The 112,104-nt window shown below is 72.0% G+C and carries 109 protein-coding genes (2 of these 109 only partly in view); 45 read left to right on the top strand and 64 right to left on the bottom strand.

Annotated elements, in window-relative coordinates; translation table 11 throughout:
* The 8 genes from AB0C25_RS20560 to ruvC all read right to left on the bottom strand — a co-directional run.
* On the bottom strand, positions 1 to 1,840 hold the 5' portion of the coding sequence (locus AB0C25_RS20560; RefSeq protein ID WP_357375367.1) for a bifunctional (p)ppGpp synthetase/guanosine-3',5'-bis(diphosphate) 3'-pyrophosphohydrolase. It extends 683 nt beyond the left edge of the window; 1,840 of the gene's 2,523 nt are visible here — the first part of the coding sequence; it begins with the start codon at positions 1,838 to 1,840; the stop codon falls past the left edge of the window.
* 199 nt (positions 1,841 to 2,039) lie between these two features.
* Positions 2,040 to 2,606: an adenine phosphoribosyltransferase gene (locus AB0C25_RS20555; RefSeq protein WP_357375365.1), complete on the bottom strand. Its 567-nt coding sequence runs from the start codon at positions 2,604 to 2,606 to the stop codon at positions 2,040 to 2,042.
* 113 nt (positions 2,607 to 2,719) lie between these two features.
* Complete coding sequence (gene secF / locus AB0C25_RS20550) at positions 2,720 to 3,913, bottom strand: protein translocase subunit SecF (RefSeq protein WP_357375362.1); 1,194 nt, start codon at positions 3,911 to 3,913, stop codon at positions 2,720 to 2,722.
* Position 3,914: 1 nt separating this feature from the next.
* Positions 3,915 to 5,843 (bottom strand): protein translocase subunit SecD, encoded by a 1,929-nt coding sequence (gene secD / locus AB0C25_RS20545; RefSeq protein ID WP_357375360.1) that lies wholly within the window; start codon positions 5,841 to 5,843, stop codon positions 3,915 to 3,917.
* Between the two features lie 273 nt (positions 5,844 to 6,116).
* Positions 6,117 to 6,455: a preprotein translocase subunit YajC gene (gene yajC / locus AB0C25_RS20540; protein ID WP_357375358.1), complete on the bottom strand. Its 339-nt coding sequence runs from the start codon at positions 6,453 to 6,455 to the stop codon at positions 6,117 to 6,119.
* Between the two features lie 137 nt (positions 6,456 to 6,592).
* Positions 6,593 to 7,660, bottom strand: a complete 1,068-nt coding sequence (ruvB, locus tag AB0C25_RS20535) for a Holliday junction branch migration DNA helicase RuvB (RefSeq protein ID WP_357375356.1) — start codon at positions 7,658 to 7,660, stop codon at positions 6,593 to 6,595.
* Between the two features lie 146 nt (positions 7,661 to 7,806).
* Positions 7,807 to 8,409 (bottom strand): Holliday junction branch migration protein RuvA, encoded by a 603-nt coding sequence (gene ruvA, locus AB0C25_RS20530; RefSeq protein ID WP_357375354.1) that lies wholly within the window; start codon positions 8,407 to 8,409, stop codon positions 7,807 to 7,809.
* 113 nt (positions 8,410 to 8,522) lie between these two features.
* Positions 8,523 to 9,050, bottom strand: coding sequence for a crossover junction endodeoxyribonuclease RuvC (gene ruvC / locus AB0C25_RS20525; protein WP_357375351.1), 528 nt, complete (start codon positions 9,048 to 9,050; stop codon positions 8,523 to 8,525).
* 745 nt (positions 9,051 to 9,795) lie between these two features.
* Between ruvC and AB0C25_RS20520 the strand changes: the two genes are divergently transcribed.
* Together AB0C25_RS20520 and AB0C25_RS20515 are read left to right on the top strand one after the other, a co-directional pair.
* Entirely contained in the window at positions 9,796 to 10,578 is a 783-nt protein-coding gene (locus tag AB0C25_RS20520) for a 3-hydroxybutyrate dehydrogenase (protein ID WP_357375349.1), read from the top strand.
* Between the two features lie 14 nt (positions 10,579 to 10,592).
* Complete coding sequence (locus tag AB0C25_RS20515) at positions 10,593 to 12,512, top strand: helix-turn-helix domain-containing protein (protein ID WP_357375347.1); 1,920 nt, start codon at positions 10,593 to 10,595, stop codon at positions 12,510 to 12,512.
* A gap of 115 nt (positions 12,513 to 12,627) precedes the next feature.
* Here AB0C25_RS20515 and AB0C25_RS20510 read toward each other — a convergent pair whose 3' ends face one another.
* From AB0C25_RS20510 to AB0C25_RS20500, 3 genes are all read right to left on the bottom strand, one after another.
* A complete protein-coding gene (locus AB0C25_RS20510; protein ID WP_357375346.1) occupies positions 12,628 to 13,236 on the bottom strand; it encodes a TetR/AcrR family transcriptional regulator in 609 nt (202 codons plus the stop codon).
* 11 nt (positions 13,237 to 13,247) lie between these two features.
* Positions 13,248 to 14,816, bottom strand: a complete 1,569-nt coding sequence (locus AB0C25_RS20505) for an MFS transporter (RefSeq protein ID WP_357375344.1) — start codon at positions 14,814 to 14,816, stop codon at positions 13,248 to 13,250.
* A gap of 82 nt (positions 14,817 to 14,898) precedes the next feature.
* Entirely contained in the window at positions 14,899 to 15,570 is a 672-nt protein-coding gene (locus AB0C25_RS20500) for a transcriptional regulator (protein WP_357375343.1), read from the bottom strand.
* 147 nt (positions 15,571 to 15,717) lie between these two features.
* Between AB0C25_RS20500 and AB0C25_RS20495 the strand changes: the two genes are divergently transcribed.
* Positions 15,718 to 16,575 (top strand): SPFH domain-containing protein, encoded by an 858-nt coding sequence (locus tag AB0C25_RS20495; protein ID WP_357375342.1) that lies wholly within the window; start codon positions 15,718 to 15,720, stop codon positions 16,573 to 16,575.
* 23 nt (positions 16,576 to 16,598) lie between these two features.
* On the opposite strand, the gene AB0C25_RS20490 is transcribed toward AB0C25_RS20495, so the two are convergent.
* From AB0C25_RS20490 to AB0C25_RS20475, 4 genes are all read right to left on the bottom strand, one after another.
* A complete protein-coding gene (locus tag AB0C25_RS20490; protein ID WP_357375341.1) occupies positions 16,599 to 17,873 on the bottom strand; it encodes an FAD-dependent monooxygenase in 1,275 nt (424 codons plus the stop codon).
* Positions 17,866 to 18,429, bottom strand: a complete 564-nt coding sequence (locus tag AB0C25_RS20485; protein WP_357375340.1) for a TetR/AcrR family transcriptional regulator — start codon at positions 18,427 to 18,429, stop codon at positions 17,866 to 17,868. Before AB0C25_RS20485 ends, AB0C25_RS20490 begins: the two co-directional genes overlap by 8 nt.
* A 244-nt stretch (positions 18,430 to 18,673) precedes the next feature.
* Positions 18,674 to 20,050 (bottom strand): permease prefix domain 1-containing protein, encoded by a 1,377-nt coding sequence (locus AB0C25_RS20480; RefSeq protein ID WP_357375338.1) that lies wholly within the window; start codon positions 20,048 to 20,050, stop codon positions 18,674 to 18,676.
* The gene (locus AB0C25_RS20475; RefSeq protein ID WP_357375336.1) at positions 20,047 to 20,412 is read right to left on the bottom strand and encodes a PadR family transcriptional regulator; all 366 of its coding nucleotides are present in this window, start codon (positions 20,410 to 20,412) and stop codon (positions 20,047 to 20,049) included. The genes AB0C25_RS20480 and AB0C25_RS20475 overlap by 4 nt, the downstream gene beginning before the upstream one ends.
* A 166-nt stretch (positions 20,413 to 20,578) precedes the next feature.
* On the opposite strand from AB0C25_RS20475, the gene AB0C25_RS20470 reads away from it, so the two are divergent.
* Both AB0C25_RS20470 and AB0C25_RS20465 read left to right on the top strand, forming a co-directional pair.
* Positions 20,579 to 20,842, top strand: a complete 264-nt coding sequence (locus AB0C25_RS20470; protein WP_357245283.1) for a hypothetical protein — start codon at positions 20,579 to 20,581, stop codon at positions 20,840 to 20,842.
* Between the two features lie 127 nt (positions 20,843 to 20,969).
* Positions 20,970 to 21,716 (top strand): phosphotransferase, encoded by a 747-nt coding sequence (locus tag AB0C25_RS20465; protein ID WP_357375334.1) that lies wholly within the window; start codon positions 20,970 to 20,972, stop codon positions 21,714 to 21,716.
* 26 nt (positions 21,717 to 21,742) lie between these two features.
* Here AB0C25_RS20465 and AB0C25_RS20460 read toward each other — a convergent pair whose 3' ends face one another.
* The 5 genes from AB0C25_RS20460 to AB0C25_RS20440 all read right to left on the bottom strand — a co-directional run bounded on the left by AB0C25_RS20460 (position 21,743) and on the right by AB0C25_RS20440 (position 26,334).
* The gene (locus AB0C25_RS20460; protein WP_357375332.1) at positions 21,743 to 21,874 is read right to left on the bottom strand and encodes a hypothetical protein; all 132 of its coding nucleotides are present in this window, start codon (positions 21,872 to 21,874) and stop codon (positions 21,743 to 21,745) included.
* Between the two features lie 50 nt (positions 21,875 to 21,924).
* Positions 21,925 to 22,695, bottom strand: coding sequence for a GNAT family N-acetyltransferase (locus tag AB0C25_RS20455; RefSeq protein WP_357375330.1), 771 nt, complete (start codon positions 22,693 to 22,695; stop codon positions 21,925 to 21,927).
* A gap of 297 nt (positions 22,696 to 22,992) precedes the next feature.
* On the bottom strand, positions 22,993 to 24,120 hold the full coding sequence (locus tag AB0C25_RS20450; protein WP_357375328.1) for a zinc-binding dehydrogenase: 1,128 nt from the start codon (positions 24,118 to 24,120) through the stop codon (positions 22,993 to 22,995).
* Positions 24,117 to 25,571: an aldehyde dehydrogenase family protein gene (locus tag AB0C25_RS20445; RefSeq protein WP_357375326.1), complete on the bottom strand. Its 1,455-nt coding sequence runs from the start codon at positions 25,569 to 25,571 to the stop codon at positions 24,117 to 24,119. Before AB0C25_RS20445 ends, AB0C25_RS20450 begins: the two co-directional genes overlap by 4 nt.
* 106 nt (positions 25,572 to 25,677) lie before the next feature.
* Positions 25,678 to 26,334, bottom strand: a complete 657-nt coding sequence (locus tag AB0C25_RS20440) for a TetR/AcrR family transcriptional regulator C-terminal domain-containing protein (RefSeq protein ID WP_357375324.1) — start codon at positions 26,332 to 26,334, stop codon at positions 25,678 to 25,680.
* 99 nt (positions 26,335 to 26,433) lie between these two features.
* Between AB0C25_RS20440 and AB0C25_RS20435 the strand changes: the two genes are divergently transcribed.
* On the top strand, positions 26,434 to 27,606 hold the full coding sequence (locus tag AB0C25_RS20435) for an acyl-CoA dehydrogenase family protein (RefSeq protein WP_357375322.1): 1,173 nt from the start codon (positions 26,434 to 26,436) through the stop codon (positions 27,604 to 27,606).
* Positions 27,607 to 27,612: 6 nt separating this feature from the next.
* On the opposite strand, the gene AB0C25_RS20430 is transcribed toward AB0C25_RS20435, so the two are convergent.
* The 4 genes from AB0C25_RS20430 to AB0C25_RS20415 form a co-directional block, all read right to left on the bottom strand.
* Entirely contained in the window at positions 27,613 to 28,650 is a 1,038-nt protein-coding gene (locus AB0C25_RS20430) for an aminotransferase class V-fold PLP-dependent enzyme (protein WP_357375320.1), read from the bottom strand.
* Positions 28,651 to 28,711: 61 nt separating this feature from the next.
* Positions 28,712 to 29,248 (bottom strand): SigE family RNA polymerase sigma factor, encoded by a 537-nt coding sequence (locus tag AB0C25_RS20425; protein ID WP_357375318.1) that lies wholly within the window; start codon positions 29,246 to 29,248, stop codon positions 28,712 to 28,714.
* A complete protein-coding gene (locus AB0C25_RS20420; protein WP_357375316.1) occupies positions 29,248 to 29,859 on the bottom strand; it encodes a permease-like cell division protein FtsX in 612 nt (203 codons plus the stop codon). Before AB0C25_RS20420 ends, AB0C25_RS20425 begins: the two co-directional genes overlap by 1 nt.
* Positions 29,860 to 29,996: 137 nt before the next feature.
* Complete coding sequence (locus tag AB0C25_RS20415) at positions 29,997 to 31,823, bottom strand: alpha-galactosidase (protein WP_357375314.1); 1,827 nt, start codon at positions 31,821 to 31,823, stop codon at positions 29,997 to 29,999.
* A 669-nt stretch (positions 31,824 to 32,492) separates the two neighbouring features.
* Between AB0C25_RS20415 and AB0C25_RS20410 the strand changes: the two genes are divergently transcribed.
* The gene (locus AB0C25_RS20410) at positions 32,493 to 32,915 is read left to right on the top strand and encodes a hypothetical protein (protein ID WP_357375312.1); all 423 of its coding nucleotides are present in this window, start codon (positions 32,493 to 32,495) and stop codon (positions 32,913 to 32,915) included.
* A 16-nt stretch (positions 32,916 to 32,931) separates the two neighbouring features.
* On the opposite strand, the gene AB0C25_RS20405 is transcribed toward AB0C25_RS20410, so the two are convergent.
* Positions 32,932 to 33,510, bottom strand: coding sequence for a helix-turn-helix transcriptional regulator (locus AB0C25_RS20405; RefSeq protein WP_357375310.1), 579 nt, complete (start codon positions 33,508 to 33,510; stop codon positions 32,932 to 32,934).
* 53 nt (positions 33,511 to 33,563) lie between these two features.
* Here AB0C25_RS20405 and AB0C25_RS20400 point away from each other — a divergent pair, with 53 nt between their 5' ends.
* Both AB0C25_RS20400 and AB0C25_RS20395 read left to right on the top strand, forming a co-directional pair.
* Positions 33,564 to 34,706: a serine hydrolase domain-containing protein gene (locus AB0C25_RS20400; RefSeq protein ID WP_357375308.1), complete on the top strand. Its 1,143-nt coding sequence runs from the start codon at positions 33,564 to 33,566 to the stop codon at positions 34,704 to 34,706.
* A gap of 102 nt (positions 34,707 to 34,808) precedes the next feature.
* Entirely contained in the window at positions 34,809 to 35,804 is a 996-nt protein-coding gene (locus AB0C25_RS20395) for a helix-turn-helix domain-containing protein (protein WP_357375306.1), read from the top strand.
* 190 nt (positions 35,805 to 35,994) lie between these two features.
* On the opposite strand, the gene AB0C25_RS20390 is transcribed toward AB0C25_RS20395, so the two are convergent.
* Entirely contained in the window at positions 35,995 to 37,392 is a 1,398-nt protein-coding gene (locus AB0C25_RS20390) for a cation:dicarboxylase symporter family transporter (protein ID WP_357375304.1), read from the bottom strand.
* Between the two features lie 101 nt (positions 37,393 to 37,493).
* Here AB0C25_RS20390 and AB0C25_RS20385 point away from each other — a divergent pair, with 101 nt between their 5' ends.
* Both AB0C25_RS20385 and AB0C25_RS20380 read left to right on the top strand, forming a co-directional pair.
* On the top strand, positions 37,494 to 39,080 hold the full coding sequence (locus AB0C25_RS20385; protein ID WP_357375302.1) for a sensor histidine kinase: 1,587 nt from the start codon (positions 37,494 to 37,496) through the stop codon (positions 39,078 to 39,080).
* Entirely contained in the window at positions 39,077 to 39,772 is a 696-nt protein-coding gene (locus tag AB0C25_RS20380) for a response regulator (RefSeq protein WP_357375299.1), read from the top strand. Before AB0C25_RS20385 ends, AB0C25_RS20380 begins: the two co-directional genes overlap by 4 nt.
* Positions 39,773 to 40,065: 293 nt before the next feature.
* Here the strand turns inward: AB0C25_RS20380 and AB0C25_RS20375 are convergent, their stop codons facing one another.
* Positions 40,066 to 40,215, bottom strand: a complete 150-nt coding sequence (locus tag AB0C25_RS20375; protein ID WP_357375297.1) for a hypothetical protein — start codon at positions 40,213 to 40,215, stop codon at positions 40,066 to 40,068.
* A gap of 373 nt (positions 40,216 to 40,588) precedes the next feature.
* Here AB0C25_RS20375 and abc-f point away from each other — a divergent pair, with 373 nt between their 5' ends.
* Entirely contained in the window at positions 40,589 to 42,226 is a 1,638-nt protein-coding gene (abc-f, locus tag AB0C25_RS20370) for a ribosomal protection-like ABC-F family protein (RefSeq protein ID WP_357375294.1), read from the top strand.
* A 52-nt stretch (positions 42,227 to 42,278) separates the two neighbouring features.
* Here abc-f and dnaE read toward each other — a convergent pair whose 3' ends face one another.
* Positions 42,279 to 45,809: a DNA polymerase III subunit alpha gene (gene dnaE / locus AB0C25_RS20365; RefSeq protein WP_357375292.1), complete on the bottom strand. Its 3,531-nt coding sequence runs from the start codon at positions 45,807 to 45,809 to the stop codon at positions 42,279 to 42,281.
* Between the two features lie 179 nt (positions 45,810 to 45,988).
* Between dnaE and AB0C25_RS20360 the strand changes: the two genes are divergently transcribed.
* The 3 genes from AB0C25_RS20360 (at position 45,989) to AB0C25_RS20350 (ending at position 47,867) form a co-directional block, all read left to right on the top strand.
* Positions 45,989 to 46,609 (top strand): L-threonylcarbamoyladenylate synthase, encoded by a 621-nt coding sequence (locus AB0C25_RS20360; protein ID WP_357375290.1) that lies wholly within the window; start codon positions 45,989 to 45,991, stop codon positions 46,607 to 46,609.
* A 98-nt stretch (positions 46,610 to 46,707) separates the two neighbouring features.
* Positions 46,708 to 47,253, top strand: coding sequence for an RNA polymerase sigma factor (locus AB0C25_RS20355; RefSeq protein ID WP_357375288.1), 546 nt, complete (start codon positions 46,708 to 46,710; stop codon positions 47,251 to 47,253).
* A 38-nt stretch (positions 47,254 to 47,291) separates the two neighbouring features.
* On the top strand, positions 47,292 to 47,867 hold the full coding sequence (locus AB0C25_RS20350) for a hypothetical protein (protein ID WP_357375285.1): 576 nt from the start codon (positions 47,292 to 47,294) through the stop codon (positions 47,865 to 47,867).
* A gap of 279 nt (positions 47,868 to 48,146) precedes the next feature.
* Here AB0C25_RS20350 and AB0C25_RS20345 read toward each other — a convergent pair whose 3' ends face one another.
* A complete protein-coding gene (locus AB0C25_RS20345) occupies positions 48,147 to 49,550 on the bottom strand; it encodes a serine/threonine-protein kinase (RefSeq protein WP_357375283.1) in 1,404 nt (467 codons plus the stop codon).
* Between the two features lie 120 nt (positions 49,551 to 49,670).
* On the opposite strand from AB0C25_RS20345, the gene AB0C25_RS20340 reads away from it, so the two are divergent.
* The 7 genes from AB0C25_RS20340 to AB0C25_RS20310 all read left to right on the top strand — a co-directional run bounded on the left by AB0C25_RS20340 (position 49,671) and on the right by AB0C25_RS20310 (position 55,889).
* Positions 49,671 to 50,270, top strand: coding sequence for a hypothetical protein (locus AB0C25_RS20340; RefSeq protein ID WP_357375281.1), 600 nt, complete (start codon positions 49,671 to 49,673; stop codon positions 50,268 to 50,270).
* Positions 50,271 to 50,398: 128 nt separating this feature from the next.
* The gene (locus tag AB0C25_RS20335; RefSeq protein ID WP_357375279.1) at positions 50,399 to 50,740 is read left to right on the top strand and encodes a PadR family transcriptional regulator; all 342 of its coding nucleotides are present in this window, start codon (positions 50,399 to 50,401) and stop codon (positions 50,738 to 50,740) included.
* Positions 50,737 to 51,684 (top strand): permease prefix domain 1-containing protein, encoded by a 948-nt coding sequence (locus AB0C25_RS20330; protein ID WP_357375277.1) that lies wholly within the window; start codon positions 50,737 to 50,739, stop codon positions 51,682 to 51,684. The genes AB0C25_RS20335 and AB0C25_RS20330 overlap by 4 nt, the downstream gene beginning before the upstream one ends.
* Positions 51,685 to 51,806: 122 nt before the next feature.
* Complete coding sequence (locus AB0C25_RS20325; protein ID WP_357375275.1) at positions 51,807 to 53,141, top strand: sensor histidine kinase; 1,335 nt, start codon at positions 51,807 to 51,809, stop codon at positions 53,139 to 53,141.
* A 20-nt stretch (positions 53,142 to 53,161) separates the two neighbouring features.
* Entirely contained in the window at positions 53,162 to 53,857 is a 696-nt protein-coding gene (locus tag AB0C25_RS20320; RefSeq protein WP_357375566.1) for a response regulator transcription factor, read from the top strand.
* 80 nt (positions 53,858 to 53,937) lie between these two features.
* Positions 53,938 to 54,831: an ATP-binding cassette domain-containing protein gene (locus AB0C25_RS20315; protein ID WP_357375273.1), complete on the top strand. Its 894-nt coding sequence runs from the start codon at positions 53,938 to 53,940 to the stop codon at positions 54,829 to 54,831.
* Entirely contained in the window at positions 54,828 to 55,889 is a 1,062-nt protein-coding gene (locus AB0C25_RS20310; RefSeq protein ID WP_357375270.1) for an ABC transporter permease, read from the top strand. The genes AB0C25_RS20315 and AB0C25_RS20310 overlap by 4 nt, the downstream gene beginning before the upstream one ends.
* 60 nt (positions 55,890 to 55,949) lie before the next feature.
* Here the strand turns inward: AB0C25_RS20310 and AB0C25_RS20305 are convergent, their stop codons facing one another.
* From AB0C25_RS20305 to AB0C25_RS20290, 4 genes are all read right to left on the bottom strand, one after another.
* Positions 55,950 to 56,570, bottom strand: a complete 621-nt coding sequence (locus AB0C25_RS20305) for a DUF402 domain-containing protein (RefSeq protein WP_357375268.1) — start codon at positions 56,568 to 56,570, stop codon at positions 55,950 to 55,952.
* A gap of 110 nt (positions 56,571 to 56,680) precedes the next feature.
* Complete coding sequence (locus AB0C25_RS20300) at positions 56,681 to 57,433, bottom strand: YebC/PmpR family DNA-binding transcriptional regulator (protein ID WP_357245360.1); 753 nt, start codon at positions 57,431 to 57,433, stop codon at positions 56,681 to 56,683.
* Positions 57,434 to 57,658: 225 nt separating this feature from the next.
* Positions 57,659 to 57,955, bottom strand: a complete 297-nt coding sequence (locus AB0C25_RS20295) for a hypothetical protein (RefSeq protein WP_357375266.1) — start codon at positions 57,953 to 57,955, stop codon at positions 57,659 to 57,661.
* A gap of 1 nt (position 57,956) precedes the next feature.
* Positions 57,957 to 58,616 (bottom strand): NADPH-dependent FMN reductase, encoded by a 660-nt coding sequence (locus AB0C25_RS20290; protein WP_357375264.1) that lies wholly within the window; start codon positions 58,614 to 58,616, stop codon positions 57,957 to 57,959.
* Between the two features lie 104 nt (positions 58,617 to 58,720).
* Between AB0C25_RS20290 and AB0C25_RS20285 the strand changes: the two genes are divergently transcribed.
* A complete protein-coding gene (locus AB0C25_RS20285) occupies positions 58,721 to 59,572 on the top strand; it encodes a helix-turn-helix transcriptional regulator (protein WP_357375564.1) in 852 nt (283 codons plus the stop codon).
* A gap of 8 nt (positions 59,573 to 59,580) precedes the next feature.
* On the opposite strand, the gene pdxT is transcribed toward AB0C25_RS20285, so the two are convergent.
* From pdxT to pgsA, 6 genes are all read right to left on the bottom strand, one after another.
* Positions 59,581 to 60,189, bottom strand: a complete 609-nt coding sequence (pdxT, locus tag AB0C25_RS20280; protein WP_357375262.1) for a pyridoxal 5'-phosphate synthase glutaminase subunit PdxT — start codon at positions 60,187 to 60,189, stop codon at positions 59,581 to 59,583.
* A gap of 2 nt (positions 60,190 to 60,191) precedes the next feature.
* The gene (gene pdxS, locus AB0C25_RS20275; RefSeq protein ID WP_357375260.1) at positions 60,192 to 61,109 is read right to left on the bottom strand and encodes a pyridoxal 5'-phosphate synthase lyase subunit PdxS; all 918 of its coding nucleotides are present in this window, start codon (positions 61,107 to 61,109) and stop codon (positions 60,192 to 60,194) included.
* Between the two features lie 138 nt (positions 61,110 to 61,247).
* Positions 61,248 to 61,751 (bottom strand): hypothetical protein, encoded by a 504-nt coding sequence (locus tag AB0C25_RS20270; protein ID WP_357375258.1) that lies wholly within the window; start codon positions 61,749 to 61,751, stop codon positions 61,248 to 61,250.
* A gap of 84 nt (positions 61,752 to 61,835) precedes the next feature.
* Positions 61,836 to 62,996, bottom strand: a complete 1,161-nt coding sequence (locus AB0C25_RS20265) for a glycosyltransferase family 4 protein (protein WP_357375256.1) — start codon at positions 62,994 to 62,996, stop codon at positions 61,836 to 61,838.
* Between the two features lie 58 nt (positions 62,997 to 63,054).
* Entirely contained in the window at positions 63,055 to 63,987 is a 933-nt protein-coding gene (locus AB0C25_RS20260; protein ID WP_357375254.1) for a phosphatidylinositol mannoside acyltransferase, read from the bottom strand.
* Positions 63,988 to 64,033: 46 nt separating this feature from the next.
* A complete protein-coding gene (gene pgsA, locus AB0C25_RS20255; protein WP_357375252.1) occupies positions 64,034 to 64,663 on the bottom strand; it encodes a phosphatidylinositol phosphate synthase in 630 nt (209 codons plus the stop codon).
* Positions 64,664 to 64,912: 249 nt separating this feature from the next.
* Here pgsA and AB0C25_RS20250 point away from each other — a divergent pair, with 249 nt between their 5' ends.
* The gene (locus AB0C25_RS20250) at positions 64,913 to 67,066 is read left to right on the top strand and encodes an elongation factor G-like protein EF-G2 (RefSeq protein ID WP_357375250.1); all 2,154 of its coding nucleotides are present in this window, start codon (positions 64,913 to 64,915) and stop codon (positions 67,064 to 67,066) included.
* A 351-nt stretch (positions 67,067 to 67,417) separates the two neighbouring features.
* On the opposite strand, the gene AB0C25_RS20245 is transcribed toward AB0C25_RS20250, so the two are convergent.
* The gene (locus tag AB0C25_RS20245) at positions 67,418 to 68,476 is read right to left on the bottom strand and encodes an aldo/keto reductase (protein ID WP_357375247.1); all 1,059 of its coding nucleotides are present in this window, start codon (positions 68,474 to 68,476) and stop codon (positions 67,418 to 67,420) included.
* 85 nt (positions 68,477 to 68,561) lie between these two features.
* Between AB0C25_RS20245 and AB0C25_RS20240 the strand changes: the two genes are divergently transcribed.
* On the top strand, positions 68,562 to 69,056 hold the full coding sequence (locus tag AB0C25_RS20240) for a hypothetical protein (protein ID WP_357375245.1): 495 nt from the start codon (positions 68,562 to 68,564) through the stop codon (positions 69,054 to 69,056).
* A gap of 49 nt (positions 69,057 to 69,105) precedes the next feature.
* Here AB0C25_RS20240 and AB0C25_RS20235 read toward each other — a convergent pair whose 3' ends face one another.
* Positions 69,106 to 69,618: an HIT domain-containing protein gene (locus AB0C25_RS20235; protein WP_357375562.1), complete on the bottom strand. Its 513-nt coding sequence runs from the start codon at positions 69,616 to 69,618 to the stop codon at positions 69,106 to 69,108.
* A gap of 179 nt (positions 69,619 to 69,797) precedes the next feature.
* Here AB0C25_RS20235 and AB0C25_RS20230 point away from each other — a divergent pair, with 179 nt between their 5' ends.
* Positions 69,798 to 70,526: a D-Ala-D-Ala carboxypeptidase family metallohydrolase gene (locus tag AB0C25_RS20230; protein ID WP_357375243.1), complete on the top strand. Its 729-nt coding sequence runs from the start codon at positions 69,798 to 69,800 to the stop codon at positions 70,524 to 70,526.
* 61 nt (positions 70,527 to 70,587) lie between these two features.
* Here AB0C25_RS20230 and thrS read toward each other — a convergent pair whose 3' ends face one another.
* Positions 70,588 to 72,597, bottom strand: a complete 2,010-nt coding sequence (thrS, locus tag AB0C25_RS20225; protein WP_357375241.1) for a threonine--tRNA ligase — start codon at positions 72,595 to 72,597, stop codon at positions 70,588 to 70,590.
* A 189-nt stretch (positions 72,598 to 72,786) separates the two neighbouring features.
* On the opposite strand from thrS, the gene AB0C25_RS20220 reads away from it, so the two are divergent.
* A complete protein-coding gene (locus AB0C25_RS20220) occupies positions 72,787 to 73,908 on the top strand; it encodes a DUF1775 domain-containing protein (RefSeq protein WP_357375239.1) in 1,122 nt (373 codons plus the stop codon).
* Between the two features lie 611 nt (positions 73,909 to 74,519).
* Here the strand turns inward: AB0C25_RS20220 and AB0C25_RS20215 are convergent.
* Positions 74,520 to 75,440 (bottom strand): ADP-ribosylglycohydrolase family protein, encoded by a 921-nt coding sequence (locus AB0C25_RS20215; RefSeq protein ID WP_357375237.1) that lies wholly within the window; start codon positions 75,438 to 75,440, stop codon positions 74,520 to 74,522.
* Positions 75,441 to 75,513: 73 nt separating this feature from the next.
* Here AB0C25_RS20215 and AB0C25_RS20210 point away from each other — a divergent pair, with 73 nt between their 5' ends.
* Positions 75,514 to 76,203 carry a response regulator transcription factor gene (locus AB0C25_RS20210; RefSeq protein WP_030489108.1) on the top strand — a complete coding sequence of 230 codons (690 nt, stop codon included), beginning with the start codon at positions 75,514 to 75,516 and terminating at the stop codon, positions 76,201 to 76,203.
* Positions 76,204 to 76,232: 29 nt separating this feature from the next.
* Positions 76,233 to 77,636: a HAMP domain-containing sensor histidine kinase gene (locus tag AB0C25_RS20205; protein WP_357375235.1), complete on the top strand. Its 1,404-nt coding sequence runs from the start codon at positions 76,233 to 76,235 to the stop codon at positions 77,634 to 77,636.
* Positions 77,637 to 77,859: 223 nt separating this feature from the next.
* Here the strand turns inward: AB0C25_RS20205 and AB0C25_RS20200 are convergent, their stop codons facing one another.
* Both AB0C25_RS20200 and AB0C25_RS20195 read right to left on the bottom strand, forming a co-directional pair.
* On the bottom strand, positions 77,860 to 78,882 hold the full coding sequence (locus tag AB0C25_RS20200) for an adenosine deaminase (protein ID WP_357375233.1): 1,023 nt from the start codon (positions 78,880 to 78,882) through the stop codon (positions 77,860 to 77,862).
* On the bottom strand, positions 78,879 to 79,673 hold the full coding sequence (locus tag AB0C25_RS20195; protein ID WP_357375231.1) for a trans-aconitate 2-methyltransferase: 795 nt from the start codon (positions 79,671 to 79,673) through the stop codon (positions 78,879 to 78,881). Before AB0C25_RS20195 ends, AB0C25_RS20200 begins: the two co-directional genes overlap by 4 nt.
* A gap of 82 nt (positions 79,674 to 79,755) precedes the next feature.
* Here AB0C25_RS20195 and AB0C25_RS20190 point away from each other — a divergent pair, with 82 nt between their 5' ends.
* Together AB0C25_RS20190 and AB0C25_RS20185 are read left to right on the top strand one after the other, a co-directional pair.
* Complete coding sequence (locus tag AB0C25_RS20190) at positions 79,756 to 80,739, top strand: aldo/keto reductase (RefSeq protein WP_357375229.1); 984 nt, start codon at positions 79,756 to 79,758, stop codon at positions 80,737 to 80,739.
* Positions 80,740 to 80,824: 85 nt separating this feature from the next.
* The gene (locus AB0C25_RS20185) at positions 80,825 to 81,019 is read left to right on the top strand and encodes a hypothetical protein (RefSeq protein ID WP_357375226.1); all 195 of its coding nucleotides are present in this window, start codon (positions 80,825 to 80,827) and stop codon (positions 81,017 to 81,019) included.
* Between the two features lie 125 nt (positions 81,020 to 81,144).
* Here AB0C25_RS20185 and AB0C25_RS20180 read toward each other — a convergent pair whose 3' ends face one another.
* The 7 genes from AB0C25_RS20180 to AB0C25_RS20150 all read right to left on the bottom strand — a co-directional run bounded on the left by AB0C25_RS20180 (position 81,145) and on the right by AB0C25_RS20150 (position 85,387).
* On the bottom strand, positions 81,145 to 81,348 hold the full coding sequence (locus AB0C25_RS20180; protein WP_030338233.1) for a cold-shock protein: 204 nt from the start codon (positions 81,346 to 81,348) through the stop codon (positions 81,145 to 81,147).
* A 287-nt stretch (positions 81,349 to 81,635) separates the two neighbouring features.
* On the bottom strand, positions 81,636 to 81,908 hold the full coding sequence (locus AB0C25_RS20175) for a DUF4235 domain-containing protein (RefSeq protein ID WP_357202603.1): 273 nt from the start codon (positions 81,906 to 81,908) through the stop codon (positions 81,636 to 81,638).
* Positions 81,905 to 82,279, bottom strand: a complete 375-nt coding sequence (locus AB0C25_RS20170) for a DUF3618 domain-containing protein (RefSeq protein WP_357375224.1) — start codon at positions 82,277 to 82,279, stop codon at positions 81,905 to 81,907. The genes AB0C25_RS20175 and AB0C25_RS20170 overlap by 4 nt, the downstream gene beginning before the upstream one ends.
* A complete protein-coding gene (locus AB0C25_RS20165) occupies positions 82,276 to 82,710 on the bottom strand; it encodes a phage holin family protein (RefSeq protein ID WP_357375222.1) in 435 nt (144 codons plus the stop codon). Before AB0C25_RS20165 ends, AB0C25_RS20170 begins: the two co-directional genes overlap by 4 nt.
* 181 nt (positions 82,711 to 82,891) lie before the next feature.
* The gene (locus AB0C25_RS20160) at positions 82,892 to 84,079 is read right to left on the bottom strand and encodes a mechanosensitive ion channel family protein (protein WP_357375220.1); all 1,188 of its coding nucleotides are present in this window, start codon (positions 84,077 to 84,079) and stop codon (positions 82,892 to 82,894) included.
* Between the two features lie 83 nt (positions 84,080 to 84,162).
* Positions 84,163 to 84,984: a DUF1206 domain-containing protein gene (locus tag AB0C25_RS20155; protein ID WP_357375218.1), complete on the bottom strand. Its 822-nt coding sequence runs from the start codon at positions 84,982 to 84,984 to the stop codon at positions 84,163 to 84,165.
* A gap of 58 nt (positions 84,985 to 85,042) precedes the next feature.
* Positions 85,043 to 85,387 (bottom strand): hypothetical protein, encoded by a 345-nt coding sequence (locus AB0C25_RS20150; protein ID WP_357375560.1) that lies wholly within the window; start codon positions 85,385 to 85,387, stop codon positions 85,043 to 85,045.
* Positions 85,388 to 85,503: 116 nt separating this feature from the next.
* Between AB0C25_RS20150 and AB0C25_RS20145 the strand changes: the two genes are divergently transcribed.
* A complete protein-coding gene (locus AB0C25_RS20145) occupies positions 85,504 to 86,730 on the top strand; it encodes a cysteine desulfurase-like protein (RefSeq protein WP_357375216.1) in 1,227 nt (408 codons plus the stop codon).
* Positions 86,727 to 87,014, top strand: coding sequence for a GNAT family N-acetyltransferase (locus tag AB0C25_RS20140; protein ID WP_357375214.1), 288 nt, complete (start codon positions 86,727 to 86,729; stop codon positions 87,012 to 87,014). The genes AB0C25_RS20145 and AB0C25_RS20140 overlap by 4 nt, the downstream gene beginning before the upstream one ends.
* A 14-nt stretch (positions 87,015 to 87,028) precedes the next feature.
* On the opposite strand, the gene AB0C25_RS20135 is transcribed toward AB0C25_RS20140, so the two are convergent.
* Positions 87,029 to 88,519, bottom strand: coding sequence for a glycoside hydrolase family 3 N-terminal domain-containing protein (locus AB0C25_RS20135; RefSeq protein ID WP_357375212.1), 1,491 nt, complete (start codon positions 88,517 to 88,519; stop codon positions 87,029 to 87,031).
* 215 nt (positions 88,520 to 88,734) lie between these two features.
* Here AB0C25_RS20135 and AB0C25_RS20130 point away from each other — a divergent pair, with 215 nt between their 5' ends.
* The 4 genes from AB0C25_RS20130 (at position 88,735) to AB0C25_RS20115 (ending at position 92,206) form a co-directional block, all read left to right on the top strand.
* Entirely contained in the window at positions 88,735 to 88,860 is a 126-nt protein-coding gene (locus AB0C25_RS20130) for a hypothetical protein (RefSeq protein ID WP_357375210.1), read from the top strand.
* Positions 88,861 to 88,957: 97 nt separating this feature from the next.
* A complete protein-coding gene (locus AB0C25_RS20125; RefSeq protein ID WP_357375208.1) occupies positions 88,958 to 89,908 on the top strand; it encodes a TIGR03557 family F420-dependent LLM class oxidoreductase in 951 nt (316 codons plus the stop codon).
* A 75-nt stretch (positions 89,909 to 89,983) separates the two neighbouring features.
* Positions 89,984 to 91,615, top strand: coding sequence for a RecQ family ATP-dependent DNA helicase (locus AB0C25_RS20120; protein ID WP_357375206.1), 1,632 nt, complete (start codon positions 89,984 to 89,986; stop codon positions 91,613 to 91,615).
* An 87-nt stretch (positions 91,616 to 91,702) separates the two neighbouring features.
* A complete protein-coding gene (locus AB0C25_RS20115) occupies positions 91,703 to 92,206 on the top strand; it encodes a hypothetical protein (protein ID WP_357375204.1) in 504 nt (167 codons plus the stop codon).
* Positions 92,207 to 92,301: 95 nt separating this feature from the next.
* Here AB0C25_RS20115 and AB0C25_RS20110 read toward each other — a convergent pair whose 3' ends face one another.
* Positions 92,302 to 93,876, bottom strand: coding sequence for an MFS transporter (locus AB0C25_RS20110; protein ID WP_357375202.1), 1,575 nt, complete (start codon positions 93,874 to 93,876; stop codon positions 92,302 to 92,304).
* 83 nt (positions 93,877 to 93,959) lie between these two features.
* On the opposite strand from AB0C25_RS20110, the gene AB0C25_RS20105 reads away from it, so the two are divergent.
* Both AB0C25_RS20105 and AB0C25_RS20100 read left to right on the top strand, forming a co-directional pair.
* Positions 93,960 to 94,721, top strand: a complete 762-nt coding sequence (locus AB0C25_RS20105; protein WP_357245423.1) for a TetR/AcrR family transcriptional regulator — start codon at positions 93,960 to 93,962, stop codon at positions 94,719 to 94,721.
* A gap of 9 nt (positions 94,722 to 94,730) precedes the next feature.
* Positions 94,731 to 95,765: a helix-turn-helix domain-containing protein gene (locus AB0C25_RS20100; RefSeq protein ID WP_357375200.1), complete on the top strand. Its 1,035-nt coding sequence runs from the start codon at positions 94,731 to 94,733 to the stop codon at positions 95,763 to 95,765.
* 154 nt (positions 95,766 to 95,919) lie between these two features.
* Here AB0C25_RS20100 and AB0C25_RS20095 read toward each other — a convergent pair whose 3' ends face one another.
* The 8 genes from AB0C25_RS20095 to AB0C25_RS20060 are packed head-to-tail and all read right to left on the bottom strand — an operon-like array spanning position 95,920 to position 104,380.
* A complete protein-coding gene (locus AB0C25_RS20095) occupies positions 95,920 to 96,903 on the bottom strand; it encodes a DNA topoisomerase IB (RefSeq protein ID WP_357375198.1) in 984 nt (327 codons plus the stop codon).
* Positions 96,887 to 97,840, bottom strand: coding sequence for a glycosyltransferase family 9 protein (locus AB0C25_RS20090; protein WP_357375196.1), 954 nt, complete (start codon positions 97,838 to 97,840; stop codon positions 96,887 to 96,889). Before AB0C25_RS20090 ends, AB0C25_RS20095 begins: the two co-directional genes overlap by 17 nt.
* Complete coding sequence (locus AB0C25_RS20085; RefSeq protein WP_357375194.1) at positions 97,837 to 98,538, bottom strand: SDR family oxidoreductase; 702 nt, start codon at positions 98,536 to 98,538, stop codon at positions 97,837 to 97,839. The genes AB0C25_RS20090 and AB0C25_RS20085 overlap by 4 nt, the downstream gene beginning before the upstream one ends.
* Entirely contained in the window at positions 98,535 to 99,959 is a 1,425-nt protein-coding gene (locus AB0C25_RS20080) for a PfkB family carbohydrate kinase (protein WP_357245432.1), read from the bottom strand. Before AB0C25_RS20080 ends, AB0C25_RS20085 begins: the two co-directional genes overlap by 4 nt.
* Positions 99,960 to 99,976: 17 nt before the next feature.
* Positions 99,977 to 100,648: an SIS domain-containing protein gene (locus AB0C25_RS20075; protein WP_357375558.1), complete on the bottom strand. Its 672-nt coding sequence runs from the start codon at positions 100,646 to 100,648 to the stop codon at positions 99,977 to 99,979.
* Positions 100,645 to 101,862, bottom strand: coding sequence for a glycosyltransferase (locus tag AB0C25_RS20070; protein WP_357375192.1), 1,218 nt, complete (start codon positions 101,860 to 101,862; stop codon positions 100,645 to 100,647). The genes AB0C25_RS20075 and AB0C25_RS20070 overlap by 4 nt, the downstream gene beginning before the upstream one ends.
* Positions 101,847 to 102,821, bottom strand: a complete 975-nt coding sequence (locus AB0C25_RS20065; RefSeq protein WP_357375190.1) for a glycosyltransferase — start codon at positions 102,819 to 102,821, stop codon at positions 101,847 to 101,849. The genes AB0C25_RS20070 and AB0C25_RS20065 overlap by 16 nt, the downstream gene beginning before the upstream one ends.
* Positions 102,818 to 104,380 (bottom strand): HAD-IIIA family hydrolase, encoded by a 1,563-nt coding sequence (locus AB0C25_RS20060; RefSeq protein WP_357375188.1) that lies wholly within the window; start codon positions 104,378 to 104,380, stop codon positions 102,818 to 102,820. Before AB0C25_RS20060 ends, AB0C25_RS20065 begins: the two co-directional genes overlap by 4 nt.
* Before the next feature lie 283 nt (positions 104,381 to 104,663).
* Here AB0C25_RS20060 and AB0C25_RS20055 point away from each other — a divergent pair, with 283 nt between their 5' ends.
* The 3 genes from AB0C25_RS20055 (at position 104,664) to AB0C25_RS20045 (ending at position 107,081) form a co-directional block, all read left to right on the top strand.
* Positions 104,664 to 105,110 carry an SRPBCC family protein gene (locus AB0C25_RS20055; protein ID WP_357375185.1) on the top strand — a complete coding sequence of 149 codons (447 nt, stop codon included), beginning with the start codon at positions 104,664 to 104,666 and terminating at the stop codon, positions 105,108 to 105,110.
* A complete protein-coding gene (locus AB0C25_RS20050) occupies positions 105,107 to 106,108 on the top strand; it encodes an SDR family oxidoreductase (RefSeq protein ID WP_357375183.1) in 1,002 nt (333 codons plus the stop codon). Before AB0C25_RS20055 ends, AB0C25_RS20050 begins: the two co-directional genes overlap by 4 nt.
* A gap of 205 nt (positions 106,109 to 106,313) precedes the next feature.
* Entirely contained in the window at positions 106,314 to 107,081 is a 768-nt protein-coding gene (locus AB0C25_RS20045; protein WP_357375181.1) for a polyprenol monophosphomannose synthase, read from the top strand.
* A gap of 174 nt (positions 107,082 to 107,255) precedes the next feature.
* Here the strand turns inward: AB0C25_RS20045 and AB0C25_RS20040 are convergent, their stop codons facing one another.
* Complete coding sequence (locus tag AB0C25_RS20040; protein WP_357375179.1) at positions 107,256 to 108,863, bottom strand: NAD(P)/FAD-dependent oxidoreductase; 1,608 nt, start codon at positions 108,861 to 108,863, stop codon at positions 107,256 to 107,258.
* Between the two features lie 72 nt (positions 108,864 to 108,935).
* Between AB0C25_RS20040 and AB0C25_RS20035 the strand changes: the two genes are divergently transcribed.
* A complete protein-coding gene (locus AB0C25_RS20035; RefSeq protein WP_357375177.1) occupies positions 108,936 to 110,369 on the top strand; it encodes an aldehyde dehydrogenase family protein in 1,434 nt (477 codons plus the stop codon).
* A 69-nt stretch (positions 110,370 to 110,438) separates the two neighbouring features.
* Here AB0C25_RS20035 and AB0C25_RS20030 read toward each other — a convergent pair whose 3' ends face one another.
* A complete protein-coding gene (locus tag AB0C25_RS20030) occupies positions 110,439 to 110,840 on the bottom strand; it encodes a ChaB family protein (protein ID WP_357375174.1) in 402 nt (133 codons plus the stop codon).
* 176 nt (positions 110,841 to 111,016) lie between these two features.
* Between AB0C25_RS20030 and AB0C25_RS20025 the strand changes: the two genes are divergently transcribed.
* Positions 111,017 to 112,003 carry a YihY/virulence factor BrkB family protein gene (locus AB0C25_RS20025; protein ID WP_357375172.1) on the top strand — a complete coding sequence of 329 codons (987 nt, stop codon included), beginning with the start codon at positions 111,017 to 111,019 and terminating at the stop codon, positions 112,001 to 112,003.
* 90 nt (positions 112,004 to 112,093) lie between these two features.
* Positions 112,094 to 112,104, top strand: partial view of a DUF2795 domain-containing protein gene (locus AB0C25_RS20020; RefSeq protein ID WP_357375170.1) — the 5' portion only. It continues 406 nt past the right edge of the window; 11 of the gene's 417 nt are visible here — the first part of the coding sequence; its start codon is at positions 112,094 to 112,096; its stop codon lies off the right edge, out of view.

The raw sequence follows: 112,104 nt of genomic DNA, 5'->3' as shown, positions 1-112,104 counted from the left end.
CCTGCTTGCGCATCGCCTTGACGATCGCGTCCTTGCCGGCCTCGATCGCCTCCTCGCGCCGCTCCTTGTTGAAGTACTGGCGGATCTTCGTACGCGCCCGCGGGCTCTTGACGAAGCCCAGCCAGTCCTGTGTCGGGCCGGCGGTCTCGGACTTCGAGGTGAAGATCTCGATCACGTCGCCGTTGGACAGCGTCGACTCCAACGGCACCAGCTTGCCGTTGACCCGCGCCCCGATGCACTTGTGCCCCACCTCGGTGTGCACCGCGTACGCGAAGTCCACGGGCGTCGACCCGGTCGGCAGCGGGATGACGTCACCCTTCGGGGTGAAGACGTACACCTCCTGGCTGGACAGGTCGAAGCGCAGCGCGTCCAGGAACTCGCTCGGGTCGGCCGCCTCCCGCTGCCAGTCGAGCAACTGCCGCAGCCAGGTCATCTCGTCGATGTGCGCCGGCGGGCCGACGATCTGGGTGCCCTTGTGTTCCTTGTACTTCCAGTGCGCGGCGATGCCGAACTCCGCGGTGCGGTGCATCGCGTACGTGCGGATCTGCATCTCCACCGGCTTGCCGGTGGGCCCGATGACAGTCGTGTGCAACGACTGGTACATGTTGAACTTGGGCATCGCGATGTAGTCCTTGAACCGGCCCGGGACCGGCTGCCAGTTGGCGTGGATGACGCCCAGCGCCGCGTAGCAGTCTCGAACCGTGTCGACCAGGATCCGCACCCCGACCAGGTCGTAGATGTCGTTGAAGTCACGACCCCGCACGATCATCTTCTGGTAGATCGAGTAGAGGTGCTTCGGCCGGCCGGTGGTCTCCGCCTTGATCTTGGCGGCCTTGAGGTCGGTGCCGACCTTCTGGGTGACCTGCCGCAACAGCGTCTCGCGCTGCGGCTGGTGCTCCCCGATCAGCCGGTTGATCTCCTCGTAGCGCTTGGGGAACAACGTACCGAAGGACAGGTCCTCCAGCTCCCACTTGATCGTGTTCATACCGAGCCGGTGCGCCAACGGCGCCAGGATCTCCAACGTCTCCTTGGCCTTCTGCTCCTGCTTGGGGCGGGGCAGGAAGGTCAGGGTGCGCATGTTGTGCAGCCGGTCGGCCAACTTGATCACCAGCACCCGCGGGTCCTTGGCCATCGCCACGACCATCTTGCGGATCGTCTCGGCCTTGGCCGCGTCACCCAGCTTGACCTTGTCGAGCTTGGTGACGCCGTCGACCAGCAGGGCGACCTCGCCGCCGAAGTCGGCGCGCATGGCGTCGAGGGTGTACTCGGTGTCCTCGATGGTGTCGTGCAGCAGCGCGGCGACGAGCGTGGTGGTGTCCATCCCCAGGTTGCCGAGGATGGTCGCCACCGCGAGCGGGTGCGTGATGTACGGGTCACCGGACTTGCGGTACTGCCCGGAGTGCCACCGCGCGGCCGTGTCGAAGGCGCGCTGGAGCAGCCGGGCATCGGCCTTGGGATGGTTGTCCCGGTGGCTCGCGATGAGCGGCTCCAGCACCTCACTGACCTGGGAGGTCTGCCAGGGCGCGTTGAACCGGGCCAACCGGGCCCGCACCCGCCGCCCAGTGGGCGCGTTGGACAGCCCGAAGCCACCGCTCGGCGACGGGTCGACGCCGGCGTCGCTCGGGAACGGCACCACCACCCCGTCGGCGCCAGGGGACGCCTCGACGCTCGGCGGGCCGCTGATCGGACGTACCGCGCTCTCGCCCGCAGCCCGGCCAGAGCCGCTGCCGGCGCCCGTGACCCGGGCTGGCGCGTCGCCTGCCCGGTCGGTCACCGTGCCGTCAGCGTCGCCTGTCGGGTGCACCGTGCCCTCCGCCGGAGGGACGACATCGTGGGACACCGGCCTCCTCACCGCTCGCCGGGAAAACACCTGCCGAACAATCGGCCGGCCTGGTCTCGCTCCGCCGGACGACGTACCGCCGGCGTCAGCAATGGGCAATGCTACCCGCACGCACGGTCCGCTGCCGCTCCGCCGGACGGTCGGCGCAGGCTCCGACCGACCAGTCCGCCACCAAACGGTCAGCCCGCCACCGAACGGCTCAAACAGTCAGCAGGGCATGGACGGGACGCGGCGCCAACCGCTCGCGCCCACCCAGGAAACCGAGCTCCAGCAGCACGGTGAAACCGCTGACGGTGCCGCCGGCCCGCTCCACCAGGTCCAGCGTCGCCTCGGCGGTGCCGCCGGTCGCCAACACGTCGTCGACCACCAGCACCCGGTGCCCGGCGGTGAAGGCGTCCTCGTGCACCTCGAGAGTGGCCTCGCCGTATTCGAGCGCGTAGGAGACCGAGTGCGCCGGGCGGGGCAGCTTGCCGGCCTTCCGGACCGGCACCACGCCGACCCCGGCCGCGTACGCCACGGCCGCGGCGACGACGAACCCGCGCGCCTCGATGCCGACCACCACGTCGAAGGCGTCCCGACCGTGGTACGCGACGATCCCGTCGATCACCTCGCGGAACGCCTTCCCGTCGGCGAACAGCGGCATCAGGTCCTTGAACATGACGCCGGGCTTGGGGAAGTCGGGCACGTCCAGCACCCGACTGGCGACCAGTCGGGCGGCCTCCGGGCCGCTGTCCCCGCGCGCCGCGGTGCTGTGGGTCTCCGTCATGGCTGTTTCGCTCTCCTTCAACGACGACGGCGTCCGGCAGTGCTGCTCGCACAGCATGCCGGACGCCGTTCGGTTGTGTCGTGGCGGGTCAGCGCCGCTTGGCGCCAGGCGGGTCAGCGCCGCTTGGCGCCACCCGGCCGGTTGCCGCCACCACCGGGGCGACCGCCCCGGGCACCGGACGGCCGCTTGCCCGCCGGGCGGGCACCCACCTTGGGCGCAGCGCCGGCCAGCGCGGCAGCGTCCGGGTCGAGCGACTCCTCGGTCACCTGACCCTGGGTCGGGCTCACCGCGCCCTTGCCGGTGACCTCGCCCCGGGCGAGCCCGCCCCGCCGGGCCAGGACGCGCTTGTTGTGCGCCTGGATCCGCGGGTCGTAGTTCTTCAGCAGGGCCAGCAGCGGCGTGGCCACCAGGATGGAGGTCAGGAACGCCACCGCCATACCGACGAACAGCACCAGGCCGAGGTCCTTCAACGTGCCGGCGCCGAGCAGGCCGGCACCGATGAAGAGCAGACCGCCGACCGGCAGCAGGGCGACCACCGAGGTGTTCAGCGACCGCATCAGGCTCTGGTTGACGGCCAGGTTGGCCGCCTCGCCGTACGTCTGGTTGTTGTTGGCGGTGATGCCGCGAGTGTTCTCCTGGACCTTGTCGAAGACCACCACCACGTCGTAGAGCGCGAAGCCCAGGATCGTGAGGAACCCGATGATCGTCGACGGGGTGACCTCGAAGCCGACGAGCGAGTAGATGCCGGCGGTGAGGATCAGGTTGGTGAACAGCGACGCGACGGCCGCGATGGCCATCCGCCACTCGAAGCGCAGGATCAGGTAGACCATCACCAGCGCGATGAAGATGACCAGACCGAGTACGGCCCGCTGGGTCACCTGGCTGCCCCACGCCTCGCTGACCTGGTTACCGCTGATCTGGTCCGCGTTGATCCCCAGATCCTCGGCGATCTGACCCCTGACCGCGTTGGTCTGCTCGGCGCTGAGCTGCGGCGTCCGCAGCTCGTAGGTGTCACCGCCGGTGCCGCCGACCTTCTGCGCGGTGGCCACCTTGATGCCGGTGTTCTGGGCGGCGAGGGCCGAGTTGACCTCCCGCTCGGCGTCTTCCAGGGTGCCGACACTGGCCGGCACCTGGAACGAGTTGCCGCCGGCGAACTCGATGCCGAGGCTGAACCCGCGCAGGCCGAAACTGAGCAGCGCGATCAGGATCAGGGTGCCGGCGACGCTGAACCAGAGCTTGCGGCGGCCGACGATGTCGAGACCGGCCTCGCCGTTGTAGAGGCGGCTCGCCAGACCGTTTTCAGCCATCTCAGGCCTCCTTGGCGCGCGGGTTGCGGGGCTGAGTCGGCTGGTTGCGAGCCGGAAGCGCCCGGCCCAGACCGCTGACCCGCGGGGACAGGAACGCCCGGGTGCGGGCGAACATCGTCATGATCGGGTGCCGGAAGAGGAAGACCACGACCAGGTCCAGCACGGTGGCCAGACCGAGAGCGAAGGCGAAGCCCTTGACCGTGCCGACCGAGACCACGTAGAGCACCACGGCGGAGAGCAGGGTGATCGCGTTGGCCGAGATGATCGTGCGGCGGGCCCGCATCCAGGCGCGCGGCACCGCGCTACGCGGGCTGCGGCCCTCGCGGATCTCGTCTTTCAGTCGTTCGAAGTAGATGACGAACGAGTCCGCCGCCACACCGAGCGAGACGATCATGCCGGCGATGCCGGCGAGGGTGAGCGTGAAGCCGATCTGCCGGCCGAGCACCACGAGCGCGCCGAAGACCAACAGCGCGGAGAGGATCAGGCTCAGGAAGATCACCGAGCCGAGCAGCCGGTAGTAGAAGAACGAGTAGATGATGACCAGCAGCATGCCGATGCCGGCCGCGAGCAGGCCGGCGCGCAGGTGGCTGGCACCCAGCGTGGCGGTGACGTTCTGCGCCTCCTGCTGCTTGAACGTCACCGGAAGCGCGCCGAAGCGCAGCTGGCCGGCGAGCGCGCTGGCGTCCTTCTGGTTGAAGTTGCCGGTGATCTGGGAGTTGCCGGTCAGCACACCCTGGATCTCCGGGGAGGAGACGATCTCGTTGTCCAGCACCACGGCGACCCGGCACTTGCCGTCCTGGCCGAGTGCGGTCGCGTCGCAGGCCTGGCCCTCGTTGTTGAACGACTCCCGGGTGAGGTCGGTCCACTTGCCCTGACCGTCGCCCTTGAAGTCGAGGCTGACCACCCAGGCGTTGGTCTGGTCGAGCACCGCGTCGGCGTCGGACACGTCGGTGCCCAGCACCTTGGCCTGATCGAGCAGGTACTTCGAGGCGCCGTCCTCGCAGGAGACGACCTGCTGCTTCGGGTCGGAGATCGACGCCGGGGGGCGCTCGTCGAGCTGCTTGCAGCCGATGGTCGGCACGTTGAACTGCATCTGCGCCGACAGCACGGCGACCTCTTGCGGCGACAGCGTGCCGAACGGCTTGAGCTTGTCGGCGAGCGACGGGTCGGCGGCCAGGTCGGCCGGGGCCTGCAGACCGTTGGCGGCCTGCCAGGCGGCGGCGCCGACCTTCTGCTCGACGGCCTTGCGCTGCTCCTCGATGCTGGCCGACACCGGCTCCTCGCTGGCACCGGCGCTGGGCGCGGCGGCACTCGCCGACGCCGAGGCGGACGCGGACGGAGTCGGCGTGGCGCTGGGCGCCGGGGCCATTCCACCCTGACCGCCGCTGGGCGACGAGGTTATCTTCGGAGTGCCGCTGCCCGACGGGGTCGGGGTGGCGCCGCCGGACGGCGTCGCGCTGCCGGACGGGTTGGGGACGGCGCTGCCGGACGGGGTGGGCGCGGCCGGCGGCGGCACGGCGGCCGTCCCGCTGCCGTCGGCACCCTTGAGCACCTTGCGGAACCGCAGCTCGGCGGCGTTGCCCACGTTGTCCAGGTTGCGGTTCTCACCGGGCAGGGAGATGACGATGTTCCGGTTGCCCTCGGTGACCACCTCGGCCTCGGCCACGCCGAACGCGTTGACCCGGCTCTCGATGATCTGACGAGCCTCCTCGAGATTCTCCGCCGTCGGCGCCTTGCCGCCGATGCTGTTTCTCGCCTCCAACGTCATCCGGGTGCCGCCGATGAGGTCCAGACCGAGCCGGGGCTCGAGCCGATCCTTCAGGCTGCCGCTGGCACCCGAGAAGAACACCAGAAGATAGAGGACGACGAAGATGAACCCGAGCACGGCGAGCTGCCGCCCGGGGCGCATCTGTCCCTGAGGTGGTGCCACGGCTGTCCTGTCTCCCTGTGCGGTGGCGCCGCTGTGCGCAGCGGCGGCGGTGTCGGGCCGGGGGTCCCGGCTGACGGGCTGACCTGAGCCGACGAGATGCCGACACGCGGCCCGGACACCCGGCGCGGAACGCCGATGGTGATGGGACGTGCCGACGCCCGACGTCGACCCAACTATCCAGTTTTCACGTCTCGTCCGCTGCCCCGTCGGGCGCGGTGTCCCGGAAGCCGGTCGACCGGCCGTACGCCGGACTCGCCGCCCCCGGAGAAGACGTCACTCCTTGATGACGTCGGCGTCCCCACTGACCGGCTCGCTCGGCAGCTCCGCGCGGGTGACCACCCGGGCGATGGCGGCCCGCGCGTAGCGGGTCTGCACGCCCGGAGCGACCTCGATCAGGACGGTGTCGTCCTCGATGCCGGTGACCGTGCCGTAGAGCCCACCGATGGTGACGACCTCGTCGCCCGGGCCTAGCCCGGACTGCATCGACTCAGCCTCGCGGCGGCGCTTCTGCTGGGGTCGGATCATCATGAAGTACATGACACCGAAGAGCAGGACGATCATCAGGATCGGCGTGATGCCGCCACCTGAGGGGCCCGCTGCTATGTAATCCACGGTTACTGACCTTCCCACTGGCCACCGGCCCGGCACTGGCGCCGGAGCGGAGGCGGAATCTCACGTCCTGTACAGACCGCGGCGAAGTCTAAACCCTGCACCTGAGAACACCGAATGCGGCACAGATCACGTTCACATCACGGCTGTTCGGTATCCATCGAGAACAGATCGGGCACAGGTGGACTATCCATGCCAAAGGTACCATTCGGCGGAGTGCGCCCCAGATGCCGCCAGGCGGCCTCCGTGGCCACCCGCCCCCGCGGCGTACGGGCCAACAGACCGGCACGGACCAGAAACGGCTCGCAGACCTCCTCGACCGTGTCCGGCTGCTCCCCCACCGCCACGGCAAGGGTGGACAGACCCACCGGACCGCCCCGGAACGAGTCGACCAACGCGGTCAGCACCGCACGGTCCAACCGGTCCAACCCGAGCGCGTCCACGTCGTACACGATCAGCGCCGCACGGGCGGTGTCGAGATCGACCACGCCGTCGGCCCGCACCTCGGCGTAGTCGCGGACCCGGCGCAGCAACCGGTTGGCGATCCGCGGCGTGCCCCGGGACCGACCGGCGATCTCGGTCGCGCCCTCCGGGGTGATCGGCACCCCCAGGATCCGCGCCGAACGGTGCAGCAGCGTCTCCAGATCCGCCGGAGCGTAGAAGTCGAGGTGGGCGACGAACCCGAACCGGTCCCGCATCGGACCGGTCAACAGACCCGAGCGGGTCGTCGCGCCGACCAGGGTGAACGGCTCGACATCCAGCGGGATCGCCGTCGCCCCCGGCCCCTTACCGACCACCACGTCGACCCGGAAGTCCTCCATCGCGCTGTACAGCAGTTCCTCGGCCGGACGCGCGATGCGGTGGATCTCGTCGATGAAGAGCACATCGCCCTCGGTGAGACTGGTCAGGATCGCCGCCAGGTCCCCGGAACGCTCGATCGCCGGGCCACTTGTCACCCGGATACCCGCGCCCAGCTCGGCGGCGACGATGTTGGCCAGACTCGTCTTACCCAGACCGGGCGGGCCGGAGAGCAGGATGTGATCCGGTGGCGACCCCCGCCGCATCGCGCCCTGCAACAACAGGTCGAGCTGATCACGCACCCGGTCCTGGGCGATGAACTCCGCCAACCGCCTCGGCCGGACCGTGGCCTCCGCGTCCCGGTCGGCGTCACTGACGTACGCCGAGACAAGCCCGTCGGTCTCGCTCACCGTGCCCTCTTCACTCGCGACTGCGGGGCTCGCAACCCCGGCTCGCTCCTCGCGCTCACCCTGCCGCCTTCACTCGCGACTGCGGGGCTCGCAACCCCGGCTCACTTCTCGCGCTCACCCTGCCGCCTTCCGTTGCCGCCGGGCGCTCATCGGGTCCGACCCAGCAGGCGGATGGCCTGCTTGAGCAGGACCGGCACCGGCGGCGTCTCACCCTCGATCGACTCGGCCACCGCGGCCACCGCCTGATCGGCCTGGCCAGCCGTCCAACCCAGCCCGACCAGCGCCTGCCGAACCTGGTCCGGCCAGCTACCGCGGGTCACTCCGGTCACCCCGTCGACGCCGATCGGCACCGGGCCGATCCGGTCGCGCAGCTCCAGCACCAGGCGCTCGGCGCCCTTCTTGCCGATCCCGGGCACCCGGGTCAGGGCGGCCGTGTCAGCGTTGGCGATCGCCTTGCGCACCGCGTCCGGGCTGTGCACGGCAAGCACCGCCTGCGCCAGTCGCGGACCCACCCCGCTGGCGGTCTGGAGCAACTCGAACAGCGACTTGGCGTCGTCGTCGGCGAAGCCGTAGAGGGTCAGCGAATCCTCCCGCACGATCAGGCTGGTGGCGAGCCGGGCAACCTGACCGACCCGCAGCTCCGCGAGGGTGCCGGGGGCGCAGTGCACGGCGAGGCCGACACCGCCAACCTCGATCACGGCCTGGTCCGGACCCGTCGCGGTCACCGTGCCGCGCACGCTGGCGATCATCGTGCTCCTGCTTCCTCTCGCTTGCTCATCACTGAGCGGATGGAGTGACCTTCACCTGACTTGCTCCAGAGCATCGAAGCCGAACCAGGCCGGACGATCCTCCTGCGTCACCACTAGGAGACTCCTCCTCGTCGTGCCCGGTCGGCCGCTGCGGCCAGCTTGGAGCGGGTCCCGCCACGCCACACGTGGCAGATGGCCAGGGCGAGCGCGTCGGCCGCGTCGGCCGGCTTGGGCGGTTCGGCGAGCCGCAACAGCCGGGTGACCATCGCGGTCATCTGCGCCTTGTCCGCCTGACCGGACCCGGTCACCGCCGCCTTCACCTCGCTCGGCGTGTACGTCTGCACCGGCAGTCCGGCGCGCGCCCCGGCCAGCACGGCGATGCCACTGGCCTGCGCGGTGCCCATCACCGTACGCACGTTGTGCTGACTGAACACCCGCTCGACGGCGACGCTCTCCGGCTGGTGCTCGGCGACCAACTTGCCCAGTGACCGGTCCAGGTGCAGCAGGCGCAGCGCCAGGTCGTCGGCCGGGTCGGTGTAGACCACGTAGTAGGCGATCAGAGTGCAGGGACGCCCGGGCACACCCTCGACCACACCCACCCCGCACCGGGTCAGCCCCGGGTCGACCCCCAGCACCCGCACGCCGCCCCCTCCCCAGCCGTCAGCAGTACGTGTGTTCGACACCCTAACCGGCGCCCTTCCCACCAGCCCCACGGGACACGCCCTCCCGCCGCCACGCCCACCCTGGGCGTCCGTCCGCGCGACCCACGTGCCACGCCGCCCGCCCCGCGCCCAGGCGCCACCCCGCCCCGCCCCGCACCGCGCACCGCGCACCGCGCACCGCGCACCGCGCCAAGATCCTTACAACATCCCCGAAGTTGCTGCCTCCGACGCCGCAGAGACAGCAACATCCCTGATATTGCGCGGATCTTGACGACGCGCACCAGGCTCGGCCGGCCGAGAGCGGGGGTTCGGAGCGCCCAGAGGCAAGGTCACGCTCGAACCAGGATGTAGTGGCCACGAAGCACCAGGACGCCACTACATCCTGGTTACTGCGCGATCTTGCGGCGCGAGAGGCGGCGGGACGGCGGCGGAAACGGCCGCGCGCGACAGCGACCGAGGCGGGGACAGCCACGTGCGACAGCGACGGCCACGGGACGGCCGCGACGGCCACGGGACGGCCGCGCACGACGGGAGCGAAGGCGACGACGGTCCCGCGCGACAGAAGCCGCCGACGAAACCCGGGACGGCCGCCCGCGACACGGATGGGAGCGGGAGCGGGCAGCGAGGGCGGGCAGCGAGGGCGGGTGGGCCACACAGCTTTGGTACGGAGTATGTGTCGCTGACCCATGTGCCGGGGAGCACACAGCTCGTAACTTCTTGCGCCATGACGGCAGAACCCGTGGCGGTCCCCCACGTCGTACAGCTCGACCTCGCCGGTCGGACCGCCCTGGTCACCGGGGGCGGCGGCGGCATCGGGCGGGCGTGCGCCCTGCGGCTGGGCGCGGCCGGCGCCACGGTGCTCGTGGTGGATCGCGACCTGGAGGCGGCCAAGGCGGTGGCTGCGGAGGTGGGCGGCCGGGCCGAGGGTGTGGACCTGTCCGACGTCGAGGCGGTGGACCGCCTCGACGTGGACGTGGACATCGTGGTGAACAACGCCGGGCTCCAGCACGTCGCGCCGCTGCAGGACTTTCCCGTCGAGCGCTTCGAGTACATCCAGCGGGTGATGGTGGAGGCGCCGTTCCTGCTGATCCGTCGCGCGCTGCCGCACATGTACGCCCGGGGCTGGGGTCGGATCGTCAACATCTCCTCGGTGCACGGGCTGCGCGCGTCGCCGTACAAGGCGGCCTACGTCTCGGCGAAGCACGCGCTGGAGGGGCTGTCGAAGGTGGTGGCATTGGAGGGCGCCGCGCACGGGGTGACCGCAAACTGCATCAACCCGGCGTACGTGCGCACCGCGCTGGTGGAGAGCCAGATCGCCGACCAGGCGGCCAGCCACGGCATCGACGAGGCCGAGGTGATCGAGAAGATCATGCTGGCCCGGGCCGCGATCAAGCGCCTGATCGAACCGGAGGAGGTCGCCGAACTGTTGGCGTACCTCTGCTCGCCGCCGGCGGCGTTCATCACCGGCGCGTCGATCGCCCTCGACGGGGGCTGGACGGCCAACTAGTGGGGCTGAGCACAATGTCGACCATGTCATCGCCGGTGGAGTTCCTGGAGCTGCTCGCCCGTGAGGCCGCGGCGGTCGAGTTCGAGGGACCGTTGGTGGCCGCGCGGGCCGCGGGGTTGCCGCCGGAGCGGCTGGCCGAGCTGGAGCAGGCCAGGTCGGTGGCGTTGCGGGTCCGCGCGCTGCTGGAGCGTCGCCGTCGCCGGGAGTCCGAGCTGTCCGGCCTGTACGACACGGTCAGCGACCTGGCCGGGCTGCGCGACCTGGACGACGTGCTGCGGGCGATCGTGCACCGGGCCCGCAACCTGCTCGGCGCGGACGTGGCCTACATGACGCTCAACGACGACGAGCGCGGTGACACGTACATGCGGGTGACCGACGGGTCGGTGTCGGCCCGTTTCCAGCGGTTGCGGCTGCCGATGGGTGCCGGCCTGGGTGGTCTGGTGGCCCAGTCCGGCGCACCGTACGTCACCGGCAACTACGGCGAGGACGCGCGCTTCCACCACACCGGGGAGATCGACGCCGGGGTGGGCGAGGAGGGTCTGGTGGCGATCCTCGGGGTGCCGCTGCGGCTCGGTTCCACCTCGATCGGTGTGCTCTACGCGGCCAACCGTTCGGCGCGGCCGTTCGTCCGGGAGGAGGTGGCGCTGCTGGTCTCGCTGGCCGCGCACGCCGCCGTGGCGATCGACACGGCCCGGCTGCTGACCGAGACCCGCTCGGCGTTGGCCGAGTTGTCGGCGGCGAACACCACCATCCGGGCGCACAGCAGCTCGGTGGAGCGGGCCGCGGCGGCACACGACCGGATGACGGCGCTGGTGCTGCGCGGCGGCGGGGTGGAGGACGTGGCGGCGGCGGTGACCGAGGTGCTGGGTGGTGCGCTGCTGGCGTTGGACGCCGAGGGCCGCCTGCTGGCCCGGGTGGGTGAGATCGACGAGCCGGACCGGGCGGACATCGTGGAGGCGGTGGCGGCGTCGCGGACCGAGGGGCGCAGTGTGCGCCGGGGTCCACTCTGGTACGCGGCGGTGGTGGCGGGCGCGGAGAACCTGGGCGCCCTGGTGCTGCGTCCGGACGACGAGTTGGTCGACGCCGACCAGCGGATTCTGGAGCGGGCCGCGTTGGTGACCGCGCTGCTGCTGCTGTTCCGCCGGACGGTCGCGGAGGCGGAGGGGCGGGTGCGTGGCGAGCTGCTGGACGACCTGATCGCCCGTCCGCTGCGGGACACCGACGCGTTGCGCAGTCGGGCTCGCCGGCTCGGCGTGGACCTGGACGCGCCCCACGTGCTGGTGGCGGTGGGCGACGACGCGATCGCGGCGACCGGCTCGGCCCGGCAGCGGGTGCTCTCCTGGGCCACCACGTACGCCTCGGCGCGCGGCGGGCTGGCCGCGGCGCGCGACGGCCGGGTGGTGCTGATGCTGCCGGGGTTGGACGCGGGCGGCAGCGCTCGCGCGGTTGCCCGGGACCTGTCCCGGGTAACTGGCCGTCCGGTGACCGCCGGGGCGAGCGGCCCGTCGAACGGGCCGGCGGCGCTGGCCGGGACCTTCCACGAGGCGGACCGGTGTCTGACGGCGCTCGGCGCGTTGGGCCGGACCGGCCAGGGGGCAAGCACCGCCGAGCTGGGCTTCGTCGGGTTACTGCTGGGCACGGTCGGGGACCGGGGCGAGACGGACGTGGCCCAGTTCCTCCGCACCACGGTCGGACCGGTGGTCGACTACGACGCCCGGCGGGGCACGGCTCTGGTGCGGACGTTGGAGGCGTACTTCGGGGTGGGTGGCAGTCTGGCCCGCGCCGCCGAGCAGCTGCACGTGCACGTGAACACGGTGACCCAGCGGTTGGAGCGGGTCGGGCAGCTGCTCGGCGCGGACTGGCAGCGGCCCGAGCGGGCGTTGGAGGTGCAGCTCGCGCTGCGCCTGCACCGGCTGCGCGCATCGGCCGGCTGACCGACCGACGCCGGCCCACGACCGCCAGTGAGCGAGAGCCGGCAGGCCGCTGATCGACCGACGCCAGCCGGCGACCGCCGGTAGGCAGCCGCCGGCTCGCTGACCAGCGGCCTGCTCAGCGGACCTGAATGCCCTGCAGCACGGCGTCGACGACCCGCTCGGGCAGTGTCTGCTCGTCCAGGTCCGGGTTCCACTGGAGCACCCGCTGGATCAGCATCGGCCCGGTGAGCAGCGCCATGGTCACCTCGAGGTCGATGTCGCCCCGGAGCACTCCCTCGTCGATGCCGCGCCGCAGCACCTCGCGCATCAGCTGCCGGCGGGGCGAGATGATGTTCTGGTAGAGCTGGAACTGATCCGAATCGCGGTTCACGGCGGATGCGAGACAGGGCATGATCTTCGGTGCGCGCGGGTCGACGTTCTTGCCGATCGCGCCGACCAGCAGCACCAGGTCGTCGCGGACCGAGTGCCCGGCCGGCTGCGCCAGGACGCCCTTGAGGCGACGTAGCGCGTCCAGCAGCAGGGCGTCCTTGCCCGCCCAGCGGCGGTAGATGGTGGCCTTGCCGACTCCGGCGCGAGCGGCGATCGCCTCGATCGAGAGCGCCTCGATGGTGCTGCCCTCGGCGAGCAGGTCGAGGGTGGCCTCGATGATCGCCTCGTCGGCACGGATGCTCCGCGGTCGCCCGGGCGACCGCGGAGCATCAGCGGTGGACGTCATGTCCGACATTCTTCCCGCACCTACGCCGTACCGGCCAACTCGGGCTCGGCAACCGGAGCCGCCGGGGCGACGCTGGTGTCCTCCCGACCCGGCATCCAGCGCAGCACCACGATGATCCCGAGCGCGGCGATCACCGCGGAGAGCCCGGCCGCCCAGTGCATGGCGGTGACGAAGGCGTCGTTGGCCGCCGAGATCAGCGTCGGCCCCGCCGGGCCGAGCTGGCCCGCCGCCGCGTACGCGCCGGAGATCGACTCGTTGGCCGCGTCGCGGGCCTGCGTGGGCAGACCGGTCAGCGCGTCACCGATGTCGCTGCGGTAGACCGCGGAGAGGACCGAGCCGAGGACGGCCACGCCGAGCGCGCCGGCCACCTGGCGGATGGTGTTGCTGACCGCGGAGCCCACGCCGGCCTTCTCCCGGGGCAGCGCCGACATGATCGACTCCGTGGCGGGCGGCATGATGTTGGCCATTCCCGCGCCCTGGATGAGGAAGACGAGCAGCACGATCCAGATCGGGGTGGAGGCGCCGATGAAGACGAAGGCGGCGAGGGACACCACGGTCAGCGCCAGCCCGACGGTGGCGACGGCCTTACCGCCGTAGCGGCGGACCATCGCGGCGCTGCGCGGCGCGAAGATCAGCTGGGCGCCGGCGAAGGGCAGGAAGAGCAGACCGGTCTGCAACGGGCTGTAGTCGCGTACGAGTTGCAGGTAGAACGAGCCGAAGAACATCGAGCCCATCGCGGCGAAGAACACCAGGCCGACGATGGCGACCGGCGCGGCGAAGCGGGGCACCCTGAACAGCCGGACGTCCAGCGACGGGTGGTCGCTGCGCCGCTCGTGCTGGACGAACCAGGCGAGCACCGCGACGCCGATCAGGATCGAACCCCAGGCGATCGGGCGGTCGAAGCCGTGCTCACCGCCGTCGATGATGCCGTAGGAGAGGGCGACCAGGCCGACCACGGAGAGCAGCACGCCGAGCACGTCGATCCGGCCCGGTCGCGGGTCACGCGACTCGGGGACCAGCAGGCCCACCAGCACCACGCCGGCGATGACCACCGGCACGTTGATCAGGAAGACCGAACCCCACCAGAAGTGCTCCAGCAGCGCGCCGCCGAGGATCGGGCCGATGGCCACGGCGAGGCCGACGGCGCCGGCCCAGACACCGATGGCCCGGCCACGCTCGCGCGGGTCGAAGACGTTGGAGATGATCGAGAGCGTCACCGGCATGATGGCCGCGCCGCCGACCCCCATCAGGGCGCGGGCCGCGATGAGCTGGCCGGGACTCTGGGCGTACGCGGAGAGCAGCGACGCCAGGCCGAACAGCACCAGACCGATCATCAGGAAGCGCTTGCGGCCGGCGCGGTCGCCGAGCACCCCGAAGGTGAACAGCAGCCCGGCGAAGACGAGCGTGTAGGAGTTGATGGACCACTCCAGCTCGCCCTGGCTGGCACCGAGGCCGTGCACCGGGTCGGCCAGGGTGCGCAGGGCGACGTTCAGGATCGTGTTGTCGAGGACGACCACGAGGAGGCTGATCACCAGCACCCCCAGGATCGCCCACCTCCTCGGGTGGCCGGTGTTGTTGTGCAGCTCCATGCCTGGTTTTCCCCCCACGCTTGTCCCGCGCCGCAATACGATACGGGTCAGACTCGTAACGCGGGTCAGCCTACGGCGCGCATTAACGATACGGTACCGATCCGTATCGTATGTGGTGGGCATCACGCCGGGTAGCGACGGCCAGGCAGGCGGCGACGGCGGTCGGCAGCGAGTCGAGATGCGCCGCCGGCGCGGTGAGCGGCTCGATCCAACCCGGTCCCGCGCCGTACACCCGCAGGCGTGGGAAGTCCCGGGCAAAGCGCACCAGACGGTACGCGCGGCCGGTGACCGGCGTCTGCGACCAGAGCACGACCGTGTGCGGGCGGGCCCGGTACACCGCGCTGGTCAGCGCCGACCAGGGCAGCGCGGGACCCAGGTGCAGACACCCGCGCCCCTGCTCGCGCAGCGCGGCGGCGAGCGCGTGCAGACCCAGGCAGTGCGCCTCCTTCTCGGCGCCGGCCAGCAGCACCCCGCCGGTGGGCAGTGACCGGCCCGGCTCCCGGCGGTACACGTCCAACCCGACCCGGACGCCCTCGGAGAGGGCGTGTTCGACGGCGACCTCGGCGGCGGTACGTCCCCGCAGCCGGGCCAGCATCGGACGACAGACCTGCTCCCAGAGCGCCGGCACGCCCCAGTCCTCGGCCACCTCCAGCACCAGCGTGGCGACGGCGTTGCCGTCCAGGTCCTCGGCAGCCAGCGAGACCTGCTTGTACGCGATCTCCACGGTCCCCGCCGGCATCGGCTCGGTCAGCACCAGACGTACCCCCGGATAGACATTCCCTACCCGGGGGTTCGCTGAAACGGCGCGCCGTGGATGCGCCGGCGCGGGAATCACCGGCGGCGACCTTGACCGGACCTCCTAGGTTGATGATCTACTCAGCCCCGCGGAAGGTCCCCACCCATGCCTGTCGGCTTCACCACGGCGATCGTCTTCGCCGCCGCCCTGGCGGTCAGCGCCGTCCTGGCCCTCGTCACCCGCGCGCGGCCGCTGAAGCGGGTGGCCGCTCTCGCGGCCCTCGGCTTCCTGGCCCTCACCCTGCTGGTCGGGATCACCTCCAGCGCCCACTCGGTGCCCATCCGCTCGGTCGGCATCGTCACCAGCTTCGGCAAGCCCACCGGCGAGGTGACCGGTTCCGGCCTGAAGTGGGTGGCGCCCTGGCAGAAGGTCGGCGAGTGGGACGCCGGCCGGCAGAAGTACGACCACATCGGCGGCAACAACTGCGTACGGGTCCGCACCGGCACGCTCGCCGACGCCTGCGTCGAGGTCCTCATCGAGTGGCAGGTCAAGCCGGAGAACGCGCCGAAGCAGTTCATGGACTACAAGGGCGACTTCGGCAGCTTCCGCAACCAGCGGGTGGGAGTGCAGTTGGACAGCGCGGTCAACGACGCCTTCGCCGCGTACAACCCCCTCGAGAAGATCGACGCCCAGACCGGCGACCTCAACGTCGACCTGAAGCCGTTCGCGGCGAACATCAAGACCAGCGCGGAGACCCGGCTCACCACCGACGTGGACATCCTCTCGGTGACGATCACCCGGGTGAACCACGACGACAAGACCGAGGGCAACATCAAGGCGTTCCAGGACAAGCTGGCCCAGACCCGCAACCTGGAGCAGGACCGCAAGAACGCCGAGATCTCCAAGCAGATCACCGAGACCAACGCGAAGGTCGACAAGGTGACCCGTTGCCTGGAGATCGCCGAGAAGAACGGCGCCAACCCGGGTCTGTGCATCAACCCGGGCATCGTCACCGGCAAGTGACCGACGCCGAGCGGATCGGCTCGTCAGCGCGCGGCGGCCCGCTCCCAGGGGCGGGGAGCGCTGACCTTGGCCCAGCTCGCGCCGAAGGTCATCCGGCGCAGCGGTGGCACGATGTCGCAGAGGCTGAACCAGCGACGGGTCAGGCCCACGTTCAGCGGGTTGCTCATCATGCCCTGGTGGAGGGTCCGCAGGGCCAGGTCGACGGCTTGGAATCCGTACTCGCGCATCTCGGTCTCGTACTCGCCGATCGCGTCCAGCAGCGGCAGGCGGCCGGTGCCGGCCAGGGACAACTGGCGGGTGAGCAGGGCGGAGTCGCGCAGTGCGGTGTTGGCGCCGTTACCGCCGGCCGGCGGCATGCCGTGCACGGCGTCGCCGAGCACGGTGACCCGCGACGGCGCCCAGGGCACCGGGCGGTCGGACGCCTGGAACGGAAACGCGCTCACGTCCTCTGGTGGACACTCGTCGATCAGTCGGCGGAGCGCGGGGTGCCAGTCCGTGATCAGCCCGGCGACGTAGGTCTTCAACTGCGCGCCGTCGAGGCGCTCCGGACGCGAGGGGAACAGTTCATTGCGGCCGACGAACGCGCAGAGCAGATAGTCGTCCCCGACCGGCTGCTGGCGTTCGAACACGGAGGTGAACAGGAAGTACGGCGCACCGGTCAGGACGAGGTTCATGCCGTCCGCCAGCCGGGCGGGTAACCAGGCTCGGGTGTCGTCGTTCAGCGGCAACTTGAGCCCGACGCCCACCGCGCCGGTGTCGCGCTGGGTGGCGGTCGGCAGGTACTGCGCGCGCACCCGGGAGTTGATCCCGTCGGCGCCGACCAGGACGTCGCAGCTGACGGACGTTCCGTCGGCGAAGTGCGCGGTGGGCCGACCGTCGGCGGCGATCTCGTAGCGTTCGAATGTCCTGTCGTAGTGGACGGCGTCGTCGAGTCCGTCGAGGAGGACGCCGCGCAGTGTCTGTCGGTCGACCGGGTAGGCCCGTTCCGCCGGGTCGGGATCGTCGGGATGCATGAGCGCGTCCTCGACGAGGACCAGCGTGCGCAGGTCCGTGCCCAGGAAGCCGAAGCCGCCGCCGGGGCGGCCCGCGGTGTCCGTGAACGCCTGCCACTGTCGGTCGGGCAGGCAGGCACGCAGCGACCGGCTGCCCGCCGGGTTGATCGCGAGCCGGTAGCGGTCCACTCGGTCGTCGCGGCGCCGGTCACGCTCGTACACGGCGGCGTCGAGGCCGTGTTTGCGCAGACCCTGGGCGAGCGCGAGGCCGCCGATGCCACCGCCGACGATGAGGACGTCAATCATGGGTGAGTCCTTCCGGTGCGAAGAGGTCGCACAGTTGGTTGACAACCGACTCGGCCTTGTCGGGACGCAGCCGGATGCCCTTGACGGTGGCGATCACCAGCTCGACGCTGGCGGCGACGTTGAGGTTCACCGACCAGACGTGGTGCGCGATGCCTTCGGTGAAGATCGCCGCGAGGGCGTCGCGCCACCCCTGTTCGTCGCGCTCGATATCGACCTCGGTGGACGCGTCACGTCGAGCGCGAAGATCAAGCTCGTCGAGTACGACGAACAACTCGGGCCGTTGTGCGACGGCGGTGGCGATCTCGCTGAGGTGTTGCCGCAACCGGGCGGCGGGTTCCAGGTCGGTGTGCATTGTGGCCTCAAATTGGCTGGTCACGTGCTCGAGCACCGCGGCGATCAGATCGGCCTTGGTCCGGAAGTAGTGGTGCAGGGTGGAGTGGTCGATGCCTGCCGCGGCAGCGATCGGTCGCAGCCGGAACCCCTCGAAGCCGCTCTCGGCGATCGCCGAGAAGGCCGCGTGCACCAGGGCCTGCCGGCGGTCGAGCTGTTCAGTCATCCGCACCCATCCTCAACCAAGCGGTTGGTTGATAGTTCAGCATCTGTGTGGCCACCTGTCAACCACATGGTTGATGGGCATCTCGCGGCCTGAAGCGCTGGGCGCGGCCGGCGGTAACCGTCGGTCACCTCCCTGGCGGCGGATACGGTAGCGAGCGGTATACCTCAGAGTCATGAATATGACCCTGAGGTATACCGCTCGACAGCTCATCCACCTGGCGGGCAGCCGAAGCGGATGGCCAGCTCTAGGCGTAGCTGAACAGCGGGGGAAAGACGAGGACCACGATCCAGGCCCACGCCGCGTACACCGGCAGGTAGCCGGTCTGCCACCGTTCGAGCGTGGTGAACGGCGTGCGCCGGCGGATGAAGGTCAGCAGGAGCCACGCCGACCACGCCAGGTTGACCAGCAGGATCACGTTCTCGCCGAGCGCTGCCGCCCGGTTGGGCGTGCTGCCGTACTCGTCGGTGATGCGCCCGGTGATCTCCAACAGCACCAGCACGTCGATGGCCAACGCACTGACCACGAGCGCGAGTTGAAGTTTGTCGAACGCTCCGGCCGGGGCCAGCGGATCACGGGCCGAGAGTGAGTAGAGCAGCAGCCCCAGCACCACGACCAGCAGAAGGTCGAACAGGATCAGCGCCTCGCGCTCGACGTCGATGCCGTGACTGGTCCAGACCACCGCGACGAGGAAGGCGAGCAGGGCGGCCGTGAAGAGCGGCGTGAACAGTCGGGTGAGGACCGGCGCGATGTTCTCCACGACACCCTGTTTGGCCTCGACCAGCCACCCGGCCACCACGACCGCGGCCGCGGCGCCGCAGGGCAGGAGCCACTGCGAGATGAACGCCGCCGGGACGATGCCGATGGCCGCGAAGGTGTTGAACAGGAACGCGGCGAGCACCCCGCCGCCGAGGGCCATCAGCACGAAGTAGATGAACCACTCGCCGGTGAAGCGGATGAAGTCCATGCGTCGACGGGACGAGCGCCAGTCGTCGGCGACGTAGGCCAGACCGACCACGAGCCAGAGAGCGATGGGCAGGTGGACGCCGGTGACGACCACGGACTGCGAGTCGTCCGCCAGGGGGTAGGCGTTGGCCGCCGCGACGCCGAGCGCGAACAGCGCCACCAGCACCGCGAGCACCGCCGGTCGGGCCTGCCGGCGCCAGGCCAGGAACGCCGCCAGCCAGGGCAGCGCGAACAGGGTGGCGTTGCGCGCGTAGAACGAGCCGTCGTCGTCGAGGCTCAGCCCGAACAGCGCGGGCGCCTTGACGGACACCACCGCACCCGCCCCGCAGCCGAGCATGACCCACAGGTCCCGGCGGGAGCGCGTGCCGGCGACCGGACCGCCGGAGTCGCCGGCCAGCACCAACTGCTTCCACAGACGTTCCGAATGTTCCCGGGCGAACTCGCGGGAGAGATCGTCGAGGCTGCCCATCCGTTTCACCGCGACCAGGAACGCCTCGTCCGGGCTCAGGCCGGCGGCAACGAGCTCGTCGACGGAGCCCCGAAGGTGGTCTTCCAGCTCGTCCGCGTCCACCGCCTGCAGCTCCCTGCGGCGCAGCACGTACCGGCGCCACTGCGCGAACTGCTCTTCCAGCTCCTCCGGCCCACCGTGCGTCGTCATGCGAGGCCCTCCAGCGGGTACGCCGTCAGTGGCGCGCGGTCGTGCCAGATCTCCCTGAGCGCGCCCACGACGGTGTCCCACTGCCGGCGCTGCTCGGCCAGCTCGGCCAGGCCCCGGTCGGTGATGCGGTAGTACTTGCGCCTGCGCTCACCGGCGACCGCCTGCCAGCTCGACTCCAGATAGGCGAGCCGTTCGAGCCGGTGCAGCAACGGGTAGAGCAGCCCCTCGGTCCAGTCCAGCTCTCCCCCGGACAGCTCGTTGATCCGCCGGAGGATGGCGTATCCGTAGCTCTCGCCCTCGGCCAGGATGCCGAGCACCATCGGTGTCGCCGAGGCGGCGACCAGATCCTTGGCGACTTTCATGAAGCCTCCCACCCCTAACCCTAGCAGTACGATGCATCGTACTGCTAGGTATTGCTCCACTCGCAAGGGGCGGCGACCGAATCGCCGTTCCGGGCAGCTGTGGTGCCCCGAACCGGCACGGTCCGGGTTAGCCTTGGCGCATATGGCTACCTTTCGCAGCGCCTCAGTGCTCCTTTCCTCAGACGGCACCCGGACCCCCGGCACCGCCGCGCTCTTCGCCGAGCCGGCCCGGAGGGGCGGTATCGCGCCCTGGGCGGGCGACTTCCGCCCCGCCAACAGCGCCGGCAACGGCCCCAAGAACGCGATCGGCAAGACCTTCACCCTGGAGCTGCCCGACGGCAGCACCGGCAAAGTCGTGGTCCAGGGCCTCAAGAGCGGCAAGGGTGGCGTCGTGCTGGCGCTGATGGGCGAGGACGCCCCACCCTTCTGATCTGTCGCCCGGCTTTTGTCGCCCGGATGCCCAGGGTTGGCCCGTTCGGAGCCAGCCCAGGGCACCGGGCCAGGCACGCCCCTCGTCGCCGACAAACCCCTGGGGTACCAGTGGTCGGGTCGCGATAATGCCTGCCGTGCAGGAAGTCGAAGTCGTCGTCGCCCATCGCGAACGCGCGACCCTGCGCGTCGGCGACACGTTCCTGAAGATCGACGCCGACCCGGTACGCGCCGACGTCGAGGTCGAGGCGATGGCGATCGCACCGGTCCCGACTCCCGCGGTCCTCTGGCACCGGCCGCCGGTACTCGCGCTCGCCGCCCTGCCCGGAACCGCCCTCGGTCGCCTCGGCGAGCCGTCGACCGCGTCGCCGGGGGCATGGGCCGCGGCCGGCGCCGCCGCTCGTACGCTGCACGACGCGCCGCTGCCGCCCTGGCCCGGTCAGGGCCTCGATGAGCTGGCCACGCGGCTCGACGTCGAATGCGAGTGGCTCGTCAGCAACGGCGTCCTCCCCACCGACCTGGTCACCCGCAACCGCCACGTCGCCGAGGCCGCGCTCCGGCCGTGGACACCGGTGTTCACGCACGGCGACCTGCAGATCGCCCACGTGTTCGTCGACGGTGACGAGCTCACCGGCGTGCTCGACTGGTCCGAGGCGTGCCGGGGCGACGCCCTCTTCGACCTCGCCACGTTGACGCTCGGGCACGAGGAGCACCTCGACGACGTCGTGGCCGGCTACGGCGTCGACGTCGACCTCGACGTGATCCGGGCGTGGTGGTCGATGCGCAGCCTGCTGGCGATCCGCTGGCTCGCCCAGCACGGCTTCGACCCCTCGTCGCCGGGCTGCGAGGTCGACGTGCTGCGGGCGCGGATGTGACGAGCGTCCGGGACTGAGCCGCCCGATCATGGCGCGGCCCAGTCGCAGCCCCACCATTCCACCGCCGGGCGCCAGCCGGCGATGGTCAGGGCGCTCAGGTGATGCGCCGGCGGACGCGGGATCTCCAACGCGGCCGGGGTCCGGCCGTCGGTGGTCACCGTCGGCCGGCCCACCCGTCTGCGGGTGGGCCGGCTCCCCGCAGTCCGTCTCAGTTCATGGCGATGTACAGCCGTTGGCCGGCGGGTCGATAGCCGACGCGCTCGTACGCCCGCCGCGAATCCTCGCCGGAGGCCTCCAGCCACGCGACGTCCGCGCCCGTGGCGAACAACCGCCGGGTGATGTCGGCGGTGATCGCGCCCGCCACACCCCGACGACGGTAGGGCGTGCGAACGGCGATGCCGGACACCTCGCTCACCGCAGCGCTGGGCGGGGCCGCTCCGCCACCCCCGGCACAGGTGCCGCCCTCAGTGACGGCGATGACGGCCACACCACCGGCCCCCTGCTGGCGCCGGAGCCGAGCGACGTCGGCCGCAGAGGCCACCGGGTCACCGCCGAAGGCTTCGTTCTGCGCGCCGATCAGCGCGGCGCGCTGAACGTCGGTGTCCGGTTCGGACAGGTCGAGGTGGTCGAGCGCGGGTGGTGTCCGCACCGCACCCGGCACACAGAGCAGGTAGATGTGCCGGGCTTCCACGACGAAGCCGGCGGTGGCCAGGAGTGCCTCCAGACCGGGCGCGCAACTGATGACGTATTCCAGGCGGGGTCGGCGATCAGCCGCGCGGAAGGCGGCGACCAGGGAGGCGACGTCGGCCCCGGTGATGGCCGCACCGGGGCGCGGCGTCGCGTAATTGATGTGGGGACTGCTCGTTGTCGGATCCATCCCCAGCACGAACGGCCCCACCTCTACGGGCGTGGGTCGGCGGGACAGGTTGGCGACAACGGACTGTTGGATGCGCACATCCATGGTCAACGTGAACCTCACGGCATGAGAGAAGCTGCGGTGAACGGAAGATGCGTTGGACCGCTTGACCATGACCGAACAGCGCGACGCTCATCCGTCGCGGGGTCAACACTCAGGCGGCCGCTCGGCCTACCTGGATCACAGGCGTCATTCCCTCATGCGATGTGCCCACGCCGAAGAGCGTGGTCGGCCGCCAGGTTGCCGCACCTGGCGTCCACCTGTCAACCCTTGGTCACTTGCCGCATCCGTCCTGCCGCCGACACCGCACGTCCTGCTGAGGCGCGTGGGCGGAGCAGAGCGCCAACCAACCCGTTCGGCTCAATCCAGGGTGACCACCCAGCGGGCGCCCTCGCCCCGGGCCAGCCGGGCGAATGCCGTGGGCGCGTCGTCCAGCGGGACTGTGCCGCTGACCAGCACGCGCAGATCCAGCGCACCGTCGGCCAGCTTGGCAGCCAGCGCCGGCACCTCCCGCTCCGGGTCGGACGAGCCGTACACCGAGGAGCGCAGGGTGCGGGCGGAGTGGAAGATGTCGAGCGCGCCGAGGCTGACCATGTCGTCCTTGGCGCCCATGCCGACCACTGTCACCACTCCCCCGCGCCGCGTCAGCCGCCAGGCGGCGCGGATGGTGGCGGCGCGGCCGACGCACTCGAAGGCGTGGTCGACGCCCCGGCCCTCGGTGCGCGCCCGTACCTCCTTGGAGAGCCGGTCGTCGGAGAGCAGGAAGTCGGTCGCCCCGGCGGCGAGCGCCAGGTCCCGTTTGGCCTCGGCGACGTCGACCGCGAGGATCGTCGTGGCGCCGGCCTGGCGGGCGGCGGTGAGCACGGCGAGCCCGACCCCGCCGAGCCCGATCACCGCAACCGACTGGCCGGGCGCGACCCGGGCGGTGTTGTGGACCGCGCCGACACCGGTGAGCACCGCGCAGCCGAGCAACGCGGCCCGCTCCGGCGGCAGGCCAGCCGGGATCGGGATGACGGCGTTCTCGGGCACCACCACCGCCTCGGCGAGCGCGCCGAGGCCGAGGGTCAGGTGCAGCGGGAGGCCGTCGTCGGTTTCGCCGCGCGGCACGGTCGGGGCGGTGGTGTCGGCGCAGAGCCACGGCTCGCCGTTGCGGCACCACCAGCAGGCCCGACAGGCCGGTGCCCAGTTGAGCACGACCGGGGTGCCGACCCGCAGGGCGCTGCCCGGCCCGACCTCGGCGATCACGCCGGTCGCCTCGTGCCCGAGCGCCAGCGGGAACCTCGCGGCGATGGTGCCGTTCACCATGGACAGGTCGGAGTGGCAGACGCCGGCGGCTCGGATCGTCACCCGCACCTCGCCGGGACCGGGCGCGGGCAGGCGGATCCGCTCGACGCGCAGCTCGGCGCCGGCCCCGCGTGCGACGAGCGCGCGGACGGTGACTGACTCGCCACCGCCCGGGGCGGCCGGGGACGGCTCGGGGGCGCTCATCGCTGGATCGCCTTCAGCTCGCAGAACTCGGCGAGCCCGTGCACGCCCAACTCCCGGCCCAGGCCGGACTGCTTGTAACCGCCGAACGGGGCGAGCGGATTGAACGGGGCGCCGTTGATGTCGACCGCGCCGGTCCGCAGCCGCCGGGCCACCGCGAGCGCCGCCTCGGTGTCGGCGGACCAGACCGCGCCGGCCAGCCCGTACCGCGAGTTGTTGGCGATGGCGACCGCCTCGTCGGTGTCGTCGAACGGGAGGACGGCGAGGACCGGGCCGAAGACCTCCTCCTGGGCGAGCGCGCTGTCCGGGTGCACGTCGGCGAAGACGGTCGGGGCGACGAAGTGCCCCTGGGCCGGCACCGGCACGTCCGGGCCGCCGGCGACCAGCCGGGCGCCGTCGGCGAGCGCCCGGTCGACGTGGCCACGGACCCGCTCGACCTGGGCGGCGGAGACCAGCGGGCCGAGCCGCGTGGCCGGATCGAACGGATCGCCGAGCCGGTAGCCGGCCACCGCCGCGGCGACCAGGTCGAGTGCTTCGGCGTACCGGTCGCGGTGCACCAGCATCCGGGTCCACGCGGTGCAGGTCTGCCCGGAGTTGAGCAGGGCGTTGCCGACGCCCACCTTGACCGCGCTGGCCAGGTCGGCGTCGCGGAGGATCACGTTCGCGGACTTGCCGCCCAGCTCCAGCGCGACCCGGGCGATCCGGTCGGCGGCGACCCGCATGATCCGCGCGCCGGTGGCGGTGGAGCCGGTGAACGAGACCAGATCGACGTCGGGGTGCCCGGCCAGGGCCTCGCCGACCACCGGTCCGGTGCCGGGGACCAGGTTGAGCACCCCCGGCGGCAAGCCGGCCTCGGTGACGGCGTCGAACAGCAGGTACGCGGTCAACGGGGTCAACTCACTGGGCTTGAGGACCACCGTGCAGCCGGCGGCCAGCGCGGGCGCCAGCTTGGCCAGCACCTGGTGCAGCGGATAGTTCCACGGGGTGATCGCGCCGACCACGCCGATCGGCTCGCGGACGACGAGGGAGTTGCCGATGCTCTCCTCGACGGGTGGTCGGGCGGCGAGCGCGACGTGGTCGCGCAGCACGGTCAACGGCAGCCCGACCTGCACGCGGGTGGCGAACCTGAGCGGCGAGCCCAACTCCACGGCGATGGTGCGGGTGAGGTCGTCGGCGCGGGCGGCGAGCGCATTGTGCAGCCGGTCGAGGTGGGCGGCACGCTCGCCGGGAGCGGTGGCCGCCCAGCGGGGGAAGGCGGCGCGGGCCGCGGCGACGGCGCGATCGATGTCGGCCGGGGTGCCGGCCGGCACCTGCCCGATCGGCTCGCCGGTGCTCGGATTCTCCACCTCGAGCAGGTCGGTGGTGGCGGGAGAGGTCCACTCGCCGCCGATGTGCAGGTGACGTCGGAGGCGCAGGGTGTCGGGCAGCTGCGACGGCGGAGCGGCGAGGTCCATGGCGTCCCTTCGGGGGGTGGTCGACGGGCGATGGCGACGGGGTCGCGACCGGCGATGGCGACGGAGTCGCGACGGGGCGATGAAACTAGCGCTGGGAGTTTGGACGCTACCCCTTGGGCCGCCCGGACTCCACCGTGCCGACGCTGCGGGCGTACTCGGCGGCCAGACCGTGCAGCAGCGCGTCCAGGCCGAGGGCGAAGGCGCCCTCGTCCACGCTCTGCTGGTGCTCGGCGAGCCGGTGCGCCTGCCGCAGGTGCGGGTAGTGCGCGGCGTACAACTCGGGGTCCTCGACGAAGCCGCGGGCGAACGAGCCGAGCGCCGACCCGGCCACGAAGTAGCGCAGCGCGGCGCCGATGTGGGTGGCGCGGGCGGGCGGCCAGCCGGCGCGTACCAGTCCGCCGTAGACGGCGTCGGCCATGGCGAGGGCGGCTGGTCGGCGGCCCGGCCCCTGCGCCAGGTACGGCACGATGTTCGGGTGCGCGGTGAGCGCCCGCCGGTACGACCAGGCCCAGTCGCGCAGCGCGGCGGCCCAGTCCCGGCTGGCGAAGCCGCTGGTGTCGACGGCGCCGGTGACCGTGTCGGCGACGGCGTCGAGGATCTCGTCCTTGGTGGCGAAGTGGTTGTAGAGCGAGGGGCCGCGAACGCCCAACTCGGCGGCGAGCCGGCGGGTGGAGAAGGCGGGCAGGCCCTCGGCGTCGATGAGCGCGGTGGCTGTCTCGACGATCAGCTGCCGGGTGAGCCGGGGCTGGCGGGGTCGGGGCACTGCGCTCCTCGCGGGTCTCGGCGGTGGGGGTCTGGACGCGGCAAAACTTGCACCGCTAGTTTAATGGTGACCGGCAGCTCCGACGCCAGGAGGACCACCGTGGACTTTTCGCTGACCGACGAGGAGCGGGCGGTGCGGGACACCGTCCGGTCGTTCATAAGCCGCGAGGTGATGCCCCTGGAAGCCGAGGTGCTCCGCCGGGAGCGGGCGCACCAGCCGGGCCTGGACCACTCCGAGGTGCGCGAACTGCAGCTCAAGGCCCGCAAGTTCGGCTTCTGGGGCCTGGCCACCCCCGAGGAGTACGGCGGCATGAACCTGCCGGCCGTACTCCAGTCGTTGATCTGGACGGAGCTGGGCCGCACGTTCGTGCCGTTCCGCTTCGGCGGCGAGGCCGACAACATCCTGTTCCACGCCAGCGAGGAGCAGAAGCGGGAGTTCCTCATCCCGACCATCGAGGGCGAGCGACGCTCCTGCTTCGCGATCACCGAGCCGGGTGCGGGCTCGGACGCCGCGAACATCCGGCTCTCGGCGCGCCGCGACGGCGACGACTGGGTCCTGGACGGCGAGAAGACCTTCATCACCGGCGGGCACGACGCGGACTTCGCCATCGTGGTCGCGGTGACCGACCGGGACAAGGGCGCCCGCAACGGTGGGGCCACCGCCTTCCTGGTCGACCGGACGATGGGTTGGCGCTCGGAGTTCATCCAGACCATGGGCGAGGGCGGCCCCGCGTCGCTCATCTTCGACGGCGTCCGCGTGCCGCACCGCAACATCCTCGGCGAGATCGGGCAGGGTTTCACGCTGGGCATGGAGTGGATCGGCAAGGGCCGCTACACCATCCCGTCGCACGCCATCGGCATCGCCGAGCGGGTGCTGCAGATGGCGATCGACTACGCCAACACCCGGGAGACGTTCGGCGCGAAGATCGGCACCAACCAGGCCATCCAGTGGATGATCGCCGACTCGGAGACCGAACTGGAGGCGGCCCGGTGGCTGGTGCTGCGTTCGGCGTGGACCGTCGATCAGGGCCTGGATCCCCGGCACGCGTCGTCGATGGGCAAGCTCTACGGCGCCGGCATGGTCAACCGGGTGGTCGACCGGGTGCTCCAGATCCACGGCGGCATGGGCTACACCCGGGAGCTGCCCATCGAGCGGTGGTACCGGCAGGTCCGGCTCTACCGGATCTTCGAGGGCACCGACGAGATGCAGCGGCTGATCATCTCCCGGGACCTGCTGCGCGGCTACACCAAGATCGGTGGTCACCTCGCCTGAGCGGAGTCACCCCGTCAACGCCTCCAACGCCGCGTCCACGTCGGCCTCCGTGGAGTAGATGTGGAAGGAGGCGCGGACCCGACCGGCGCGGACCGCCGCCCGGATGCCGGCCGCCGCCAGGCGCTGCTCCGCGTCCGGCACGTCGACGCTGACGATGGCGCTCTCCCCCGGCTGCCGGCCCAGCCCGGTCAGGAACCGGTTGGCCAGCGCCACGTCGTGCGCCTGGATCGCCGGCACGCCGATCTCGGCGACCACCTCCAGCGCCGGCGCCGCGCCGACCCAGCTGAACCAGGCCGGGGAGATGTCGAACCGGCGGGCGTCGTCGGCCAGCCGCAGCGGGGGGCCGTAGTAGGAGGCGTGCGGGTCGCGGCCCGCGTACCACCCGGCGGCGTCGGGGCGCAACCGGTCGCGCAGCGCCGGGGCCAGGTAGGCGTACGCGGTGCCGCGTGGGTTCATCAGCCACTTGTAGCCACCGACGGCCACCACGTCGGCCCGGCTCCCGTCGAACGGCAGCCAGCCGCACGCCTGGGTCGCGTCCACCACCACCAACGCGCCGTGCGCGCGGGCCGCGTTCACGATCTCGTCGTACGCCGCCACCGCCCCGTCGGCCGACTGCACCAGGCTGAACGCGACCACGTCGGTGTCGGTGTCGATCGCGTCGACGAGGGCAGCCGACGGCACCGTACGGACCTTGACCCCGCGCTCCTCCTGCACCAGCCACGGAAACAGGTTGGAGGTGAACTCGACCTCGGGGACCACCACCGTCGCCCCGGCCGGCAGGGCCGCCGCGACCGGCGCGAGGATCTGCGACACGGCCGCGCCGACCGCGACGTCACCTGCCGGCACCCCGATCAGGGCGGCGAACGCGGTACGCGACCGGTGTACCGCCTCGCCCCAGCCCTCCCACGACGTGCGGCCGACCCGCCACGCGCCCAGGGCGTCCTGTAGTGCCGTCCACGCCGGCTCGGGCGGCAACCCGTAGGAGGCGGTGTTCAACCAGCCGGGCTCCGGCTGCCACAGCTTCTGCGCCTGCTCGATCTCCATTTCGTCGACGCTAGGCGAGGCGGCGTCGAACGGGCACGACCAATCGGCAACCGGCGGCCTGTCAGATCCGGACGAAGTCCTGGCCGAGCACCGCCCGCAACCTGGTCAGTGCGCGGGCGTTCTGCGTCTTGACCACCGACACGGAGACGCCGAGCGTGCTGGCGACGGCCTCGACGCTCTGGTCCTCCCAGTGCCGGAGCACGACGATGGCCTGGTCCCGAAGGGGCAGGGTGGCAAGCGCCCGAAGCAGGGTGACGTGCAACTCCGCGGTGTCGTCGACCCGTCGGGGCGCCGCCTCGGGCAACTCGGCCAGCACGACCTCGTCCGCGCTGCGCCGCTTTGCCTGGTCGAACACGACGTTCATGAGGACACGGCGGCTGTACGCGTCGAGGTTCGTGGTGTGCCGGATCCGGCCCCAGTTCACGTACATCTTCGCGAAGGTGGTCTGGGTCAGGTCCTGCGCCAGGTGCCAGTCGCGGCACATCAGGTACGCGGTCCGGCGCAGTCTTGGCGCGGTGGTCTCGACGAAGGCGGTGAACTCCGCCTGCCGTGCGGTCTGCTCGCGCCGTCGGGCCGCGCCCCAGCGGACACCCGCCATCAGTCGACCGCCGACGCGTTCGTGCCGGCCGGGCAGTCGATGCCGATGATCTCGTCGACGCCGGGCATGCGTTTGAGCGGGCCCTTCAACGTCGCGAACTGCTCCCGCGCGACAAGCCTGATCCGGTACGACTCCGGAAATTGACTGGCGCGCACGCTGGCGACGAGGTCGGGCGCGTCCGCGTACATCCTCCTGAACTTCGCCAGCGCCTCCTCGCGACTTTCGAACGCCACGGTCCGGATCGCCGGGTTCGCATTGAGCGCACGGTTGACCTCGTCGCGCTGCTGGTCGGTGACGTTATCGGCGAGGAAGACCACAGCGTCGGTCACGGTCGTCCGGGCGGGAAACTCGCACACCTTGTTCACCAGCATTCCGAACGCCGCCGGCACGGTCGTCGGTGCCGGGGCCGACCGTTGCGGCGGTGCCGCCACGTTCACCACCCCGACCGCCGCGATGGCGGCCACGGCTGCCGCGCCCGCCGTCACCAGGCGCTGCCGACGTCGGCGCAGGCTGGTGCCGGCCGCCATCGCCGCGCCGGCCAGGTCGGTCGACGGCAGTGCGGGCTCGTCGACGATCGCCCGGTCGAAGAGCATTCGCAGGTTCTGATCCATGATTCACTCCCGTGCTCCGGTGGACTCCCACACTCCATGACTGGTTGGGACACCGGATCGGTCACATCGGGGCCGAATCGCCCGCCGCGCTCGCGGCGCGACGAATCACCGCGATGTGGCGGGCACGCCGCTGAGCGCTACACGGTGGTGCGTCTCCATTGTTGGCTGGTGCCGGTGCCGCAGGTCCACTGCACGGTCTGGGCGCCGTCCGCGGTGGCGGCGTTCAGCACGTCCAGGCACTTCCCGCTGTGGCGGGCGACGAGCCGGACGTAGCCGGTGCCGAGGTCCTCGACGCGCCACTGCTGGTTGGTGCCGCCGTTGCACGCCCACTGGATGACCCGGACGCCGTCGGCGGTGGCACTCGCGCCGCCGTACACGTCGAGGCACTTGCCGCTGCTGACGCTTGTCACCGTGGAGTAGCCGCCACCGGTGTCCTGGAACCGCCACCGCTGGTTGGCCTGCCCGTTCGCGCCCCACTGCACGACGTTCGCGCCGTCCGAGGTGGACGCGTTGGAGACGTCGAGGAGCTTGCCGCTGTGCCGCGCGGCCGCGGTGTAGGTGGTCGGCGTGGGGGTGGTGGTCAGCGGCGCCAGCCGGTACAGGCCACTGCCGTGGGCGGGGATGGACCGGGTGAGCGTGCCGGTGGCGGTGCCGAGGCCGGCGCCGGACCACAGGTCGGTGACGGTGGCCGAGCCGATGCCCAGGTCGGCCAGGTTCAGCGAGACGTTGGCGGTCGCGCTCTCGCGGTTGAACAGCGCCACGTAGCGGTGGTCGCTGCCCGGCACGTCGGCGGTCCACACCTGCCGGGTGCCGCCGACGAGCTGCCGGTTGTTGGCGCTGTTCTGGTCGACGGCGAGCACCGCCGCGTTCGTCATCAACGCCAGCTCGGCGGCGCGGTTCTCGACCAGGTTGCCGCCCCACATCAGCGGCGCCCGGTTGATCGCCCACAGGGTCATCAGCGTGCGCTGCTCGTCTGCGGTGAGCGCGGAGTAGCGGGGTGCGCCGACCGGGCCGTACTTCGACAGCCGCCCGATCGGGATCATGTCCGGATCAGGCCAGGCACCAGTCGTGCGGTACGGCGTCCAGTTGCGCAGCTGGTCGAAGAGCGCGTCGAGCGACGACCAGTTGTCCCACAGGTCGTTGACGATGCGCCACATGTGCGCGTTGTCCCGCACGTGCCCGCCGCTGGCCAGCGGTGTCGCGCCGGGCGAGAGGCTCAGCACCATGGGCCGACCGCTGCGCTGGATCGCCGTCCGGTAACCCTCGACCTCGGACTGCCGGTACGTCGGGGCCGCGATGTCGTCCACCTTCACGTAGTCGACACCCCAGCCGGCCAGGAGCTGGAACACCGAGTCCAGGTACGCCTGCGCGCAGGCGTTGGACATGTTCAGGCCCCACATCAGGTTGAGCCAGGCCGCGGTGGTGGTGTTGTTGATCTGGTTGGCTCGGCAGTTGGTGCCCAGGATGGGCACGTTGTCGGCCACCGCCTGCCGGGGGATGCCGCGCATCAGGTGGACGCCGAACTTCAACCCCTGCGCGTGCACGTAGTCGGCGAGGGGCTTGAACCCGTTGTCGCCCGCCGCCGAGGGGAACCGCGTGGTGTCCGGCAGCAGCCGCCCGTTGGCGTCCATCCGTAGCCGGGGGTTGAGGCTGGCGTCCTGGTTGGGGCTGTTGTTGTGCTGACCCGGGTAGTACCAGGCCCAGTCGATGACGACGTACTGCCAGCCGTGCTGACGCAGGTTGTCACGCATGTAGTCGGCATTCGCCCGGACGTCGGACTCGGTGACGCGCCAGTTGAACGAGTCGTAGCTGTTCCAGCCCATCGGCGGGGTGTCCGCCGTGCCGTTGTCCCAGGCCGCGGCCGGCTTCGCGGAGATGACGCTGAGGCCGACGGCGAGCAGCACGACCAGAGCCGTGAGCCCGGCCATCCGACGTGCGGTGGAACGCGCGAGGACGAGCGTCATCGGACCTCCCGGAAGACAGTGGTGGTTGTCGATGTTAACGCTCACACATCGCCTGTCAAGTGCAGCGGCGCTCGGGTGACCTCGGCACGCACCCGTCGCACGCGAGGCCGGACTTCGATCGATAAGTGACCGCCCGAAGGCGTCACGTTGGTGACAACAGGCAGGACAAATAGGAGGATCTCCTGCGCCGCATGGGATGCTGCATCGATCGAACGGCTCAGCGCCGCCAAACAAAGCGGCGCCCGGGTGCAACCGGACGCCGCTATCGACTCGACCGCACGCAACGGAAGGAGCCGCCTTGACTCTAACCCCTCAGGGACCAGACATCGAAGGGCAGAGGATCACGGAGGACGACGGCAGCCGGACACGGCGCCATGGCATCGTCCTGGCGTACATCCGCACCCTTGGCCCGGTAGTCACTGCCTTCGTGGCAGCCATCGCGACGTTGGTCGGCGCGTTGGTCCGCTAGACGAGCACGGCAGCCAGTCGCCCGGCGCGTTGGCTGCCCGCCATGTCGATGCGCTGTCGAGCGGTATGACTCAAGGTCATAAATATGACTCTGGGTCATACCGCTCATCACCGCATCCGCCCCCACGGAGGTGACGGACAGTCACCGCCGGCCGCCGGCCCGCCGATCGGAGCCAGGTATGCCGATGGTACGTATGGGTCGTGACCTATTTCGCGGACCTGACGCCATACACGTACCTGGAGCGGCATGAGGACGAGCCAGGGTTGACCGACGAGCCGTGGCCGGACCTGCCGCTGCTCAACGTCGGTTGGCTGGACGCCGTGCATCCGTTCCCGACCGGCGCTCCCCCGGACGGCTTGATGCCGGCTCTGACCGACTTGGCCAAGACGCGGGTCCGCCAGACGCGCGGATACCACTTCTGCGAGATCTGCATCCGGGACATCGGCGGGGACGCCAGAGAAGCCATTCGGCTGGGCATGATCGCCCGCGAGAGCGCCGAGTTCCAGGTCCAGGGCAACGGCGTCGTGTACGCCGCACCTCAGCTCCTGCTCCACTACGTCTCCGCCCACGAGTACCTGCCACCAGCCGAGCTCTGTGCGGCGGCCCTGGGGGCAATGAGCTGACGCGGGTCGGCACGCGTCACCCGAGACGTTGGATGCGGACCTTCGGCTCCTCGTCGCGCAGGTGGCCCCGCTCGTATCGGTTGATGTGATCGCGGAACCAGTCGAGCGTGAAGCGGTGTGCGGCGATGCCGTAGTCGAGCGTTGCGCGCTGATGGGTGGCGAGGTCGCGGTGCTCCTCGGGGACCTCCAGGTCTCCGAGGTGCGTGGCGAGGGCCGAGAGCCGGGCGAGGTCGTTCTCCATGCGGCCCGTGACCCTGCGCAGCGCCGGTACGCGTTCGTCCGGCTCCAGCAGACCGAGGAAGTAGAGCCGGGACAGCGCTGCGGTTTCCAGATCGGACCCGGTCAGCTCTCCGGTCATCCACGCGTGGAACTCCTGCCGGCCAGCGTCGGTGACGCGGTACACCTTCCGTCCCCGCCCGCCGGCTTCGGTGCTGGCCACCTCGATGAGCCCTCGGGTGAGCAGGGTGTCCAGCGCCCGTTTGATGCTTCCGGAACTGGCGCTGTAGAAGAGCGCGACGCCGGCCTCGAATCCCTTGATGAGGTCGTAGAAGGTCTGCGGAGTGATCAGGAGCAGACCAAGGATCACGTGGGCCATTGGCCGAGTCTAGGCCGTTGCCTCTCAGAGACATGTCTAGTAGACATGTGGTGGTGAGATCGCCACTGACCACGATCACCGCTCACGACAATCACGTTCCCGCAGGTGTCGACGCGCGACTGAGGGGCTTGCTGGAAGATCTCGTCGCGCACCGCGGCGTGCACCACGCCAACCTCGCCGTCGTCAGCGGTGACGGGACGCTGCGCTGGTCGGCTGCCTGCGGGCCGGTCGACACCCACGATCAACCGGTGCGTCCCGACACCCCGTTCTTCATCGCCAGCGTCACCAAGCGGTTCATCATCGCGCTGGTGTTACAGGCGCACGAACGCGGTGACCTCGACCTGTCCGCGCCGATCACCAGCTACCTGCCGGCGGAGACGACCACCGGCCTGCATGTCCTCGGAGGAATCGACCGGACGTCGGCGATCACGGTGCGCCACCTCGCGAGTCACACGTCCGGCCTGCCCGACCACTTCGAGAAGCGTCGGGAAGGCCCCAGCCTGAATGAGCGCCTGGCTACCGGGCAGGATCTGGCCTGGACCTTCGAGGACACCGTGCGCACCACGCGCGAGCAGCAGCGCCCGCACTTCACGCCGCAGAACCTCACTGCCGTACGGCAGAAGGCCCGCTACTCCGACACCGGCTTCCAGCTGTTGATCCGCATCATGGAGACGGTGACCGGTCGGTCGTTCGCCGACCTGCTGACCGAACGGATCCTCGGCCCGCTCGACCTGACGCACACCTGGCTCCCCGGGGACCCTCCGCCACCTGCGGCGTCCGCACCGCCCTCGCCGCTCTACGCGAAGCAGCGCCGCGTGGAGGTGCCCTCGATGATCGACTCCTGCAACGACCTGTTCAGCACCACGGCCGATCTCCTCACCTTTCAGCGGGCGCTCCTTGGTGGCGCCCTCTTCCGTGACACCCGCTCAGGGGCGATGCTCACTGAGCGGCGCAACCGGCTGCGCAACATCCCCGTCCTCAGGTACGGGCTGGGCACCATGTTCTTCACGGTCGGCCGGCTCCTGTCGTCGGGGCGCCGCCCGGTCACGCTCGTCGGCCATTCAGGAGTCACCGGGACGTGGCTCTTCCACTGTCCACAGCTCGACCTGCACCTGGTGGGCACCGTCGACCAGACCAGGGGCCAGGCCATCCCCTTCCGGGTAATGGCCCGGTGTCTGGGCGTCCTACGAACATGAGGCGACGACGACGCGCCGAAACCTGAGCCGGAGTTAAGGTGATCTTCTCATCCCGCTCGGCGGCGCTGCCGTCACCGACATCGACAGAAATCGAGGTAACCAGTGCTCACCGTAGGCTCGGCGGACACGACCTCGGTGCCCGCGAGTGAGCGATTCGGTTACTGGCACGACCTGGTGGCGCGTGAATCGGTCCCGATGCGGATCCACAGTGCCCACGCGGCAAACTTCCAGGCCCGGGCCGAGGTCATCAGTCTGGGTGAGATCGTGCTGTCGTCGTGGCGGTACCCGTCCCTGGACATGCAGCGGACCAATACGTTCATCCGCCGCAGCGACCCGGAGATGTACGAGTTCGCGCTGCCGTTGTCCGGGCACGGCGGGGTGGAACAGGAGCGGCGGACGAACCTCTTCACGCCGGGGCAGTTCACCGTCGTCGACACGTCGCGACCGCATCAGTCGTCGCACCAGGGGCGGTCGCGGCACGAGGGCCTGCTGACCACCCTGACGATCCTCGTGCCGCATGGTCTCGTACCGCTGCATCCCAACAAGATCGCGCAGCTCCTCGCCACGAACATCTCTGCCGCCGAGGGGATGGGCGCGCTGCTCAGCAACTTCGTACGGCAGGTGTTGACCCACCCTGAGCAGTACCAGGAGAGCGACGTTCCGCTCCTGGGCACCGTCGCCCGGGACCTCATCTCCGCGACGCTGGCCCAGCGCCTGGACCTCACCGAAGCCCTGCCGACCGAGGTACGCGGGCACAGCCTGCGCGTGCGCGTCAAGGCGTTCATCGACGAGCACCTCGGCGACCCGGGCCTCTCCCCAGGCACGGTGGCGGCCGCGCATCACGTCTCACTCCGCAGCCTGCACCGGGCGTTCGAGGCCGAGGACCAGACAGTCGCCGACATCATCCGGACGAGGCGCCTGGACCGGTGCGCGCGCGACCTGCGCGATCCCCTGCAACGCGGGCGGCCCATCCACGCCGTCGCCGCCCGCTGGGGCTTTCCCTCCCAGGCCCACTTCAGCAGGGTGTTCACCGCCGCCTTCGGCATGTCTCCCCGAGCGTTCCGCAACGCCCCCTCAGCGCCCGATCGGCGTCGCTGACGAAACCCGTGAGTCGGTTCGGGTGCGGAGGCTGCGCGCGAGGACGGGAATCGTCACCGCCGCACCTCGGCCGGCGCCGCGCGGTGGTGATCGACACGAGGTCAGCGATACCGGGGTGTCCGACGCGTTCGGATACCCCGGTATCGCCGATCCCGTGTCGATCATCGCCGTGGACCAACAGGCGGGACGGTCAGGCGGGGACGCCGGCCGGCGTGGTTGCTTCGTCGGGGCGTGCCGCCGAGTCGTCGTCGTGGTCGTGGTCGTCGTCGTGCTCGTCGAGCATCGTGGCCTCGTCGAACGGGTCGTCGCCGCGCAGCACTCCGGCCGCCCGGTCCCGGTCGAACTCGCCGGTCCAGGTGCCCACCAGCACGGTCGCCACCGCGTTGCCGGCGAAGTTGGTCAGCGCGCGGGCCTCCGACATGAACCGGTCGATGCCGACGATCAGGCCGACCCCGTCCACCAGGTCGGGGCGGTGCGACTGGAGCCCACCGGCCAGGGTCGCGATGCCGGCGCCGGTGACGCCCGCGGCGCCCTTCGAAGCGATGATCATGAACAGCAGCAGCGAGATCTGCTCGCCGATGGAGAGCGGGTTGCCCAGCGCGTCGGCGATGAACAGCGACGCCATGGTCAGGTAGATCGCCGTGCCGTCCAGGTTGAAGGAGTACCCGGTCGGCACCGTGATGCCCACGACCGGCTTGCTCACGCCGAAGTGCTCCATCTTCGCGATGAGCCGCGGCAGCGCCGACTCCGACGAGGAGGTCGACAGGATCAGCAGGAACTCCCGGCCCAGGTACCGCAGCAGCGAGAAGATCGAGATCCGGGCCACGAACCAGAGCAGCGCACCCAGGATGACCAGCACGAAGATCAGACAGGTGGCGTAGAAGCCGAGCATGATCTGCGCGAGGCTCTTGAGAGCGTCCACGCCTGTCGCGCCGACGACGGCGGCCATGGCACCGAACGCGCCGACCGGCGCCAGCCACATGATCATGGCGAGGACCTTGAAGACGACCCGCTGGATGACGGCGATCGCGCCGAGCACGGGCTCACCGCGCCGGCCCATCGCCTGCACGGCGAAGCCGACGAGCAGCGCCACCAGCAGCGTCTGGAGCACCTCTCCCTCGGTGAGCGCGGAGAACAGCGTGGTCGGGATGATCCCGAGCAGGAATTCCGTCGTACCGCCGGCCTCGTCTCCGGCGGCCGCCTTGCCCGCGCCCGCGAGGTCCGGGCCGAGGTCCAGGCCGGAGCCGGGGTGGATGAGGTTGCCGACGACCAGGCCGATGGCGAGCGCGACCGTCGACATGGTCAGGAAGTAGCCCAGCGCCAGGCCGCCGACCTTGCCGACCTTCGCGGCCTGCCGGACGGAACCGACGCCGAGCACGATCGTGCAGAAGATGACCGGGCTGATCATCATCTTGATCAGGTTGACGAAACCGGTGCCGACCGGCTTGAGTTCCTTGCCGAAATCGGGGGCGACCAGGCCGACCACGATGCCGGCGAGCACGGCCACGATGACGGCGAGGTACAGGTAACGGGTACGGTCCCGGCGGACCGCCGGTGCCGGTGTGGTGGCGGATGTGGTGGTGTCCATGTCGACAATGTGAACCGGGTCTCACCCGTTGACAGCCTTGCGGTCATTCTGTTCACCGCGAACGCGACAGCGGCAGCGGCGCGACGAGGGAGGGGGTGAAGGTGGCTCGACGGCAGTGGAGCATCGCGGGGCAACTCTTCGCCCTCCAGGCGATGGTGGTGACGCTGCTCGTGCTGGCCGGCGCGACGGGCGCGGCCTGGCTGGCCCGCGTCGACTCCCGCCAGGCCGCGCAGGAGAAGGTGCTCGCGGTGGCGCAGACCGTGGCCGGCTCCCCCGACGTCCGCGCGGCCCTCACGACCGCCGACCCGGCCAGCATCCTTCAGCCGTACGCCGAATCGACCTGGCGGGCCACGGGCACCGACTTCGTGGTCGTGATGGCCCCCGACCGCACCCGTTTCTCGCACCCGACCCGGGACCGGATCGGCGAGCCGTTCGTCGGCGACATCGGGCCCGCCCTGGCGGGCCAACCGTTCACCACCACCAACGTCGGAACGCTCGGCGAGTCGGTGCGCGCGGTGGTGCCGGTGTACGACGACCAGAAGCGCATCGTCGGCCTGGTGTCGGTGGGCATCACCACCCGGGCCATCAACCGCAAGCTGCTGCGCCAACTTCCCGTGCTGCTGGGCGTCGCGACGCCGGCGCTCGCCCTCGCCGCGACCGGTTCGTGGCTGCTCAGCCGCCGACTGCGCCGGCAGACCCACGGCCTGGGACCGGCGCAGATGACCCGGATGTACGAGTACTACGACGCGGTCCTGCACTCGGTGCGCGAAGGTCTCGTGGTGCTGACCACCGATCGACGGGTGGCGCTGGTCAACGACGAGGGCCGGCGTCTGCTGGGCCTCGACGCCGACGAGCCGGTCACCGACCGGCCGGTGGCCGGGATCGACCTGCCGCCCGCGGTGGCCGAGCTGCTCGGCTCCGGCCGCGACGCCCTCGACGAGCCCATGCTGGCCGGTGACCGGGTGCTGGTGGCCAACCAGCGGACCGCCCGCTTCGAGGGGGCGCCGCTCGGCACCGTGCTGACCCTGCGCGACCAGACCGAGCTACGCACACTGGCCAGCGAGTTGGACTCGGTCCGCGCGCTGACCGAGGCGTTGCAGGCACAGACCCACGAGTCGGCCAACCGGCTGCACACGGTCCTGACGCTGGTGGAGCTGGGCCGGGCCGACGAGGCGGTCCGGCTCGGCACCCGGGATCTGGCCCTGGCGCAACAGCTGACCGACCGGGTGGTCGACGCGGTCACCGAGCCGGCCCTGGCCGCGCTGCTGCTCGGCAAGTCGGCACAGGCCGGCGAGCGCGGCGTGGACCTGGTCATCGAGCCGGACTGCCGCCTCGACGACAGCCCGCTGCCCACCAACGACCTGCTCACCGTCGTCGGCAACCTGATCGACAACGCCCTGGAGGCGGTCGCCGGCACGCCCCCGCCGCGCACGGTACGGGTCTTCGTCGGCGCCGTCGACGACGACCTGGTGGTCCGGGTCGCCGACAGCGGACCCGGGCTGGCCGCGGACCGGGTGGCGGACGCCTTCCGGCGCGGCTGGTCCACGAAGAGCACCGGACGGGGTCTCGGTCTGGCGCTGATCGGGCAGGTGGTCCGCCGCCACGGTGGCCGCTACGAGGTGACCCGCTCGGACGACGGCGGCAGCCTGTTCACGGTCCACCTGCCGGTCGGCGGTGCCCCGCGATGACCGACATCCGGGTGCTGGTCGTCGAGGACGAGCCGCTGCTGGCCGAGGCGCACACCGCGTACACCGAACGGGTTCCCGGTTTCGTGGTGGTCGGGGTGGCGCACACCGCGCGGGCGGCGATGGCGGCGCTGCGCGCGGGCGGCGGCGGCGACGTGGACCTCGTACTCCTGGATTTTCGGCTGCCCGACCTGCACGGCCTGGACGTCTGCCGGGCGCTACGGGCCGGCGGCAGCAACGTCGACGTGCTCGCGGTGACCTCCGCCCGGGACCTGGCGGTGGTACGCACCGCGGTGTCCCTCGGGGTGACCCACTACCTGCTCAAACCGTTCACGTTCGCGGCGTTCCGCGACAAGCTGGAACGCTACGCCGACTATCGCGCCCAGGCGCTCGCCGACGGCGAGGTCGTCGCCCAGCACGAGGTGGACCAGATGTTCGCCACCCTGCGCGGCACCGCCGGACACAGCCTGCCCAAGGGCCTCGACGCGCAGACCCTCAATCGGGTACGCGCGGCGCTCACCGACGGGACCGGCCCACAGGCGGGACTGTCCGCGACCGAGGTGAGCGCGGCGACCGGCATCTCCCGGGTGACCGCCCGCCGCTACCTCGAATACCTGGTGACCGTCGACCGCGTGGTTCGCAGCCCCCGCTACGGCACCCCCGGCCGCCCCGAGGTCGAGTACCGCCCCCGCTGACCGTCTCGCGGCTCGGCAGCGGGAATGTTCGTCTTTCGAGCGGTATACCTCTGAGTCATAGTTATGACTCAGAGGTATACCGATGTGAGGCGCAGGGGGTTGGTCGTGACGTCTAGCAACGGCGGGCGGATGCCCGGATGGCCAACGACTCGGCATGTGTCCGCCGCAGATTTGGCCCGCAGCCAAGGCATTGGACCGATCGCCTCCGCAGACGACCTTGCTCGGCCGGACCTACTGTCGGACGACGAGCTGGACGCGCTTCCTGCCGATCTGAGCGCTTCCCGACGGTCGGATCAGGCGATCTGACGGAGGTCGTCGCCGTAGTCGAAGATGATCCGCACGCGAGCCCCGAGCGCGCGTGCGGATCGGCTCAGCGTCGCGACCTCGTTGGCCTCGAGATCACCGTTCTCGATCTGGCTGACCCGGCCGGGCGTGACACCCATCAGCTCGGCCAGCCCTCGCCTTGTTACCCGCCACCAGCAGCACAGCCTGGGACCACGGATCGAAGACGAACAGCACCCGAACGGCGACTATAGCCTGGCCTATACACCGACAGCCTGGCCTATACACCGACGCTGCACGCTGTTGCGGTGGCGGCGTGAAGATCCGTTGTTAGACTTGGCCGAGTTGGGTTGGTGACACGACCAGGGAGACCAGACATGGCGGGTGACGACGACATCTCCGGGTGAGACCGGACGTGTTCGGCCATCGGTTCGGCGCGCGTAGGTGCAGCCGCCGAGGCCATGTCGTCGTTCCACCGGTCCCGTGTCGTCGGGCGACCTAGGCGCGCCCACCCCACCCTTTGAGGTCACTCGCATGTCTGATGCGTTCATCGTCTGCTCGAACCTTTCCTTCTCCTGGCCGGACGACACCCCGGTCTTCTCGGAGTTGTCCTTCACCGTCCCGGGCGGGCGCACCGGCCTGGTGGCGCCCAACGGCGCCGGCAAGAGCACCCTGCTGCGGCTCATCGCCGGGGAGCTGCCGCCCAGCGGTGGCAGCGTCACCGTCGACGGCCTGCTCGGCTACCTCCCGCAGACCCTGCCGATGGCCGGCGACCTGACCGTGGCGCAGGTGCTCGCTGTCGCCGAGCGGATCGCGGCGCTGCACGCCATCGAGGCCGGCGACGCCAGCGAGGCGCACTTCGCCACGATCGGCGACGACTGGGACATCGAGGAGCGCACCCGCGCCGAACTGGACCGGCTCGGCCTCGGCGACCTGGCGCTCGACCGGCGGCTGCACACCCTCAGCGGCGGCCAGGTGGTCTCCCTCGGCCTGGCGGCGCAACTGTTGCGCCGCCCGGACGTGCTGCTGCTCGACGAGCCGACGAACAACCTGGACGTGGAGGCGCGGCACAAGCTCTACGACGTGCTGTCCGACTGGTCCGGGTGCCTGCTGCTGGTCAGCCACGACCGGGAACTGCTGGACCGGATGGACCGCATCGCCGAGCTGGACCGCGGTGAGGTCACCTGGTACGGGGGCAACTTCACCGCGTACACCGAGGCGGTGCAGGCGGCGCGGGAGGTGGCCGAGAGCAACCTGCGCAACGCCGAGCAGGAGGTCAAGCGGGAGAAGCGGGAGATGCAGCAGGCCCGGGAGCGAGCCGACCGGCGGGCCAGCAACGCCTCCAAGAACCTGAAGAACGCCGGACTGGCGCGGATCGTGGCCGGTGGGCTCAAGCGCAGCGCGCAGGAGTCGGCGGGCCGGGCGCAGGAGACCCACTCCAACCGGGTCGGTTCGGCCCAGGCGCGCCTCGACGAGGCCGGCCGGGCGGTCCGCGACGAGGACCGGATCACCGTGGACCTGCCCGACACCACCGTTCCGGCCGGGCGCACCGTCTTCTCCGGCCAGGGGATGCGAACCCGCTTCGACGATCGGGAGCTGTTCGGCGGCGACGGCGCCGAACTGGTGATCCGGGGACCGGAACGGATCGCGCTCACCGGGGCGAACGGCGTCGGCAAGTCGACCCTGCTGCGCCTCGTCAACGGTGACCTGGAACCGGCCGGCGGCGACATCAAACGGGCGGACGGGCGGATCGCGTACCTGTCGCAGCGGCTGGACCTGCTCGACCTCGACCGCACGGTGGCGGAGAACTTCGCCGCGTACGCGCCGAGCCTGCCGGACGCCAGGCGGATGAACCTGCTGGCCCGGTTCCTGTTCCGGGGCTCCCGGGTGAACCTGCCCGTCGGGGTGCTCTCCGGCGGTGAGCGGCTGCGCGCCACCCTGGCGTGTGTGCTCTGCGCCGAGCCGGCGCCGCAACTGCTGCTGCTCGACGAGCCGACGAACAACCTGGACCTGGTCAGCGTCGCCCAGTTGGAGAGTGCGCTGTCCGCGTACCAGGGTGCGTTTGTCGTGGTCAGCCACGACGAACGGTTCCTGGCCGAGATCGGCGTGCAGCGGTGGTTGCGGCTGGCCGACGGCCAACTGCGGGAGATCGCGGCCCCCGACCGGGGCTGAGCCCGGCCGTCCGCGGCCCGGCCGGAGGAACGCCGGCCGGGCCGCGGACCCGTCAGCTCACGTTGGCCGGGCCGAGGACGCTCTTCAGGTCACCCATCAGCGCGGTCGTCGCCGCCACCCGGAACGGACCCAGCCGCAGGGTGGTGGTGCGGCCACCGTTCTGGAGTTTGACGTGCACCTCGGTGTCGCCGGGGTGCAGCACCAGGGTTTCCTTCAGTTTCTCCACCAGCGGCGGCGTACACCGGTGCACCGGAATGGTGAGGGTGACCGGCTTGTTGGTGGCGCTGGTGCTGACGTCCGGCATGGACATGTCCATCGCCATGATCCGTGGGGTGTCGTCGCGGCGGTCCACCCGGCCCTTGACCACCACGATGGCGTCCTCGGCGATGTACTGCCCGATCACCTCGTAGGTGTTGGGGAAGAACAGCGTCTCGACCCCACCGGCCAGGTCCTCCAGGGTGGCCGAGGCCCAGGCCCGGCCCTGCTTGGTGACCCGGCGCTGCACCCCGGACAGGATGCCGGCGAGGGTGATGACCGCCCCGTCGGGCACCGCGCCGTCCTCGGCGAGGGAGGCGATGGTGGTGTCGGCCGCCGCGCCGAGGATGTGCTCCAGGCCGAACAGTGGGTGGTCGGAGACGTACAGGCCGAGCATCTCCCGCTCGAAGGCCAGCTTGTCGCGTTTGTCCCACTCGCTGTCCGCGATGACCGGCATCACCGTCGTGCTGCCGGTGTCGGCGTCGCCGAAGCCGGCACCGAACAGGTCGTACTGGCCGACCGCCTCCTTGCGCTTCACGTCGGCGTACGCGTCGATGGCGTCCGCGTGCACCGCGAGCAGGCCCTTACGGGGGTGCTCGAGGGAGTCGAACGCGCCGGCCTTGATCAGCGATTCGATTGTCTTCTTGTTGCAGACCACCGCGTCCACCTTGGACAGGAAGTCGTAGAAGTCGGCGTAGTCGCCCTTCTCCTCCCGGCACCGCATGATCGAGGCGACCACGTTCGCGCCGACGTTGCGCACGGCGGCCAGACCGAAGCGGATGTCCTTGCCGACCGGGGTGAACGGGCCGGCCGAGGTGTTCACGTCCGGTGGCAGCACCTGGATCCGCATCCGGCGACACTCGGACAGGTACAGCGCCATCTTGTCCTTGTCGTCACCGACGCTGGTGAGCAGCCCGCCCATGTACTCGGCCGGGTAGTGCGCCTTGAGGTACGCCGTCCAGTAGGAGACCAGGCCGTACGCGGCGGAGTGCGCCTTGTTGAAGGCGTACCCGGCGAACGGCACCAGGACGTCCCACACGGCCTGGATCGCCTCGTCGGAGTAGCCGCGCTCGCGGCAGCCGTCCCGGAACGGGATGAACTCCTTGTCGAGGATCTCCTTCTTCTTCTTACCCATGGCCCGGCGCAGCAGGTCCGCCTGACCGAGGGTGTAGCCGGCGAGGATCTGCGCGGCGCGCTGCACCTGCTCCTGGTAGACGATCAGGCCGTGGGTGGGTGCCAGGATCTCCCGCAGCGGCTCCTCCAGCTCCGGGTGGATCGGGGTGATCTCCTGGAGGCCGTTCTTGCGCAGCGCGTAGTTGGTGTGCGAGTCGACGCCCATCGGGCCGGGCCGGTACAGGGCCAGGACCGCGGAGATGTCCTCGAAGTTGTCCGGCTTCATCAACCGCAGCAGGGACCGCATCGGCCCACCGTCGAGCTGGAACACGCCGAGGGTGTCACCGCGGGCCAGCAGCTCGTACGCGGCCGGGTCGTCCAGCGGCAGGGCCAGCAGGTCGAGTTTGAGGCCGTGGTTGAGTTCGATGTTCTTGACGGCGTCGTCGATGATCGTCAGGTTGCGCAGGCCGAGGAAGTCCATCTTCAGCAGCCCGAGCGACTCGCAGGTCGGGTAGTCGAACTGCGTGATGATCGCCCCGTCGGCGTCGCGGCGCGTCAACGGGATGTGCTCGATGATCGGCTCGGCGGACATGATGACGCCGGCGGCGTGCACACCGGTCTGCCGGATCAGCCCCTCGATGCCCTTCGCGGTGTCGATCACCTTGCGGACGTCCGGGTCGGAGTCGTACAGGCCGCGGATCTCGCCGGCCTCCGCGTAGCGGGGGTGCTTGGTGTCGAAGATGCCGGTGAGCGGGATGTCCTTGCCCATCACCGCCGGCGGCATCGCCTTGGTGATCCGGTCGCCGACCGCGTACGGGAAACCGAGCACCCGGGCCGAGTCCTTGATCGCGGCCTTCGCCTTGATCGTGCCGAACGTGGCGATCTGGGCGACCTTGTCCTCACCCCACTTGTCGGTGACGTACTTGATCACCTCACCGCGCCGACGCTCGTCGAAGTCGATGTCGACGTCCGGCATCGACACGCGCTCGGGGTTGAGGAACCGCTCGAAGATCAGGCCGTGCTGGATCGGGTCGAGGTCGGTGATGCCCAGCGCGTACGCGACGAGCGACCCCGCGGCCGAACCACGACCCGGACCGACCGAGATGCCCTGGCTCTTGGCCCACTGGATGAAGTCGGCGACCACGAGGAAGTACGACGGGAAGCCCATCTGGTTGATGACGCCCAGCTCGTACTCGGCCTGGACGACGTGCCCCTCCGGGATGCCGTTCGGGTAGCGGCGGCCCAGGCCGGCGAACGTCTCCTTGCGGAACCAGGACTCCTCGGTCTCCCCGTCGGGCACCGGGAAACGCGGCATCAGGTTGTGGAACTCGAACATGCCCTTCGGGTCGACCTTCTCGGCGATCAGCAGCGTGTTGCGGCACCCCTGCTGCCACAGCTCGGAGGAGTCCACCGCGCGCATCTGGTCGGCGCTCTTGACGAAGTAACCCCCGCCCTCGAAGCGGAACCGGTTGGGGTCGTCGATGTTGCTGCCGGTCTGCACGCAGAGCAGCACGTCGTGGGCGGTGGCCTGCGCCTCGTGGGTGTAGTGCGAGTCGTTGGTGACCACCGGCGGGATGTCCAGCTTGCGGGCGATCTCGGTGAGCCCCTCGCGGACCCGGCTCTCGATGGAGAGGCCGTGATCCATGATCTCCAGGAAGTAGTTGTCCTTGCCGAAGATGTCCTGGTAGCTCGCCGCGACCTTGAGCGCCTCGTCGAACTGGCCCAGCCGCAGCCGGGTCTGCACCGCGCCGGACGGGCAGCCGGTGGTGGCCATGATCCCCTCGGCGTGCTCGGCGATCAGCTCCATGTCCATCCGGGGCCACTTGACGTAGTGCCCCTCCATGGACGCGCGCGAGTTGAGGGTGAACAGGTTCTTCAGGCCCTGCGCGTTCTTCGCCCACATGGTCTTGTGGGTGATCGCGCCGTTACCCGAGACGTCGTCGCTCTTCTGCTCCGGCCGACCCCACTTGACCCGCGCCTTGTGGTAGCGCGACTCCGGCGCCACGTACGCCTCGACGCCCAGGATCGGCGTGATCCCGGCGGCCATCGCCTGGTTGTAGAAGTCGTTCGCGCCGTGCATGTTGCCGTGGTCGGTGATCGCCACCGCCGGCATGCCCAGCCGGTTGGCCTCGGCGAACAGGTCCTTCAGCCGGGCCGCTCCGTCGAGCATCGAGTATTCGGTGTGCACGTGCAGATGCGCGAACGAATCGGCCATGCCTGGCGCCCCCCGGCGGTGTGGATCTTGTTGGTCGGAGCCGACCGGGACCTACCCTACCGAGGTGATCTCGACGGCTCCACCGTCCGCGCCGGGGGTCGTGGCCCTCGTCTCGTCCGCCGGGCGGTCCACCGAGCCCGCGCCTCCCCGCCGCGCGAAATGGGCCTAGGCTCATCGGCATGGCGAGGTACTACGACGTGCACCCGGAGAACCCCCAGCCCCGGATCATCGGCCAGGTCGCCGACCTGATCCGCGGTGGTGGGCTGGTCGCCTACCCGACGGACTCCTGCTACGCGCTCGGCATCCAGCTGGGCAACCAGGACGGGTTGGACCGGATCCGCCAGATCCGCCACCTCGACGACCGGCACCACTTCACGCTCGTCTGCCGGGACTTCGCGCAGCTCGGCCAGTTCGTGCAGATCAGCAACTCGGTGTTCCGGCTGGTGAAGGCGTCCACCCCGGGCAGCTACACCTTCATCCTGCCGGCCACCAAGGAGGTGCCGCGCCGGATGTTGCACCCGAAGAAGCGCACCGTCGGTGTCCGCGTACCCCGGCACACCGTCACCCAGGCGCTGCTGGCCGAGCTGGCCGAACCACTGGTGTCGAGCACCCTGGTCCTGCCCGGCGACGACGAGCCGATGACCCAGGGGTGGGAGATCAAGGAACGGCTCGATCACCAGCTCGACGCGGTCCTCGACGCCGGCGACTGCGGCAAGGAGCCGACGACCGTGATCGACCTGTCCGGCCCCGAGCCGGAGATCCTGCGCCGGGGCGCCGGCGACGTGTCGCGCTTCGAGTAGCGCGCCGGTCCGGGTCGGGTGCCGGACCGTACCGGGCCACGCCGGTGTCACCGGTCGTACGCTCGGGGATCGGCACCGGCGAGCATTGGACACCCGGCATGCCCGACGCGGACGACATCGACGCCCTGGCCCGGTCCGCCGCGCACGGCGACCCGTCGGCGCTGGACGCCCTACTGGTGGCGGTGCGCCCGGAGGTGCTGCGGCTGTGCGCCCGGTTCCTGCCCAACCGGGAGGACGCCGAGGAGGCCTGCCAGGACACGCTGCTGGCGCTGGCCAACGGCATCACCCGATTCGAGGGGCGCTCCTCGTTCCGCACCTGGCTGCACCGGCTGACCGCCAACCGGGCCCGCTCGACCTACCGCACGCTGCGCCGCCGCTGGCGGCTGGAGGCTGGCGGCGTACCGCTGCCCGACCGGGCCGACCCGCGGCGGACCAGCGTGGTCGCCGGCACCCGCCTCGACCTGCTGGACGCGTTCGACGCGGTCCATCCCGACCTCGCCGAGGTGGTGGCCCTGCGCGACGTCCTCGGGTTGAGCTACCCCGAGATCGCCGCCCTGATCGACGTGCCGCTGGGCACCGTGAAGTCCCGGCTGCACCTGGCCCGCCGCCAGGTCCGGCAACGACTCGGCAGCGACCAGGGCTGAGCCAGCCATCGGCGATCGCGACCGGAGAGGGGGGCCGCATGATCTCGCTGCGCCGTACCGTCGCCAGCGCCGTCACCGCGGTCGCGGCCACCGTGGCGGCCACCGCCTGCGGCACCGACGCGGTCTCGCCCTTGCCCGCCCAGCCGCGCGGTCCGTCCTCGTCGGCGGCGTCGGCGTCGGCGTCGGTCTCGGTGTCGGCGGGGACGACACCGCCGACGCCGCCGCTGGCAACCGGCCGCACCGGGTCGCCGACCCGGCCGCCGTCAAGCGCCGGGCGGCCCGTGCCGCCGCCCACCCCGACCAGGACAAGGGGTACGCCCCGAACGACTCCCCCGCCGACCGACACGACGCCGGCCTGCCAGGGCGCGGTCCGCTACGACCTGCCGCTCGCCGAGACCGAGATCGAGCTGCTGAAATCGCTCTGCTTCGCCACCGGTGCGGTGCTGCGGATCCAGGGCATCGGGCCGGGGCTCGTCACCGTGGACCGCCCGGAGTTGGTCTCCCAGCAGTACGAGGCGGGCGTGGTGGACATCCGCTTCGTCCGCACCGGCACCGTCGCCGTGACGATCCCCAAGGACGGCCGCGAGCACACGATCACCGTGGTGGTCCGCTAGACGTGATTCCTGCCCCCGGGCGGCGGGCGGCGGGCGGCGGGCGGCGGGCGGCGGGCGGCGGGCGGCGGGCGGCGGTGACTGTCGGTCACCTGCGTGAGGGTGGGTGCGGTCGTGACCGCTATACCTGTGAGTCATATTTATGACTCTGGGGTATATGGCTCAACAGCACATCGACGACCAGGCCCGCCCGACGTGCTCCGCCGCTCACCGGTTCGCGCGGCTGGGTCCCGGTGACAGCTGCACACCCCCAGTCCCGCCGACGGGCGCGTTCGGTCGCACCTACCGCAGGCGTACGCCGGCGAGCAGGGTGTCCACGAAGTCGGGTCCGCTGTCCGCGGGCGGGCTTATCTGCACGTACACCAGGGCGGGCCGGCCCGGGTGTGTGGCGGCCGCCTCGATGATCTGCGGCCGACCTCGGTCGCAGCGGTACGCCACCACCGTCCACTCGACACCCGCCTGCCGGATGAGCCGGGACGGTGCGGGCGCGCAGTCACCGTGGGTGCGCTCGGCCAGGAACCCGGCCGGTGTGGCGCGTGCCGCCGTGGTGGCGGAGAGGCCCACGAACGCGCCGGGCAGACGAGGGTCGGCGGCCCACCGGCGGGGTTGCGGTGACATCACCAGCGCCGGTTCGGGCTCGCCGTCGGCACCGTACTGACCGGCCCAGGTCGTCCCGGTGGCGGACCAGCCGGGTGGCAACACCACCGTCAGCGGCCCGGTCGTGTACGCGCCGCCGACCAGCCGAGCCGACCCGACGCCACCCGACTCGGCACCCACCGCACCCACCAGGACGGCGGCCACCACAGCGGCCCCGACCACCCGCAACCAGGACCGACGGCGGCCGCCCGACGGTGGTGCCGGCTGCTGCCGCACGGGACCGGTCGCCGCCGCCAGCCCCACCTGGCCGCTCACGCGGGTCAGCGCGGTGTGCAGGGCCGCGGCGTCGGGATAGCGGTCGGCCGGGTGGTGGGCGGTGGCCTGGGCGAGCACCGCCGCGACCGCCGGCGGCACGTCTGCCCGCAGTCGGATCTCCGGGGCGTGCCGCGGCGGATCGGCGCCCAGCAGGCGGATGCCGAGTCGGCCGAGCCCGTACACGTCGGCGCGGGTGTCGACCACCGCACCCGGGTCGTCCTGCTCGGGGGCCATGTAACCCGGGGTGCCAGCTCGGGCGGTCAGCCCGGAGGCGGCGGCGAGCGCCTTGGCCAGGCCGAGGTCGGCGATCAGCACCTTCTCGGTGTCGGGGTCGTCCGGACCGGCGGAGTGGAACAGGATGTTGCCCGGGGTGAGATCGCGGTGCACGACGCCGTGCCGGTGCAGCACGGCGACCCCCGCGCAGATCTCGCCGAGCAGCCGCAACGCCGTAGGGGTGGGGATCTCGCCGGCGGCCAGGCGGTCCCGCAGGCTCCCGCCGTCCGCCCAGGCCAGGACCGCGTACGGCCGACCGTCGGGCAACTCACCGACGGCGTGTACCCGGATCAGCCGCTCGTGCTCCAGCCGGCGCAGCAGCCGGGCCTCGTCGCGGAAGCGTTCCCGGACCCGCAGGTCGTGGCTCCAGTTCTCGGCCAGCACCTTGATCGCCACGTGCGCGTCGAGCGCCCGGTCGTAGCCCAGCCAGACGGTTGCGAACGAACCGACGCCGAGCAGTCGCTCGATGGCGTAGGGCCCGATCCGCAGCGGAGCCGTCACCGCGTCACCCCCGGCCGGCGTTTCTTTGGAGAGTAGACCGGGTCGGTCGCAAACCCGACGAACCGTTGGCCCCGGCGCGGTGACTAACAGGGCAGGAGACCCATCACCGAAGGAGCCACCATGAACCGTCCCACGATCCTCCTCACCACCGCCGCGTTGGCGCTCGGCACGCTCGTCCCGGTGGCCGCCGCCGGCCCGGCGGCGGCAGCACACCGGACCGGCGGCACCGCACCCGCCTCGGCGCGCGGCCCGCTCGCCGCCGGTGTCGAGCACAGCCACCCGCAGGTGCTCAGCGTCGCCGGCGCCGGTGTGTACCGGATCGGCGCCAGCCTGAGCACGCTCACCGCGAACGGGCACATCGGCTGGACCGCTCCTACCTGCGGCGGGGTGGTGCACGCGGGCTCGACCGGTTCCTGGGCCGGCGTGTTCGTGCTGACCTTCCGCGACGGGCGACTGGTGGAGGTCGGTACGGCCACCGCACCGCCCCGGTCCCCCGCCGGTGCCACGGTCGGCATGTCCTTCGACGAGTTGGAGGCGATCTACGGCCGGCGGGGTTCGTTGATCCGCAACGACGCGGGGGACGCCGAGGCGTACCTCGTGCGGGTCGGCTCGCGGGTGGAGCTGTTCACCAGGCACCCGATCCGGCCGGGCGTGGGCTACTTCCAGGTCGGTCCGGCCAGCTTCGTCGAGCGGAACTTCCGGCAGGGTCCGGCCTGCTGAGCAGCGTCAACCGTCGGGGCGCCCGGTTTCTGCCGGGCGCCCCGCGTGCTGCCCCGCACGCCAATCTGCGAGCGACACGATGATGTCTCGGTAGACAACACTGTGTGCCACACAGTATGGTGTGACACATGGTTAGCGAGGACGTTCTACGGACGCACCTACAGGAGTTGCGTCGAGGCACCGTCGTGGTGGCCAGCCTGGTCGCGCTGCGCCGACCGGACTACGGCTACGCACTGCTGCAACGGCTCACCGACCACGGCTTCCCGGTGGACGCCAACACGCTCTACCCGCTGCTGCGCCGCCTGGAGGACCAGGGGCTGCTGACCAGCGAGTGGAACACCGAGGAGAGCCGACCGCGCAAGTTCTACCGGACCAGCGACGAGGGCGAGTCGATGCTGAGCCGGCTGCTCGACGACCTCGCCGCCGTGCAGGCCTCCATCACCGGGCTGATCCAAGGAGTGGACCGATGAACACCCTGACCAACCGCTACCTCGCCGCCACCCTGCGCTCGGTGCCCGCCCCGCGTCGTGACGAGATCGCCACCGAGCTGCGGGCCTCCATCGACGACATGATCGAGGGCCGGACCGACGGTGGCACGGACCCCGCCACCGCCGAGCGGGAGGTGCTCACCGAGCTGGGCAACCCGGACGTGCTGGCCGCCCGGTACGCCGACCGTCGGCTACAGCTCATCGGCCCGACCTACTACCTGCTCTGGCTGCGGCTGTTGAAGCTGCTGCTCAGCTTCATCCCGGCGCTCGTCGGCACGATCGTCGCCGTCGTCGAGGCGGCCGAAGGGAAGGGTTTCGGGGCCATCGGGACCGGCATCGTCGTCGCCCTGCACGTGACCGTGCACATCGGCTTCTGGCTCACCCTGACCTTCGCCATCATCGAGCGCACCCAGACGGCCGTGGACGTGCCGGAGTGGACTGTCGACCAACTGCCCGACGCCCCGGTGCACCGGAACATCCCCCTCGCCGACACCATCGCATCGGTGGTCATGTTGGTGCTGACCATCGCTTACCTGCCCTTCCAGCACTACCAGTCCTGGGTGCACGAGACCGACGGCGGCAACATCCCGATCCTCGACCCGGCGCTGTGGTCCTTCTGGCTGCCGGCGCTGATCGTCGTGCTGGTCGCCAGCGTGATCTTCGAGGTCGTCAAGTACCGGATCGGTCGCTGGACCTGGGCACTGTTCGGCACCAAGGTGCTGCTCAACCTGGCGTTCGCGGTGCCGCTGGTGTGGCTGGCGCTCTCCGACCGCCTGCTCAACCCCGCCCTTGCCGAGCGCCTGAGCTGGGTGGCGGAGGCAGACAACCGGGACGCTCTCGGTCTGGCCATCGCGGTCGGCACGGCGGCGATCGTGGTCTGGGACCTGATCGACACCGCTCTGAAGACCCGCCGTCAGACGGCATGAGCGAGAGCCCTACCCGGCGGCCCGGCGCGTACCTCGCGTCGGGCCGCCGCCCGTGGGCCGGATCCGACGGCACCGGTCCGCCCACTCGACAGGCGTGGCGGGCGGCGTGGCATCGTTCCCGGATGACCGTGGCACCGCGAGACGAATGGCGCCGACCGGGTCCGACCGCCCAGCAGCGCCGCAACGACCTGTGGCTCGGCCTGGGGATGACTGTGCTGGCGCTGGTCAGCCTCACTCTGGCCCACAGCACCGGGGCGTTCCTGTTGGGCTCGCCGCCGTCCGGGGCGGAGCAACTGTTCTGGACCGTCGCGGTGACGGTGCCGCTGATCTGGCGGCGGCGCTGGCCGGTGACGACCCTGCTGGTCGTCTCGGTGGGTTTCATCGCCGCGCAGGCGCGATCCGCCCCGGAGACCCAGTTCTCCTCCTGGGCGTTGTTCTGCGCCCTCTACACCGTCGGCGCCTGGGGGCAGGACCGTCGCCTGGCCCGGCGGCTGCGCATCGGTGTGATCGCCACGATGTTCGCCTGGCTGGGGATCTACTACGCGATCACGATCGACCAGATTCCACCGGGGGCCTTCGACGGCGCGGCCGGGCCGGTGCCACCCGTGCTCGCCGCGATGGTCACCGGTGTCCTGCTCAACGTGCTGGTCTTCGGCTTCGCGTACTTCTTCGGGGAGACCGCCTGGGTGGCCGCTCGTCGCGAACACGAGCTGCGGACCCAGGCCGAGGACCTGCGTCGGTCGCAGACCGAGTCCCGGGAACGGGCGGTGCTCGGCGAACGGGTCCGGATCGCCCGGGAACTGCACGACGTGGTCGCCCACCACGTGTCGGTGATGGGAGTGCAGGCGTCCGCCTGCCGCCGGGTGTTCGACCGCGACCCCGCCAAGGCCCGCACCGCGCTCACCGCCATCGAGCAGAGCGCCCGCACCGCGGTCGACGAGCTACGCCGGATGCTGGGCGTGCTGCGGACCACCGGCGCGGCCGACGCCGCGCCGCCGGCCGGCGGCGACGTCGACCGGATCGGTGAGCTGGTCGAGCGGGCTCGGGCCGCGGGCCTGACGGCGACCCTCGGGGTGTACGGCGGCCCGGTCGTGCTGCCCGAATCGGTCTCGCAGGCGCTGTACCGGGTGACGCAGGAGGCGGTGACCAACACGCTGAAGCACGCCGGTGCGGACCTGCTGGACGTGCGGGTCCGCTACCTGGCCCGGGAGGTGGAGGTGGACGTGACCGACAACGGGCGAGCCGGCGGCCGGGTCGACGCCGTCGGGCTGGGCCTGATCGGGATGCGCGAACGGGTCACCGCGCACGACGGCGACCTGGAGGTCGGACCGCGTGCCGGCGGCGGATGGCGGGTACGCGCCCGCTTCCCGCTGGCGGCGGCCGACCCACCCGTCGGCACGCAGCGAGAGCCGCACGACGAACACCAGCCGGCCGGCGACACGGAGGTAACGGCATGAGTACCGCGCCAGCCCACGAGATGTCCGGTCCGGATCGGACCATCCGGGTGCTGCTCGCCGACGACCAGCACCTCGTCCGCACCGGCTTCCGGGTCATCCTGGAGGTGGAGGACGACATCGAGGTGGTCGGCGAGGCCGCCGACGGCGAACGGGCCGTCGCCATGACCCGGGCCACCCGCCCCGACGTCGTACTCATGGACGTGGAGATGCCCGGGATGGACGGCCTGGAGGCCACCCGGCAGATCACCGCCGACGGACCCGGCGGGCCGGCCGTGCTGATCCTCACGACCTTCGACCGCGACGACTACCTGTTCGCCGCGCTGCGTGCCGGGGCCAGCGGTTTCCTGTTGAAGAACGGCACACCGGAGGAGCTGATCGAGGCGATCCAGGTGCTGGCCAGGGGCGACGGCCTACTCGCCCCGGAGATCACCCGCCGGGTGATCTCCACGTTCGCCCGTCCCGGAGACCCGGCGGGCACCGCCCACCGGGGGCCGGAGGCCGACGCGGCGCTGGCCGGGCTGACCCCACGGGAACGGGAGGTGCTGGTGCTGCTCGCCGCCGGATCGAGCAACGCGGAGATCGCCGCTGCCATCCACCTGGGCGAGGCGACCGTGAAGACCCACGTCAGTCGGGTGCTGGCCAAACTCGGTCTGCGCGACCGGGTGCAGGCGGTGGTGTTCGCGTACGAGAACGGGGTGGTCCGGCCCGGCGGGTGACCGCCATCCACCGCGCGACGGACCGCCCGCTCACCCACCGGGCGGACGGCGGGGCGGGGTGTTCGATCTAGCGTGGACGGGTGACCAGAACGCTTCGCCTCGACGGCGTCGACCGTAGCTTCGGCGACCGGCAGGTGCTCAAGAACGTGTCCTTCGAGGTGGCCGCCGGCCGGATGACCGGCTTCGTGGGCGCCAACGGCGCCGGCAAGACCACCACCATGCGCATCATCCTGGGTGTGCTCGCCCCCGACGCCGGTCAGGTGAGCTGGGGCGGCAGCACGTTGACCTCGCGGGACCGGCGGCGCTTCGGCTACATGCCGGAGGAGCGGGGCCTCTACCCCAAGATGACCACCCGGGAGCAGGTGACGTACCTGGGCCGGCTGCACGGCCTGGACGCGCCCGCCGCCCGGCGGGCCACCGACGCGCTGCTGGACCGGGTCGGCCTCGGTGAACGCGGTGACGACCTGCTGGAGACGCTGTCGCTGGGCAACCAGCAACGCGCGCAGATCGCGGCCGCGCTGGTGCACGACCCCGAGGTGCTGGTGCTCGACGAGCCGTTCTCCGGCCTCGACCCCCTCGCCGTCGACACCGTCGTCACCGTGCTGCGGGAACGGGCCTCGGCCGGCGTACCGGTGCTCTTCTCCAGCCACCAGCTCGACGTCGTGGAACGCCTCTGCGACGACCTGGTGATCATTGGGGACGGGACGATCCGGGCCGCTGGCAGCCGGCAGCAGCTGCGCGAGTCCTACACCGTGCCCCGCTACGAGTTGGTGGTGGCGACCGACGCCGGTTGGGTACGCGACCAACCCGGGGTGACCCTGGTCGAGCTGGACGGCCCGCGCGTGGTCTTCGACCTGCCGGCCGACGCCGACGAACAGCCCGTGTTGCAGGCAGCCCTCGCGCGCGGCCCGGTGCGCGCCTTCCGCCCGGTCAGCCCCTCGCTCACCGAGATCTTTCGAGAGGTCACCCAGTGAACATCGCCCAGGCCACCCGGCTGGTCGCCGAACGGGAGATCCGCGTCAAGCTGCGCGATCGTACCTTCCTGTTCGGCACGCTCTTCTTCCTGCTGATCGCCGCGGCGGGCACCATCCTGCCGCCGCTGCTCTCCGGCGGTCCGGACACGGTGGCCGTCACCCAGGAGGCGGCCGGGCCGCTGCGGGACGCCGGACTCGACGTCCGCGTGGTGGCCGACGACCGGGCCGCCGAGCAGGCCGTCCGCGACGGTGACGTGGACGCGGCGGTGGTCGCCGGTCCGAAGGTTCTCGCGATGGACGAGTCCCCCACCGACGTGGTCCAGGCGCTGAGCAGCTCGCCGCCGGTGCAGTTGCTCGACCCGGACGCGGTCGACCCGGTGGTGGCGTTCCTGGTGCCGTTCGTCTTCGCGTTCGTCTTCTTCATCACCTCGCAGACCTTCGGCCTGCAGATCGCGCAGAGCGTCACCGAGGAGAAGCAGACCCGCATCGTGGAGATCCTCGTCGCGGCGGTGCCGGTACGAGCTTTGCTGGCCGGCAAGGTGGTGGCCGGCGGCATCCTGGCGTTCGCACAGATCGCGCTCATCGCCGTGGTGGCGGTGTTCGGCATGCAGATCGGCGACAGCGGCGGCCTGCTCAGCCTGCTCGCCCCGGCGATCGGCTGGTTCGTGCCGTTCTTCCTGTTCGGTTTCGTGCTGCTCGCCGCGATGTGGGCGGCAGCCGGAGCGCTCGCCAACCGGCAGGAGGACATCGCCGCCGTGTCGACACCTGTGCAGCTCGCCGTCATGCTGCCGTTCTTCGCGGTGATCTTCCTGAACGACAACGCGACCGCGATGCGGGTGCTGTCGTACCTGCCGTTCTCGTCGCCCACGGCCATGCCGTTGCGGCTGTTCACCGGCGACGCGGCCGGTTGGGAGCCGTTCGTCTCACTTGTCGTCCTGCTGCTCGCCACCGGCGCGTTCCTGCTCGCCGGCGCCCGGGTGTACGAGGGATCGCTGCTGCGCACCAACGGCCGCACCTCCCTGCGGACCGCGTGGCGGGAGCGGGAGACGATCGGCTGAGCCGATGGTTCGCCATGCGGGCGTCGGTGTCCTGATCGGACGCCGGCGCCCGTTCGGGGCTCAGCGGGCCGGCGGCACCCGATCCCAGCCGGCGGGCAGCGAAGGCGCCGACCAGGCCGGGTCGGGCTGCCACGTCGCCCACGCCGGATCCCACCAGCGCTCGCCCGCGTCGAGCAGCGCCGCGATCCGGTCACCCTCGGCCTGGATGGCATCCCCCATGCCCGGGTAGCGGCCCTCGACGAGACGCTGGGCGAAGATCTCCACGTCCTTCCAGACGTAGGAGTCGGCGTCCGCGCCCCACCACAGGTCCAACTCGTGGTCCAGCGTGTCCACCCCGATCGGCGTACGCCGGACCGGGTCCTGGAGGTTGAAGTACCAGCCGGCGAAATCGCGCCCGGGGCCGGTCCAGAAGACGTCGACGGAGTGCGCCTCACCGGGGCGTTGCAGCATCAGCTTGCCGTGCCCCGACCAGGAGCGGTGCCCGGCGGTCTCCCACGGGTGACGCCCGCACGGGAAGACGCCAGCGGTGGGGAAGCCGAACTCGGCGCCCGACGGAAGGTAGAGGGCGAGCAGGTCGGGCGAATCCTCGACGACGATCGTCGGGCAGCCGAACCACACCTCGCCGCGCAGGACCTCACGTCGCACGACCACGTCGCCCGACGCGAACCGGTCTGCCGCCACTTCCCCACCTCCACGTTCGACGCCATCGCTTGGTCAGCTCGGCTGTGCGAAAGTCGGGGCATCCCAGCGCGAGGGACACCCCGACTTCCGTGCTTCCGAGTCGACCGCCGTCAGGCGTCGACCGCGGCCATCACGTCGTCGCTGACGTCGAAGTTCGCGTAGACGTTCTGCACGTCGTCGCAGTCTTCCAGGACGTCGATCAGCTTGAAGATCTTGCGGGCGCCGTCCTCGTCCAGCGGCACGTTCATGCTGGGGACGAGAGAGGACTCGGCCGACTCGTACTCGATGCCGGCGTCCTGCAACGCGGTGCGCACCCCGACCAGGTCGGTCGGCTCGGAGACCACCTCGTACGCCTCACCGAGGTCGTTGACCTCCTCGGCGCCGGCGTCGAGGACGGCCATCATCACGTCCTCCTCGGACGTGGCCTCCTTCGGCACGATCACCACGCCCTTGCGGGAGAACATGTACGACACCGAGCCGGCGTCGGCGAGCGAGCCACCGTTGCGGGTCAGCGCGGTGCGCACCTCGGTCGCCGCCCGGTTGCGGTTGTCGGTGAGGCACTCGATCAGCAGGGCGACGCCGTTGGGCCCGTAGCCCTCATACATGATCGTCTGCCAGTCGGCGCCGCCTGCCTCCAGGCCGGAGCCGCGCTTGACCGCGCGGTCGATGTTGTCGTTCGGCACCGAACTCTTCTTCGCCTTCTGGATGGCGTCGAAGAGCGTCGGGTTGCCGGTGGGGTCGCCGCCGCCGATCCGTGCGGCCACCTCGACGTTCTTGATCAGCTTGGCGAACATCTTGCCGCGCTTGGCGTCGATGACGGCCTTCTTGTGCTTGGTCGTCGCCCACTTTGAGTGGCCGGACATCTTCTACCTCCGTTGCTAGCCGCCGGCTGCATCGACCGCACCGCTCACGCCCCGCTCCCGCCGGCGCACGCGGAGGTGCCGGTCAGCTCTGGTGGAAGCCGTGGCGGGCAGATGGCCCTGCCGAATCTCCGCAATCCTACCGACGTCCCCCGGGTCGCTGTCATGCACCGCGCGCGGTGACCTCCCCACGCCCGCCGGAATCGGGCAGACGCGGGGAAAACGGAGTCACATCACGAATCCGTACGACCCCGTCACCGTGCACTCGACCATCGACCGCTCGTCGCACCGATCATCCAGCCCGGCCCGGTAGCGGCGGAACGACTCCATTTCGGGCAGCGGGCCGGGCAGGTCCGGGCCCCGCACGACCTCGACGAAACTCCGGCCACCGTCGAGCCGCAACGTCAGGTAGCGCAGCCCGGCGGGGTTGGTCCGGGCCAACTCCTCGTGGACGGCCGCGAGCAGCCGCAGATGTTCGGCCAGGTGCTCGGGACGCACCCGGTACCGGATCAGGATGGTCTCCATCTCAGCCCACCAGCTCCGCGGCACCGGCCGCCACCCGTGCCGGGTCGACCGGACGCCGCGCTCGGGACCAGGTCACGACCTCGGCGAGCATGCTGGCCAGTTCCGCCTCCCGGCCGTCGCTCGGCGCGAACCGGCCGGCGGTCCGGTCACCCGGGTCGGCCCCGGTGAAGTCGAAGTCTGTGAAGATCGACAGGGCCACTCCGGTCGGCACCACCACCGTCCGTACCTCGGTCAGGATCGCCCGCAGGTGGTCGGCTGCCCGGTTACCGCCCTGCACGCCGTAGCTCAGCACCCCGGCCACCTTGTCGGTCCACTCCGCGTACAGGTAGTCGATGCCGTTCTTGAGCGCGGCCGGGATGGAACGGTTGTAGTCCGGGGTGACGAAGACGAAGGCGTCGCAGGCGTCCACCACCGCCGCCCACCGCCGGGTGTGCGGGTGCCGGTAGTCGCCGAACAGCGCCGGCACCGGCTCGTCGAGCAGTGGCAACTCCTGCTCCGCGAGGTCGACGAGCGTGCAGACGGCGTCCCCGGCGCGGACCGCCTCATGCCGCTCGGCCACCTCCATCGCCCACCGGGCGATCGCCGCGCCGCGCCGGCCGGGACGGGTGCTGCCCACGATCAGACCGATCCGCAGCGGTCCTGGGCTCTGTGCGTTTGTCATGACCACGATCCTGTGCGCGACGGGACGGGTCGGGGAGACCGCCGCGAGGATGGCCCTGCCAGGGCCACCCACCGGCCGACGCCGGCTGCCAGACTGGGTCGGTGATGGACGGAGAGCTGGGCGCCTTCCTGCGCAGTCGCCGCGAGGCACGGCAGCCGGCCGACGTCGGTCTCGCCGAGGGTCCGCGCCGACGCACCCCCGGGCTGCGCCGGGCCGAGCTGGCGACGTTGGCGCAGGTCAGCGTGGAGTACCTGACCCGGTTGGAGCAGGGCCGCGACACCCGGCCATCGCCGGAGATCCTCGCCGCGCTCGCCGACGCGCTGCGCCTGGACAGCGCCGACCGGGAGCACCTGCGGCAGCTCGCCTCGGCCCAGCACGCCCGACACCTGTGCTCGGGCGACCGGCCGACGGTCTCCCGGACCGTACGGCCAACGGTCCGCGCCATGCTCGACGCGCTGCGCGACACCCCCGCGTACGTGCTCAACCGACTCGGCGACGTGCTGGCCTGGAACGAACCGTTCGACCGGTTGGCCCGCCCGCTCGGCCTGCTCGACGGGTCGCGACCGAACCTGGTGTGGTTCGTGTTGACCGACGAGCGGGCCCGCGAGCACTACCCGCAGTGGTCGGCGGTGGCCGACCAACAGGTCGCGCAGCTGCACCTGCTACGCCGGGGCGACCCGGCCAGCGACGCGTTCGCCGAGCGGCTGGCCCGGACGGTGGGAGCGCCGTTCACCGACCGCTGGAGGCGGCGGCCGGTGACCGCCGCACGGGCCGGCCTGCTGACGGTGCGCCACCCGGAGGCGGGGCTGCTCCGCCTCGACGTCGAGACGCTGGAGCTGGCCGAGGCCGACACGCAGCGACTGGTGGTGCAGTTGCCCGCCGACGCCGCCACGGCGGCCGCGCTCGACGAGTTGGCCGGCCGCCGCCCAGGGCACCTGCGCGCGGTCGCCGGTTGAGCGACGGGTCACGCCGAAGCGGTACGGACCAGATCCACGAAGTACGCGTGCACGCGCAGGTCACCGGTCAGTTCCGGGTGGAACGAGGTGGCCAGCAGGTTGCCCTGGCGGACCGCCACGATCCGGTCGGCCGCCGGCCCACCGGTCACCGACCCGATCACCTGCACGCCGGCGCCGACCCGCTCGACCCACGGCGCCCGGATGAAGACCGCGTGGAACGGCGCACCCGAAACGCCGCTGATGGTCACCGGCGCCTCGAACGAGTCGACCTGCCGGCCGAACGCGTTGCGCCGCACGGTCATGTCGATACCGGCGAAGCCCCGCTGGTCGGGTCGACCGTCGAGCACCTCGGTCGCCAGCATGATCATGCCCGCGCAGGAGCCGTAGACCGGCATGCCGCCGGCGATGCGCTTGTCGATCGGCTCGCGCATCTCGAAGATGTCGGCGAGTTTGCTGATGGTGGTGGACTCACCGCCGGGGACGACCAGGCCGTCCACCGCGTCCAGTTCCGTCGGACGGCGGACCGGGCGGGCGTCCGCGCCCGCCGCGGCCAGTGCCGCCAGGTGCTCCCGGACATCGCCCTGGAGCGCGAGCACACCGATGGTGGGCGCGCCCATGCCTACCAACCCCGCTCGGCCAGGCGGTGCGGCTGCGGGATCTCGTCGACGTTGATGCCGACCATGGCCTCGCCCAGGCCACGGGAGACCTTCGCCAGCACGTCCGGGTCGTCGTGGAAGGTGGTGGCCTTGACGATCGCGGCGGCCCGCTGAGCCGGGTTGCCCGCCTTGAAGATGCCGGAACCGACGAACACGCCCTCCGCGCCGAGCTGCATCATCATCGCCGCGTCGGCCGGGGTGGCGATCCCGCCGGCGGTGAACAGCACCACCGGCAGCTTGCCACTCTCGGCGACCTCCTTGACCAGCTCGTACGGGGCCTGCAACTCCTTGGCCGCGACGTACAGCTCGTCGGCCGGCAGCGACGACAGCCGGGCGATCTCCTGACGGATCTTCCGCATGTGGGTGGTGGCGTTGGAGACGTCGCCGGTGCCCGCCTCACCCTTGGAGCGGATCATGGCCGCCCCCTCGGTGATCCGCCGCAGCGCCTCGCCCAGGTTGGTCGCGCCACAGACGAAGGGCACGGTGAACGCCCACTTGTCGATGTGGTTGGCGTAGTCGGCCGGGGTCAGCACCTCGGACTCGTCGACGTAGTCCACCCCGAGCGACTGGAGGATCCGCGCCTCCACGAAGTGGCCGATGCGGGCCTTGGCCATCACCGGGATGGAGACCGCCCCGATGATCCCGTCGATCATGTCGGGGTCGCTCATCCGGGACACCCCGCCCTGCGCGCGGATGTCGGCGGGCACCCGCTCCAGGGCCATCACCGCGACCGCGCCGGCGTCCTCAGCGATCTTGGCCTGCTCGGCGTTGACCACATCCATGATCACGCCGCCCTTGAGCATCTCGGCCATGCCACGCTTCACGCGGGCCGTTCCGACGACGGGGGCGGTACCGGTGTTCGACGCGGTGTTCTCGGGCACGGGTCATCGCTCCTTGGACGGGCTCCGGCGGGGGCAGCGAAAATGCTACGCGCGGGTCAACGCCGTACCGACAGCCAATCAGACCCCCGGTGGCCTGCCCTGTGGCCCTGATCACCGGCTCCCCGGCGACCGACCGGGTCAGCTCGCGGGAACGTCCGCCGGGACGGTGAGGGTCGGGTCGTCGATGTCGAAGTAACGCGGCCACTCCCGGCCCCGTCCCATCCGCAACAACCGCACCAACGGGCGGCTCCGCGCCGATCGGGCGTCCCGGACCAGGTCGGTGTGCACCTGCCGGGACAGCGCGAGCCGGCGACTGGCGGCGATGACCGACCCGCAGTCCGGATCACCCGGATCCAACTGGACACCCCGCAACTGCCGGGTCAGGTCGTTCTCCGCCGCCTCCCGCTCGTCCGGGCTGGCGTCCAGGGCGATCCGGGCCGCCGCGTACAGCTCGACACCGAAGCGCCGCTCGGCCAGCACGGCGGCCGCCGCGGCCCGGCGCAGCAGGTGGGCGTCGAGTGCCCGAGCCGCCAGCTCCGCGCGGCCCTGCAACCGCTGCACCCGGCCGGCGGTCCAGACGAGGTACGCCGCGACCAGCCCCAGGACCACGATCGCGGCCACCACCCACCACATGTGCGGCATCGTAGTGCTGCTCCGTTCCGCCTCCGATTGGGCGCGGCCACACCGGTCACCCCGGTCGTCGTCCGCACCATCCGTCCCACCGGCTCAGCCCAGCCCCACCCATTCCTGGTCGATGACCCGCCCGTCGGTTGCCTCGATCGCCGCTGCGTATACCTCCACAACGCGACGAGCAACCACCGGCCAGTCGAAATTCGCCACGACCTGATCGCCGCACGCGCTCAACGCGGCCCGTGCGCCCTGGTCGTCCAGCAACTCGGTCACCGCGTCGCGCAGCCCCACCGGGTCACCAGTGGAAAAGAGCCGACCGGCCCGCCCGCCGTCGAGCACCCGCCGGAACGCGTCCAGGTCGCTGGCCACCACCGTGGTACCCGCGGCCAGCGCCTCGGTGAGGATCATGCCGAACGACTCGCCGCCGGTGTTCGGTGCCACGTAGAGGTGCGCGCTGCGCAGCATCCGCGCCTTGTCCGGTTCGGTGACCAGCCCCAGGAACGTGACCCGCTCGTGCAGGTCGGCCGGGAACTGGTCGTACAGGTCGTCGGGGTCTCCCGGGCCGGCGACCAGCAACCGCAGCCCCGGCCGGGTCGCGGCCAGCGCCACGAACGCGTCGCGCAGCACCGGGAAGCCCTTGCGCGTCTCGGTGAACCGGCCCAGGAAGCCCAGGGTGCCGCCGGTGCCCGGGGCACACTCCCCCGGCCAGCCCGGCAACGGCTCGGCGTCGGCGAACTTCGCCACGGCCACCCCGTTGGGGATCTCCACCGCCCCGCCGTCCATGTGCTCGACCTGCACCTTGCGGGCCAGCGCGCTGACCGCGATCCGGGCGGTGATCCGCTCCAACACGATCTGCAACACACCCTGCGCGGCGGCCAGCACCCGGGACCGGGTCATCGCGGTGTGGAAGGTGGCCACCACCGGGCCGCGCGCGGAGAGCACGGCCAGCAGCGACAGGCTCAGCGTGAGCGGCTCGTGCACGTGCAGCACGTCGAAGTCGCCGTTGATGATCCAACGCCGGACCCGGGCGGTGGAGACCGGGCCGAACGCGATCCGGGCCACCGAACCGTTGTACGGCAGTGGCACGGCACGACCGGCCGACACCACGTACTCCGGCAGCGGCGAATCCTCGTCGGCCGGGGCGAGCACGCTGACCTCGTGGCCGAGTGCGATCAGCGCCTCGGCCAGGTCCATGACGTGGTTCTGCACCCCGCCGGGGACGTCGAAGGAGTACGGGCACACGATGCCGATCCGCATGCGTCAGCGCCTCCCGCCCGCGACAGCGGAACACCGTCCCACCGTGCCCACCACCTCCTCAGGCCTGACCGGCGGCCGAGGGGGGCAGCGCCGTGCCGTCCCCGGGCCCCCGCTGGTCCAGCCACATCCGCTGCAACATGTGCCAGTCTTGCGGATGTCGGGCGATACCCGCCGCCAGACGGTCGGCGATCAGCTGAGTCAGCGTACGAACCCGCTGGTCCAGGGGCCCCGCCTCGGGCCCCGGCACCGGCAGCGGGCCGGCGAGCGACGCGCACGCCGCATCCGATTCGTACCACATCGAGGCCACGTACAGCGGCGCTCCGGTGTGCAACGCGAGCAGCGCCGGCCCGGCCGGCATGCGGGTCTTCCCGCCGAAGAAGTCGACCTCCACCCCCCGGGCGGACAGGTCCCGGTCGGCCAGCAACGGCACCACCGCACCGGCGCGTACCCGGTCCAGCAGCACGTCGAACGCCGGACGCGACCCGCCGTGGGTGGGCAGAATCTCCATCCCGAGGACCTCTCGGAAGGCCAGGAAGCGCTTGTACACGCCCTCCGGCTTGAGCCGCTCCATGACCGTGGTGATCGGCCAGCCGGTGGCCGCCACCCAGGCGCCCGCGGCGTCCCAGTTGCCGGCGTGCGGCAGCGCCACCACCGCGCCCCGGCCGGCGGCCACGTCGGCGGCGAGCAGCTCGGCGCCGTCGAGCCGGAAGCCGGACAGGATCTGCGCCCGACTCAACGCGGGCAGCCGGAACGCCTCCATCCAGTACCTGGCGTACGAGCGGAGCCCCCGCTTGACGAGATCGTCCAGCTCGGCCTCGGGCAGCTCCGGGCCGACCACCCGGCGCAGGTTCGCGCGCAGTCGGGCCGTACCCCCTCCGCCGCGGCGGTGGGCGCGGTCCGCGCCCGCCTGGAACGCCGCCGCCACCAACGGCCGGGGCAGCGCGCGGACCACCCGCCAGCCGGCGAGGTAGCCCAGCTCGGTGAGGTTCACGCGGCCCGGCCGCCGGTCGCCCGGCGCGGGGCCGTGGACGCGCCGCTCACGCCTGGCCGTCCGGCTGGAGCTGCTGGGCCTGGCGGTAGACGTGCGCCATCCGCTGCCCCACCGTGAAGATCGACACCGCGGCGAGCAGCCAGAGCGCGATCTCCAGCGCCGGCTTCACGTTCAGGCCGGTGAGGATGCCGCCGACCCCGACGATCAGCAGCCGCTCGGTGCGCTCGGCGATGCCCACGTTGCAGGTCATGCCGAGCCCCTCGGCGCGAGCCTTCACGTAGGAGACCAGGCTGCCGGCGGCCAGGCAGACCAACGCGGCGGCCACCCCGGAGTAGTTGCCCTGGGTGGCCAGCCAGTACGCGACGGCACCGAAGACGGCGCTGTCGGCGACCCGGTCCATGCTCGAGTCGAGGAACGCGCCGAACTTCGTGGAGCCGCCGCTCATCCGGGCCATCGTCCCGTCGAGCAGGTCGGTGAGCGCGAACAGGGTGACGATCAACGCGCCCGCGACCAGATGGCCGCGGGCACCGAGGCCGAGCGCGCCGACGAGCACACCAACGGTGCCCGCGACGGTGACGGCATTGGGGGTGACGCCCGCGCGCAGCAGGGCGCGGGCAATCGGCTCGACGACGCGGGTCATCCCCGCGCGGGCCGACACTTGGAAGATCTTCGCCATGGCGGTCCCCACGATAACGGTCCGCCCAGGTCCGCCGATACGGCCGCCCCTCCGACCCGCCCGGGAGAGGCTTGTGCCTACCCGGCAACGGGTGTGAGATCGAGGCGGAGGGTGAGCCAGCTCACCCGCCCACCCGTCCCGTTCCCGCTGTGCACGAGACCACCGGAGGATACTGCCGCGCACTCGCCCCGGGCCGCTTACCGTCGCGCGGCGGTCGCCACCCACCACCGGCTGAGGGAGGTGCGCCCCATGGCGCAGAAGCATGAGAAGGGTTCCACCGGCGGCGCGCCGGTGGTGACCGAGCCCGAGCGGGTTCGCAACGTGGTGCTCGTCGGGCACTCCGGTGCGGGCAAGACGACGCTTGTCGAGGCCCTGCTCGCGGCCACCGGCACGATCGGCCGGGCCGGCGCCGTGGTCGACGGCACGACGGTCGGCGACCACGACCCCGCCGCCGTCCGCCAGCAGCGGTCGGTCAGCCTGTCCTGCGCGCCGCTGCTGCACAACGGCATCAAGGTCAACCTGCTGGACACCCCCGGGTACGCCGACTTCGTGGGCGAACTGCGCGCCGGGCTGCGGGCCGCCGACGCCGCCCTCTTCGTCGTCTCCGCGGCGGGCGGCATGGACGCGGCCACCGTCGCGCTGTGGGAGGAGTGCGCGGCGGTCGACCTGCCCCGCGCGGTCGCGGTCTCCCGACTGGACCAGCCCCGCGCCGACGTCGACGAGACGGTGGCGCTCTGCCAACGCCTCTTCGGCGACAACGTGATGCCCCTCTACCTGCCGATGCTCGGCGACGACGGCGTGTCCACCGAGGGGCTGCTCGGCCTGATCACCCGCCGGGTCTTCGACTACTCCGCCGGACTGCCCGCCGACGTCCGCGACCCGGACCCGGAGCACCAGCGGGCCATCGACGAGTCCCGCGACGAGCTGATCGAGGGGATCATCGCCGAGAGCGAGGACGAGACCCTCATGGACCGCTACCTCGACGGCGAGGAGATCAGCACCGAGGTGCTCATCGACGACCTGGAGAAGGCCGTGGCCCGGGGGCACTTCTACCCGGTGGTGCCGGTCTGCGCCGAGACCGGGGTGGGGCTGGACGTGCTGCTGGAGGTGCTGACCGCCGCGTTCCCGTCGCCGTTGGAGCACGAGTTGCCGGCGGTGACCGGCGTCGACGGCTCGCCGCGTCCGCCGCTGACCTGCGACCCGGCCGGGCCGCTCGTCGCGGAGGTCGTCAAGACCACCATCGACCGCCACGTCGGCCGGGTCTCGCTGGTCCGGGTCTTCTCCGGCACGCTGCGCCCCGACCAGACCATGCACGTGTCCGGTCACGGCATGGCCGAACGCGGGCACCCCGACCACGACGCCGACGAGCGGGTCGGGCACATCTTCACCCCGCTGGGCGCCACCCTGCGGGAGGTACCGCTCTGCGTGGCCGGCGACATCTGCGCGATCACCAAGTCGGGCAGCGCCGAGACCGGCGACACCATCTCCGCCCGGGACGAACCGCTGCTGATCGCCCCCTGGGAGATGCCCGAGCCGCTGCTGCCGGTGGCGGTCGTCGCCCACCGTCGCGCCGACGAGGACGCCCTGGCCCGCAACCTCGCCCGCCTGGTCGCCGGCGACCCCACCCTGCGGCTGGAGCGCAACCCGGAGACCCACCAGTTGGTGCTCTGGTGCATGGGCGAGGCCCACGCCGACGTGGTGCTCGACCGGCTGCGCGCCGGCGGCGTCGAGCTGGACACCGAGCCGGTCACGGTGTCGCTGCGCGAGACGCTCACCGTGCCCGCGACGGGGCACGGCCGGCACGTCAAGCAGTCCGGCGGCCACGGCCAGTACGCGGTCTGCGACATCGAGGTCGAGCCCCTGCCCCCGGGCAGCGGCAACGAGTTCGTCGACCGGGTCGTCGGCGGCGCGGTGCCGCACAACTACATCCCGTCGGTGGAGAAGGGCGTCCGCGCCCAACTGGAGCGCGGCCTGGTCGCCGGCCACCCGGTGGTGGACCTGCGGGTGACCCTGGTCGACGGCAAGGCGCACAGCGTCGACTCCTCCGACGCGGCCTTCCAGACCGCCGGCGCGCTGGCCCTGCGGGACGCCGCCGACCGTGGTCAGCCCGCGCTACTGGAGCCGATCGACGAGGTCACCATCCGGGTGCCGGACGGCTCGGTGGGCGCGGTGCTGGGCGACCTGTCCAGCCGCCGCGGCCGGGTGCTCGGCACCGAACCGGACCCGGACACCGAGGGCCGCACCCTCGTGCGCGCCGAGGTGCCGGCCACCGAGTTGCTGCGCTACGCCGTCGAGTTGCGCTCCCTGACGGCTGGCACCGGCACCTTCCGCCGCCAGTACGTCCGCCACGACCCCATGCCCGCCCACCTGGCCGACCAGATCCGCAAGGAACACACTCCCTGACCCCCCGCCCCACCGCTCCTGCCGCCCGGAGCCCACGATCCGCGAGGCACCACAACTCGTGATCGAAGGGGCGGTGCGGCGGGTTGGCATGGCATGTCGCGCGCCCTGTAGAGCTGCCCCAGATCTGGGGCAGCTCTACCCGCGCGCCGGGACCTGACCGAGCCGCCGACCCAGGCACAGCGCAGCTTCACAGGTCACCGCCACCCGGCCTGGCCACCGCCCCAGATACGGGGCAGCTCCACAGGAGGCCGCAGGCACAGGTGGGGTGGGCACCTGAGTCCGGGACGGAACGGCGACACGGACCGAACAGGTATCCGGACGGGTGCGCCGGACGGGTACGGACGCCCCGCTTCAGGGGTGGACGGTGGGGTGCGCGGGAGGGGGCCAGTGGGGGCGGTCGGCGTCCAGCAGGGCGGCGGTGCGCAGGGCCGCCAACTGGCGCTCCACCTCGACGAACTGGTCCGCCGGCAACGGACCCCGATGTAGCGCGGCGGCGTTCTCCTCGACCTGGGCGACCGTACGGCAGCCGGGGATCGGGATGGTGCGGCCGCTGCGCGCCCAGATCCAGCCCAGCGCCCCCTGGGCGAGGGTGCGCCCATCGGCGGTGAGCGCCGCGCGGACCGCCCCGACCCGGCGCAGCCACTCCGGCGCGGGTCGGCCACCGCGGAACCACTCCAACCAGCCGGGGGTCAACCCGCGTACGTCGTCGCGGGGCAGCACCGACCCGGCCGAGTACTTGCCGGTGAGCAGGCCCATCCCCAGCGGTCCCCGGTTGACGCTGGCCAGGTCGTACTTGTCGCAGACCGCGAGCAACTCGGGGGCGTCCCGCAGCACCGACAGGGTGTGCTGCACGGCGGTGGCACCGGCGGCGCCGTGACCGAACGCGGTGGCCCGGTCGACCCGGTCGGTGCTCCACCCGTACGCCCGGATCAGGCCCTCGGCGACCAGGTCCTCGCAGGTGCCGACCAACGCCTGCGCCCGCGGCACCGACAGGTCGGCCAGGTGCAGCTGGTAGAGGTCGATCCGGTCGGTGCCCAACCGCCGCAGCGAGTCCGTCACGGCCCGGCGCAGGTACGCCGGCGACGCGTCCTCCCCGGTGGCCTGTCGGCTCGCCTCGTCGAAGGTGTAACCCCACTTGGTAGCGATCACCGCCTCGTCCCGGCGGCCCGCGAGCGCGCGGCCGAGGACCCGCTCGCCATGCCCGGCGCCGTACGTGTCGGCGGTGTCGAAGAGCGTGATGCCCTCCTCGAGCGCCCGGCGGACCGCCCGCACGGACTCGTCGTCGTCGACCGCGCCCCAGCCCAGCGGTTGGGTGCCCTCCGCCCAGGGCCCGCCGATCGCCCAGCACCCCATGCCGAGGGCGCTGACCTCGATGCCGCTGCGCCCCAACGTCCGCGTCGTGACTGCCATCGGCCGATCGTGCCACCTTCACCTGGTCGGGACGAGCAGATCCGCGGGCGGATACGCGGGCGCACGAAGACGGTCACGGTGCGGCATGATCAACGCCATGCGGCGGCTCGGGGTGGACATCGGCGGAGTGATCATCGAGCCGGCCGACGAGGACGCCGACACGTCGTTCTTCGGCGCGCACTACCTGCGTACCCCCGCCGTCGCCGGGTCGTTCGACGCGCTCGCGGCACTCGGCCCGGCATTCGACGAGGTGCACCTGGTGTCCAAGTGTGGGGAGGCCACCGAGCGGCGTACCCGGGAGTGGCTGGCCCACCACGACTTCCCGGCGCGCACCGGCATCCCGGTGGAGCGCGTGCACTTCTGCCGTACCCGCCCGGACAAGGCTCCGATCGCGCGGCGGCTCGGGTTGACCCACTTCGTGGACGACAAGTTGGAGGTGCTCGGCTACCTCGATTCGGTGCCGCACCGCTTCCTGTTCCGGCCCCGGCCGGCGCAGGTCGCCGCACACGCGGCGCTGCTGCCGCGCGTACACCGGGTGGAGAGCTGGCCGGAGCTGACCCCGCTGCTGCGCGGCGACTGACCGCGCCCGGCGCGGACGGCCGCGGCTCTGGCCGTCGCGCGGCCGGCGGTCAGGACGGCCAGGCGCGGACGAGGAGGTCGCGGGTGTCGCCGAGCAGCTGCGGCAGGACCTTGGTGCGGCCGATCACCGGCATGAAGTTGGCGTCGCCGCCCCAGCGCGGCACGACGTGCTGGTGCAGGTGCGCGGCGATGCCTGCGCCGGCCACCCCGCCCTGGTTCATGCCCAGGTTGAAGCCGTGCGCGTTGCTGACCTTACGGATCACCCGCATGGCGGTCTGGGTGTACGACGCCAGCTCGGTGGTCTCCGGCACGTCCAGGTCGGTGTAGTCGGCGACGTGTCGGTAGGGGCAGACCAACAGGTGCCCGGGATTGTACGGATAGAGGTTGAGCACCACGAACACGTGCTCACCACGGGCCACCACCAGGCTGTCCTCCGGCGGCAGCTTGGGCGCCCGGCAGAAGGGGCAGCCGGTGGGCTTCTCGTAGCCCTCGGCCGGGCGGTCCTCGCCGGAGATGTAGGTCATCCGGTGCGGCGTCCAGAGCCGATCCAGGCCGTCCGCCATGCCGTCGATGTCCGTGTGCCGTTCCGCCCCTGTCACGAGCCGATCCTACGGAGCCGTCCCGTCGGACCGCGACACCCGTCGCCGGGAAAAGCAAGTGCTGCACATTCTTGACGGATCAATGCCAAGACCTGAAGATTCCATGCATCCAGACTCGTACATGCATCGATGGAGGGTCACCCATGATCCGACGGCTCGGCCGGCTCCTCGCGGCACTCGCCCTGACCGCCGCCACCACAGTGGCCGGCATCACCCTCACCGCTGGCGCCGCACAGGCGGACGGCTGCTACACCTGGGGTCGCACCCTGTCCCAGGGGGCGTCCGGCGACGACGTCCGGCAACTCCAGATCCGGGTCGCCGGCTACCCCGGCTACGGTGCGGTGCTCACCATCGACGGCGCGTTCGGCCCGGCCACCCGGTCGGCGGTGATCCGCTTCCAGCAGGCGTACGGGCTGCCCGCGGACGGCATCGCCGGCCCGCAGACGTTCAACCGGCTCTACGCCCTGCAGGACGACGACTGCACACCCGCCAACTTCAGCTATCCCGAGCTGAACAGGTGCAACAGCGACTGGTCCGGCGGTGCGGTCGCGGCGAGCACCGCGCGATCCAACGCGCTCGTCTCGATGTGGAAGCTCCAAGCCCTGCGGCACGCCCTCGGCGACGTGGCCATCTCGATCAGCAGCAGCTTCCGCAGCTACGCCTGCAACAGCGCGGTCGGCGGGGCGTCCAACAGCCGGCACCTGTACGGGGACGCGGTGGACCTGGTCGGGTCACCGTCGCTCTGCCGGCTGGCCCAGCAGGCCCGCTACCACGGCTTCGGGCAGATCCTCGGCCCCGGCTACCCGGACCACAACGACCACACCCACGTGGCGGCCGTCGGCGGCTGGTCCGCACCGACCTGCGGCATCTGACCCCCAGCACGGCCCCCAGTCGCGGTTGCCGGGCGCGGCCCTCGGGCCGCGCCCGGTTCCGTTACTCCGCGGCGGCGGACGGGCCGATGTTCGTCCGCGAGCTGACCACGTCCAGGATGTGGGTCACCGCCTCGGCGACCGGCACCCCGTTGCGCTGGGAGCCGTCGCGGTAGCGGAAGGAGACCGTGCCGGCGGCCACGTCGTCGTCACCGGCGATCACCATGAACGGGATCTTCTGCTGCTGCGCCGTACGGATCTTCTTCTGCATCCGGTCGTCGCCCGCGTCCACCTGCGCCCGGATGCCCTCGGCGCGCAGCGCCGCGACGAAGCCGTGCAGGTAGTCGGTGTGGTCCTCGCGGATCGGGATGCCGACCACCTGCACCGGGGCCAGCCAGGCCGGGAACGCGCCCGCGTAGTGTTCGGTGAGCACCCCGAAGAACCGCTCGATCGACCCGAACAGCGCCCGGTGGATCATCACGGGCCGCTGGCGGGTGCCGTCGGCGGCCTGGTACTCCAACCCGAACCGCTCCGGCTGGTTGAAGTCGACCTGGATGGTGGACATCTGCCACGTCCGGCCGATCGCGTCGCGCGCCTGCACGGAGATCTTCGGCCCGTAGAACGCCGCGCCGCCCGGGTCGGGCACCAGGTCCAGGCCGGAGGTGGCGGCGGCGGTCCGCAGCGCCTCGGTCGCCTCCGCCCAGTCCTCCTCGGCGCCGATGAACTTGGGCGAGTCGTCCCGGGTCGACAACTCCAGGTAGAAGTCGTCCAGGCCGTAGTCGCGCAGCAGGTCCAGCACGAAGCTGAGCAGCGCGGACAGCTCCCCGGCCATCTGCTCACGGGTGCAGTAGATGTGCGAGTCGTCCTGGGTCAGACCACGGACCCGGGTGAGGCCGTGCACGACGCCGGACTTCTCGTACCGGTAGACAGTGCCGAACTCGAACATCCGCAGCGGCAGCTCCCGGTACGACCGCCCGCGCGACCTGAAGATCAGGTTGTGCATCGGGCAGTTCATCGCCTTGAGGTAGTAGTCCGCGCCCTCCAGTTGCATGGGCGGGAACATGGTGTCCGCGTAGTACGGCAGGTGACCGGAGGTCTGGAACAGCTGCGCCTTGGTGATGTGCGGGGTGTTGACGAACTCGTACCCCGCCGCCTCGTGCCGCTGACGCGAGTAGTGCTCCATCTCCCGGCGGATGATGCCGCCCTTGGGGTGGAAGACCGCCAGGCCGGAGCCGATCTCGTCGGGGAAGCTGAACAGGTCGAGGTCCGCGCCGAGCTTGCGGTGGTCGCGCCGGGCGGCCTCCTCCAACAGCTTCAGGTACGCCTTGAGCTCGTCGCGGGTCGGCCACGCGGTGCCGTACACCCGCTGTAGTTGGGGGTTCTTCTCCGACCCCCGCCAGTACGCGGCGGCCGAGCGCATCAGTTTGAACGCGCCGATCAGTCGGGTGGTCGGCAGGTGCGGGCCCCGGCACAGGTCCGACCAGCAGACCTTGTCCTCCTTGGCGTCGAGGTTGTCGTAGATGGTCAGCTCGCCGCCGCCCACCTCCATCACCTCGTCGGTGTCCAGGCCCTCGCCCTTGACCTCGATCAGCTCCAGCTTGAACGGCTCGTCGGCCAGCTCGGAGCGCGCCTCGTCCAGGCTGCCGAAGCGGCGGCGACGGAACCGCTGCCCGGACTTGATGATCTCCTGCATGCGCTTCTCGAGCTTGCTGAGATCATCGGGCTGGAACGGCTTGTCGACGTCGAAGTCGTAGTAGAAGCCGTTCTCGATGGGCGGGCCGATGCCCAGCTTGGCCTCGGGGAAGATGTCCTGCACGGCCTGGGCGAGCACGTGCGCGGTGGAGTGGCGCAGCACGTTGAGCCCGTCGGGCGAGTCCAGGCTGACCGGCTCGACGACGGTCTCCTCGGCCGGCGACCAGTCCAGGTCGCGGAGCTGACCCTGCGGGTCGCGGACCACGACGATCGCCTTGGGGCCGTTCGCGGGCAGTCCGGCCGCGGCCACCGCGTCGGCCGCCGTGGTCCCGGCGGCGACGACGACAGGGTCGGCCACGGCGGGGGTACGGGGTGCGGACACGGTGACTCCTCCAAGTGGTACGAAACGGTGCCGATCCTCGGCTCCTGCCGATGCTATCGGTCGCCCCGCCCCCGACCGGGAACGGCACCTTCCTTACCGCCGGCGTTGAACCTTTCGCGCCCCGGAGCCGAACTAGAAGGTGTGGCCGGAAACCGGTGCCGGTCGCGTCGACAGGGATGGGGACACGAGATGGCGAGCACGCACGGTGGTGGACGTCGGCGGCGGATCGCGGCGGTGACCGCGGTGACCGCCGCCGGGCTGCTGCTCTGGCCCGGCGCGGCACACGCGGTGGACGTGACGACCACTCCGAGCGAGGCCCGACAGGGCGACGCCGTACGCCTGGAGTTCACCGTCCCCGAGGAGCGGGCCGGCACGAAGACCAACCAGATCGAGGTCCGGTTGCCGGCCGACGCGCCGATCGCCGAGGTCTACCCGATGTCGGTGAACGGTTGGGCGCCCCGGATCAGCTCCCGCACCCTGGACAAGCCGGTGGCCGGCATCCACTCCTCCGGAGTGAGCACGGTGACCACGGCGGTGACCTGGGTCCGGCTGGGCGAGAGCGAGCCCGGCCCGGCCCGGCTGGCGCTGTCCATGGGGCCGATGCCGCAGGCGGAGCGGCTCACCTTCGAGGTCGTCCAGACGTACGCCGACGGCACGGTGGTCCGGTGGGCGGACGCCGCCGGCCCGCACCGGGCGCCGGCGCTCACTCTGCTGCCGGCGGCGCCCGGCGCGGCGGGTCCGGCCGCACACGGCGGGCACGGCGGTCCAGCGGCCGGCGGTCCAGCAGCGGGCGGTCCAGCGGCCGGCGGTCCAGCGGCCGGCGGTCCAGCGGCCGCGGACAACGGTGTGGATGCCGCGCCGCCGGCCCGGTCGGGCGGTGCCGACCAGGGCAGCGCCGACGGGATGCTGGCCGCCGGTCTGCTGGCCGGGCTGGGTGGCGGCGCGGCGATCGGTTGGCTGGTCAGCCGGTGGCGCCGACGCGACCCGGACGAGGCCACGGCGCTCGCCGAGGTGACCGGCCACCCGGACGAGGCCGAGAAGCCCGACGAGGCCGCGACCCTGGCCGAGATCACCGGCCGCGCGAACGACACCGCCGCGCCTGCCAAGATCACCGGCCGCGCGAACGAGACCGCCGCGCCCACCGAGGTCACCGGCCGCGCGGACGAGACCGCGACCTCGGCCGAGATCACCGGCCGCGCGAACGAGACCGCCGCGCCCACCGAGGTCACCGGCCTCGCGGACGACACCGCCGCGCCCGTCGATCCCCAGCCCACCGACCTCCAGGCCGCTGTGCCCGCAGCGTCGCGGTGATCCACTCGGGTTCCAGGAAACCGCGGCATCCAGACCGCACGGACAGCCCGATTTGGCGGTGATCCACTCGGCTTTCCGGAAACCGCGGCATCCACGCCGCGCGGACCCACCGAGTTGCAGGAAGCCGAGTTGATCGTGGGCAGGCCAGCCCACGCCGACGCAGGCCAACCCACAGGCACACGCAAGGCAGCACGCAGACGCAGGGCAGCCCGCAGGCGCAGGCCGCCCACGCAGACGCAGGCCAACCCACAAGCGCAGGCCGCCCACCCAGACGCAGGCCAGCCCACAAGCGCAGGCCGCCCATCTAGACGCAGGCCAACCCACGGGCGCAGGCCGCCCACCCAGACGCAGGCCAACCCGCAGGCGCAGGACGCCCATCCAGACGCAGGCCAACCCGCAGGCGCAGGACGCCCACGCAGGCGCGGGCGCGGGCCAGCCCACGGGCGCAGGCCGCCCACCCAGACGCAGGCCAACCCACAAGCGCAGGCCGCCCACGCAGACGCGGGCGCGGGCCAGCCCACGGGCGCAGGCCGCCCACCCAGACGCAGGGCAGCCCACAGGCGCAGGCCGCCCACGCAGGCCAGCCCGCAAGCGCAGGGCAACGCCGGTGGTCAGGGGAGCCAGGCAGGTAGCGGCTCGCGGGCGGCCAGCCACGACTCCGGCACCCCGCCCGGGGTGCCGACACCCGTGTACGCGGCCACGATCGCTCCGACGATGGCGGCCGTGGTGTCCATGTCACCGCCGGCCCGGACACACGTCCGGATCGCCGTCGGATAGTCGTCGAGGTGGGTCGCGGCGACCCAGAGGGTGAATCCGACGGTGTCCTGCGCGGTCACCCGGGAGCCGTTGCCGAGTGCCGCCACCACCCGGTCCGCCGGTCGGCCGAGCAGCCCAGCCGCCCGGCTCACGCTCCGGTGCACCTCGGTGCCCGGGTCCAGCGCGGCGGCGATCCCGGCGAGCAGACGGTCCGGGGCCGGCCGGTGCCCGTCGAGGCGGCCCCGGGCGGCCAGCGCGGCGGCCACGGCCACCGCGACGGCGCCGGCGATGCCCTCGGGGTGCGCGTGGGTCACCTCGGCCGAGGCGCGGGCCTGCGCCGCGGCACGCGCGGTGGAGTCGGCGAAGTACGCGCCGAGCGGACCGACCCGCATCGCCGCGCCGTTGCCGCACGAGCCCTGGCCGTCGAAGGCGGACGCGGCGGCCAGCGGCCAGGGGGTGCCGGTGCGGATCAGCTCCAGGATCGCCATCGCGCCAGCCCCATAGCCCCGGAGTGGAGCACACCGCTGGGCGAAGGCCAGGGCCAGCCGGTCGCGGTCGACACCACCGGAGTGGTCCAGCTCGGCGAGGACCGAGCAGGCCATCTCGGTGTCGTCGGTCCACTCCCAGGGGGCCGGCGGCAGCGCGTCCGCGGTGAAGTCCGAGGGCGCTGCCCCCGGCACGAAGTACTGCGCGCCGAGCGCGTCGCCGGTCGAGAGACCGGCGAGACTGTCCCGGGCGAGCGCCAGACGGGCATCGACGAACAGGGTGAACGACATCGTCGTACCAGCTTGCCCGCTCGGCAGGCACGTCGCAATGCGATCAACTTGCCAGGCCAAGTACGGTCTTGTCGTGGCCTCCGTGCTCCTGGTCGAAGACGATCACGTCGTACGCGGCGCGATGCTGCGGTCCCTCACCGACCGGGGGCACGCCGTGCACGCCGTGGGCACGGCGCTGGATGCTCTGCGTCGGGTCGCCGCGGAGACACCCGACCTGGTGGTGCTCGACCTCGGCCTGCCCGATCTGGACGGCTCGGACGCGCTGCGGATGCTGCGCGGCATCACCGACGTCCCGATCATCATCGCGACCGCCCGGGACGACGAGCAGTCGGTGGTCAAACTGCTGCGTGCCGGCGCCGACGACTACATGGTCAAGCCGTTCACCGGGGCGCACCTGGACGCGCGGATCACCACCGTGCTGCGGCGGGCCGGACGGGCCAGCCGGACGGTGCAGCCCGCGGTGCACAGCGTCGGCGGGCTGCGGGTGGACGTGGGCGAGCGCAGCGCCCAGCTCGACGGGGAGCCGCTGGCGCTGACCCGCAAGGAATTCGACCTGTTGGCGTATCTCGCCGCACGACCTGGGCGGGTAGTGTCCCGCCGGGAACTCTTGGAGGAGGTATGGCGGCAGCCATCGGTCGGCGAGGATCAGACCATCGACGTTCACCTGTACTGGCTCCGCAGAAAGATGGGCGAGTCCGCGGCGAAGCCGCGCTACCTGCGCACCGTGCGGGGGGTCGGATTCCGGCTGGTGGCACCGGACTGAGGACGGCGCTGGCCCTGCTCACGGCCGGCATGTGCAGTCTCGTCGCGCTCGCGTTCCTGATCCCACTCGGGCTCAGCCTGCGCGAGCAGAGCCGGGACGAGGCGATCGCCGACGCGGCCCGACGCAGCGCGTTGGTCACCGGCGCGCTGGCGGTGAGCACCGACCCGGCGGTCGTCGAGCGGGCCGTGGTGGCGAGCGCCGAGGGCGCGCCGACCCGGCCCGTGGTGCACGGTCTGGGTCTGGACGAGTCAGCCGGTCGAGCCACCGGTGGCGACCTGGACCGGGCCCGGGCCGACCGACGGTCGCGGGTCGTCGACGTGGACGGGGGCGTGATCCGGCTCGACCCGGTCGTTCTCGGTGACCGCACGGCCGTGGTCGAGGTGTTCCTGCCGGACTCGACGCTGGGCGAGGGTGCCGGTGGCACCTGGCTGCTGCTGTTCGCGGTCGGCGCGGCGATGGCCGGCGCGGCGGTGCTGGTGGTCGACCGGGTCGCCGCCCGCGCGGTGGACTCGACCCGAGGTCTGGTCCGGGCCGCGCTGTCCATCGGCGACGGCGACCTGGGCGTACGCGTCGAGCCGACCGGTCCGCGCGAGTTGGCCGAGGCCGGGTACGCCTTCAACCGGATGGCCGACCGGCTGGACGCGGCCCGCACCGACGAGCGGGAGCTGGTGGCCGATCTGTCGCATCGTCTGCGTACCCCGTTGACCGTGCTGCGCCTGGACGCGGAGGCGTTGGAGTCCGACGACACGAGCGTGGGGTCGTTCAGCCCGGCGGAGCTGGACCGACTGCGCGGCATCCGGCGGATCCGGCAGGCGATCGTCACCCTGGAGGGTGAGATCGACGTGCTGATCAAGACGACCCGCAAGTCGGTGGCGCACGAGGCCGGGCCGGCGATGTGTGACGTCAGCGAGGTGGTCCGGGACCGGATGGTGTTCTGGGCGGCCCTCGCTGGCGACCAGAACCGGCCACACCGGGTGAACGGCGCGCAACTGCGCATCCCCGCGCCGGTGCCACGGGCCGAGTTGGCCGCCGCGCTGGACGCGGTGATCGGCAACGTCTTCCGGTACACCCCGCAGGGCACGGCGTTCGAGGTGGCCGTGTCCCGGCGCGACGGTTACGTGGCGATCCGGATCGACGACGCCGGCCCCGGCATCGCCAACCCGGACCGGGCGCTGCGGCGGGGCACCAGCGACCAGGGCTCGACCGGGCTGGGCCTGGACATCGCCAAGCGGGTGGCGTTGCAGGCCAACGGGTCGGTGAGCATCGACCGGGCCCGGCTGGGCGGGGCCAGCGTGGTGATGCTCCTCGCCGATCCGGAGGCGACGCCGCGGCAGGTCAGCCGCTTCGGTCTGGTCGGACGGATGGCCCGCGACGCCCGGGACACCAAGGGTGCGGGACGACGCTGGCCGCGTCAGCGTCCCACCGACGACTGACCGGGTTGTGGGCCGTCGCAAGTCTTCCTTAGATCGCGGTTAACGACCGGGCTGGACTGCCCGCGAGCTGACAGGATCAGAACACGAACCCACCAGTTTCACCGGTCGTAGCGCGCCTCCGTGCACCCACGACCGGTGAAGCCGCGCGCGCGGCGGGAGTCACAGGTCCCCCCACACCCACGCTCCCGCCGCGCGCCCCGCTCCTCCCGACCCGCCCCCTCGCTCAGCCGGCGGCGGTCAGGTACGCGTCGATCTCGGCCGTGATCCGCTGCTTGCCGTCGGGGTCGAGGAAGGACGCGGTCACCGCGTTGCGGGCCAGCCCGGCCAGACCGTCGGGGCCGACCCCGAGCAGGCGGGCCGCCACCGCGTACTCGTCGTTGAGGGTGGTGCCGAACATCGGCGGGTCGTCGGAGTTGATGGTGACCAGCAGCCCCGCCTCGACCAGCTTTGGCAGTGGGTGCTCGTCGAGGGTCGCCACCGCGCGGGTCCGGACGTTCGACGTCGGGCAGATCTCCATGCCGATCTGCCGCTCGGCCAGGTACGCGAGCAGCTCCGGGTCCTGCGCGGCGGAGATGCCGTGCCCGATCCGCTCGGCGCCCAGCTCGTGCAGCGCGTCCCAGACGGTCTGCGGCCCGGTGGTCTCCCCCGCGTGCGGCACCGAACGCAGCCCGGCGGCGCGGGCCTGGTCGAAGTAGGGCCGGAACTGCGGCCGGGGTACGCCGATCTCCGGGCCACCCAGACCGAAGCTGACCAGCCCGTCCGGGCGCTCCTGAAGCGCGATGCGTAGCGTCTCCTCGGCCGCGGGCAGGCCCGCCTCGCCGGGGATGTCGAAGCACCAGCGCAGCTCGATGCCGAAGTCGGCCGTCGCGCGCTTGCGAGCGTCCTCGATCGCCTCGCAGAACGCCGGCGCGGGGATGCCCCGACGCACGTGCGAGTACGGGGTGATCGTCAGTTCCGCATAGCGGACCTGTTGGCGGGCCAGCTCCCGGGCCACCTCGTGGGTGAGGATCCAGACGTCCTCCGGGTCCCGGATGAGGTCCACGACGCTCAGGTAGACCTCGATGAAGTGCGCGAAGTCGCGGAACTCGAAGTAGTCGGCGAGCGCCTCCGGGTCGGCCGGCACGGGGGTGCGTCCCTCGTGGCGGGCGGCCAGCTCGGCGACGATCCGGGGCGAGGCGGAGCCGACGTGGTGCACGTGCAGCTCCACCTTGGGCAGGCCGGCGATGAAGGCGGACGGGTCGGTCACGGACTCTCCTCTGCACGGTCGCCGGTACGGGCGACGACGAAGACGCGGCGGAACGGGAAGTACACCTGACCCTGCCGGACCGGGTAGGCGGCGGCGAGGCGTACCCCCAGCTCGGCCCGGAAGGCCGACCAGCCGGCGGCGTCCAGCGCGGCCCGGACCGGACGCAGCGCGGTGCCTTCCATCCAGGCCAGCACCGGGTGGTCGGCGGCGGGCCGGGCGGGCAGCAGGTGCACGTAGGTAGTCTCCCAGGCGTCCACCGCGCACCCGGCGGCGGTCAGCAGCGCCGCATAGTCGGCCGGGTCGTCGACCGGGTCGGCGCGCAGCAGTGGGGCGACCTCCGCCCGCCAGGCCGGCCCGTCGGCGACCTGGCGCAACGCCCGGTGGGAGGCGGCGGCGAAGTTGCCGGGGACCTGCATGGCGAGCCACGCGCCGACGGGCAGCTCGGCGGCCCAGCGACGCAGCAGCTCCTGGTGGCCGGGCACCCACTGGAGCGCGGCGTTGCTGACCACCACGTCCTCGTCGCCGGTGGGCCGCCACTCACGCAGGTCGGCGACGGCGAAGTCGACGGGGGCGCCGAGGGCGGCGGCTCGGTCGATCATCTCGGGCGAGGAGTCCAGGCCGCGTACCCGGCTCGCCGGCCAGCGTTCGGCGAGGGTGGCGGTGAGCTGGCCGGGGCCGCAGCCGAGGTCGACGATCGTCCGGGGCCGGTCGGCGGGGATCCGCGCGACCAGGTCGTGGAACGGCCGGGATCGCTCGTCGCCGTAGCGCAGGTAGGTCGTCGGGTCCCACATCACTGCCTCCCAAACCGTACGTCCGTCTTGTTAGCGTACGGCTCCCGTGGCAGGCCGGCAACCCGATCACTAGGCTCGGGGCATGGAACAGCGCAGCTTCAACCGGCTCGGCCGGACCGTCGGGGCGGTCGGCCTGGGCGCCTGGCAACTCGGCGCAGACTGGGGCACCGTCAGCGAGGCCGACGCGATGGCGGTGCTCGCCGCCGCCGTGGACGACGGGGTCACCTTCCTCGACACCGCCGACGTGTACGGCGACGGCCGCAGCGAACAGCTGATCGGTCGCTTCCTGCGCACCCGACCCGACGCCGGGCTGACCGTCGCCACCAAGATGGGCCGTCGCGTCGAGCAGCGGCCGGAGGCGTACACCCTGGACAACTTCCGGCAGTGGACCGACCGGTCCCGGACCAACCTGGGCGTGGACACCCTGGACCTGGTCCAGTTGCACTGCCCACCCACCGCCGTCTTCTCCACCGACGAGGTCTTCGACGGCCTGGACACCCTCGTCGCCGAGAAGGCCATCGCCGGGTACGGCGTCAGCGTCGAGACCTGCGACCAGGCGCTCACCGCGATCGCCCGGCCGGGGGTGGCGAGCGTGCAGATCATCCTCAACGCGGTCCGCCACAAGCCCCTGGAGCGTGTCCTTCCGGCGGCCGCCGCGGCCGGGGTGGGCATCATCGCCCGGGTGCCGCTGGCCAGCGGCCTGCTCTCCGGCCGCTACGACGAGCACACCGAGTTCCCCGCCGACGACCACCGCAACTACAACCGGCACGGCGCGGCCTTCGACGTCGGGGAGACGTTCTCCGGGGTCGACTACGAGCGTGGCCTGGCCGCCGTACGCCGGCTGGCGCCGCTCGTCGACGCGGACCGCACGATGGCGCAGTTCGCCCTGCGCTGGGTGCTGGACCAGCCGGGCGTCACCGTCGTCATCCCCGGCGCCCGCGACGCGGAGCAGGCCCGGCGCAACGCCCAGACGGCGGCCCTGTCGCCGCTCACCGACGGTCAACTGGCCGCCGTACGCGAGATCTACGACGAGCTGATCCGCCCGCAGGTGCACGACCGCTGGTGACTGGGGCACCCGAGCTCGCGCCGCGTCGTCCGAGCGGCGATGCTGGAGGACGGCGTGCCGCTCCGGGCGGCGGAGAGGGGATGCGATGAGGGGTTGGCTTTCGCTCACCCTCGGCCTGTTGGCCGTGGTGATCGGTGCGGTGTGGACGGTGCAGGGCCTCGGCTACGTCAGCGGCAGCGTCATGACCGACGAGAGGATCTGGGCGGTGATCGGCCCGCTGGTGGCGTTGGCCGGGCTGGTGGTGCTCTGGCTCGGCCTGCGCTCACGCCGCCGGAACTGACCCGCCGGTCCACACTGGCGGCCGGCCGCAGCAAGGACGAAGCCCCGTATCCCGGACGGGATACGGGGCTTCGCAAACGACCCGGACCGGATCGTCCCCTGGCCGGCCGGAGCCGACCAGCTCACTCAGATGGGACGGACCTGCTCGGCCTGCGGGCCCTTCTGACCCTGTGCAATCTCGAACTCCACCCGCTGGTTCTCCTCCAGCGAGCGGTAGCCGCTGGTCTGGATGGCCGAGAAGTGGACGAACACGTCAGCACCCCCACCATCGACGGTGATGAAGCCGAAGCCCTTGTCAGCGTTGAACCACTTCACGGTTCCTTGAGCCATGTGTATCTCCTTCTAAAAACTGGTGGCCGTGCACGCCGTGCGGCCAATTGGCCGTTTTCGAGCAGCGGCGTCTGAGGCGGCCCCACGAAGGAACTTCTCTCAACCCACGCCATCTCGCAACAGCGTGGACCAGCAAATCACGGAGGCAAAAAGTCTGTCACGACCTCTCCGACGAATTTCTCCGACATGTGACCTGACGGATGCCTCAGTTGCGCTGGGCGGCGTCCGAAGCCATGCGAAAGCCCCCTTCCCATCGATGCGGGAAGAGGGCTGACGTCGCCGGGTGGTCAGTCCGGCCAGCTGCCGGTCATCCGGCGGACGCCGACCGCGCCGCCCCGGTCCACAGCGGCCCGGACGACCGCGAAGATGGCCCCCTGCAACGCCGCGGCGGCCAGGATCTCGCCCCAGCCGCGATCCTCGTCGGTGGCGTTGGGCGCCTCACCGTCGCCCGCGGTTACCTTCCAGACCTGCCGGAAGATCGCCCCGGCCACCGTGCCCGCGGCGATACCCAACAGCACGCCGACCGGCCGGTACGCGACCCTGCCGATTTTCTTGCTCACCGACGCCTCCCCCGAACGATCATCAACACCACCACGGTGGCCACCGCACCCGCGGCGACGACCGCCCACGGCATCGGGTTGCGGCGTACCAACTCGCCCTTGTCGTGCGCCTGCGCGCGCACCAACCCGCCCTTCTCGTAGGCCTGTGCCCGCGCCATCCCGGCGCCCCGCACGGCCTGCCCGCGAACCCGGGCGACGGTCTGCGCCGCCTGCTCGCGCATCCGCTCCTTCGCCTGCTCGGCGGACTCCTTGAGGCGGGCCTTGACGTCGGCCTTGGCGGCCAACGCCTCCATCGTCTCGCCCAACTCGACCCGGGTACGACGGATCTCCTCGCGGAGGGCCTCCGTGTCGCCGGTCCCGTTGCCCGTCACTGCCGCCCCCTGTCCTTCACCGCGGCGGTGACGGTGTCCACGTCGGCCCGGAGGCTGCGGACCGTGGCCGCCGGCATCGGCGGAACGGCCCGACTGACCTGCTTCTTGCCCACCAGGGCGAGAATGCCGGCCACCAGGAAGCAGGCCACCGCCACGATCAGCGCGGCGGCCCAGGCGGGCAGCACCAGGTCGAGCAGCAGGATCGCCGTGGCGACAAACGCGCCCAGGCCGAAGAACGCCAGCGCGCCACCGCCGCCGAACAGGCCGATCCCGATGCCCGCGTGTTTGCCCTTCTGGGTCAACTCCGCCCGGGCCAGCGTCAGTTCGTCCCGTACCAGACGGGAGATCTGCTCGGTGGCCCGCTGCACCAACTCGGCGGTGGAGGGCTCGCTCCCGTTGTGGGATGTGCGGGCGTTCGCCACGTCAGCCATGCTGTCCTCCTTTCCCTATCACCGCGCTGTATGCCCGGAGTTGCCGCCCGTCAATCCTAAAACGCGACGAGCGCCCCACCGTTCCCGTTGTCCGGACGCCGCGCCGAAGAGTCGGCTCAGCCGATCACGCCAGAGACGTCCGGCAGCACATCCCCCGCCCAAGCCCGACCAAACCTCGCGGTCAGGTGCGGGCTTCCTCGGGACCCACGAAGGCCTCGCTGCGGGCGTCGCCGTCGTCGCTGCCGCCGAAGACGCGCGCGTCGTCGGGCGCCTCGGTGTCGGCCGGGCGGCGGGCCGGGCGCCTCGGCTGCACCCACTGCCAGGGCAGGTTGCTGTTGGCGTCGCCCAGCTCGGTGCGTACGCGGGGCATGGCCGTCGGGCGGTTGTCCCGGATCCAGCCGACCAGGTGCTCCCGGACGAGGCAGCGCAGGTCCCACAGGCTGCCGGCGTCGGCGGCGCTGACCAGAGCCCGCACCCGGACCATCCCGCCGGTGGCGTCGGTGACCTGCAGGACGCAGACCCGCCCGTCCCACAGGTCGGTGCCCTCGACCAGCCGGCGCAGCTCCTCGCGCATGGTCTGCACCGGCACCGCCCAGTCCACGTCGAACTCGGCGGTGCCGAGCACCGCCGCCTCGGTGCGGGTCCAGTTCTGGAAGGGCTTGCTGGTGAAGTACGAGGTGGGCAGGATCAACCGGCGGTCGTCCCAGATCTGCACCACGACGTAGCTGAGGGTCAGCTCCTCGATCCGACCCCACTCCCCCTCGACGACGACCACGTCGTCGAGCCGGACGGCGTCGCTGAAGGCGAGTTGGAGGCCGGCGAAGACGTTGCCGAGCAGGCTCTGCGCGGCGAGCGCGGCCACCACACCGACCACCCCGGCGGAGGTCAGCACACCGGCGCCGATGCCCCGCACGCTGGGGAAGGTCATCAGCATCACGCCGACGGTCAGGATGACGATCACCGCGATGGTCAGCCGGCGCAGCATCACCACCTGGGTCCGGACCCGCCGGGCGTGCCGATTGTCCGGCACGTCGACCCGGAACCGGGCCAGCGCGGTGTCCTCCACGACGACCAGCAGGGAGGCGACCAGCCACGCCGTGGTGGCGATGACGGCGAGGATGAGCAGGTGCAGCAGCAGCCGCCGCCAGCTCTCGCCAACCGCGTATCCGGTGCTGAAACGGACGGCGAACTGCACGGCGACGACCACGCCGGCGACCTGGAACGGGCGGTGCGAGTGATCGGTCAACTCGGTCAACAGCAGTGACCGGCGGCCGAACCGCCGGGTGAGTCGGTGGACGATCTCCACCAGGAACAGGGCGACCGCCGCCGCGACGAGCGCGGCGACGGCCGTTTCGAGATAGTTCTGCACGGCTTGGATGCTTCCCTTCGACCAGGCGTCGGGCACTCCGGGCAAAAGCCCAAGAGTGCCCGACGACCCGGATATCGACCAGCTCAGACCTTGCGGTACCGGGACTGGAGGAAGCAGTAGACACCGAAGGCGGCGATGCCCAGGGCGACCAGGGTCAGCAGGAACGTGCCGTACGACTGCTCACGCAGCAGGTGCAGCGCGGCGTCAAGACCACGGGCCTTCTCCGGGTCGTAGTTCACCGCGGCCACGATGACCAGCAGACCGGCGATGCCGTACGCGACGCCCTTGGCGATGTAGCCGGCCATGCCCAGCCGGCGGGCCAGCATACGGGTCTTGGCGCTCATCTCGCCGGTCTTCAGGTGCTTCTCGAACCGCTTGACCGCCCCGTAGATCACCAGGCCGACACCGATCGCGGCGAGCACGAGCCCGGCCAGACCGACCAGCCAGCGGCCGCCGCTGGAGGTCATCAACTTGCCGGTCAACGCCTCCTGCTGGTCGGCGCTGTTCGAGCCGACATCCTTGAAGACCTTGAAGGCGGTCCAGGCGAAGTAGAGGTAGACGATGGTCCGGCCGGCCGAGGCGAGTCGCTCGGTGACGCGTTCCTTGCCGCGCTCGGCGCGGTGCCCGACCGCCGCCTCCAGCGCCTGCCAGATCGCCATGGCGAGCAGGCCGACCGCGGTGGCGATCACCAGGAACTTGCCCAGGGGCTGTTCGGAGAGGGTACGCAGCGCGCCGGACTGGTCGCCGTCGTCGGACGACGTGCCGAACGCGATCTGCAACGCCAACCAGGCGAAGAGGAGGTGGACGATGCCGTAGCCGATGAAGCCGGCCCGGGCGAGGAGTTCCAGCCACCGGCTGTCCGCCGTACGGGAGGCGGTGGCTTCGGCGCTACGGGTGAGTGACATGGCGTCACAATCTCCGATTTCGAAGATTCCCAAACGTCGGCCACCGCCACCCGCCAGGTCAGCTACCCGGGTTGCGCGATACGCGAATCTTGACCTGCTGGTCGGTCACGCTGTCCAGGGTGACCGCGAAACCGCCGGCCTCGGCGGCCTGCTGGCCGGTGGTGAGCGTGAGCTGCTCACCGGCGACCTCGACGGTCACCTGGTCGCCCTCGGCGCCGACCAGTTTGGCCTCGATGCCGAAGATGGTGGCGCTCGCGTCGACGCCCCGCTCGAAGGTGACCGTGCAGGCGTCCAGCCCGCAGTCGGTGGAGGCGCCCTGGGAGCTGCACCCGGCGAGCACGGCGAGGCCGAGCGCCAGACCGGCGAAGAGACCGGCGGCGCGACGGACGGGGGGAATGGGCATGGTGGCGGGTCGGTTCGTCACCTCGCCAAGAGTACGAGACAGCCGCGACGCCCCGCCCATCGGTGATCCACCCGCCGGCCGAGGGGGCAGCGGGAGCACGGGCTAGGGTCCGGGACATGCCGTTCGACATCGCCCGTACCCGGGCCGCGTACCCGGCCCTGACCGAGGGCTTCGTCCACTTCGACGGTGCCGGGGGCACCCAGACCGCGATCGGTGTGATCGACGCGGTCACCGACGCCATGCGGACGGCGGTCGGCAACCGCAGCGCCGCCAACGTGGCGGGTCGCCGGTCGTTGGAGCTGGTGGCCGAGGCCCGCTCGGCGGTGGCCGACCTGCTCGGCGCCGACCCGGCCGGGGTGGTGCTCGGCCCGAGTGCCACCGCGCTGACGTACACCCTGGCCCGCACGCTCGGCGCGACGTGGCGCCCCGGTGACGAGGTGGTGGTCTCCCGGCTCGACCACGACGCGAACGTCCGCCCGTGGGTGCAGGCGGCCGAGGCGGCCGGCGCGACCGTGCGCTGGGCCGAGGTCGACCGGCACACCGGCGAGCTGCCCGCCGCCCAGTACGCCGACCTGGTCGGCGAGCGGACCCGGCTGGTCGCGGTGACCGCCGGCAGCAACGCCATCGGCACCGTGCCGGACGTGCCGGCGATCGCCAAGATCGCGCACGCGGTCGGCGCGCTGGTCTGCGTCGACGGGGTGCACTCGGTTCCGCACGGGCCGACCGACCTGGCCTCGCTCGGCGCCGACGTGCTGGTCACCAGCGCGTACAAGTGGTCCGGTCCGCACCTGGCGGCGATGGTGGCCGACCCGGCCCGGTGGGCGGCGCTGCGCCCGGCGAAGCTGGTGCCTTCCTCCGACGCGGTGCCGGACCGGTTCGAGTACGGCACCCCCAGCTTCCCGCTGCTGGCCGGCGTGACCGCCGCGGTGGACCACCTGGCGGGGCTGGACCCGGACGCGGTCGGCGACCGGCGGGCGCGGCTGCGCGCCGGGCTGGCCGCCGCCCAGGCGCACGAGGAGGCGCTGCTGGACCGGCTGCTGGCCGGGCTGGCACAGCGCCCGGCGATCACCGTCTACGGCTCGCCGGCCCGGCGCTGCCCGACGGTGTCGTTCCGCGTCGCCGGGGTGTCACCGGCGGCCACCCAGGAGGCGCTGGGCGCGGCCGGGTTCTGCCTCTCCGTCGGCGACTACTACGCCTACGAGTACTTCCAGCTGATGGGCCTGCGCGACAGCGGCGGCGCGGTGCGGGCCAGCATCTACCACTACAACACCGCCAACGAGGTGGACCTGTTGCTCGGCGAACTGGACGCGGTGGCCGCGGGTGCGGGGAGAATGGCCGGATGAGCACCCTGGTCGAGGACAACCCGGCGAAGCACCGCTTCGAGATCCTGGTCGACGACGCGATGGCCGGCTTCACCGCGTACCTGATGCGCGGGGAGGTCCTGGTCTTCACGCACACCGAGGTGGACCGGGGCTTCCAGGGCAGGGGCGTGGGCGGCGCGTTGATCCGGGGCACCCTGGACCAGGTCCGCGCCCGGGGTGGCACGGTGGTGCCGCAGTGCCCGTTCATGGCCGCGTTCATCGACAAGCACCCCGAGTACGCCGACCTGGTCGCCGACCTGCCGTAGGCGGGGCGGTCGGCTCAGCGGGCTCCGGTCAACACCTCGGCGGCGGCCCGGCCACTGGCCCGGGTGGCACCGTGGGTGGCCAGGTGCACCGCCCCGGTGACCACCTCGGGTACGCCCAGCTCGACCACGACCGCGTCCGGCCGGGCGGCGAGGGCGCGTTGCACGGCGGCGCGCATCCAGTCGTGCCGGTGCAGATCGCGGACCACCAGGACCAGCGGCCGGGCGCCCGCCCCGGCAGCAGGGTCGGCCGGCACGTCGGGTTCGGCGTAGCGGACCGTGCTCGTGCCGGGCAGCAGCTCGCCCAGCGGTGCGCCGATGCCCCACGGGGTTTCCGCGCCGATGGCGATGTTGCGCAGCGGCTCGAACTCGACGACGTGCGCCGCGCGGGTCAACGGCAGCGCGTCCGGCGCGGTCCCGGTGGCGGTGATCCGGACGGCCCGACGGGCGGCGACGAGCCCGACGTCGGCGGTGTCGCGTGCTCCGGCCAGGCCGGTGGTGCGGGCGGCCATCGTCCAGGCGGCGAGTTGACCGACGCGCTTGGCTGCCTCGGCGAGGCGTTCCTCGGGCAGCTCACCGGAGACGACAGCGGCCACGATGGCGTCGCGCAGTTCGCGGGCCGCCTGCTCGTCGGACCGTTCGCCGCCGACGCAGATCGCGTCGGCCCCGGCGGCGAGGGCGCGGACCGTCGCCCCGGCGAAGCCGTACCGGTCGGCGACCGCACGCATCTCCACCGCGTCGGTCACCACCACGCCGGAGAAGCCCATCTCGTCGCGGAGCAACCCGCCCAGGATGCGCTGACTCAGGGTGGCCGGCAGCCGCGGGTCGAGCGCGGGCACCAGCAGATGGCCGGTCATGACCGCCTGCACCCCGGCCGCGACGGCGGCCCGGAACGGGACCAGCTCGCAGGTGTCCAGCCGGTCCCGGTCGGCGGTGATCCGGGGCAGGTCGTGGTGGGAGTCGACGCGGGTGTCGCCGTGCCCGGGGAAGTGCTTGGCGCAGGCCGCCACTCCGCCGGCCTGGAGCCCGCGAACCCAGGCGGCGGTGTGCCGCGCGACCAACGCCGGGTCGGCGCCGAACGAGCGGACGCCGATCACCGGGTTCGCCGGGTTGGAGTTGACGTCGGCGTCCGGGGCGTAGTTGAGGGTGACCCCCGCCGCGGCCAGCTCGACGCCGAGGTCCCGGGCGACCGCCTCGGTCAACTCGGGGTCGTCGACCACCCCGAGGGCGAAGTTGCCGGGCCGGGAGCTGCCGTGGACCGACTCGAGTCGGGTGACGTCGCCGGCCTCCTCGTCGATCGCCACGATGACGTCCGGACGCTCGGCGCGCAGCGTCGCGGTGAGCGTCGCCACCTGCTCGGGGTCGACGACGTTGCGGGCGAAGAGCACCACCGAGCCGAGGCCCTCGCCGAGCCAGCGGCACACCCAGGGTGGCGGGGTGGTGCCCACGAACCCGGGCTGGAGGACGGCGGCGGCGAGGGCCGGGAGGTGCCCGGTGGGAGTGGTCACGCCACCCCCTCCTGGCGCTCGGCGTCGATCACCGGCGTCGGTACGCCCCCGTCGGCCCACTGGTTGCGCTCGCTCATGCGGCCCCGTACCCCATCTCTCGCGCGCCCTCGGCGCACCGCCACCGGCAGGCGGTCCTGACATGGTCACACTGAGCGATTCAATAGTCAATAAACCTTACAGTTGCCCGGCGGGCCTCTCCCGGGGAGAGTGCGGGGATGGACCCCGCCCCGCTGGCCGACGCGACGAGCCCGGCCGACATCCCCGGCGTACGCCTGCTCGGCCTGGTGGTCGGCGCCCTGCTGCTGCTCGCCGCGATCCGGGCGATGTTCGGCCGGCGCTGAGCGCCCCGCACCACGCCCGGCCCGGCGCGTCGGGTGTGGCCGACCACGACCGGGGTACGGCTTCCCCATCAGCAGGTACGCGCCGAAGGGGAGAGCCATGAAGATCGGATATTTCCTGTCCAGTGAGGAGTTCACGCCAGCCGAGCTGCTGGAGCAGGCGCGCGGTGCCGAACGGGCCGGCTTCGAGGCGCTGTGGATCTCCGACCACTACCACCCCTGGGTGGACGCGCAGGGCCAGAGCCCGTTCGTCTGGTCGATGATCGGCGCGCTCAGCCAGGTCTGTTCCCTGCCGGTGACCACCGCCGTGACCTGCCCGACGGTACGGATCCACCCGGCCGTGATCGCCCAGGCGGCGGCGACCAGCGCGGTGCTGCACGGCGGGCGTTTCGTGCTCGGCGTCGGCACCGGCGAGGCACTCAACGAGCACATCTTCGGCGACGCCTGGCCGCAGGCCGACGTCCGGCTGGAGATGCTGGAGGAGGCCGTCGAGGTACTGCGCAAGCTGTGGGACGGCGGCTTCGTCAACCACCGCGGCACGCACTACACCGTGGAGAACGCCCGGATCTACACGCTGCCCGACACCCCACCGTCGATCTACGTCTCCGGCTTCGGACCGAAGGCCATCGACCTCGCCGCCCGGATCGGCGACGGCTACGTGAGCACCATGCCCGACGGCGACATGGTCCGGCGCTTCCGCGAGAACGGCGGCGGCGACAAGCCGTGCCAGGCCGGCTTCAAGGCGGCGTACGCCGACAGCGAGGACGAGGGCGTCCGCATCGCGTACGAGCGCTGGCCCAACGCCGGGGTGCCCGGCGAACTGTCCCAGGTGCTGCCCTCACCGCGACACTTCGAGCAGGCCGCCGAACTGGTCAAGCCGGAGATGGTCAAGGAGGCGTTCGTCTGCGGCAACAGCGTCGACGCGCACCTGGAGATGATCGACAAGTACGCCAAGGCCGGCTTCGACGAGGTCTACGTCGCCAACACCGGCCCGCACTACCAGGGCCTTTTCGACCTCTACCAGCGCGAGGTGCTGCCCCGGCTGCGCTGAGCCCGGGATCAGACGAGCCCATGATCGTCCGGGATGCGTTTCGGCGGTCATGGGCTCGGGTACCTCCGGCCCTCGATGAAACTGTCCACGCACTCGATGACGTTGCGCCGCGCGGCCCGCAGCCTTTTCGGCTGGAAGGCGCTGCGGCCCAACCAACTGGCCGCCATGCGCGCGGTCATGAAGCGACGCGACGCCCTGGTGGTGTTGCCCACCGGCGCCGGCAAGTCGGCCATCTACCAGATCCCGGCCAGCCTGATTCCCGGCCCCACCGTGGTGATCTCCCCGCTGCTGGCCCTCCAGCAGGACCAGATCGCCTCGCTCAACGAGCGGCAACGTCCGGAGCTGCGGGCGGTGCGGATCAGCTCGAACGAGTCGCCCAGCCAACAGGCCCAGGCGATCACCGAGGTCCGTGAGGGCCGGGCGGAGTTCCTGTTCATCACGCCGGAGCAGCTGAGCAACCCGGACCGGATGGCGGAGGTCGCCGCGCTGAAACCGGCGCTGGTGGCGATCGACGAGGCGCACTGCATCTCGGCCTGGGGGCACGACTTCCGGCCCGACTACCTGGCGCTCGGGCACCTGATCGATGGCATCGGCCGGCCGCCGGTGGTCGCGCTGACCGCCACCGCGTCCCCGCCGGTACGCGACGACATCATCGCCCGGCTGCGGCTGCGCGACCCGGAGGTGGTGGTCTCCGGGCTGGACCGGCCCAACCTGTTCATCGAGGTGGCGCACTGCCCCGCCGAGGACTACCGGTGGCGGCGCCTGATGACGCTGCTGCGCGACGAGGGGCGGCCGGGAATCATCTACGTGCCGACCCGCCGCGCCGCCGAGGAGCTGGCCACCCGGTTGACCGACGCCGACTTCCCGGCGCAGTTCTACCACGGTGGGATGCCGGCCGGCGCGCGCGCCGAGCTGCACGAGGCGTTCCTCGCCGACCAGGTCCCCATCATGGTGGCGACCTCGGCGTTCGGCATGGGCATCGACAAGCCGAACATCGCCTGGGTGGTGCACATGGCACTGCCCGACTCGCCGGACAGCTACTTCCAGGAGATCGGCCGGGCCGGCCGCGACGGGCAGCCGGCCCGGGTGCTGCTGCTCTGGCGGGCCGAGGACGTCGGCCTGCAACGCTTCTTCAGTGGCGGCCTGCCGGACGCGGACGAGCTGCGGGACCTGGCCGCGCTGCTGCGGCGCAAGCCGGCCACCAAGACCGAGCTGCGCGAGACCACCGGCCTCGGGCCGCGCAAGCTGGGCCAGTACCTCTCCCTGCTGGAGCAGATCGGCGCTGCCGAGCCGCGGGCCCGGCAGCGCATCGGCGCTCCGCGTTACTCCCCCGCCGCGACCGAGGCCGCCGCGGCGGCGGTGGCCGAGGCGGAGCGCCAGCAGACGGTGACCCGGTCCCGCACCGACATGATGCGGGCCTTCGCCGAGACCAACGCGTGTCGGATGCAGACCCTGCTCGCCTACTTCGGTGAGCAGATGACCGAGGTCTGCGGGCACTGCGACAACTGCCACGCCGGCACCAGCGTCGCCGACCAGGGCGCGGTCGGGCCGTTCCCGGTGCACAGCCACGTGCGTCACCCGGAGTGGGGAGGCGGCATGGTGCTCTCCTACGAGGAGGACAAGATGACGGTTCTCTTCGACGAGGTCGGTTACAAGACGTTGTCGGTGCGCGTGGTGTCCGAACAGGGCCTGCTGACCCTGGACTAGCCTGACCCGGGCGCCGCCGCGCGCCCGGTGGATCCACCAGACAGAGCACCGACTGATCAAGCAGAGCAGGGCGGAAGGGGCGTGGCCGTGATCGAGCAGCCGGCGTACACGGGGTTCGGTTTCTCCGACGGGGAGTGGGGGCTGCTGGTCGGCCTTCCCCAGTCGGTGCTGACCGCGGCGAGCGCCGCCGAGTCCGACGGCACCCGTCGGACCATGGCGGAGAACGCGGCCGGGCTGGAGACCATCGCCGCCGGCCGGGAGTCGGCCAGCCCGCTGGTCGCCGCCGTGGCCGGTGAGATCGTCACCCGGGTCGGTGACCCGGACACCGGTGAGGAGTTGCCGGCCATCGCGCCCGCCGACCCCGGGGCGTACATCGACGACGTACTGCTGCGGGCCGGCCAGGCCGCCGCGCTGCTGGCCGGCCGCGTCGACGAGGGCGAGGCCGGCGCGTACAAGCACTGGCTCGTGAAGATCGCCGAGCAGGTGGTGGGTGCCGCGTCCAGCGGTGGGCTGCTGGGCATCGGCGGCGAGTCGGTGAGCGACTCCGAGCGGCGTTTCCGCGACCGGCTCGCGCACGTGCTCACCGACTGATCGACCGGAGCGACCCATCCGGCCGGTCTCCTGGCGCTGGATCGACTCGGTTTCCTGAAAACCGCGGCTTCCCCACGTCTGGGACGGCCCGCTTTTCAGGAAACCGAGTCGATCATGTCGGCCGGTAGCGCCTCGGACGCGGGTAGGCCGGCCGGTCGGACGCCGCGTAGCGTGGTCAGCGCGGCCGCCGCGCCCAGCAGCATCGCCACCATCGCGGCGATCGCGGCCAGGTGCATCCCGTCGGTGAACGCGACTCCGGCGGCGTGCCGCACCGCGTCGGCCAGGTCCGCCGGCAGTCCCTGGGCGACCGCGAGCGCACCGGCCAGGGTCTCCTGGGCCGCGGCGCCGGAGTCGGCGGGCAGTCCGGCCGGGAGGCCGTCGACGATCTCGCGGTGGTAGACCGCCGCGCCCACGCTGCCGAGGATCGCCATGCCCAGCGCGCCGCCCAGCTCGCTGCTGGACTCGGTGAGCGCCGACGCGACACCCGCCTGCTCGGGAGGTGCCGCGCCGAGGACCAGCTCGGTGACGAGTGACATGACCAGCACCAGGCCGCCGGCGTAGATGCTCGCGCCGACCAGCAGCACCCACAGCGCCGAGTCCGGTGTGACCCGGGTCAGCACCACGAAGCCGAGCACGGCGATCGCGAACCCCGCGCCGATCGGGTACGCGCGCTCGACACGCTGGGCGAGCGCGGCGGCGGCCGGCGCGACCCCACCCACGGCGAGGGACGGCACCAGGCTCCACAGTGCCGCCCGCAGCGGGCTCAGGCCGAGCACCAGTTGGAGGTGCTGGGTGGTGAAGATGGCGAAGCCGACGATGGCGAACATCGCCAGCAGGTTGACCGCGAGCGACCCGGCGAAGCCGCGACGGCGGAACAACGCGAGATCGACCATCGGGTACGCCCGGGTCCGCTGCCGGTGCAGGAACAGCGCGCCCACCAGCAGGCCGCCGACGATGGCGAGCACCCGGACCGGGCTGAGCCCGTCGCGGGCCATCTCCTTGATGCCGTAGATCACCGGCAGCAGCGCACCGAGCGACAGGGCCGCGCTGATCAGGTCGAACCGCCCGGCCGCCGGGTTGCGGAACTCCGGCACCAACAGCGGGGCGAGCAGGAGCAGGAGCAGCATCGCCGGGATGTTGATCAGGAAGATCGAGCCCCACCAGAAGTGCTCCAGCAGGATGCCGCTGAGCACCGGACCGATCGCGATGCCGCCGGTGAGGGTGGCGGTCCAGATGCCGATGGCGGTGCCGCGCTGCTTGGCGTCGGGGAACATGTTGCGTACCAGGGCGAGCGTCGAGGGCATCAGGGTGGCCCCACCGACGCCGAGCACGGCGCGCGCGGCGATCAGCGTCGCGGTGCTGTCGGCGTACGCGGCCAGCAGCGACGCCGCTCCGAACGCGGTGGCGCCGATGAGCAGGAGCCGGCGGCGGCCGATCCGGTCACCGAGGGCGCCCATGGTGATGAGCAGCCCGGCCAGCACGAAGCCGTAGATGTCGAAGATCCAGAGCTGCTCGGTGGCGGTGGGGCGCAACTCCGCGCTGATGAACGGGACGGCGAAGTAGAGCACCGACACGTCCATCGAGACCAGCAGCAGCGGCAACATCAACACCGTGAACCCGATCCACTCGCGCCGGCCCGCCCGTGGTGCCGGTGTGGTCGTCGTCGTCATGATCGATTTCCTCTCTGCGTATGGCGTACGCTGTTATGCGTAGACCATACGCAGAACTAGGATGGCCGGGCAAGGAGGAAAATGTGGCGGCGACGACAGACGACAACGAGCCGGTGCTCCCACCGGCCATCGAGAACGCGTGGGGGCTGCGGGACCGCCCACCCAAGGGCCCGCGGCCGGGCATGAGCGTGCCCGCCATCGTGGACGCCGCCGTCCGGGTGGCCGACGCCGACGGGCTGGCCGCCGTCTCGATGAGCCGGGTGGCCAAGGAACTGGGCGCCGCCACCATGGCCCTCTACCGCTACGTCGGCTCCAAGGACGAGCTGCTGATGCTCATGGTGGACGTCGGGTACGGCCCGTCGCCCGGCCCACCCCCACCGGGCACCGACTGGCGCGCCGGGCTGACCCGCTGGGCCTGGGCCGAACACGACGCTCTGCGGCAACGGTCCTGGCTGCTGCACGTGCCCATCACCGGCCCGCCGATCACTCCCCAGCAGCTCGGCTGGATGGAGGACGGGCTGCGCTGCCTGGACGGCTCCACGCTCGCCGAGAGCGAGAAGATGTCGGTGCTCCTGTTGCTCACCGGGTACGTCCGCAACGAGGCCACCCTCACCTCGCAGGTCGCCGAGGGCAGCCGGGCGACAGGCGTCGAACCGAGCGAGATGATGCCGGCGTACGGTCGACTGGTGGCCCGGCTCATCGACCCGGCCCGCTTCCCGGCCCTGCACCGGGTGCTGGCCGCCGGCGTGCTCAACCAGGACGACGATCCCGACGACGAGTTCACCTTCGGCCTGGACCGGATCCTCGACGGCGTCGAGGCGCTGATCCAGCGTCGGGCGGGCTGAGGAATTCCGATGCTGGCGAGAGACACCATCGACACCACCGTCCTGCCACCGGGCGAACGGTTCGGCATGTGGCTGGACCTGGTGGCGCGCACCTCGGCACCGCTGCGCATCCGGTCCGCGCACAGCGGCGACTTCGCCGCTCGCGCCGACTTCATCGCGCTCGGCCCGATCGAGCTGGTGCAGTACGAGTACCCGTCCCTGGACGCCACCCGGACCCGGAAGCTGGTCCAGCGGTCCGACCCGGAGCTGTACATCCTCGCCCTCACCACCGGGGGCGTCGGCGCGTCCAGCCAGGACGGGCGCCGCAGCGAGATCCTGGCCGGCGAGTTCACCTTCTACGACGCGTCCCGGCCGCACGACGTGCGCCACCACGCGACCGAGCCGGAGCGGGACCAGGCCACCTCGATCATCACGATGATCCCGCACGCCGCGCTGCCGCTGCCACCACAGCGGATGGCCGCCCTCTACGGCGGCCGGATGTCCGGCAGCGAGGGCATCGGGGCGCTGCTGGCGCAGTTTCTGCTCCAGGTGACCGGGCGCCCCGAGCAGTACCACGCCGCCGACGCCAGCCGGCTCGGCGCGGTGGGGCTCGACCTGGCCACCACGATGCTCGGCCGGCACCTCGTCGCCGAGGACGCCGTCCCCACCGAGGTCCGCCGCCGGGCGATGCTCACCCAGGTGCAGTCGTACATCCACCGCCACCTCGGCGACGTGACGCTCGGCCCCCAGGTCGTCGCCGACGCCCACCACATCTCGGTGCGGTCCCTGCACCGGTTGTTCGAGGCCGAGGACACCACCGTGGCGTCGTACATCCGGGATCTGCGGCTGTCCCGGTGCCGGCGCGACCTGACCGACCCGGCGCTGCGCGGTCTGCCCGTGCAGGCCGTCGCGGCGCGGTGGGGTTTTCCCGACAAGGCCCACTTCAGCCGGGCGTTCCGGGCCGCGTACGGCACCACCCCACAGGAACACCGCGACGGTGGCTCGGATTTGGCGCGGATCCTCAACCGCCAGGCATCCACGGTCAACTCGGTGACGGCAGACTGACACCAACGCGGCCGGCCATCGCCCGGTGGGCCGCCAACGGGGGCCGTGGCGAGGCGCCCGCCGCGCGAGCGGCGGGCGGCCGCCCGGTGGCACCCGGTGATGCCGAGGCTCCGGCCCCGTCGCGCGCATCCCCCAGAATCGCCGACGGGGCCGGTCAGGCTTCCTCCAGCAACTCCAGGACCACCCGCTCGGCCTCCGCACGGGACGCCCGCGGGTCCACCGACGCCACCACCCCGTCGTGGTACAGGTCGACCACCCGCGGATCCACGTACGACGCGCGCGCCACCGTCGGGGTGTTGCCCAGCAGCTCGGCCACCGCGCGCATCACGGCGACCACCGCCTTGCGGCGGGCCGTCACCGATCGGCCCGGGCCGGCGGTGGCCAACTCGGTGGCGGCGAGCACGGTGGCGTGCCAGGTGCGGAAGTCCTTCGCGGTCATCTCCCCGCCGCTGGCGTCCCGCAGGTAGCCGTTGACCTCGTCGCTGCGCACGTCGCGCCACTCCCGGCCGTCCCAGTAGCCGAACAACCGATCCGCCCGTCGCCGGCGGCGGCGCAGATTGGCCAACACCTGACACAGCTCCGGGTCCTCGATCCGGCGTACCTGCTCGATGCCACCCTTCGCGGGAAACACCAGGACCACGCAGTCACGCCGGGACCGGGCGTGCTCGGGGCGCAGCGTGGACACTCCGTACGTCGGGTCGTCGCCGGCCGCGTACTGGTCGCTGCCGACCCGGAACATGCCCATGTCCAACAGTCGGGCGACAGTGGCCAGCACCCGGTCCCGGCCCAGCCCACGGCCGTCCAGGTCACGGCCCACCCGTTCCCGCAGCACCGGCAGCCGCCGGGCCACCTCCAGCATGCGGTCGAACTTCGCCTCGTCCTGCTGCTCCCGCCACTGCGGGTGGTAGACGTACTGCTTGCGCCCGGCCGCGTCGATCCCGATCGCCTGGATGTGGCCGTTCGCGTGCGGCGCGATCCAGACGTTCTGCCAGGCCGGGGGGATGACCAGCTCCCGCAGCCGGGCCAGCACCTCCGGATCCCGGACCGGGTCACCGGTCGGGTCCACGAAGAGCCAGCCCCGACCGCGCCGACGCCGCCCGTACCCCGGTCGACCCGGGTCGCTACGCCGCAACCGCACCGGGGACCCGCACCACTTTCGCCACCTCAGCCACGGCGGCCAGCACCTCGTCGAGGCGCAGGGCCGTCATCGTCGGGTGGCTTCCTACCCCGTCCCACCTCGGCCAATCTCTCTCGCCGGCCCAGAGCACCCGGTGCCGGGGCCGGTCCGCCGGCGGCCCCCAGTGCGCCGGCGGCACCGGCCCGAAGAGGACGACCGACGGGGTGCCGAACCCGGTGGCCAGGTGGGCAACACCGGTGTCCCCGCTGACCACCACCCGGGCGTTGGCCACCAGGGCGGCGAGCGCGCCGAGGTCGGTCCGGCCGGCCAGCACGGCGTCGGACGACAGTCCGGCCGCGTCGGCCACCTGTGCGGCCAGCGCCCGCTCGTCGGCCGAGCCGGTGAGCAGGACCCGGTGCCCCTGGTCGGTGAGCGCCCGGGCCAGCGCGGCGAACCGCTCGGCGGGCCACCGCTTGGCCGGGATCTTGCTGCCGGGATGCAGCACGGTGACACCGGTGGGCAGCCCGGCCGACCCGGGTCGACGCAGACCGAGGTCGGTGCCGTCGGCCGGAATGTCGTACCAGGACACCAGTCGGCACCACCTGTCCACCTCGTGCTCGTCGACGGACCACGGCGGGCCGTCGCCGCAACCGGCCTCGGCGTTGGCGAAGGCCAGCAGCCGGTCCGGCCGGGTGGCCGCCAGCAACCGATGCGACCCGGGACCCCGGCCGTGCAGGTTCACCGCGATCGACACCGCCGACCCGGCCCGCAGGGGCCGCTCCAGCCCGGTGGTGTCCACCAGCCGGTCGACGCCGCCGACCAGGTCGACGAGCGGGGCCAGCCAGGCGGGCGCGGCGAGCGCCAACTCCGGACCGGGGTACGCGGCCCGCAGCGCCCGCAGCGCCGGCACCGCGGTGAGCAGGTCGCCGACGCCCAGCGCGCGCAGCACGAGGATCACGGGTACGAGGTCTCCTGCTCGGCGCAGACCACGAGTTCCCGCACCGCGCAGCCGGGCGGCTGGTTGAGCGCGAACATGATCGCCGCGGCCGTGTCGGCGGGATCGTTGAGGATCGCGTCCGGCCCCGGCTTGTACTGCGGGTCGCGCTCGTCGAAGAACGACGTGCGCATCCCACCCGGAATCAGCAGCGTGACGCCGACCTGACCGGCCAGCTCGGCGGCGAGGGCGCGGGTGAACCCCACCACCCCGAACTTCGCCGCGCAGTACGCGGTGGCGTCGCTGACCGCCTTGACGCCCAGCGTGGAGGCGACCGTGACGATGCGGCCCCGCGACGTCAACAGGAACGGCAGGGCGGCCCGGATCACCGCCGCGGTGGCGAGCAGATCCACGGCGACGATCCGGTCCCAGGTCTCCCCCGGCACGTCGGCGAGCCGACCGGGCACGTCCGTGCCGGCGGCGGTGACCACCGCGTCCAGGCCGCCGGCCTGCTCGGCGAGGTGTTGGGTGGCCACCTCGGCGGCCCGCGTGTCGGCCAGGTCGCACTCGGTCCAGGACACCCCGTCGGCCGGCGGATGCCGGTCCAGCACGATGGGTCGACCACCGGAGGCGGCCACCGCGGCGACCACCGCCGCGCCGAGCCCGCTCGCGCCGCCGGTGACCAGGACTGTCGGTCCGGCGCCGGGCCGCGTGGCGGTCATCGGGTGCGCTCCCCGCCGGAGCGAACGATCAGGTCGGTGGTGGAGCGGCCGTCGAGGTAGGGCACCACCACCGTGTTCCCACCCCATCGGCGCAAAACCTCCGCCTCCGGCAGGGTGGCGGCGGCGTCCCCGCCGCCGGTGGCGTAGTCGCCACCCTTGACCCAGATGTCCGGTCGGACCCAGGACAGCGCCGCGTCCGGGGTCGGCTCGTCGAAGATGAGGACCGCGTCGACACAGCTCAGCGCGGCCAGCAGCCGACTACGGTCACCCTCGGACATCACCGGCCGGTCCGGTCCCTTCAACCCGGCCACGCTGTCGTCCGAGTTCACGCACACGATCAGGCAGTCACCGAGCTGCCGGGCCGCCTGCAGGGTGGCCACGTGCCCGGCGTGCAGCAGGTCGAAGCAACCGCCGGTGGCCACCACCGTGCCGCCCGCGGCGCGTACCTCACCGAGGAGCGTGGCGACCGCCGCGACGCCCACCCGGTCGCCGCCCGGACCGGCGACGCTCGTCGGCGTGGGACGCACCGGCGGTGGCAGGGCCGCCGCCACTCCCCCACCGGCCACGTACGCGGACGCCTCCGCGACCGCCGCCTGCACCGCCTCGGAGACCAGCGCGCCCTGGGCCAACGCGAGGCTGGCGGCGGCCGCGAACCGGTCGCCCGCCCCGCACGTGTCCCCCTCGGCGCTGCCCGGGGTCGGCACGACCAACGGTGTCGACCCGGCATGGCAGAGCAGCGCGCCGTCCCCACCCAGCGTCACCGCGACCGCACCGGCCCGCCAGCGTCGCCGCAGCCCCTGCGCGCCACGCGACGCGGTGGCCAGCCGGGAGGCACCGGGCAGCGCGGGGACCAGCTCGCGCACCTCCGACTCGTTCGGGGTGGCCAGATGGACGCCGGGGACAGCCGCCGGACCGCGCGGATGCGGGTCCCACACCACCGGCGCGCGGGTGGCGGACAACGCGGCACGCAGCGCGGGCTGCCGGGCCACCCCCCGGCCGTAGTCGCTGACCAGCACCGCCGACGCTCCGGCGATCACCCGGAGCACCTCGTCGGAGGGCTGCCCCGGTTCCCCGGACGCACCGCCCCGGTCGTGGCGCAGCAGCACCCGACCCCGAGCCCGCAGCCGGATCTTCTCCGGCGTCGCACCGGACAGGGCCAGCGGGTACACCTGCACGCCGGCGGCGGCGAGCAGCGCGCTCAGTCGGGCTCCGCCGGCGTCGTCGGCGAGCGCGGTCACCAGCACCACCTCGGCGCCCTGCGCGGCGGCGAACACCGCCGCCAGACCGGCGCCACCGGGTCGGTCGCTGGCGGCGGTCTCGTCCAGGACCGGCACCGGGGAGTCCGGGCAGAGCCGGTTCACCACCCCCTCCACGTCCCGGTCGAGCAGGGTGTCCCCGAGCACCACCACCGGTCCCCTCACGCCTACCTCCCCATCCCTCACGCGTCGACCTGCTGTCCGGACCCACCGTCGAGCACCACTTCGACCCCGGCCCGCACCGGTGCCGGCACGTCGTGGCCGAGCGCCGGGTCGGTGGTCGCGGCCAACTCCTGTTCGAGGTACTCGCAGAGCAGGTGACTGGTCACGAGGTGCAACTCCTGCACGACCTGGGTGTCCGGCGACGCGACGGCCAGCACCTCGTCGCAGGCGTCGGCGAGGGGATTCGGGATGGCGCCGGTGAGGGCCCAGGTGGTCAGGCCGGCGTCGCGGGCGGCCCGGGCGGCGCTGACCAGATTGGGGCTGCTGCCACTGGTGCTGAGCAGCAGCAGGACGTCGCCGCGACGGCCGTGGGCGCGGACCTGACGGGCGTACACGTCGGTGTAGCCGTAGTCGTTGGCGATGGCGGTGAGCGCGCTCGTCTCGGCGTGCAGCGCGATCGCCGACAGCGGCTGGCGGTCGTCGTGCAGCTTGCCGACCAGCTCGGCCGTGAGGTGCTGGGCCTCGGCGGCGCTGCCACCGTTGCCGGCCACCAGCAGGCGCCCCCCGGCGGCCAGCCGGTGGGCCAGGTCCGCGCCCCAGCGGGCCAGCTGCGACTCACAGCGCCGGTACGGCACCAGCGCCGCGGCAAGGTTCGTCAGGTGGGTGTCGAGCAGGCTGCCGGCCGGCATCAGGCCACCACCCGGGCCGGACGGCGGACGGCGGCGACCTCGCTGTAGACCTCGACCAGCCGCTCGGCGGTGACCGCCCAGGAGTACCGCGTGCGGACCCGCTCGCGGGCCGCCGTGGCGTACGCGAAGCGCCTGATCCGGTCGTCGAGCAGGCCCTGGATCGCGCCGGCCAGCGCCTGCGGGTCCCGGGCCGGCACGAGGTCACCCGTCGTCCCGTCGACCACGGTGTCGCGGATCCCGCCGACGGCGGTGCCGACGACCGGCACCCCACAGGCCATCGCCTCCAGCGGGGTCAACCCGAACGGCTCGTACCAGGGTGCGGCGACCAGCAGGTCCGCCGAGCGGTACCAGCGGCCCATCTCCTCGCGCGGTACCGCGCCGACCAGGTGCACCCGGTCGGCCACCCCGCAGGTCTCGGCCAGTGCCCGCAGCCGCCGGGCGTACGGGTCGGTCTCCAGCAGCCCCTCGGGCGGCCCGCCGACCACCACGCACTCGGCGTCACCGACCAGGGCCATCGCGCGGATCACGGTCTGGAAGCCCTTGCGTTCGACAAGCCGGCCCACGGTGAGGATGCGGGCCCGTCCCGGCTCCCGGTCGGCGGCCGGCCCGAGCGGGGCGAAGGTGGCGAGGTTGACCCCGGAGGGCACCACTGTCATCCGGGACCGGGGCACGCCCATCCGGACCAGCTCGCCGACCTCGTCGCGGCACTGCGCGACGATCCGGTCCACCGAGCGGCCCAACTCGCGCTCGTAGGAGACCCGTCGGGCCGGGCTGGTGTCCTGCACGCCCTGGTAGCGGCGCTTCACGGTGCCCAGCGCGTGGTACGTCTGCACCACCGGCACCCCGGTCTGCCGGCCTGCGGTCAGCGCCGCCAGGCCGCTCATCCAGAAGTGCGCGTGGATCACCTCGGGCACCCAGTCCCCGCCCCGCCAACGCTCGATCAGCCAACTACTGAAGTCGCGCATGTGCGGCAGCAACGCGTCCTTGGCCACCGGCTCGGCCGGGCCGGCCGGCACGTGCACCACGTCGTACCCGTCCGGGCTGCGTACGGTCACCGGCAGGTCGGGCGCGTCCCGGCGGGTGTAGACCCGCACCTCGTGCCCAGCGGCGGCGAGCGCGGCGGACAGCTCCGCGACGTGCGTGTTCTGACCGCCGGCGTCCTCCCCTCCGAGGACGGCGAGCGGGCTGGCGTGCTCCGAGATCATCGCGATCCGCATACTTCCTCCTCCAGCAGCCGGTCCCAGTCAGCGAGGAAACGGTCGAGGCCGTACCTGTCCCGCGCGGCGGTCCGCGCCGCCGCGCCGGCCTGGCGCGCGGTCGCCGGTTCGGCGATGAACCGGCGGGCGGCGTCGAGCAGGACGTCGGTCCGGGTGGCCAGGGCGCCCGCCTCCGGGGGCACCGCCGTCACCGCCTCGGTGGTGGCGAGCGCGACGACCGGCATGCCGATCGCCATCGCCTCGATGAGGCTGAGCCCGAGCGAGGTCCACCGGCACAGGTGCAGGTACGCGCGCCGCCGGGCCAGCTCGGCGTGCATCCGGTCCTGGGGCACGTCGTCGTGGCTGACGAGCCGGTCGGCGGGCAGCCCGAGGTGGTCGGCCAGACCGGCGACGCCCATCCCGAACACGTCCAGCGGCGCGATCTCGGCGAACCGGGGCAGCAGGTCGGTGCCGGTGACCCGACCCCGCCGTACCGGCTCGTTGATCACCACGGCGAGCCGGTCGAGTTCGCCGGTGTAGGAGACGGCGGGAGCGACGATGCCGTGGTCGACCACCGTGGTGCGGGTGGCCCCGGTGTCCCAGAAGATCTGGTTGAACCCGGTGACGTGGGCGATGATCAGGTCGTCGCGGTCGGCCATCGGGTGCCGGGTGTTGGGCACGTCGCCTTTCGGTGTGTTGTGTTCGACGTAGATGGCCGGGATGTCGCGACCCGGGCGGCGGCGCAGCCACGCCTCGGCCCGGTCGATCTCCTCGGGACGTTGCAGGATGACCAGGTCGACGTCGGCGCCCGGCAGGTCCTCCGGGGTGACCTCGACCGCGCTGTCCGGCCAGGGGTAGGTACGGGCCCGGCCCAGGCCGTAGGGGCCGCGGTCGGGTGTGGTGGGGATCAGGTAGCGGTGGCCGCCGTGCACGAACGACGTGGTCCAGGATCCGTGCACGTGCCAGAGCAGGATGTTCATCGCCGGCCACCACCGCTGACGGTGAGCGTCCGCAGCGCGTCGACCACCTCGTCCGGGTCGATGCCGCTCAGGCAGGGGTGCCCGGGGACCGGGCAGTTGGTCGCGCGGGTGTCCCGGCAGGGTGCGGCGGCGTCGCCGAGCCGGACGGTGGGCACCCGGTAGGGCCCCCACTGGCCGAACGGGACGGTCGGCGCGAAGAGGCTCACCACGGGCACACCGGCCGCGGCGGCCAGGTGTGCGGGACCCGTGTTGCCCACCACGACCGCGCTGGCGTCCGCCATGATCCCGGCCAGCCCGGCCAGGTCGGTTCGACCACCCAGGTCGGTGCCGCCGGCCGCCGCCACCCGGGCGGTGACCGCGCGCTCGTCCGGGCCGCCGGTCACCAGCACCCGGTGCCCGGCGGCGGTCAGTGCCCCGGCGATCCGGGTCGCCACCTCCGGCGGACAGGCCCGGCTCGACGCGGCCGACCCGGGGTGCAGCACCACGTACCCCGGGTCGCCGAGAGCGGCCGGGCGCGGCGGCACGGCGTCGCGGCGCAGCCGGAGCACGGGCTCGTCGCCGTCGGGCAACCGGTGGCCGGCGGCGGCGGCGAGGGAGAGGGCACGTTCGGGTTCGGGAACGCCCACCGGCACCCGGTGCCGGACGTCCAGCAGCGAACCCGGGTAGTCGTCGCTGATCGCCGCGATCCGGCCGACCCCCGCCATCCGCAGCAGCAACGCCAGCGGCAGCGCGGACTGGTGGAACGAGGTGAACACCACCGCCTGGTCCGCACCGACCGCGCCGAGGCGCGCGGTCAGGCTCCGCACCGCCTCCGGGTCGACCGGCCCCGGCATCGGGTCGATCCACGGCAGCGGGTGCTCGATGATCTCGTCGACGCCGGGCAGCAGGTCGGCGGCGGCCCGGCCGCGGGGACCGCACAACAGCACCACCCGCTGCGCTCCGGCCGCGACGGCGCGGATCGCCGGCCCGGTGACCAGCACGTCCCCCGCCGAATCCGAGCGGACCACCAACGCCGTCCGCACCTGGCCGTCCGGCGCGGTCGCGGGGCGCACGGCCTGTTGGCGGCGCAGGATCTCGTCCACCGCCGCCGGTAGGTCGGTGGCCACCCAGCCGGCCGCGGCGATCTCCTCCGGTCGCGTCACCGGGGTGGGTACCAGCACTCCCGCCGCCCCCGCGGCCAACGCGGCGGCGACGTCCCGGCCGATGTCGCCCACCAGCACGCACCGGGACGCGGTCGTACCCAGCTCCCGGGCGGCGGCGTACACCAGGCCGGGCGCCGGCTTGCGGCAGTCGCAGCCGTCGGCGTCGTCGTGCGGACAGACCAGCCACGCGTCGAACCGGCCCAGTAGCTCCTCGACCCGGGCGTGCACCGCCCGCATCTGCTCGCCGCTGAAATAGCCCCGGGCCAGGCCCGACTGGTTCGTCACGACCGCCAGGCGCAGCCCGGCCGCCCGCAACCGGTCCAGCGCCGCCCGCGCCCCCGGCACCGGCCGCACCTTCTCCGGGTCGCCGTTGTACGGCACGTCCTCGATCAGGGTGCCGTCGCGGTCCAGCAGCACCGCGTCGTAGAGGACGGGTCGAGCGCTCCCGCCGGGGGTGCGCCCGGACCCGGCGGAACCGGCGCGGTCAGCAGCGGCGTAAACCGGGGCTGACCTGCGCTGATACGGATCCTCCTGGTCCTGTCGCACAGGCGGCGGGTTCCCTGCGCCCGAAGGAGTAAACGTCGTCGCTCAGGGGGTGGGCAGCGCCGCCGGCGGTGTCCCAGGTCGGCCTTACCCGCCGTCCGGGAGAAGCTAACCCGCCGGTCGTTAGCCCTCGCCCCGCCGGGGGTATGGAAGCCCAGTGGCGATTGTGGAGAAAGTGATCGACGCGCCCCCGCAGCAGGTGTTCGACGTGCTCGCCGACGGGTGGACGTACAGCGACTGGGTGGTGGGCACGGCCCACGTGCGTGCCGTGGACGACGCCTGGCCCCGGGTGGGCAGCCAACTGCACCACCGGGCCGGGCCGTGGCCGTTCTCCCTGCAGGACACGTCGACGGTGCTGGTCTGCGAGCCGCCGCACCGGCTCGTGCTGAAGGCGGGCCTCTGGCCGGCCGGCGAGGCGATCGTGGCCTTCACGCTGCAACCCGTCGACGAGGGCGGCACCCGGGTCCGCCTCGGGGAGGACTTCGCCGCCGGTCCGCTGCGCTGGGTCCGCAACAAGGTCAACGACCTGGTGCTGCACCTGCGCAACCGGGAGACGCTGGACCGGCTCGCCGACATCGCCATCCGACGGAAAGGGCAGCAGTGACGCCGACGGTGGTGGTGACCGGAGCGAGCGCCGGCGTGGGTCGGGCCGTGGCCCACGCGTACGCGGCCCGGGGCGCCCGGCTGGCGCTGCTGGCGCGGGGAGAGGCGGGCCTGGCCGCCGCCGAGCGGGAGTGCCGACAGCGCGGCGCCACCGACGTCCGCGCGTACCGGGTCGACGTGGCCGACGCGGGAGCGGTGCAGCAGGCCGCCGACGACGTGGTGCACAGGTGGGGCGGCATCGACGTGTGGATCAACAACGCCATGGTGTCGGTGTTCGCGCCGGCCTGGGAGATCCCCGCGCGGGAGTTCCGCCGGGTCACCGAGGTGACCTACCTGGGCACGGTGCACGGCACCCTGGCGGCGCTGCGGCACATGCGGGCACACGCGCGGGGGACGATCGTGCAGGTGGGTTCCGCGTTGGCCTACCGGGGGATCCCGTTGCAGTCGGCGTACTGCGCGAGCAAGCACGCCATCCAGGGGTTCAACGACTCGCTGCGCGCCGAACTGCTGCACGACTGTCCGGGGGTGAAGCTCACGATGGTGCAGCTGCCCGCCGTCAACACACCGCAGTTCTCCTGGGTACGCACCCGGCTGCCCCGGCATCCGCAGCCGGTGCCGCCGATCTTCACGCCGGAGCTGGCCGCCCGGGCGATCGTGTGGGCCGCCGACCGTGGCACCCGGGAGCTGAACGTGGGCGGCCCGACGTGGCAGGCCCGGCTGGCCGACATCCTCTTTCCCGGCCTGCTCGACCGGAAGTTGGCCCGCGACGGCTACGACAGCCAGCAGACCGGTGACGAGATCGATCCGCACACCTGGCGGGACAATCTGGACCATCCCGGCGACGAGGAGACGGATCGGGGCACGGCGGGCGTGTTCCGCGACCAGGCCCGCAACCGGTCGGCGGCGCTCTGGGTCGGCACCCACAAGCCGGTGGTGTCCGGTGTCGCGCTCGCCGCGGTGGTGCTCGGTCTCACCGCCGTGGCCCGTCGCCGACGCTGACCGTTGGCCGGCCGCATCGACGCCGTGCCAGACGCTAACCGCTCGTCGCGGCCACCGGCACGCACCAGTCTCGACCAGCGGGATCGATGCCGAGCCCGGCGTGGCACCGCCGTCCGCAACGCCCGGAAGGGGTGCCCCTTCAACCCGAATGTGACAACTGGATACCCTCTCCGGGAGCCCCCGTCCGCAAACCGAGGATGTCCGCATGATCGAGCCTGTGCAGCTGCCGTCGCCGTGGCGGGACGCACGCCTGACCGTTGTCGTGCCCACCTACAACGAGGCGGGCAACCTGCCGACGCTTGTGGAGCGGGTCCTCGCCCTGCCGCTGCCCGGCCTGCGCATCCTCGTCGCCGACGACAACTCCCCCGACGGCACCGGCGACGTGGCCGACAAGCTGGCCATCGAGCATCCGGACCGGGTGGAGGTCGTGCACCGGGCCGGCAAGGAGGGCCTCGGCCGCGCGTACGTCGACGGGATGACCCGGGCGATCGAGGGCGGCGCCGAGTACGTGGCGCAGATGGACGCGGACCTGTCGCACCCGCCGGAGGCGCTGCCGGGGATGCTGGGCGCGCTGCTGTCCACGCAGGCGAGCGTGGTGATCGGTTCGCGCTACGTGCCCGGTGGGGAACTGGACGAGAACTGGCCGCTGTACCGTCGGGCCCTCAGCGGCTGGGCGAACCTCTACGTGCACACCCTGTTGCGGGTGCGCATCCGGGACCTGACCGCCGGCTTCAAGATCTGGCGGGCGGACGCGTTGCGCGACATCGATCTGGGCCGGGTGCAGTCCAACGGCTACAGCTTCCAGGTGGAGATGCACTACCTGGCCACCAAGTTGGGGCACACCATCCTGGAGGTGCCGATCCGCTTCGAGGAGCGGCGCGACGGCATGTCCAAGATGACCACGGCGACCAAGGTGGAGAGTGCCCTGATGCCCTTCCGCCTCCGCAACAAACACCGCAACATCACCCACTGACCCCAACCCCTGGCCCCACCCACCCACCCTGCCCCACCCACCCGGCCCCACCCGGCCCGGCCCCGCCTGTTGATCATGAGGTTATCGCCACTCGCATCGGCGTGTCGCCGCAATAACCTCATGATCAACGCGAACGGGGGGCGGGTGGGGGCGGCGCGGGGGTGGGGGTGGGGGTTAGTTCGGGTAGATGGAGCGGTGGGCTGTGGCGATGGCTGCGGCGTAGGCGCGGCCGGTGAGGGCGCGGTCTCGGGCCAGCGCCGCGCGGGCCGCGTTCGCGCCCGGCGCCCCGTGGACACCGCCGCCCGGATGTGCCGACGCGCTGGCCAGGAAGAGCCGGTCCACCGGGGTGTCCGCCCGGCCCAGGCCAGGGATCGGGCGCAGGAACAGCTGCTGGTACGCGGCGGCGGTGCCCCCGCCGAGCGCGCCTCCGACCAGGCTCGGGTTGTCCCGCTCCAGGTCGGCCGGTCCGGCCACGTGTCGGCCGACGACGAGCTGCCGGAAACCCGGCGCCGCCGCCTCCAGCACGTCCTCCACGCGCTGCACGTGCCCGGCGACGTCCTCGGCCCGCCAGTCCCGCCGGAACGGCAGGTGCGTGTACGCCCAGAGCGACTCGGTGCCCGGCGGGGAGTGGCTGGGTTCGGCCACCGACATCTGCCCGACCAGCAGGAACGGGTCACGGGGCAGTTCGCCACGGGCCAACTCCCCCGCGTAGTGGGTCAACCCGTCGAGGTCCGCGCCGAGGTGCACGGTGCCGGCGCCGGCCAGTTCCCGGTTGGTCCAGGGCACCGGCGCGGAGAGGGCCCAGTCCACCTTCAGCGTCGACCCGTCCCACCGGAAGTGCGCCAGGTCCTCCACCAGCCGCGACGGCAGGGCCGCCGCGCCGACCAGGTCGAGGAACAACGCGGGGGCGGGCACGTCGGCGAGCACGGCCCGGCGGGCGCGCCACAGTGTGCCGCCCTCGGTGCGTACCCCCATCGCCCGGCCGCGGGCGGTGAGCACCCGGTCGACGCGGGCGCCGTAGAGGATCGTCCCCCCGCGTTCCTGTAGCCGGGCCACCAGCGCGTTGGTGATCTGCTGCGCGCCGCCCTCGGGCACCGGCCAGCCGATCTGTTGGCCGAGCATGGCCAGCAGCCAGCCGTACACCCCGGAGCCGGCCTCCTCCGGCGCGAGGTCGGTGTGCAGGGCGCAGCCGGCGAGCAGGGCCGGCCCGCCGGCGCCGTCGAAGAGTTCGTCGCCGAGCTTGCGGACCGGTACCACCAGGCGTCGCGCCAGTCGCAGCGCACCGGCGACGCGCAGCCGACGCAGCAGACCCAACCCGCCGCGTACCGGTGGGAACGGCGTGGTGATCGCCGTCAGCATCGGCTCGGCCACCTCGCACCAGTCGGTGTAGGCGTTGAGCCAGCGCTTGCCGTCGCCGGGGGCGAACTGCTCAAGGGAGGCGGCCGTGACGTCCGGGTCCCGGTTGATCACCGCGGCCCGACCGTCCGGCAGCAGGTGCGCCAGCACGTCCGGCGCATGCCGCCAGGACAGGCCGTGTCGACCCAGGTCGAGGCCGCGCAGCACCGGTGAGGCGTACCCCAGGGGGTAGAACGAGCTGTAGAGGTCGCTGAGGTAGCCGGGCGCGGTCACCTCGGCGGAGCGGATCGCGCCGCCGGGCACCGCTGTCGCCTCCAGGACCACCACCTCCCAGCCGGCGTCCGCCAGCAGGTTGGCCGCCACCAGGCCGTTGTGACCGGCCCCGACGACGACGGCGTCCACGCTCTGCGCGGCGGTGGTTGTCATCCGATCCGCCTACCCGGCGCGCAACCGGGCGAAACGCGTTTGCCCGGCCGGGGCCGGGGCATGCAGCGCCGCATGTACACGGTTGCGCAGTTGGTGGGTGGGGTGTGGGGCGCGGGCGGCGACGGCGGTGAGCTGGTGGTGCGCGACCCGGCGGACGACTCGCCGGTCAGCACGGTGCCGGTGGCCACCGCCGACGAGGTCGGCAAGGCGACGCAGGCGGCCCGCAACGCGGTCGCCCAGTGGGCGGCGACCGCGCCGGCCGAGCGGGCCGCGGCGCTGCACCGGGCCGCGGACGCGGTGGCGGAGGCCGTCGACGAGCTGTCGGCGGCGGTCACCGCCGAGATGGGCAAGCCGTTGGCGGACGCCCGCGGCGGCGTCGAGGCGGGCATCGGCACCCTGCGACAGTACGCGGAGCTGGCTCCGCTGCGCGGCGGGCGGACGCTGAACGGCGCACCGGACGCGCTGGACTTCATGACCCCGCAGCCGCGCGGTGTGGTGGCCGTGCTGACGCCCTGGAACGACCCGGTGGCGGTCTCCTGCGGGCTGCTGGGTGCCGCCCTGGTGACCGGCAACGTGGTGCTCTACAAACCGAGCGAGCGGACTCCCGCGACGGGTTGGCTGCTGGCCCGGGCCCTGGACCAGGCGTTACCGGCTGGCGTGTTGTCGCTGCTCACCGGCGGCCCCGAGGTCGGTGCGGCGCTGGCCGCCCAGGAGGTCGACGTGGTGGCGCACGTGGGATCGACGGCGACCGGGCGGGCGATCGCCGCCGCCGCGGCCCGCACCGGCGCGAAGGTGGTGCTGGAGAACGGGGGCAGTGATCCGTTGATCGTGGACGCGGCCGTGGACCCGGAGTGGGCGGCGGAGCAGGCCGCGCTGGGCGCGTTCGCCAACGCGGGGCAGCTCTGTGTGGCGGTGGAGCGGATCTACGTACACCGGGAGGTGGCCGAGGACTTCGTGGCCGCGCTGGTGCGGCGTGCCACCGCCCTGCGGGTCGGGCCGGGCACGGACCCGGACACCGAGCTGGGTCCACTCGTCGACCGGCGGCACCGCGATCAGGTCCACGGGCAGGTCGCGGCGGCGGTGGCGGCCGGCGCCCGGGTGCGGGTGGGCGGCGAGGTGCCCGGCGGGCCGGGGGCGTTCTACCCGGCCACCGTGGTCACCGACTGCCGGCACGACATGCCGTTGGTACGGGAGGAGACGTTCGGGCCGGTCGCCCCGGTGGTGGTCGTCGACTCGTTCGACGAGGCGCTGCGCTGTGCCGCGGACTCCCCGTACGGGCTGGCCGCCACGGTCCTGACCGCGTCGATGAGTCACGCGCAGCGGGCCTGGCGGGAGCTGCCGGTTGGCACCGTGAAGGTCAACGCGGTGTTCGGGGGCGCGCCGGGAGGGGCCGCGCACCCACGACGGGGCAGTGGGCAGGGCTTCGGCTACGGCCCGGAACTGCTCGACGAGTTCACCGCCACCAAGGCGGTGCACATCGAGGCGCCCGGCGGCGGGCACTGGTGAACGGTACGGGCGGACGCAGGGGTGGCGCGTCCGCCCGTACCGTGTCGGTGGTGTCGGTCGCGGTGGCGGTCAGTCGCCGCGAGCCTTGCGGGTGGCTCGGTCGTTGGCCTTCTCGATCGCCGTGACCAGGTCCGATTTGGTCATGCTGGACCGGCCGGGCACGTCGAGTTTGCGGGCCACCGCCATGAGGTGGTCCTTGCTGGCGTTGGCGTCGACTCCACCGGCGGTGGGGGCTCGCCGTTCCGGCCCGCCGCCGGCGGCCTGCTGGTCGCTGGGACCCTTGCGGCCCTTCGGCTCCCAGTGGTCGCCCACCTTCTCGAACTGGTGCTTAACCGCGGCGAAGGCGGTCCGGTGCGACCGCTCCCCCTCGCCGTAGGTCTCCACCGCCGAGTCGTGCGTCTTCTCCCAGGTGCGCTGCGCCTTCTCCGGGGAGCGTCGCAGCGTGCTGGGCAGGTCCTCGCGCCCGGGCATCTCGTCCTCCTCCGTGCCGACAGGGTCACCCTGACCGTTCCCCGCTGACGCGGCGGCAAACCATACGCGCGGCGAGCGCGACGCCGCCGAGTTTCTCGATTTCCCGATCCGGGTATCGGTGGCCAGGCCCGACCGGACGACCGGTCATACCGGTGGCCGGGGCGCAGGGAGCGGGCATGACGACCACGGAGCCCGGTACGACGCGCGACGACGCGAGCGGCACGCGTGTCCCCCGGCGGATGCGGCAGTTGAGCTGGCGGACCTGGCGCGGGGTGCTGGTCCGCAGCGTGCAGAACTTCGTCAACGACAACTGCTCCGACTGGGCCGCCGCGCTCACCTACTACGGGGTCCTGGCACTCTTTCCGTCCGCCATCGTGGTGGTCGCCCTGGTCGGTCTGGTCTCCGACGGGGAGCGGACCCTGGACACGGTGGTCGACCTCGCCAACCAGGTGGGCGCCGGGTCGGTGCTGACCAACGACGACGGCGGCGTGGTCGGCGTACTCCGGTCCGTGGTGGTCCAGGAACACAACGCCAAGGTGCTGCTGAGCTTCGGTCTGCTCGGCGCGCTGTGGTCCGCGTCGGGGTTCATCGGTGCGTTCACCCGGGCCTCCAACTCCATCTACGGGGTGACCGAGGGTCGGCCGGTCTGGAAGTTGCGGCCGATACAGATCGGCCTGGCCGCGGTGACGCTCGTGCTGCTCGCGGTGGTCGCCCTCGCGTTGATCGTCAGCGGCCCGGTCACCGACGCGGTGGGTGATCTGATCAACGCCGGTGGCCTGGCCCGGACGGTGTGGAGTGTGGCGAAGTGGCCGGTGCTCGCCATGGTCATGATGGTGCTGCTGTCGCTGCTGTTCTGGATCGCGCCGAACGTGCGCCAACCCCGCTTCCGCTGGCTCACCCCCGGCGGCGCGGTGGCCCTGGTCTCCTGGACGGCGGTCTCCTTCGGCTTCGGCTTCTACGTGGCCACCTTCGCCTCGTACAAGACGACCTACGGCAGCCTGGGCGCGGCCATCGCGTTCCTGGTCTGGCTCTACCTGTCCAACTCGGCGCTGATGCTGGGGGTGCAGATCAACGCCGAGGTGCAGCGCGGGCGGCAGTTGCAGGCCGGCGACCCGGATCCGGACGAGCCGGTGCTGCCACCGCGCAAGCCCGCCGACGACTGAACGCCGGTTGTCGCCCGGATGTCCGGCCTGCGGGCCGGTTCGTGGCCCGGTGCCGGTTTACCGGGCGGGGTGCCGGGTAGCGCAGAAGGCATGGAGCGTGG

This window comes from Micromonospora sp. NPDC048839 (assembly GCF_040649915.1).
GTDB lineage: Bacteria > Actinomycetota > Actinomycetes > Mycobacteriales > Micromonosporaceae > Micromonospora.
The sequence above is the reverse complement of the archived record's forward strand: the minus strand, read 5'-3'. Positions and strand labels throughout refer to the sequence as shown.

Bases quoted from the DNA above. Each gene is read 5' to 3' on its own strand.
- AB0C25_RS20515 (WP_357375347.1), top strand. From the start codon at position 10,593: ATGTCGACCATGTCATCGCCGGTGGAGTTCCTGGAGCTGCTCGCCCGT.
- AB0C25_RS20230 (WP_357375243.1), top strand. From the start codon at position 69,798: ATGATCCGACGGCTCGGCCGGCTCCTCGCGGCACTCGCCCTGACCGCC.
- AB0C25_RS20360 (WP_357375290.1), top strand. From the start codon at position 45,989: ATGGCGAGGTACTACGACGTGCACCCGGAGAACCCCCAGCCCCGGATC.
- AB0C25_RS20320 (WP_357375566.1), top strand. From the start codon at position 53,162: ATGTCCGGTCCGGATCGGACCATCCGGGTGCTGCTCGCCGACGACCAG.
- dnaE (WP_357375292.1), bottom strand. From the start codon at position 45,809: ATGGCCGATTCGTTCGCGCATCTGCACGTGCACACCGAATACTCGATG.
- AB0C25_RS20350 (WP_357375285.1), top strand. From the start codon at position 47,292: ATGATCTCGCTGCGCCGTACCGTCGCCAGCGCCGTCACCGCGGTCGCG.
- AB0C25_RS20445 (WP_357375326.1), bottom strand. From the start codon at position 25,571: ATGGACCTCGCCGCTCCGCCGTCGCAGCTGCCCGACACCCTGCGCCTC.
- AB0C25_RS20030 (WP_357375174.1), bottom strand. From the start codon at position 110,840: ATGCCCGGGCGCGAGGACCTGCCCAGCACGCTGCGACGCTCCCCGGAG.
- AB0C25_RS20270 (WP_357375258.1), bottom strand. From the start codon at position 61,751: ATGCCGCACATGTGGTGGGTGGTGGCCGCGATCGTGGTCCTGGGGCTG.
- ruvA (WP_357375354.1), bottom strand. From the start codon at position 8,409: ATGATCGCCAGCGTGCGCGGCACGGTGACCGCGACGGGTCCGGACCAG.
- AB0C25_RS20085 (WP_357375194.1), bottom strand. From the start codon at position 98,538: ATGACCGCCACGCGGCCCGGCGCCGGACCGACAGTCCTGGTCACCGGC.
- AB0C25_RS20300 (WP_357245360.1), bottom strand. From the start codon at position 57,433: ATGTCCGGCCACTCAAAGTGGGCGACGACCAAGCACAAGAAGGCCGTC.
- AB0C25_RS20065 (WP_357375190.1), bottom strand. From the start codon at position 102,821: ATGAACATCCTGCTCTGGCACGTGCACGGATCCTGGACCACGTCGTTC.
- pgsA (WP_357375252.1), bottom strand. From the start codon at position 64,663: ATGGCGAAGATCTTCCAAGTGTCGGCCCGCGCGGGGATGACCCGCGTC.
- AB0C25_RS20475 (WP_357375336.1), bottom strand. From the start codon at position 20,412: ATGAAAGTCGCCAAGGATCTGGTCGCCGCCTCGGCGACACCGATGGTG.
- AB0C25_RS20420 (WP_357375316.1), bottom strand. From the start codon at position 29,859: ATGGATCAGAACCTGCGAATGCTCTTCGACCGGGCGATCGTCGACGAG.
- AB0C25_RS20245 (WP_357375247.1), bottom strand. From the start codon at position 68,476: ATGGCAGTCACGACGCGGACGTTGGGGCGCAGCGGCATCGAGGTCAGC.
- AB0C25_RS20355 (WP_357375288.1), top strand. From the start codon at position 46,708: ATGCCCGACGCGGACGACATCGACGCCCTGGCCCGGTCCGCCGCGCAC.
- AB0C25_RS20495 (WP_357375342.1), top strand. From the start codon at position 15,718: ATGCCTGTCGGCTTCACCACGGCGATCGTCTTCGCCGCCGCCCTGGCG.
- AB0C25_RS20450 (WP_357375328.1), bottom strand. From the start codon at position 24,120: ATGAGCGCCCCCGAGCCGTCCCCGGCCGCCCCGGGCGGTGGCGAGTCA.
- AB0C25_RS20120 (WP_357375206.1), top strand. From the start codon at position 89,984: ATGAAACTGTCCACGCACTCGATGACGTTGCGCCGCGCGGCCCGCAGC.
- AB0C25_RS20375 (WP_357375297.1), bottom strand. From the start codon at position 40,215: ATGGGTGTCACGCCCGGCCGGGTCAGCCAGATCGAGAACGGTGATCTC.
- AB0C25_RS20555 (WP_357375365.1), bottom strand. From the start codon at position 2,606: ATGACGGAGACCCACAGCACCGCGGCGCGCGGGGACAGCGGCCCGGAG.
- AB0C25_RS20285 (WP_357375564.1), top strand. From the start codon at position 58,721: ATGGACGGAGAGCTGGGCGCCTTCCTGCGCAGTCGCCGCGAGGCACGG.
- AB0C25_RS20205 (WP_357375235.1), top strand. From the start codon at position 76,233: ATGTGCAGTCTCGTCGCGCTCGCGTTCCTGATCCCACTCGGGCTCAGC.
- abc-f (WP_357375294.1), top strand. From the start codon at position 40,589: ATGTCTGATGCGTTCATCGTCTGCTCGAACCTTTCCTTCTCCTGGCCG.
- AB0C25_RS20380 (WP_357375299.1), top strand. From the start codon at position 39,077: ATGACCGACATCCGGGTGCTGGTCGTCGAGGACGAGCCGCTGCTGGCC.
- AB0C25_RS20390 (WP_357375304.1), bottom strand. From the start codon at position 37,392: ATGGACACCACCACATCCGCCACCACACCGGCACCGGCGGTCCGCCGG.
- AB0C25_RS20340 (WP_357375281.1), top strand. From the start codon at position 49,671: ATGAACCGTCCCACGATCCTCCTCACCACCGCCGCGTTGGCGCTCGGC.
- AB0C25_RS20215 (WP_357375237.1), bottom strand. From the start codon at position 75,440: ATGTCGTTCACCCTGTTCGTCGATGCCCGTCTGGCGCTCGCCCGGGAC.
- AB0C25_RS20430 (WP_357375320.1), bottom strand. From the start codon at position 28,650: ATGGAGATCGAGCAGGCGCAGAAGCTGTGGCAGCCGGAGCCCGGCTGG.
- AB0C25_RS20070 (WP_357375192.1), bottom strand. From the start codon at position 101,862: ATGCGGATCGCGATGATCTCGGAGCACGCCAGCCCGCTCGCCGTCCTC.
- AB0C25_RS20100 (WP_357375200.1), top strand. From the start codon at position 94,731: ATGCTGGCGAGAGACACCATCGACACCACCGTCCTGCCACCGGGCGAA.
- AB0C25_RS20405 (WP_357375310.1), bottom strand. From the start codon at position 33,510: ATGGCCCACGTGATCCTTGGTCTGCTCCTGATCACTCCGCAGACCTTC.
- AB0C25_RS20335 (WP_357375279.1), top strand. From the start codon at position 50,399: ATGGTTAGCGAGGACGTTCTACGGACGCACCTACAGGAGTTGCGTCGA.
- AB0C25_RS20465 (WP_357375334.1), top strand. From the start codon at position 20,970: ATGCCTGCCGTGCAGGAAGTCGAAGTCGTCGTCGCCCATCGCGAACGC.
- AB0C25_RS20325 (WP_357375275.1), top strand. From the start codon at position 51,807: ATGACCGTGGCACCGCGAGACGAATGGCGCCGACCGGGTCCGACCGCC.
- AB0C25_RS20195 (WP_357375231.1), bottom strand. From the start codon at position 79,673: ATGTGGGACCCGACGACCTACCTGCGCTACGGCGACGAGCGATCCCGG.
- AB0C25_RS20480 (WP_357375338.1), bottom strand. From the start codon at position 20,050: ATGACGACGCACGGTGGGCCGGAGGAGCTGGAAGAGCAGTTCGCGCAG.
- secF (WP_357375362.1), bottom strand. From the start codon at position 3,913: ATGGCTGAAAACGGTCTGGCGAGCCGCCTCTACAACGGCGAGGCCGGT.
- AB0C25_RS20125 (WP_357375208.1), top strand. From the start codon at position 88,958: ATGAAGATCGGATATTTCCTGTCCAGTGAGGAGTTCACGCCAGCCGAG.
- AB0C25_RS20150 (WP_357375560.1), bottom strand. From the start codon at position 85,387: ATGCCCATTCCCCCCGTCCGTCGCGCCGCCGGTCTCTTCGCCGGTCTG.
- AB0C25_RS20235 (WP_357375562.1), bottom strand. From the start codon at position 69,618: ATGGCGGACGGCCTGGATCGGCTCTGGACGCCGCACCGGATGACCTAC.
- AB0C25_RS20290 (WP_357375264.1), bottom strand. From the start codon at position 58,616: ATGACAAACGCACAGAGCCCAGGACCGCTGCGGATCGGTCTGATCGTG.
- AB0C25_RS20145 (WP_357375216.1), top strand. From the start codon at position 85,504: ATGCCGTTCGACATCGCCCGTACCCGGGCCGCGTACCCGGCCCTGACC.
- AB0C25_RS20240 (WP_357375245.1), top strand. From the start codon at position 68,562: ATGATCAACGCCATGCGGCGGCTCGGGGTGGACATCGGCGGAGTGATC.
- AB0C25_RS20040 (WP_357375179.1), bottom strand. From the start codon at position 108,863: ATGACAACCACCGCCGCGCAGAGCGTGGACGCCGTCGTCGTCGGGGCC.
- AB0C25_RS20035 (WP_357375177.1), top strand. From the start codon at position 108,936: ATGTACACGGTTGCGCAGTTGGTGGGTGGGGTGTGGGGCGCGGGCGGC.
- AB0C25_RS20180 (WP_030338233.1), bottom strand. From the start codon at position 81,348: ATGGCTCAAGGAACCGTGAAGTGGTTCAACGCTGACAAGGGCTTCGGC.
- AB0C25_RS20330 (WP_357375277.1), top strand. From the start codon at position 50,737: ATGAACACCCTGACCAACCGCTACCTCGCCGCCACCCTGCGCTCGGTG.
- AB0C25_RS20520 (WP_357375349.1), top strand. From the start codon at position 9,796: ATGACGGCAGAACCCGTGGCGGTCCCCCACGTCGTACAGCTCGACCTC.
- AB0C25_RS20490 (WP_357375341.1), bottom strand. From the start codon at position 17,873: ATGATTGACGTCCTCATCGTCGGCGGTGGCATCGGCGGCCTCGCGCTC.
- AB0C25_RS20025 (WP_357375172.1), top strand. From the start codon at position 111,017: ATGACGACCACGGAGCCCGGTACGACGCGCGACGACGCGAGCGGCACG.
- AB0C25_RS20265 (WP_357375256.1), bottom strand. From the start codon at position 62,996: ATGCGGATCGGCATCGTGTGCCCGTACTCCTTCGACGTCCCCGGCGGG.
- AB0C25_RS20295 (WP_357375266.1), bottom strand. From the start codon at position 57,955: ATGGAGACCATCCTGATCCGGTACCGGGTGCGTCCCGAGCACCTGGCC.
- AB0C25_RS20485 (WP_357375340.1), bottom strand. From the start codon at position 18,429: ATGACTGAACAGCTCGACCGCCGGCAGGCCCTGGTGCACGCGGCCTTC.
- pdxT (WP_357375262.1), bottom strand. From the start codon at position 60,189: ATGGGCGCGCCCACCATCGGTGTGCTCGCGCTCCAGGGCGATGTCCGG.
- AB0C25_RS20140 (WP_357375214.1), top strand. From the start codon at position 86,727: ATGAGCACCCTGGTCGAGGACAACCCGGCGAAGCACCGCTTCGAGATC.
- AB0C25_RS20425 (WP_357375318.1), bottom strand. From the start codon at position 29,248: ATGGCGGGTGTCCGCTGGGGCGCGGCCCGACGGCGCGAGCAGACCGCA.
- AB0C25_RS20130 (WP_357375210.1), top strand. From the start codon at position 88,735: ATGGACCCCGCCCCGCTGGCCGACGCGACGAGCCCGGCCGACATCCCC.
- AB0C25_RS20510 (WP_357375346.1), bottom strand. From the start codon at position 13,236: ATGTCGGACATGACGTCCACCGCTGATGCTCCGCGGTCGCCCGGGCGA.
- AB0C25_RS20220 (WP_357375239.1), top strand. From the start codon at position 72,787: ATGGCGAGCACGCACGGTGGTGGACGTCGGCGGCGGATCGCGGCGGTG.
- AB0C25_RS20045 (WP_357375181.1), top strand. From the start codon at position 106,314: ATGATCGAGCCTGTGCAGCTGCCGTCGCCGTGGCGGGACGCACGCCTG.
- AB0C25_RS20155 (WP_357375218.1), bottom strand. From the start codon at position 84,984: ATGTCACTCACCCGTAGCGCCGAAGCCACCGCCTCCCGTACGGCGGAC.
- AB0C25_RS20110 (WP_357375202.1), bottom strand. From the start codon at position 93,876: ATGACGACGACGACCACACCGGCACCACGGGCGGGCCGGCGCGAGTGG.
- AB0C25_RS20185 (WP_357375226.1), top strand. From the start codon at position 80,825: ATGAGGGGTTGGCTTTCGCTCACCCTCGGCCTGTTGGCCGTGGTGATC.
- AB0C25_RS20165 (WP_357375222.1), bottom strand. From the start codon at position 82,710: ATGGCTGACGTGGCGAACGCCCGCACATCCCACAACGGGAGCGAGCCC.
- AB0C25_RS20190 (WP_357375229.1), top strand. From the start codon at position 79,756: ATGGAACAGCGCAGCTTCAACCGGCTCGGCCGGACCGTCGGGGCGGTC.
- AB0C25_RS20250 (WP_357375250.1), top strand. From the start codon at position 64,913: ATGGCGCAGAAGCATGAGAAGGGTTCCACCGGCGGCGCGCCGGTGGTG.
- AB0C25_RS20505 (WP_357375344.1), bottom strand. From the start codon at position 14,816: ATGGAGCTGCACAACAACACCGGCCACCCGAGGAGGTGGGCGATCCTG.
- AB0C25_RS20415 (WP_357375314.1), bottom strand. From the start codon at position 31,823: ATGACGCTCGTCCTCGCGCGTTCCACCGCACGTCGGATGGCCGGGCTC.